Origin of the sequence: Longibacter salinarum, from assembly GCF_002554795.1 — a bacterium.
GTDB lineage: Bacteria > Bacteroidota > Rhodothermia > Rhodothermales > Salinibacteraceae > Longibacter > Longibacter salinarum.
On the sequence record NZ_PDEQ01000007.1, the window covers coordinates 115344 to 227630 of the forward strand.

Annotated in this window: 89 protein-coding genes and 1 pseudogene (1 of these 90 cut by a window edge); 36 read left to right on the forward strand and 54 right to left on the reverse strand. The window is 58.1% G+C overall.

Annotation, left to right across the window (positions count from 1 at the left end):
- Positions 1 to 2256: the 5' portion of a TonB-dependent receptor gene (locus CRI94_RS13865; protein ID WP_098076934.1), read on the reverse strand. Its footprint begins 87 nt before the window's first position; the window shows 2256 of its 2343 coding nt (coding positions 1-2256); its start codon is at positions 2254 to 2256; the stop codon falls past the left edge of the window.
- Positions 2257 to 3869: 1613 nt separating this feature from the next.
- On the opposite strand from CRI94_RS13865, the gene fabF reads away from it, so the two are divergent.
- The 5 genes from fabF (at position 3870) to CRI94_RS13890 (ending at position 9316) form a co-directional block, all read left to right on the forward strand.
- Entirely contained in the window at positions 3870 to 5144 is a 1275-nt protein-coding gene (gene fabF, locus CRI94_RS13870; protein WP_098076937.1) for a beta-ketoacyl-ACP synthase II, read from the forward strand.
- A gap of 140 nt (positions 5145 to 5284) precedes the next feature.
- Positions 5285 to 5662: a hotdog fold thioesterase gene (locus CRI94_RS13875; RefSeq protein WP_098077222.1), complete on the forward strand. Its 378-nt coding sequence runs from the start codon at positions 5285 to 5287 to the stop codon at positions 5660 to 5662.
- A gap of 458 nt (positions 5663 to 6120) precedes the next feature.
- Positions 6121 to 7095, forward strand: coding sequence for a ring-cleaving dioxygenase (locus CRI94_RS13880; RefSeq protein WP_098076940.1), 975 nt, complete (start codon positions 6121 to 6123; stop codon positions 7093 to 7095).
- Between the two features lie 52 nt (positions 7096 to 7147).
- Positions 7148 to 7804, forward strand: a complete 657-nt coding sequence (locus CRI94_RS13885; RefSeq protein ID WP_098077225.1) for an alpha/beta hydrolase — start codon at positions 7148 to 7150, stop codon at positions 7802 to 7804.
- Between the two features lie 60 nt (positions 7805 to 7864).
- Entirely contained in the window at positions 7865 to 9316 is a 1452-nt protein-coding gene (locus tag CRI94_RS13890; RefSeq protein WP_098076943.1) for a glycoside hydrolase family 13 protein, read from the forward strand.
- A gap of 186 nt (positions 9317 to 9502) precedes the next feature.
- Here CRI94_RS13890 and glgP read toward each other — a convergent pair whose 3' ends face one another.
- Complete coding sequence (gene glgP / locus CRI94_RS13895; RefSeq protein ID WP_098076946.1) at positions 9503 to 11575, reverse strand: alpha-glucan family phosphorylase; 2073 nt, start codon at positions 11573 to 11575, stop codon at positions 9503 to 9505.
- A 674-nt stretch (positions 11576 to 12249) separates the two neighbouring features.
- On the opposite strand from glgP, the gene CRI94_RS13905 reads away from it, so the two are divergent.
- The 5 genes from CRI94_RS13905 to CRI94_RS13930 all read left to right on the forward strand — a co-directional run bounded on the left by CRI94_RS13905 (position 12250) and on the right by CRI94_RS13930 (position 18914).
- Positions 12250 to 14217 carry a TonB-dependent receptor plug domain-containing protein gene (locus CRI94_RS13905; protein ID WP_098076952.1) on the forward strand — a complete coding sequence of 656 codons (1968 nt, stop codon included), beginning with the start codon at positions 12250 to 12252 and terminating at the stop codon, positions 14215 to 14217.
- Positions 14218 to 14858: 641 nt separating this feature from the next.
- Positions 14859 to 15329, forward strand: a complete 471-nt coding sequence (locus tag CRI94_RS13910) for a DUF4019 domain-containing protein (RefSeq protein WP_179862318.1) — start codon at positions 14859 to 14861, stop codon at positions 15327 to 15329.
- 411 nt (positions 15330 to 15740) lie between these two features.
- On the forward strand, positions 15741 to 16610 hold the full coding sequence (locus tag CRI94_RS13920) for an acetamidase/formamidase family protein (RefSeq protein ID WP_098076960.1): 870 nt from the start codon (positions 15741 to 15743) through the stop codon (positions 16608 to 16610).
- Positions 16611 to 17189: 579 nt separating this feature from the next.
- Complete coding sequence (locus tag CRI94_RS13925; protein WP_098076963.1) at positions 17190 to 17618, forward strand: PaaI family thioesterase; 429 nt, start codon at positions 17190 to 17192, stop codon at positions 17616 to 17618.
- 351 nt (positions 17619 to 17969) lie between these two features.
- On the forward strand, positions 17970 to 18914 hold the full coding sequence (locus tag CRI94_RS13930; protein WP_179862319.1) for a class I SAM-dependent methyltransferase: 945 nt from the start codon (positions 17970 to 17972) through the stop codon (positions 18912 to 18914).
- Positions 18915 to 18954: 40 nt separating this feature from the next.
- Here the strand turns inward: CRI94_RS13930 and CRI94_RS13935 are convergent, their stop codons facing one another.
- Positions 18955 to 20448 (reverse strand): HAD-IG family 5'-nucleotidase, encoded by a 1494-nt coding sequence (locus CRI94_RS13935; RefSeq protein ID WP_098076968.1) that lies wholly within the window; start codon positions 20446 to 20448, stop codon positions 18955 to 18957.
- Between the two features lie 692 nt (positions 20449 to 21140).
- Here CRI94_RS13935 and CRI94_RS13940 point away from each other — a divergent pair.
- Positions 21141 to 22862, forward strand: coding sequence for a capsule assembly Wzi family protein (locus CRI94_RS13940; RefSeq protein ID WP_143815412.1), 1722 nt, complete (start codon positions 21141 to 21143; stop codon positions 22860 to 22862).
- A gap of 22 nt (positions 22863 to 22884) precedes the next feature.
- Here CRI94_RS13940 and CRI94_RS13945 read toward each other — a convergent pair whose 3' ends face one another.
- The 4 genes from CRI94_RS13945 to CRI94_RS17525 all read right to left on the reverse strand — a co-directional run bounded on the left by CRI94_RS13945 (position 22885) and on the right by CRI94_RS17525 (position 28135).
- Positions 22885 to 24840, reverse strand: coding sequence for a hypothetical protein (locus tag CRI94_RS13945; protein ID WP_098076974.1), 1956 nt, complete (start codon positions 24838 to 24840; stop codon positions 22885 to 22887).
- A gap of 421 nt (positions 24841 to 25261) precedes the next feature.
- On the reverse strand, positions 25262 to 26500 hold the full coding sequence (locus CRI94_RS13950; RefSeq protein WP_098076977.1) for a glycosyltransferase family 4 protein: 1239 nt from the start codon (positions 26498 to 26500) through the stop codon (positions 25262 to 25264).
- A 253-nt stretch (positions 26501 to 26753) separates the two neighbouring features.
- Positions 26754 to 27374: a DapH/DapD/GlmU-related protein gene (locus tag CRI94_RS13955; RefSeq protein WP_098076980.1), complete on the reverse strand. Its 621-nt coding sequence runs from the start codon at positions 27372 to 27374 to the stop codon at positions 26754 to 26756.
- A gap of 2 nt (positions 27375 to 27376) precedes the next feature.
- Positions 27377 to 28135: a hypothetical protein gene (locus CRI94_RS17525; RefSeq protein ID WP_143815413.1), complete on the reverse strand. Its 759-nt coding sequence runs from the start codon at positions 28133 to 28135 to the stop codon at positions 27377 to 27379.
- Between the two features lie 168 nt (positions 28136 to 28303).
- On the opposite strand from CRI94_RS17525, the gene CRI94_RS18050 reads away from it, so the two are divergent.
- Positions 28304 to 29410: a glycosyltransferase family 4 protein gene (locus tag CRI94_RS18050; protein ID WP_098076986.1), complete on the forward strand. Its 1107-nt coding sequence runs from the start codon at positions 28304 to 28306 to the stop codon at positions 29408 to 29410.
- A gap of 35 nt (positions 29411 to 29445) precedes the next feature.
- Here the strand turns inward: CRI94_RS18050 and CRI94_RS13970 are convergent, their stop codons facing one another.
- From CRI94_RS13970 to CRI94_RS14075, 23 genes and pseudogenes are all read right to left on the reverse strand, one after another.
- Complete coding sequence (locus CRI94_RS13970; protein WP_098076989.1) at positions 29446 to 30576, reverse strand: glycosyltransferase; 1131 nt, start codon at positions 30574 to 30576, stop codon at positions 29446 to 29448.
- On the reverse strand, positions 30573 to 31778 hold the full coding sequence (locus CRI94_RS13975; protein WP_143815414.1) for a glycosyltransferase family 4 protein: 1206 nt from the start codon (positions 31776 to 31778) through the stop codon (positions 30573 to 30575). Before CRI94_RS13975 ends, CRI94_RS13970 begins: the two co-directional genes overlap by 4 nt.
- A 3-nt stretch (positions 31779 to 31781) precedes the next feature.
- Complete coding sequence (locus tag CRI94_RS13980) at positions 31782 to 33095, reverse strand: O-antigen ligase family protein (protein ID WP_143815415.1); 1314 nt, start codon at positions 33093 to 33095, stop codon at positions 31782 to 31784.
- 318 nt (positions 33096 to 33413) lie between these two features.
- Positions 33414 to 34409: a glycosyltransferase family 4 protein gene (locus CRI94_RS13985; protein WP_098076997.1), complete on the reverse strand. Its 996-nt coding sequence runs from the start codon at positions 34407 to 34409 to the stop codon at positions 33414 to 33416.
- 5 nt (positions 34410 to 34414) lie between these two features.
- Entirely contained in the window at positions 34415 to 35257 is an 843-nt protein-coding gene (locus tag CRI94_RS13990) for a sulfotransferase domain-containing protein (RefSeq protein WP_098077000.1), read from the reverse strand.
- Positions 35257 to 36360 carry a glycosyltransferase family protein gene (locus CRI94_RS17530; protein WP_143815416.1) on the reverse strand — a complete coding sequence of 368 codons (1104 nt, stop codon included), beginning with the start codon at positions 36358 to 36360 and terminating at the stop codon, positions 35257 to 35259. The genes CRI94_RS13990 and CRI94_RS17530 overlap by 1 nt, the downstream gene beginning before the upstream one ends.
- A complete protein-coding gene (locus tag CRI94_RS14000) occupies positions 36360 to 37430 on the reverse strand; it encodes a polysaccharide pyruvyl transferase family protein (protein ID WP_143815417.1) in 1071 nt (356 codons plus the stop codon). Before CRI94_RS14000 ends, CRI94_RS17530 begins: the two co-directional genes overlap by 1 nt.
- Positions 37427 to 38236 carry a glycosyltransferase family 4 protein gene (locus CRI94_RS14005; RefSeq protein WP_179862320.1) on the reverse strand — a complete coding sequence of 270 codons (810 nt, stop codon included), beginning with the start codon at positions 38234 to 38236 and terminating at the stop codon, positions 37427 to 37429. Before CRI94_RS14005 ends, CRI94_RS14000 begins: the two co-directional genes overlap by 4 nt.
- 425 nt (positions 38237 to 38661) lie before the next feature.
- Positions 38662 to 39237 (reverse strand): glycosyltransferase family 4 protein, encoded by a 576-nt coding sequence (locus CRI94_RS17940; protein WP_245846202.1) that lies wholly within the window; start codon positions 39235 to 39237, stop codon positions 38662 to 38664.
- Between the two features lie 6 nt (positions 39238 to 39243).
- Positions 39244 to 39813 (reverse strand): annotated as a pseudogene (locus tag CRI94_RS18170) (glycosyltransferase family 4 protein); the annotation flags it as partial.
- A gap of 17 nt (positions 39814 to 39830) precedes the next feature.
- Entirely contained in the window at positions 39831 to 40973 is a 1143-nt protein-coding gene (locus tag CRI94_RS14015) for a glycosyltransferase family 4 protein (protein ID WP_098077015.1), read from the reverse strand.
- A 36-nt stretch (positions 40974 to 41009) separates the two neighbouring features.
- Complete coding sequence (locus CRI94_RS14020) at positions 41010 to 42050, reverse strand: sulfotransferase domain-containing protein (protein ID WP_179862322.1); 1041 nt, start codon at positions 42048 to 42050, stop codon at positions 41010 to 41012.
- Positions 42051 to 42063: 13 nt separating this feature from the next.
- Positions 42064 to 43017: a sulfotransferase domain-containing protein gene (locus tag CRI94_RS14025; RefSeq protein WP_098077021.1), complete on the reverse strand. Its 954-nt coding sequence runs from the start codon at positions 43015 to 43017 to the stop codon at positions 42064 to 42066.
- The gene (locus CRI94_RS14030) at positions 43010 to 44071 is read right to left on the reverse strand and encodes a glycosyltransferase family 2 protein (protein ID WP_098077024.1); all 1062 of its coding nucleotides are present in this window, start codon (positions 44069 to 44071) and stop codon (positions 43010 to 43012) included. Before CRI94_RS14030 ends, CRI94_RS14025 begins: the two co-directional genes overlap by 8 nt.
- Before the next feature lie 17 nt (positions 44072 to 44088).
- A complete protein-coding gene (locus CRI94_RS14035) occupies positions 44089 to 45258 on the reverse strand; it encodes a DegT/DnrJ/EryC1/StrS family aminotransferase (protein WP_098077027.1) in 1170 nt (389 codons plus the stop codon).
- Positions 45255 to 45794, reverse strand: coding sequence for an acyltransferase (locus CRI94_RS14040; RefSeq protein WP_098077030.1), 540 nt, complete (start codon positions 45792 to 45794; stop codon positions 45255 to 45257). The genes CRI94_RS14035 and CRI94_RS14040 overlap by 4 nt, the downstream gene beginning before the upstream one ends.
- On the reverse strand, positions 45791 to 46222 hold the full coding sequence (locus CRI94_RS14045; protein WP_098077227.1) for a sugar 3,4-ketoisomerase: 432 nt from the start codon (positions 46220 to 46222) through the stop codon (positions 45791 to 45793). Before CRI94_RS14045 ends, CRI94_RS14040 begins: the two co-directional genes overlap by 4 nt.
- Positions 46223 to 46233: 11 nt before the next feature.
- On the reverse strand, positions 46234 to 47100 hold the full coding sequence (locus CRI94_RS18175; RefSeq protein ID WP_098077033.1) for a sulfotransferase domain-containing protein: 867 nt from the start codon (positions 47098 to 47100) through the stop codon (positions 46234 to 46236).
- Positions 47097 to 47495 carry a sugar 3,4-ketoisomerase gene (locus CRI94_RS14055; protein WP_098077036.1) on the reverse strand — a complete coding sequence of 133 codons (399 nt, stop codon included), beginning with the start codon at positions 47493 to 47495 and terminating at the stop codon, positions 47097 to 47099. The genes CRI94_RS18175 and CRI94_RS14055 overlap by 4 nt, the downstream gene beginning before the upstream one ends.
- A 56-nt stretch (positions 47496 to 47551) precedes the next feature.
- The gene (gene rfbA / locus CRI94_RS14060; protein ID WP_098077039.1) at positions 47552 to 48421 is read right to left on the reverse strand and encodes a glucose-1-phosphate thymidylyltransferase RfbA; all 870 of its coding nucleotides are present in this window, start codon (positions 48419 to 48421) and stop codon (positions 47552 to 47554) included.
- 60 nt (positions 48422 to 48481) lie between these two features.
- On the reverse strand, positions 48482 to 50284 hold the full coding sequence (locus CRI94_RS14065) for an ABC transporter ATP-binding protein (RefSeq protein WP_098077044.1): 1803 nt from the start codon (positions 50282 to 50284) through the stop codon (positions 48482 to 48484).
- A 131-nt stretch (positions 50285 to 50415) separates the two neighbouring features.
- Positions 50416 to 52827, reverse strand: a complete 2412-nt coding sequence (locus CRI94_RS14070) for a GumC family protein (protein ID WP_098077047.1) — start codon at positions 52825 to 52827, stop codon at positions 50416 to 50418.
- Between the two features lie 50 nt (positions 52828 to 52877).
- Complete coding sequence (locus CRI94_RS14075; RefSeq protein ID WP_098077051.1) at positions 52878 to 53459, reverse strand: polysaccharide biosynthesis/export family protein; 582 nt, start codon at positions 53457 to 53459, stop codon at positions 52878 to 52880.
- A 415-nt stretch (positions 53460 to 53874) separates the two neighbouring features.
- Between CRI94_RS14075 and xrtX the strand changes: the two genes are divergently transcribed.
- Both xrtX and CRI94_RS14085 read left to right on the forward strand, forming a co-directional pair.
- Complete coding sequence (xrtX, locus tag CRI94_RS14080; protein ID WP_098077230.1) at positions 53875 to 54414, forward strand: exosortase X; 540 nt, start codon at positions 53875 to 53877, stop codon at positions 54412 to 54414.
- A 74-nt stretch (positions 54415 to 54488) separates the two neighbouring features.
- The gene (locus tag CRI94_RS14085) at positions 54489 to 54929 is read left to right on the forward strand and encodes a hypothetical protein (protein ID WP_143815418.1); all 441 of its coding nucleotides are present in this window, start codon (positions 54489 to 54491) and stop codon (positions 54927 to 54929) included.
- A 521-nt stretch (positions 54930 to 55450) separates the two neighbouring features.
- Here CRI94_RS14085 and CRI94_RS17755 read toward each other — a convergent pair.
- Positions 55451 to 55906, reverse strand: a complete 456-nt coding sequence (locus CRI94_RS17755; protein WP_179862323.1) for a hypothetical protein — start codon at positions 55904 to 55906, stop codon at positions 55451 to 55453.
- 55 nt (positions 55907 to 55961) lie between these two features.
- On the opposite strand from CRI94_RS17755, the gene CRI94_RS14090 reads away from it, so the two are divergent.
- On the forward strand, positions 55962 to 58934 hold the full coding sequence (locus tag CRI94_RS14090; protein ID WP_179862324.1) for a T9SS type A sorting domain-containing protein: 2973 nt from the start codon (positions 55962 to 55964) through the stop codon (positions 58932 to 58934).
- Positions 58935 to 60629: 1695 nt separating this feature from the next.
- A complete protein-coding gene (locus CRI94_RS17760) occupies positions 60630 to 62165 on the forward strand; it encodes a T9SS type A sorting domain-containing protein (protein WP_179862325.1) in 1536 nt (511 codons plus the stop codon).
- Between the two features lie 540 nt (positions 62166 to 62705).
- On the opposite strand, the gene CRI94_RS14100 is transcribed toward CRI94_RS17760, so the two are convergent.
- Positions 62706 to 63044, reverse strand: coding sequence for a hypothetical protein (locus CRI94_RS14100; protein ID WP_098077064.1), 339 nt, complete (start codon positions 63042 to 63044; stop codon positions 62706 to 62708).
- A gap of 452 nt (positions 63045 to 63496) precedes the next feature.
- On the opposite strand from CRI94_RS14100, the gene CRI94_RS14105 reads away from it, so the two are divergent.
- Positions 63497 to 64051, forward strand: a complete 555-nt coding sequence (locus CRI94_RS14105) for a hypothetical protein (protein ID WP_098077067.1) — start codon at positions 63497 to 63499, stop codon at positions 64049 to 64051.
- Between the two features lie 1684 nt (positions 64052 to 65735).
- On the opposite strand, the gene CRI94_RS14110 is transcribed toward CRI94_RS14105, so the two are convergent.
- Positions 65736 to 66965 (reverse strand): MFS transporter, encoded by a 1230-nt coding sequence (locus CRI94_RS14110; protein WP_098077070.1) that lies wholly within the window; start codon positions 66963 to 66965, stop codon positions 65736 to 65738.
- A 217-nt stretch (positions 66966 to 67182) separates the two neighbouring features.
- On the opposite strand from CRI94_RS14110, the gene CRI94_RS14115 reads away from it, so the two are divergent.
- The 6 genes from CRI94_RS14115 (at position 67183) to CRI94_RS14140 (ending at position 73728) form a co-directional block, all read left to right on the forward strand.
- Positions 67183 to 67890: a DUF2461 domain-containing protein gene (locus CRI94_RS14115; protein WP_098077073.1), complete on the forward strand. Its 708-nt coding sequence runs from the start codon at positions 67183 to 67185 to the stop codon at positions 67888 to 67890.
- 136 nt (positions 67891 to 68026) lie between these two features.
- Positions 68027 to 68371: a thioredoxin family protein gene (locus tag CRI94_RS14120; protein WP_098077076.1), complete on the forward strand. Its 345-nt coding sequence runs from the start codon at positions 68027 to 68029 to the stop codon at positions 68369 to 68371.
- A 317-nt stretch (positions 68372 to 68688) separates the two neighbouring features.
- Positions 68689 to 70530: an SLC13 family permease gene (locus CRI94_RS14125; RefSeq protein ID WP_218919402.1), complete on the forward strand. Its 1842-nt coding sequence runs from the start codon at positions 68689 to 68691 to the stop codon at positions 70528 to 70530.
- Between the two features lie 104 nt (positions 70531 to 70634).
- Positions 70635 to 71633 (forward strand): aldo/keto reductase, encoded by a 999-nt coding sequence (locus CRI94_RS14130; RefSeq protein ID WP_098077079.1) that lies wholly within the window; start codon positions 70635 to 70637, stop codon positions 71631 to 71633.
- Positions 71634 to 72031: 398 nt separating this feature from the next.
- Positions 72032 to 72910 (forward strand): DivIVA domain-containing protein, encoded by an 879-nt coding sequence (locus CRI94_RS14135; protein WP_098077082.1) that lies wholly within the window; start codon positions 72032 to 72034, stop codon positions 72908 to 72910.
- Between the two features lie 194 nt (positions 72911 to 73104).
- Positions 73105 to 73728 carry a hypothetical protein gene (locus CRI94_RS14140; RefSeq protein ID WP_098077085.1) on the forward strand — a complete coding sequence of 208 codons (624 nt, stop codon included), beginning with the start codon at positions 73105 to 73107 and terminating at the stop codon, positions 73726 to 73728.
- 116 nt (positions 73729 to 73844) lie between these two features.
- Here the strand turns inward: CRI94_RS14140 and CRI94_RS14145 are convergent, their stop codons facing one another.
- The gene (locus CRI94_RS14145) at positions 73845 to 74285 is read right to left on the reverse strand and encodes a HEAT repeat domain-containing protein (protein ID WP_098077089.1); all 441 of its coding nucleotides are present in this window, start codon (positions 74283 to 74285) and stop codon (positions 73845 to 73847) included.
- Between the two features lie 276 nt (positions 74286 to 74561).
- On the opposite strand from CRI94_RS14145, the gene dinB reads away from it, so the two are divergent.
- The 6 genes from dinB to CRI94_RS14175 all read left to right on the forward strand — a co-directional run bounded on the left by dinB (position 74562) and on the right by CRI94_RS14175 (position 84186).
- Complete coding sequence (gene dinB / locus CRI94_RS14150; RefSeq protein ID WP_245846204.1) at positions 74562 to 75653, forward strand: DNA polymerase IV; 1092 nt, start codon at positions 74562 to 74564, stop codon at positions 75651 to 75653.
- 1136 nt (positions 75654 to 76789) lie between these two features.
- Positions 76790 to 77059: a hypothetical protein gene (locus CRI94_RS14155; protein ID WP_143815419.1), complete on the forward strand. Its 270-nt coding sequence runs from the start codon at positions 76790 to 76792 to the stop codon at positions 77057 to 77059.
- A 149-nt stretch (positions 77060 to 77208) separates the two neighbouring features.
- Positions 77209 to 78339 (forward strand): DNA polymerase Y family protein, encoded by a 1131-nt coding sequence (locus CRI94_RS14160; protein ID WP_179862326.1) that lies wholly within the window; start codon positions 77209 to 77211, stop codon positions 78337 to 78339.
- A gap of 54 nt (positions 78340 to 78393) precedes the next feature.
- The gene (locus CRI94_RS14165) at positions 78394 to 78633 is read left to right on the forward strand and encodes a hypothetical protein (protein ID WP_098077099.1); all 240 of its coding nucleotides are present in this window, start codon (positions 78394 to 78396) and stop codon (positions 78631 to 78633) included.
- Positions 78634 to 79117: 484 nt separating this feature from the next.
- Positions 79118 to 82405 carry a DNA polymerase III subunit alpha gene (locus CRI94_RS14170; RefSeq protein ID WP_098077102.1) on the forward strand — a complete coding sequence of 1096 codons (3288 nt, stop codon included), beginning with the start codon at positions 79118 to 79120 and terminating at the stop codon, positions 82403 to 82405.
- Positions 82406 to 83271: 866 nt separating this feature from the next.
- Positions 83272 to 84186: a Spy/CpxP family protein refolding chaperone gene (locus CRI94_RS14175; protein WP_179862327.1), complete on the forward strand. Its 915-nt coding sequence runs from the start codon at positions 83272 to 83274 to the stop codon at positions 84184 to 84186.
- 56 nt (positions 84187 to 84242) lie between these two features.
- Here CRI94_RS14175 and CRI94_RS14180 read toward each other — a convergent pair whose 3' ends face one another.
- From CRI94_RS14180 to CRI94_RS14205, 6 genes are all read right to left on the reverse strand, one after another.
- Positions 84243 to 84713: a response regulator gene (locus CRI94_RS14180; RefSeq protein WP_098077109.1), complete on the reverse strand. Its 471-nt coding sequence runs from the start codon at positions 84711 to 84713 to the stop codon at positions 84243 to 84245.
- Between the two features lie 203 nt (positions 84714 to 84916).
- Positions 84917 to 88786, reverse strand: a complete 3870-nt coding sequence (locus CRI94_RS14185; protein ID WP_179862328.1) for a PAS domain S-box protein — start codon at positions 88784 to 88786, stop codon at positions 84917 to 84919.
- A 717-nt stretch (positions 88787 to 89503) separates the two neighbouring features.
- Positions 89504 to 90169: a response regulator gene (locus tag CRI94_RS14190; protein WP_098077115.1), complete on the reverse strand. Its 666-nt coding sequence runs from the start codon at positions 90167 to 90169 to the stop codon at positions 89504 to 89506.
- A gap of 252 nt (positions 90170 to 90421) precedes the next feature.
- Positions 90422 to 91855, reverse strand: a complete 1434-nt coding sequence (locus CRI94_RS14195; protein ID WP_098077119.1) for a mercuric reductase — start codon at positions 91853 to 91855, stop codon at positions 90422 to 90424.
- Between the two features lie 72 nt (positions 91856 to 91927).
- A complete protein-coding gene (locus CRI94_RS14200; RefSeq protein WP_098077122.1) occupies positions 91928 to 92215 on the reverse strand; it encodes a hypothetical protein in 288 nt (95 codons plus the stop codon).
- 50 nt (positions 92216 to 92265) lie between these two features.
- A complete protein-coding gene (locus tag CRI94_RS14205) occupies positions 92266 to 92925 on the reverse strand; it encodes an RNA polymerase sigma factor (RefSeq protein WP_098077125.1) in 660 nt (219 codons plus the stop codon).
- 368 nt (positions 92926 to 93293) lie between these two features.
- Here CRI94_RS14205 and CRI94_RS14210 point away from each other — a divergent pair, with 368 nt between their 5' ends.
- From CRI94_RS14210 to CRI94_RS14225, 4 genes are all read left to right on the forward strand, one after another.
- Complete coding sequence (locus CRI94_RS14210; RefSeq protein WP_179862329.1) at positions 93294 to 94637, forward strand: sensor histidine kinase; 1344 nt, start codon at positions 93294 to 93296, stop codon at positions 94635 to 94637.
- A gap of 60 nt (positions 94638 to 94697) precedes the next feature.
- Positions 94698 to 95141, forward strand: coding sequence for a response regulator (locus CRI94_RS14215; RefSeq protein WP_098077130.1), 444 nt, complete (start codon positions 94698 to 94700; stop codon positions 95139 to 95141).
- 99 nt (positions 95142 to 95240) lie between these two features.
- Positions 95241 to 97235 (forward strand): sigma 54-interacting transcriptional regulator, encoded by a 1995-nt coding sequence (locus CRI94_RS14220; protein ID WP_098077133.1) that lies wholly within the window; start codon positions 95241 to 95243, stop codon positions 97233 to 97235.
- Positions 97236 to 97342: 107 nt separating this feature from the next.
- Positions 97343 to 97732, forward strand: coding sequence for a hypothetical protein (locus CRI94_RS14225; protein WP_098077136.1), 390 nt, complete (start codon positions 97343 to 97345; stop codon positions 97730 to 97732).
- 233 nt (positions 97733 to 97965) lie between these two features.
- Here the strand turns inward: CRI94_RS14225 and CRI94_RS14230 are convergent, their stop codons facing one another.
- From CRI94_RS14230 to CRI94_RS14295, 14 genes are all read right to left on the reverse strand, one after another.
- Entirely contained in the window at positions 97966 to 99306 is a 1341-nt protein-coding gene (locus CRI94_RS14230) for an acyl-CoA dehydrogenase family protein (protein ID WP_098077139.1), read from the reverse strand.
- A gap of 269 nt (positions 99307 to 99575) precedes the next feature.
- Positions 99576 to 100460 (reverse strand): TlpA family protein disulfide reductase, encoded by an 885-nt coding sequence (locus CRI94_RS14235; RefSeq protein ID WP_143815420.1) that lies wholly within the window; start codon positions 100458 to 100460, stop codon positions 99576 to 99578.
- Between the two features lie 192 nt (positions 100461 to 100652).
- The gene (locus CRI94_RS14240; protein WP_098077145.1) at positions 100653 to 101135 is read right to left on the reverse strand and encodes a nuclear transport factor 2 family protein; all 483 of its coding nucleotides are present in this window, start codon (positions 101133 to 101135) and stop codon (positions 100653 to 100655) included.
- Between the two features lie 105 nt (positions 101136 to 101240).
- A complete protein-coding gene (locus tag CRI94_RS14245) occupies positions 101241 to 101633 on the reverse strand; it encodes a VOC family protein (RefSeq protein WP_098077148.1) in 393 nt (130 codons plus the stop codon).
- A 90-nt stretch (positions 101634 to 101723) separates the two neighbouring features.
- A complete protein-coding gene (locus CRI94_RS18190) occupies positions 101724 to 102158 on the reverse strand; it encodes a RipA family octameric membrane protein (RefSeq protein WP_098077151.1) in 435 nt (144 codons plus the stop codon).
- A 213-nt stretch (positions 102159 to 102371) separates the two neighbouring features.
- Positions 102372 to 102923, reverse strand: coding sequence for a hypothetical protein (locus CRI94_RS14255; RefSeq protein WP_098077154.1), 552 nt, complete (start codon positions 102921 to 102923; stop codon positions 102372 to 102374).
- Positions 102924 to 103097: 174 nt separating this feature from the next.
- Positions 103098 to 104534, reverse strand: coding sequence for a hypothetical protein (locus tag CRI94_RS14260; RefSeq protein ID WP_098077157.1), 1437 nt, complete (start codon positions 104532 to 104534; stop codon positions 103098 to 103100).
- 49 nt (positions 104535 to 104583) lie between these two features.
- Complete coding sequence (locus CRI94_RS14265; protein WP_098077160.1) at positions 104584 to 105444, reverse strand: hypothetical protein; 861 nt, start codon at positions 105442 to 105444, stop codon at positions 104584 to 104586.
- 409 nt (positions 105445 to 105853) lie between these two features.
- Positions 105854 to 106840 (reverse strand): alpha/beta fold hydrolase, encoded by a 987-nt coding sequence (locus CRI94_RS14270; RefSeq protein ID WP_098077163.1) that lies wholly within the window; start codon positions 106838 to 106840, stop codon positions 105854 to 105856.
- Between the two features lie 46 nt (positions 106841 to 106886).
- A complete protein-coding gene (locus tag CRI94_RS14275) occupies positions 106887 to 108149 on the reverse strand; it encodes an amidohydrolase family protein (RefSeq protein ID WP_098077166.1) in 1263 nt (420 codons plus the stop codon).
- Positions 108150 to 108378: 229 nt separating this feature from the next.
- Positions 108379 to 108819 carry a hypothetical protein gene (locus tag CRI94_RS14280; RefSeq protein WP_098077169.1) on the reverse strand — a complete coding sequence of 147 codons (441 nt, stop codon included), beginning with the start codon at positions 108817 to 108819 and terminating at the stop codon, positions 108379 to 108381.
- Positions 108820 to 108891: 72 nt separating this feature from the next.
- Positions 108892 to 109260: a DUF5615 family PIN-like protein gene (locus tag CRI94_RS14285; RefSeq protein WP_098077172.1), complete on the reverse strand. Its 369-nt coding sequence runs from the start codon at positions 109258 to 109260 to the stop codon at positions 108892 to 108894.
- Positions 109260 to 109478 carry a DUF433 domain-containing protein gene (locus tag CRI94_RS14290; RefSeq protein ID WP_098077174.1) on the reverse strand — a complete coding sequence of 73 codons (219 nt, stop codon included), beginning with the start codon at positions 109476 to 109478 and terminating at the stop codon, positions 109260 to 109262. Before CRI94_RS14290 ends, CRI94_RS14285 begins: the two co-directional genes overlap by 1 nt.
- Positions 109479 to 109656: 178 nt before the next feature.
- On the reverse strand, positions 109657 to 110265 hold the full coding sequence (locus CRI94_RS14295; protein ID WP_143815421.1) for a hypothetical protein: 609 nt from the start codon (positions 110263 to 110265) through the stop codon (positions 109657 to 109659).
- Between the two features lie 390 nt (positions 110266 to 110655).
- Here CRI94_RS14295 and CRI94_RS14300 point away from each other — a divergent pair, with 390 nt between their 5' ends.
- Genes CRI94_RS14300 through CRI94_RS14310 form a run of 3 tightly spaced genes read left to right on the forward strand, consistent with a single transcriptional unit; the run spans position 110656 to position 112100 of the window.
- Positions 110656 to 111246, forward strand: a complete 591-nt coding sequence (locus tag CRI94_RS14300) for an RNA polymerase sigma factor (RefSeq protein WP_218919403.1) — start codon at positions 110656 to 110658, stop codon at positions 111244 to 111246.
- A complete protein-coding gene (locus CRI94_RS14305; protein ID WP_098077183.1) occupies positions 111243 to 111671 on the forward strand; it encodes an anti-sigma factor family protein in 429 nt (142 codons plus the stop codon). Before CRI94_RS14300 ends, CRI94_RS14305 begins: the two co-directional genes overlap by 4 nt.
- Positions 111672 to 111710: 39 nt before the next feature.
- Positions 111711 to 112100: a hypothetical protein gene (locus CRI94_RS14310; protein WP_098077186.1), complete on the forward strand. Its 390-nt coding sequence runs from the start codon at positions 111711 to 111713 to the stop codon at positions 112098 to 112100.
- Positions 112101 to 112287: the final 187 nt, after the last annotated feature.

A 112287-nucleotide genomic window follows, 5' to 3' on the forward strand; every position in this document is an offset into this window, starting at 1 on the left:
CGGGAAGTAGAAGGTGTCGAAGACGTTCTCGATCCCGATCCCGACCGTTCCCGGTCCGGCCTCAACGGAGGCAGAGAGGTCGAAGACCGTGTAGGCGTCGACATCGCCCTGGCCGAAGGCTGTCGCCGCCGATCCATCGAAGCGATCCCGCGATCCGGAGTGGAGAACCTGCGCGCGCACCTGCCACAAGTCGCTCGGCACGTACGCGACGTAGCCCGTTAGTTTCGCCGGAGGGATGCGGCTGCCCGGCAGGTAGGTCTCGTAGTCGCCGTCGTCATCCGTGTCCGTTTTGCCTTCGAGGAACGTCGCTGTCCCGCCGATGCGCATCGGGTTGAATCGGGCGTCCAGGGTGGCTTCGATTCCGTAAATCCGCTCCGGCGCGCGAACCAGCTGGAGCTCCGGGAAGTCGCTCAGCGTCGAGCCGAACTCGGACGTGTTCAGGAAGCCGGTGACGGAGGCGCTCACATTGTCCGTACCGCCACGGAGGCCGAGTTCGTAGCTGTTCACCTTCTGCGCTTCCGGACGCAGTGATTCGACGGTGAAAGCCGTCGTGTCCGGCGGCGAGCGGAGAACGCGGCCCACGTCGGCGACGGAGTACCCCTGCGAGAAGTTGCCGAACAGGTCAACCTGATCGAGGGAGGCAACGAAGCCGGCGTTGAAGACGAAGGCGTCGTAGTTCAGATTGCCTCCCTCGATGTCGCGGCCACCGAATAGCGTCGTGAAGTCATCGACGGAGAGCCAGAACGATTCGTAGCGTGCACCTCCGTGCAGTTCGAGGCCGTCTACGAGGGTCAGTTCGAGCTGGGCGAAGGGGGCGGCGCTCCACTGGTGAATCGGCGGAACGTAGGAGCGGCCGTCTTCGAGCGGCTGCTTGGTTCGGTCACTCAGAAGGTCGGCTCCCCAGGTGAGGTCGGCCCCGCTGAGGACATCAACCGGCGTTTCGACATCGGCGCGTGCACCGATCTTCGTCGACTCAAGCACGGATTGACCGCCGCCGTCCGGGTAGAAGGAGGCGAAGGTGAAGCGCGTCTCGTAGTCCTGCAGGAAGACCTGTGCGCCGACGCGGCTGTCGAAGAGGGCGTCGACTTCGTCATGCGAGTACTGCGCGTTTGCGACCAGGTTGAGCGTGCCGGGGTCCTTGCCGGGGATGTCGCCGGCCGCAGACGCGCGAGCCTTCGCCGAATCCGGCGTGCCGGGTACCGTCAGGTACTCCAGGTTTTGGTGCGCACTGTACAGGTTGGCGGACAGGTCCAGGCGCTGCTGCGACGTGAGATCGACGCCACCCCGTGCGAGAACGTTGAATACATCGCTCCCGGCGCGCCCGCCCTGACCCTGTGGGTCCTGCGGAATGCGATCGCCTTCTCCGTCGAAGGCATATCCGATCTGTTCGTAGGTTGCACTGATCAGACCGTCGTAGTCACCCTCTTTTACCTCGACCTGTCCGCGCAGGCGGCCGGAGGCGCTGCTTTCTACATTTGAAGGCTGTCCCTGCAGGCCGATTTCCGCCTCGCCGTGGACGCCAGGGTGGTCCGGGCGCTTCGTGATGAAGTTTACGAGCCCGCCGTTGCCGCCGTATCCGTACGTCGCGCTGGCGCCACGAACGACCTCGATGCGTTCCACGGCGCTGGGATCGATCGAGTGGAGGTCGCGGAGCACGTTACGGAGCGGAGCCGACTGCGGCACGCCATCCACAAGCACAAAGAGCGAGCGGCCGCGGAGGGTCTGGCCGTAGTTGCTGAGCGTGTGTGTGGCCGGTGCCATCCCGGGGACATTCTGCGAGAGCAGTTTGCCGACGTCCGTCGTGAGCTTCAACTGCGCGTCCATCGTCTCCGGACCGAGAACACTCATGGAGGTGGGTACCGAACGAAGTGCCTCCTCCCCGCGCGTAGCGCTGATAACGACCTCGTTCATCCCGTATCGCTGGGCTGCGAGAACGATGTCGACCGTATGAGTCTCGCCAGCTTGAAGCGTGAAGCGCTCTGTCACCGGAGTGTAGCCGACGAAGGACGCACGCAGCGTGTACGTGCCGGCGGGAAGGTCTTTGATGGAAAACGCGCCGTCGCTATCCGTCGTCGTTCCGCGCTGAAGTGCACGTTCCGTTGACTGGATCAGAACGTTCGCACCGGGGACCGGTGCCTCGGAGTCATCGACGACCGTGCCGACAACCGACGCATCCTGGGCGGTAACGGTGGCGAGTCCTGTCAGGGCAAGGCAACCGACAAGCAGTACGAAATGCCGAAGCGTGTGGGATAGCATGGATCGAAAAATAGAAAACCGATTTGGGGGACAGCCAGACCGGATCGGCCTGGTCTTTATTTAGACTCGTTCTACACAGTAGGATTAACGATAATAGGTTTGCCGTGTATTTTCAACGTGCTCTTGCAATGCCGGCGTGAAGAATGGAGAACGGCTCGGGTATGGAGGTTTGGAAGTGTCGAGGTGTCGAGGTGTCGAGGTGTCGATGTGTCAAGGTGTTGATGTGTCAAGGTGTTGATGTGTTGGGGTTGGGAAGTGGAAAGTGACGGTTGAAGTGAGCGCGGGGCCGGCTTCCTCTGGTGCCGCTGAAATGCTCTAAGGCTCGACCTCTCGGAGACGGCCCCGCCGAAAATGAATCGTATGGCTTCGAGGTCTTCGCAGGGGAGCATTTCCCTTCGATCGTTGTCGCCAGTCATCAACCCAACGAGTTATGGGACGCGGCGCCTCCGCTCCCGTCGATCCGGCGAACGTCTCCGAGGGCCGAAACGACGCAAGCACGATTGCTGAACCCGCCTTGTGGGCGAGTCCACTGGATGACTCTGCGGCCCCGTTGATTCGTTCTGCGACGCGAGCACGGTGAGCTAGTACCGGTTGGTGCGGCGAGGGCGCAGCGCTAGACGAAGCTCGGACAGGCGGGTCGCCGATCCGAGCAAAGTGAGATAGTGCCTGTGGCGATTTTTGCATCTCGTTTTTTGGCGACCAAAAAATGAGACAGTAAGAATAGAGAACGCCCCCTCATTCCTTGGTGCCGGTTTTTTGCTTGACCAAAAAACCGGCGAGAAAAAAGTCAAGGCCAGGGACACCTTCGCCTGACGTCCGCTCCGGTGCCGCTGAAATGCTCCAAGGCTTTGACCTCTCTGGAGGAGATCTGCAAGTAACCGAGGGTCTTGCTTCGAGGTCTTCGCTGGGGAGCATTTCCCTTCGATCGTTTTCGCCAGTCATCAACCCAACGAGCTATGGGACGCGGCGCCTCCGCTTCCGTCGATTCGGCGAACGTCTCCGAGGGCCAAGACAGCGTGCACGCATGGGGAGTAGATCCCGCGCCGTGCTTCCCTGGCCTTGCGCGGTTCGTTGTCTCGAGCGACATGAGCATCGCGAGTTAGTGCCCGTGGTGCGTGAAGCACGCGACGCGGAATAAACAAATCGTTGTCTGAGCGATCTATGATCGCGAGTCCACGGGATGACCCTTCGGGCCCTTTCGATTTGTTAAGCGTCGCAAGGCGTAACGCTAGACGAAGCGCGGACCGCCGGGCGACGTGAGCGAAGCGAACTAGTGCCAGTTGGTGCGATTTTTTTTGCGTCTCGTTTTTTGATCATTCAAAAAATGAGACAGAGAGAGGGTAGAGAGGCGACTCCAACGATCAAAGCCAAGAGATGGCTCAAGATCGAGCCGTCAAAAAAGGAAGACGGATAGGATCCACCATCCGCGTCCGGATTGAAATTTACGTCGAACAGAGAAGATTTGAGTCTAGCGAACGCTTGCCCCGAACGTCCCAGCACAATGCTCGTACCTTGATAGCAACCTCTCCGGTCGGTACACTTACGACGTTGATGATTGTACCGATGAGAAAGATCTCGTCCTCACCTTTTTCACGACTCAGGCTCTGTCGCACATGACCACCACCACACGTTCCATCACCATGCAACGGGTCGTTGTGACCGGTCTCGGAGCCGTCACGCCCATCGGTCTGACGACAGATGATTTCTGGAACGGACTCATTTCTGGCACGAGCGGCGCAGGCCCAATCACGAAGTTCGATACGGAGGAGCACAAGTCCAAAATCGCGTGCGAGCTGAAGGACTTCGATCCGGAGCCGTACATGGATCCGAAGCAGGCGCGTCGACAGGACCTGTTTAGCCAGTACGCGCTCGCCGCGACGGCCCAGGCGTTCGACGACGCGAAACTGGACACGTCGGAGCTAGAAGAGTCGCAGCGCGACCGCATCGGAGCGATCTTCGGGACGGGCGTGGGTGGGTCGAACCTGTTCATCGACCAGGTCCGCACGCTCGATGAGTACGGCCCGCGGCGGATTTCACCGTTTTTCGTGCCGATGATGATTACAAACATGGCGCCGGGCCTGATCGCGATGGAGCACGGCCTGCGCGGACCGAACCACGCAGTCGTGAGTGCATGTGCGACCGGGAATGACGCGATCAGCGACGCGCTGCTTCTTCTCCGGCAGGGTCACGCCGATGCCATGCTGGTCGGCGGCACGGAGGCGTCGATCAACGAGCTGTGCGTAGGCGGGTTCGCGTCCATGCGCGCACTATCGACCCGTAACGACGACCCGGAGTCGGCGTCCCGCCCGTTCGACGAGGACCGCGACGGCTTCGTCCCGGCCGAGGGAGCAGGGGCGCTCGTTCTCGAGACACTGGAGCACGCCTTGGAGCGTGGCGCGCCGATTTACGCGGAGATTGCCGGAGTCGGCAAGTCGAATGACGCCTACCACTACGCCGCCCCGGATCCCGAGGGCCGCGGTGCGGTGCTCGCGATGCGTGCGGCGCTGAACGATGCCGGCACGGAGCCCGAAGCGGTCGACCACGTCAACATGCACGCGACGTCCACCCCGATGGGCGACACCATCGAGTCGAACGCGATGAAGACGGTCTTTGGCGATCACGCATACAACCTCAGTCTGTCGGCCACGAAGAGCATGACCGGCCACCTCCTTGGCGCGGCTGGCGCGGTGGAGGCTATTGCCGCAGTCCTCGCGATCAAGCATGGAATCGTTCCGCCGACCATCAACACGGAGAACCTCGACGAGGGCTGCGACCTGGACTACACGCTCGGCGAGGCGAAGGAGCGACCGGTACGCATGGCGCTCAACAACGCGTTTGGCTTCGGCGGGCACAACACGACCCTCGCGTTTTCCGAATACACCGACTAACCGACTTTGCGAGCTGGCCCGTGCCATTTACCCACGCACCTGCTTTCGTATCCGACATGAATGACGCGAACGACGCCGCGCACTCTGCTGCTGAAGCCGCCGCTCAGGCTGATATTTCGGCGAAGCCGATCCCGGATAGCATGGGCGGAGCGGCGGAGCTCCTCGACATCGAGGTCGTCGAGATGTCTGAAGATCGCGTCGTGGCGACCATGCCCGTGACGCCCAAGCATCACCAACCGTTTGGGGTGCTGCATGGCGGCGTCAGCGTGGTGCTGGCGGAGAGTGTGGCCAGCATCGGGGCGTACCTCGCGGCGCCGGACGGCTACGTGGCCATGGGCATCGAGATCAACGCCAACCACATCCGCGCGGTACGCGATGGCACGGTGACTGCCGTGGCGACGCCGGTGCATCGCGGGCGGTCGACGCAGGTCTGGCAGGTGGAGATCAAAGGCGCGAACGACAAACTGGTCTGCGTCAGCCGGTGCACGCTCGCAATCGTGAAAAAGCAGAACGACTAGTTTAGAGTTCAAGGTTCAGGGTTCAAGGTTCAGAGCTAGCTACCGGAAAGTTTGGATTTCAAACCGGACTGTCTTCGTATGTCAACGAAAAACGGATCTCGTGCGTCTGATGCGTCCTGGAAACGAGACGTTATCGTCGAATATGACGCACTTACACACTCCCATACCCACATACTCCCATCCATCTCTGAGCAGCCGCGCCTAGGAATGCTGAAATGACACACGCTCCAATGAAAGTGTCTGATAGGTAGGGTTCAGAGTTCAATGGGTACGACCCGAGACATAAAAAAATATTAGCGTCGCACGGCCGTGCGACGCTTCGTCTCTTCGAAAATGGAAGTCGCGCCATTGGCAACGCAATAAGGTGGTGAAACATACCCTCGTTTCGGGATCGTAGAGCGTGTCTTGGGGGTGCGTGACGTGACCAAATTTGCTTCCACGAACCCTGCGATGTCGTCATGTCTGCGATCTCCGGCATTCACCATATCACCGCGATCTCGGGGCCGGCTCAGGAAACCGTCGACACGTACGCCGGCGTCCTTGGGCTTCGACTCGTGAAGACGACGGTCAACTTTGATGACCCGGGCACCTATCATCTCTATTTCGGCGATCGAACGGGGCGCCCGGGTACCATCCTCACCTTCTTTCCCTGGGCGAGCGCGGTCCCGGGCCGACAGGGCGCTAGCATGGTGAGCGCGACCTCATTCCTCGTCCCCCTCGGTTCGCTGGATGCCTGGCAGCGACGTCTCGAGACCGCCGGGCTTCACGTCACCGAGCGGACGCACCGATTCGATACGGAGGTGCTCACGGCAAAAGCTCCAGATGGCCTCCCGATCGAAATCGTCGCCACCGCGGAGGCACGGGCGGTGGACGCTGACGTATGGACGAGCGCCGGTGTACCGAGTGAACACGCGATTCGTGGTTTCTCTGGTGCGACCCTGCCAGCGATCGATGCGCCGGCCACCGAAAAACTGCTTACGGACGTTTTTGGCTGGGAGCGAGAGGCGACGTCCGATGAGCGCATTCGGCTGCGCGCCCCATCGCAGAATCAAGCGGTCCCGGGATCAGTCATCGACCTACAAATGAACCCGGCCAACGCGGCGGGGCGCCTGGGCCAGGGCACGGTTCACCACATCGCCCTCCGCGCACGCGACGACGAGGAGCAGGTCCACTGGCAGGAGCGCCTTCGCGACATGGACATCCGGGTTACGGAGGTGAAGGACCGACAGTACTTCCGATCGATTTACTTCCGCCACCGCCGGTGGACGTCCGGCGTGCTCTTCGAGATCGCAACGGACGCACCCGGTTTTTTGCACGACGAACCTGAGGCGTCGCTCGGTACGACGCTCAAGTTGCCGCCCTGGCTCGAGTCCCGTCGGGATGAGATCGAACATGCGCTTCCTGAGCTTCGGCGTCCGGCCGCTACGGCCTGACCGTTCCCGCACGCCCCAATTCGCCCGCCCGTTTTCAGTCGTTACCTCCATCATGCCCGATTCCCCCAACCCACATGCCGATCAGCCGGTCTACACGACCGGGACGGCCCTCGAAGACGCCTCCGCTGCCATGATTCTGATTCATGGACGCGGCGCCACGGCGCAGAGCATCCTCCGCCTCGCCGGGGACGTTGCTCCCGAGGGGGTCGCGTGCCTGGCCCCGCAGGCGTTTCATCGAACCTGGTACCCGCAGTCCTTTTTGGCTCCGATCGAGCAGAATGAGCCGTATCTCACGTCCGCGCTCAACGCGGTCGATTCGCTCGTGACGGCGATTGAGGATGGGGGCATTCCGCGCACACGGCTGGTTCTCCTCGGCTTTTCGCAGGGGGCGTGTCTGGCGTGCGAGTACGCGGCTCGGCATCCACAACGCTACGGTGGGGTCGTCGGGTTGTCGGGGGGCTTGATCGGGCCGGAAGATGAGCCGCTCTCGTACGAGGGCAACCTCGACCGCACGCCCGTTTTTCTCGGCTGCAGTGACCAGGACCCGCACATTCCGCTCGAACGCATGCAGGACACGGCCGAGGTGATGCGCGATATGGGCGCGAACGTGGACAAGCGGATCTATCCCGGCATGGGCCACACGACGAACGACGACGAGCTGCGGGCCGTCCGCGATCTGCTTGTCGGACTGGTTTCGGAGCCGGCCTAACGGTCGTTCGACGGGCCACGCCACCGTCAGACGATTCTTTACCTGAACCTTTCCCTCCCGATGATTCGCACGCCGGACTGGGTCAAGCATGCTGTCTTCTACCAGATCTTTCCGGATCGATTTGCACGAAGCGGTCGCGTTCCGGTGAAAGATGGGTTGTCGCTCAAGCCATGGGGCGCGCCCCCGCATGAGCAGGGCTTTCAGGGAGGCGATCTGTATGGCATTGTCGATCGTCTCGATTTTTTGGACGAGCTCGGTGTGACGGCGCTGTACCTCAACCCCATCTTTGCCTCGGCGGCGAATCACCGCTACCACACGTACGATTATGAGAACGTCGACCCGCTTCTCGGGGGAAATGAGGCGCTGCGCGAACTCCTGGATGAGGCGCACGATCGTGGCATTCGTGTCGTGCTCGACGGCGTGTTTAACCACGCAAGCCGCGGCTTCTGGCCCTTCCATCACGTCCTGGAGAACGGCGGGAATTCCCCGTACATCGATTGGTTCAACATCCACGACTGGCCGCTGAATCCATACGCGCCCGACGCCGACACGCCGCACAACTACGACGCATGGGCGGACCTTCCGGCGCTTCCGGAGCTAAATACCGACAACGACGAGGTGCGCGCCTACATCATGCGCATCGCTCGGAAATGGATCGAGTTTGGCGTTGACGGTTGGCGCCTTGACGTGCCCTATGAAATTGAGGACTCGGACTTCTGGCGCGAATTCCGGAAGGTGGTGAAGGAGGCCAACCCGGAAGCCTACATCGTCGGGGAGATCTGGCACGAGGCAGAGGAATGGCTGCAAGGAGACCAGTTTGATGCCGTCATGAACTACCCGTTCCTGTGGCCCACCCTCAGCTTTTTTGGGTCGGAAACCCTCCGCGACTACAAGAAAACGCACCTCACCTTCGAGCCGCTCGACGCTCCAGACTTTGCAGACGCGATCACGGACGTGTTCGAGATGTACGACTGGGAAATCACGCAGGCGCAGCTCAACCTGCTGGACAGTCACGACATGGGGCGGGCCCTGTGGATCATGGGCGAGGATACAGATGCCCTTCGGCTGTCGGTCCTGTTCCAGATGACCGTTCCGGGCGCTCCATGCATTTACTACGGCGACGAAATCGGCATGTCCGCCGGCGACGATCCGCACTGCCGCGAGGCGTTTCCGTGGGATGAGCACGACACGTGGGATGAGGACCTGCTGGAGCATTACCGGAACGCCGTCGCCCTCCGGCACGACCACGAGGTTCTGCGGACGGGGAGCATCGACATCTTTTACGCAGAAGAGAGCGTCATCGGCTTTCGGCGAGAACTGGATGATACCGTGGCGATCTGCCTATTTAACGCGGGACCGTCATCGGCCGTCATCGACCTCGATGCAGAGGATGTCGGGGTGCCGCTCCGTCGCTACGAATCCGCCTGGCCAGAAGGCGATGCGCCGCTGGATCTAGACGATGGATTGGTGACCACGACGCTGCCGGCGCAATCCGCGCGGATCTGGACTTGAATATAGTTCAGAGTTCAGGGTTCAGAGTTCAACGTGTTAACGCATCAACGCCCCAACGTTCTAACGCTCCAACGCGTCAACGCCCACCGCATTTCGCATTTCAAATTCCGCATTTCGCACTAAAAAGCGCCGCCTCCCCGGTCGGGAAAGGCGGCGCGAATGCTCAACCGGGTATGGTAGAGGCGATTAGCTCTCGACCGGCTCCGGGAGGTACATTCTGTTGACGTAGTCGATCACCATGCGCTTGGCCGAGAACGGAGCGGGGAGGCCGGTCATGACCTCGCGCATCATGTTCACCCATTCTGTCGGGACGCCGTAGGCGTCGCGATCGTAGAACGTCGGGATGACGCTGTTCTCCAGCTGTTCGTAGAGCGATGCGGCATCCTCGCGATCCTGCACGGCAGGGTCTTCGGTGCCGTAGTCGCCCGAGGGCTGCGGGCCGATCGCCCAACCGTTCTTGCCTTTGCCGGTGTCGCCGTCGAACCCTTCCGGCCACCAGCCGTCGAGGACCGACAGGTTGAGTCCGCCGTGGGCCGCGATCTTCTGGCCCGACGTTCCGGATGCTTCGAGCGGGCGACGCGGGTTGTTCAGCCACACATCGGAGCCGGAGACGAGCATCCGGCCGATCTCCATGTCGTAGTTCTCCAGGAAGATGACGTTGCCTTCGAAGCCGTCCTGCTTGCTGATCTCGAAGATGCGCTGGATGAAGCGCTTGCCGCCGTCATCGGCCGGGTGGGCCTTGCCGGCGTAAATGAGATGTACCGGACGGTCGGCTTGCGAGAAGAGGGCGCGGGCGCGTTCGAGATCGCTGAAGATCAGCGGGGCGCGCTTGTACGTGGCGAAGCGGCGCGCGAAGCCGATCGTGAGAGCATCCGGATCGAGTTCCGGCGTCATCGGGAGGCTCTGCGTGCGCACCTTCGTATTGATGTAGTCGTGCAGGCGCGTGCGGAGCATCGTGCGGTACTGCCACAGAACCTCGTCGTCGAGGTCCGCCAGGGCGTGCCAGGCGTCTTCCTCGTGGCGCTTATCGAGCCAGTCGCCGCCCAGGTGATCCGCGAGAAAGTCGCGGGCGGGCTGACACGTCCAGGTCGGCAGGTGGACACCGTTTGTGATGGAGCCGATCGGTACATCATCGAGCTCGCGGTCCGGGTACATGCCTTCCCACTGCTGGCGTGCGACGTGACCGTTCAGCTTCGATACGCCGTTGGAGGCGCGGGCCATCTTCAGGCCGAGAACCGTCATGGTGAACGGCTCCGAGTGGTCGCCCGGGTGGACGCGGCCATACTTCATCAGTTCGTCGACGGACAGGCCGAGCGACTCGCGGAAGGTGTTCATTTCCTTCGCGAAGAGGTCCGGGCTGAAGCGGTCGTGTCCGGCCGGAACCGGCGTATGCGTCGTGAAGACGCAGTGGTCGCGGACCCACTGTTCAGCTTCGACGCGAAGCTCGCCCTGCTCCAGGCGTTCGCGCAGGAGCTCGAGCATGAGGAACGCGCAGTGGCCTTCGTTGGCGTGGTAGACATCCGACTCGATGCCCAGCTCGCGGAGGAGACGCAGGCCGGCGATGCCGAGCACGACCTCCTGGCGAATGCGCTGCTGGTTGCCACCCTGGTAGAGGCGACGGGTCAGCTTGCGGAGCTCCGTCGGGTTGGCGTCGAAGTCCGTGTCGAGCAGGTAGAGGTCCGTGCGACCGAGGTTGAGCTTCCAGGCGCGGACGTGAATCGGCTGCTCTCCCGCATGCACATCGATGATCAGGCGGTCGCCGTTCTCGTCCGTGACGGGCGTCACCGGATGATGGTCCGGGTTGAGCGGCTTGTACGTGGCCTGCTGCCATCCGTCCGCATCGAACGACTGGTGGAAGTAGCCTTCGCGCAAGAACATACCGACCGCCGTGAAGGGAAGGCCGAGGTCCGAGGCTGCCTTCGTGTGGTCACCGGCGAGCACGCCGAGTCCACCGGAGTAGAGCTGCATGCTTTCGTGCAGGCCGTACTCCATGCAGAAGTAGGCCGTGCGCGGGGCATCATCGAAATGCGGCTCCTGGTCCATGTACGTCTGGAACTCATCGTACACGGAATCGACATCCGACTGAAACTCCGCGTCATCCAGAACATCCTCGTCGGCTGCGGCAAGCGCTGCCTTTGGATTGTTGTCGGTCTGCGCGTAGATCAGCGGATTGAGCTGTTCGAACAGCGTCCGGGCTTTCGGACTCCAGCTCCACCACATGTTGCCGGATAGAGCGTCGAGCTTTTCGCGGGTCGTCATTCGATCTGAAAGATTATTTGGGCTAAACGATGTACGGCGCATGGCGATAAGGTCGCCGTTCAGCCGCACGAAGACATGCGTGCCGGGCCCCGCCCGTGTCAGCACGGGTGCCAAAGCGACGTACAGAATTCGGGCGCGCGTCTATCCGCGACCCGAGATAGCGTGTGTAGGCTGCAAGCACAAGGGAAAGAGCAGACGGTGATGTCAAACCTCCGTCGAGCCAAACCCGCTTGCAGCAGAGTGGGTGTGCGTGGATGGGCGATACAGGTGGACTCGGAGGACGCCGCATGTAACTACATTGCGCACGCCCGGGTCGTGTGCTAGTGAACCACACCGAACCGGCGATCCCTGGTTTCGCGCACACCTTCACGTTCTATCAACAGGTAATCATGATTCGGCTTCAATCGATGGAATTCAAGCAGTCTGGAAGAAGAATCGACGGGTTTCCAGTGCAGTACTGGATCGAAAGCGCTTCCACGGTTATAATTCTTCGATTGTGAATAAGTCCACGTTCAATTTACATCCGCAGGAAGCGTCAAAAGGTGTCGTCATTGCTGCTTCGGTTTTGGAAGAGAGATCGTAGACGGACGATCGCTTCCCTTGAACCTCAGTCGACTGCTCGCGTAGCCCTGTGCGGCGAAAATCTCGTGGTTGTCTGAGAAACCGTTCTTCCGATGTATCACCTTCTCCCTTCTCTTCGGGTCGCCGTCCTTGCGGCGAGCCTGCTCGTGTTTGTCTCTAGCCGGTCTGTCGCAGCTCAGTCCGACGACACGGCCGAACGCGACACCTCCGAGGTCGCGATGTACGTTCAGATGCCGGATTCGGTCGTCGTGACCGCCTCCCGCTATGCCGAGCCCAGCCAGACCACCGGCCGCCGCGTGCAGGTGTGGACCCGTCGTGATATTGCGGAAATGCCGATCACGACGGTCGATCAGCTGCTGGAGGTGACGGCGGGACTGGACGTGCGCTCTCGCGGTGCCTTCGGCGTGCAAAGCGACCTGTCGCTTCGCGGCTCCACGTTCAACGGTGTACTCCTGTTGGTCGACGGTGCGCGCGTCAACGATCCGATGACGGGGCACTTCCTGATGGACATCCCGATTCCGCTGCCGGAGATCGAGCGGATCGAGGTTCTCCGCGGCCCGGCGACGGCCCTCTACGGCCCGGATGCGCTCGGTGGCGTCGTGCAGATCTTTACGCGAGCGGCGATGGCCCCCGTTCAGAATACAGAGAACGGCGTGGGCGGTGATGTCATCGGTCAGTACGGCGACTACAGCCTGTATGGCACCGAAGGACAGCTTCGCGTGGCCAGGGAGCACTGGCGCATCAGCGTCGCAGGGACCGCGCAGGGATCGAACGGCCAGCCGATTACGAACGACCAGGGCGACGTCATCGAAAGCTCGCGCGGCGAGGAACGAACGGATTTTGAGCGCTACGCCGGGACAGCCGCCGCCAAGACCAAGCTGGGCGACGGGTCGATCTATGCTCGCATCGGCATCGACGATAGAGATTTTAGCGCCTATCACTACTACGCTGTAGCGGGCGACACCGCGCGCGAATCCACGCAGACGCTGTGGGCACAGATCCGTGCGCAGGGCGATCCGCGAGCCGACACGCGGTGGACGGCGCAGGTGGCGAGTAAGCTGCACGACGATAATTACCGGTACAACCCGCAGGCGTCTCCCAGCATCCACACCAGCCGTCTGACGACCGTGCAGGCAGAGGTCTCACGCACCCTTTCTCCAGAGTGGACCGTCAACGGCGGGGTGTCCGGACAGGTCCGCGGCATCGACTCGAATACGCTCGGCGACCGCGCGGACGTGGCGGGCGGGGTCTTCGCCAGCGCACGGTATCGTCCGACGAAGCCATTCGTTTTGAACGGAAGCCTGCGACTCGACGGCGACCCGCTCTATGGCCTGGAGCCGACGCCCCAGCTCTTCGCATCGTACTCGCTAAGTACCGTGACGCTGCGCGCCGGCGTCGGGCGGGCCGTTCGCGCACCGAACTACGTCGAGCGCTACATCGACCTCCCGACGACGAAGGGCAGCCCCGACCTGAACGCCGAGCGAAGCTGGTCGGCCGAGGCGGGGACCGATATCTACGTGACGCCGGAACTGACGCTTCGCCTGACGGGCTTCGGGCGCCGCACGACCGGACTTATCGACTATGCGAAAGTTGACGAAAACGACGCGGCCTACGTCGCTCGTAACCTGAATGAGGTGGAAACCCTCGGCCTCGAAACCGAGGCATCGTTTCGTCAGACGATCCAGGGCGTCCGCGTGCTGCTCGATGGGAGCTACACGCTCATGGATCAGACTCTGACCTCGCAGCGGCCGGTTGCTGATGCAAGGTACGCCCTCTCCAGCCCGCGACACATGCTTCAGGGCCGGGCGGCGATTTCGTACGGCCAGATCACCGGCAGCGTCAACGCGTCGTATCTCGACCGGACGGGCAACCGCGAGATCCCGACCGACCACTACGGATTGATCCACGTCCGTCTCGCCTACGGATGGCAGATGACCGAAGGCAAGCACGTCGCCGTGTCCGCCGAGGTCCGCAACCTGCGCGACCGCGAGTACTCCGATGTCCTCGACGCGCCGATGCCGGGCCGGACGTTTCTCGTTAGCCTCCGTTTCTGGCTGTAAACGGCTAGTTCAGAGTTCAACGTTCAGGGTTCAGCGAACAGTTCAAAGTTCAGGGTTCAAGGTTCAGGGCTAGGTACCGGACAGTTTGATTCCACCACGGAATGGTTCCGTGCGACTTCGAGAAACGGACCGCGTCAGCCTCACACGTCTCGGAAACGAGGCGTCATCGTCGAGAAATGACGCACTCTCACACTCCCATACCCACATACTCCCGTCCATGTCGGAGCAGCCGCGCCGGGGAATGTCGAAGTGACGCAAGTACCAGCGAAAGTGTCCGGTAGCTAGGGTTCAGGGTTCAAGGTTCAGGGTTCTCTTGCTATCCGGTCGTTCCGCATGTGTCGAAGGGGTGAGCGTGTTCTGTGGGCGATCTCATGATAGAACGTGAGATTGTTGCATCTCCTCGCTCGATGTACGCCGACACGTTCATCGTTTGCTGCGTTGCTCGACCTCAGCAGCAATAAACGTTGAACTCTGAACTCTGAACTTTGAACAGCGTGGTCCCCGGTCGGTATGTTCGACTGTATGTGGCGCCAGACCGCTGCCGTAATCGGTCGTTTCTGGTCGGCGCTCGCTTCATTTTCTCCCTTTATAGTTGCTCAATGCATATGAAACGCATCGTGCGCAGTACGTTTGCTTTCGCAATGAGTCTTCTTCTTTTCGTCGGAGCGCCGGTTATGGCCCAGGATTCTGGGGCGGCGACCGACACGGCAGCGGCCAAGGAGTCGGCCCGCGCAGTCGCGCAGGAATGGCTGAAAACCAACGACGAGGGTCAATTCGATGCCAGCTATCAGGCTGCGGCGTCGATGATGCAGGACCAGGTCGAACAGAAGGTCTGGGCGCAGAAGAACAAGCAGAAGCAGAGCCAACTCGGCGACGTGAAGTCTCGCGAGTTCGCCGAAGCTCAGTATCGTGAGTCCCTACCGCAGGTGGAGGGCGGTCCGTTCGTCGTGATTCGCTACGAGGCCGAGTACAACCCCGCCACGTTCAACGAGGTCGTTCTGACGACTCAGGAGGACGGCGAGTGGAAGGTAGCTAGCTATGCTGTGCAACCCATGCGTCCGGCCGCTCCGCCGCAGGGCGGTAACGGTGGACCGGGAGGAGGCGGCAAGTAACGCCACCCTTGTTCCCGACAACCGGTTGCGACGAGCAGCCGGCCGAACGGTTTACGACCCTCGTCTTCCTAACCGAAGGCGAGGGTCGTTTTCATTCATCGAGCCGTTGTGATACTGAACCCAAATGATCGTGCCCGGATGCCGTGCATCGGATATGGGGTCGATTCGATCGAAAAAAGTAAGAGACGCAGGAATCAACGTTTTCTGGCACCTTCAAGCCTGCGAAACGCGTCCACAGACGATCGTGACCCCGACATTGTCATTTGGATTTGGTATGAGGTGGGAAAAGGTCGATTTTCCTGGCGATTCTGAGGATTCGCCTTGCGAACGTGAGGAGACGCTGGTTTCTTGGCATGAAGATGATGTGATCGTCAGGTCCGCCGGATTGTCTCACTTAGTCGCCCGAGAGAAATGAAGGAGCACGTCATTACCACAGAGCATCGCACGGCCACCTTCAATCGAGAACACGAACCGGCGATGCAGATCGAGCCGGGAGATGTCGTGACGTTCGAGACCGGGGACGTCGCCTACGAGCGGCTTCATAGCGGCGAGTCGGTCGAAGACATCGGCCTGGAAACGTTCAACTTGGTGACGGGGCCGGTGGCTGTGAACGGAGCCGAGCCCGGCGACGCGCTCGTTATTGACGTTCTGGATGTCGAAATCCGGCGCGCGTGGTCGGTGTGGATGCCGGAGTTCGGCGGACTCGGCAAGCGGACCGGCGAGACGAGGACGCGGCAGATCAACATCGAGGGCGATGAGCTTCGAATCAGCGACGAGCTGACCGTGCCGCTCGAGCCGATGATCGGATGCATCGGCGTGGCGCCCGCGGAGGGAGAGGGATCGACCTTTCAGCCGGCCTACCGCTTCGGCGGCAACATGGACCTGCGCGAGCTTTCCCCCGGTGCGACGATCCGGCTTCCCGTCGAGGTCGATGGGGGACGCCTGTCGGTAGGCGACCTGCACGCAGCGATGGGGCGAGGCGAGCCGACGTGGGTCGCTATTGAAGCGGCGGGGCGGGCGCGCCTTCGCGTGGGACTGGAGAAGGACGCCGCACCCCCGACGCCGCGCGTTCGCATCGGCACCACGACACTCTGTATGGGCATCGCCGACACGCTCGAGGAAGCCCACCAGTCGGCCCTCGACCAGGCGTTTGACCTGCTGATCACGCAGCACGGACTCGACCCGTTCGACGCGAACGCCTACGCCAGCGCCCGGGTCGGCATGCGCCTCGGCGGACCCTGCTGCCCGATCGTCATGGCCGAAGTCCCGGATCCTGTTTAAGTTCAGAGTTCAGGGTTCAACGTTCAGGGTTCATCGTTCAACGGGCTGCCGAATAACCTGAAGGGAATGCCACTGAGATCGTAAAAAAAAACCGTCGCACGGCCGTGCGACGGTTGGTGCCTTCGAAAACAACGAGGGCCGAGCACCGAACCGGAAAAGACGAGTCAGAACGGTCCTGAGGTGTTACCCGTGTTGCCGAGGCAGAGTGTTGCCGATGTTGCCGGGGCCACAGGGTTCAAAACCTGTTTGGCGGACAGCCTTCGGCACCCCAACGGTACGGACCTCCCGTTGGGCGGTCCTTGGGACGCTCTCAGCACAAGGCTTGGTTGATCCCGCGCATCGTGTCAACTGCGTCCGTGCACTAAGATGACCAGCAGGCACATGACCAGGCATGAACGGCTGCATGTACTTTATCACGCTTCATCCGCCAAACAGGTTGTCAGTGTTCAGAGAAGGAGCACCGGTCTTCCCGTGAGAGGTTCGCAATTCGAAATCCGCCCTTCGAATTTCCTCTCACACCCCCATACATTCTGTCCCCCCACTCACCCTTTCCCCCTTTCCCTTTCCCAAACGTCGCCTATGCCGAACATACTCGAGCGTCTCCGTGAGCGCGTGCCTGCAGATGCCGACCTTCAGCTTCCGCCACCGTGCTACGAAGAGATGGAAGCCGAGGCGGTCTCGTTCGACGCGGGCGCTGAGGTTCTGGTCGTGCGGCTACCCGTCCAGCAGCGGTACCAAAATCCGCTCGGGCTGATGCAGGGAGGCTTCATCGCAGCCGCGATCGACAACACGCTGGGTCCGCTCAGTTTCCTCGTCGCCCCGCCGAGTGTCACGACGCAGATGTCGACGCAGTACCTCCGCCCCGTTCCCCCGTCGGTCGACTACATTGAGGTCGAGGGCCGCGTCGCCGAGCGCGCAGGACGGCAACTCTTCCTCGAGGCCACCGTCCGCCTTCCCAACGGCAAAACCGCCGCCCGCGCCCAGGCGACGTGTCAGATACGGCGATGAGTTCAGGGTTCAGAACCTGTTTGGCGGACAGCCTCCGGCCATCCAGCGGTACGGACCTCCCGGCGGTCGGTCCTCGCGAATCTCGCCAAACTGAGATGTCGTGGAGCTCGGGCACCGTGTCTACTGCGTCCGCATTAACAGCTGCCATTTGATCTTACCGGAGACCAGACCTCCTGCTCGTGCTTTTTCGCTCGATCCGCCAAACAGGTTATCATACCTTCATACTCCTCTCCCTTATGCTTTCACCCTCTCAAACGTCCACACTTCCAAACATTTACGCCCGCTCGACGGCATATTTTTAACTTTTCGCAACAGGTTGCCTAAATGAATAGTATCGACTCCCAGACAACGTTGCCCGACACGAATTCGCTCGATGACGTTCTTCCGTTATGCCGGTCGCCGCGAACCGGTGCCCAATTGCAGCGCGAAGGAGGGCATCTCGTATCGATTGCCGATTCCGAAGATCGATACCCGGTTGTTGAAGGTATCCCGGTGCTAATCAATGAAGACGAAAGTCTTTTTTCCGTTGATCAGTTCGAGCAGAAAACCGAAACCACCGTTCCGGAAACATCGCGACTAGTGCAGCGGGTAGCCCGGCTTCTGCCCTCGCTCAACTTAAATGTGCGGGCTGAGGACAATTTTCAGCGGTTCGTTGACGAATTGCCTTCCCCTGCTCGCGTGCTCGTTGTCGGGGGGCGCACCCGAGGGGAGGGCTCCGACGTTCTGTATGAAAGTCCCTCCATCAAAATTTTCTCTACGGACGTAGCGTTTGGGCCCGAAACTGATTTGATCTGCGATGCACACGACCTGCCGTTTCAAGATGGAGCCTTCGACGGGGTCGTTGCACAGGCGGTTTTGGAACACGTGGCGGATCCGCAACGATGCGTGGGAGAAATGCACCGTGTTCTCGCCCCGAACGGCATTGTTCATGCGGAAACGCCGTTCCTTCAGGCGATGCATATGAAGCCGTACGACTTCACCCGGTTTACGATGGTCGGCTACCGGAGACTCTTCTCAAGTTTTGACGTGGTCGGCATCGGTCCGACCTGCGGGCCCGGGATGGCGCTGGCGTGGGCATATCGGGGCTTCTTGAGGAGCTTCGGCCGATCAGCTGCTACACAAAGAGCCCTGGCTGCCATCGCGCACCTAACGGCATTTCCCCTGAAGTACCTTGACCACTGGCTGATTGATCGTCCCGGCGCCCGGGACGCCGCGTCAGGATACTATTTTACCGGAAGAAAGCGGCAAACGCCTCTCTCCGATGAGGACGTCATCTCCTGGTTCCATTCCTTGTAGACGGCGATTTACACCTCCCCACTTCCATACTTTCACACATTCAGCCTCTTTCCTTCGCCGTCGTCTCGTCCCACTCGTAGCCGGACGTGCTGATCGTGTAGGCGCCATCCTCGCTGGCGGCATCGTCGTGCGGGAGGCTGCCGCGGTGGGAGCGGAGGTAGATGAACGGCGTGTGGTGCAGGAAATTGCTGACGCGGCCGGTGTAGACGTCGGCGTAGCGCTCGACCTGGCGCGCGAACATGCTTTTGTCTTTGCCGGTGCGGAGGAGCGGTCCCCAGTTTTCATTCACGAGACGACTCGATTCCTTTGCTAGAGGAGCAATGCGTTCGTCCAGAGCGACCAGATCATCGCGCAGGCCACTCATCTCGTTCTCGATGACCTCCGGCGGGCGCTGCGAGTTTGGTCCATAGCCGTCGCGTGCCCGCTGAAGTTGCAGGCGGAGGGCGGAGTAGTCTGCCTCCATGCTCTCCTTCTGTCGCATGAGGTCCGTGAGTTCATCCTGCTTATCAGAGAACTCCCGAAACGCCTCGATTTCCCCCTCTAGCTCGCGGACGACGAGCGCCGTGCGCCAGCGAAGGACTTTCTTCGAAATGTTGACGTCGACGAACAGGTGGTCGCCGATGTACAGAATCTCCTCTCCGCGCAGCCCCAGCGTTTCTTCTACGAGCGACGCGTTCCCGCCGACGTAGACGCAGTCCTCCTTCAGCGGCCCCGACTTGTGCTCCCGTAGCAACCCGTCGTCGTTGACGACGCGAAACGCCGGCATGCGGACCGAGAAAAAGTCCGGTTTTCGCGCCCCGACAATCGACAGGTCGAACAGGTCTCGCCACGTCATGCCGTCGGGCAGAAACTCGTTGAATGCGTACTCCAGCATCGGCTGCGCGTAGTCCCACTCGGAGTTCGTGATCAGCAGGAGCTTCTTCCCCGCCCGCTTCTGATCGAGCAGCGCCAGCGGCATCTCCGGATCCAGGTTGACAAAGCGGGATGGCTCGTTGATGATCTCCTGCTTGAGGCGCCCCTCCATATGGGCCTCGTCGAGCGTATGCTGGACCTCCTCGTAAAGGTCGTGATAGCCCATCGAGCCCTCCAGTTCGTCTGCATCCAGCAAGTCGACGAGCTGCATGTACATGCATGCCGACGAGATGCCGAAGAGCGTGTTGATGAAGTGCCAGCGAGCCTCGGACAGGTCGACGAGTGTGCGCTGGTAGAACTCCTTCTGCTGACGATACCCGAGCGGCTCCGTGCCGTGGAAGGTGCGCTTGACATAGCCGAAGCGGTTCGCCTTCACAACATTGCCGTACTCAGTGTCGATCACCAGACCGCGAATGACGAGGTCCGGCTCAAACGTGAGGTGATCGATCGGCCATCCCTTCGCAAGCAGCCCCTCCTTGATAAAGGTGTAGGCCCGCTGCTCCCACTCCCGCATGTGGTAGTGAACGAGCGTATAATCCATGTCATAGCCAATCGCCTGAATCCCTCGGAGGTTGAGGGTCCGGTTGCAAAACAGGCCACGAACGTCGTCAGAAGCGTCCATACAAACAAATTCGATCTAGAAAAAACGATCCCACTCTTTCAGCAGGACCACTGTGTACGACCGCAACGCCGAATGCTTCCCGGTCCGGTTTATTGATTGGATTACGGATTGACAATTACGGATTTAGGATGACCGATTGGGGATTGCTGCGTTGAAACGTTACTGCGTTGGATTTTGAAACGTTGGAACGTTGCACGTTAATACGTTGACACGTTTTACGTTTAGTCGTTGTGCGTTTGGGCGTAGAACGTTGGCACGTCTTACGTCCTCCGGGTGGCGCAGTTGTTTTGACTTGTGGACTATGGCATGTATCCGGTGATCGGAGATCACACCCACGACAGCTTCCGGCGCCAGATCCCCGTCCTTTAGAAGTTCGGCGTCCCGGAAGGCGAAGAGAGCGAGTGCCCGAACGAATCGCTGTCTGAGCGAAGCGAGTTTCGATTCGTTCAGCGAGCAGAACGTAGCCTCCAGCCGAAGTTCTAACCGACGGGCGACTTTTTCCGTCCTGTTTTTGGTCGTTCAAAAACAGGACAAAGAGTGATGGTCGAAGCACCACCCTATGGAAAGAAGAGCCCGATCAAAATCCGAGGAGCTTGACCTTCACCCTCCACCACGCCCAACTTGGACCGTCGATTGCTCCAGATCTGATCGACCTCCCGCCGACTCGCCCGCCCTCCGACCTCCCCGTCCGCATGCACACACCTCTACGGTTCCTGTCCGTCGTCTTTCTTCTGGCCCTCGCGCTGGTGTCAATCATGACACAGCCCGTCAGCGCCCAGACCGACGGCGTGCTGTTCATCGACGGACCGGCACAGCGCTTCCTGGAGCGCCAGAAGACCCTCGGCCGTCTGCCGAACACGTTTGTGTCAAACCGTCCGCTCTCGGCGTACGAGATGCAGGCAGCGCTGGACAGCCTGACGGCAAACTACGGAGACGAGCTATCCGCCGAGGAGGAGCGCTGGGTCGCCCGGCTCCGCAACGAGGAGCCACAGCCGGGAGCCGGCCTCGCGCAGTCGATCTGGGGACGCCTCTACCCAAACGGGCGTGACATGGCAGCCGTGACGGGCGACGGATATGCCCTGCAGGTCAACCCGCTACTCTACGCGAGTGTCGGGCAGGCCCGCTTCTCCGACTCGACGAATGTAACCACCTGGCGCAACACGCGGGGCGTCCGCGCCTCCGGCCACATCGGCCCGATCTTCTTCGAAAGCCGCCTGACTGAGAACCAGGAGCGCCCGTCCCAGGTGCAGTTTGTATCGCAGGGGGACGGACGGATTTTAGACGAGGCAGCGCAGGGTACAGCGCCTGGGCTTGGAAATGTACTGCTGCAGGATCAAGAAGTGTACGATTATTTTACGGCGACTGGAGTCGTAGGCTTCCGCTCCCGGTTTTTTGAAGTGCGGTTCGGTAGAGACCAAAATAGCTGGGGCTTCGGTCGAGAGAGCCTGAATGTCTCTGATGCCGCGTCTGCTTACGATCAGTTGCAGATCCGGACGAATGTCTGGCGTCTGGAATACACGAATCTCTTCGCGCGATACACGGAGCTAAACCGCATACGTACCCCGCAGCGGGGCGGCAATACAGCGTATCCGAGCCGATATGGTGCGCATCACCGACTGGCCATGCACGTCACCGATCGGTTTCAACTCGAGGTGTTCGAGTCGATCCGGTTCGCTCCGCAGACCGATTCGATCGTCAATCGCTCCAACTTTGAGCTCGGCTATTTAAACCCGGTTATCTTCTATCGTGCCGTGGAACGCGACATCGGAAGCCCGGACAATGCGATGCTCGGTATTGGCGGATCGTGGATAGCTATCGACGGCGCTCGCTTCTACGGTCAGTTTCTGCTGGATGAGCTCCGCGTGAGCGAGATCGGCAGCGGCTGGTGGGGTAACAAGTGGGGATGGATCCTCGGCGCAGACATAGCTGGCGTCGGCTCCGATCACCTGTCGCTACAGGCAGAGGTCGCTCGGCTCCGACCGTTTCTCTACAACCACTTCTACACGCCGAACGCCTACGTCCACTACCGCGACCCGCTCGGCCACCCTGCCGGGCCGAATGCGTACGACGTGACGCTGTCCGCCCAGTTCGACCCGCCGAGCCGCTGGCAGGCCGGGCTGACAACGCGGTGGACGCAACGCGGTCGCAACCCTGCGGGTGAGAACATCGGAGCCGATCCAACATTGTCGAGCCGAACCCGGAGTCGAGGGTATGTTGACATGCTCTCCGGCGTGCTAGAGACACAGTGGACGGTGGATGCACATGCCGGAGCGGAGATTCTACCGCAGCTGTTTGTGGAAGCGGCTCTTCGGGTGGAGTCGACGGATGACGAGGTGCTCGGGACGACGCGTATTGTTCAGCCCTACGTGCTCCTTCGATGGGGACTGCCGTTCGATGCTCCGGGTCTTCGATAGACGGTAAAGACCACCGGGCTACTTATGAGGAGCGCGACGACATGTGGGGCAGATCCGTACGGGAGGCTCCGTCGCCCGATGACAGTGAGGCATTGCCGCTTTCGGGATGCGGGTCAAGCGAGACCGAGAAATAGCGGCACGTCACCCCATGTGCGATGCATTCACGCTGGATGATCTCTTTCTCCTCAGATGAGAGGTTGGGGGCCGTGACGATCACCTCGTCAATGTCGTACTGAGTGCAGGTCTCCGGCAGGTGATCGAGCGTGCCGAGGATGCTGAGTCCCTGCGTGTGTAGGCCCTGCTGGTCGGGTTCATCCGAGAGGAAACCGACGATTGTGCGATCGATCTCGGTGTCCGGCTGGCGGAAATACCGCACGGCAAGAAGGGCTGTTGGATCATTACCGTAGATGACCGCGCGCGGGCCTTCTGTCCGATGCGACGCGAAGTACTGCCGTAGACCACGGAAGCCAAACCGGAGGAGTCCGATGGCACCGGTTGTAAGCATCCAGTCGATTACGACCACAGCGGGGGCAATCGTATTAGCACCAAAAGCGATGATCAGGCCAAGATACGTGATCAGCGATGCCAGTGTTGAAGCGCCCACGAGTCGCACCAACTCCGGGGTGCCTGCATGCCGCCAGATGCCATGGTAGAGATTTGCGATGTAGAAAATGGCGATTTTGAGACCGATCACCGCCGGCAGGGCGGTAAGCATTACTTCATAGACGTCTCCGGGTGGGGTTGCGCCGAAGCGAAGGTGATGCGCCGCGATAAACGTGGCAGCTACCAGAAGTAAATCAGCAACGGTGCCGACGAAAGATTTCCAACCGGCTCCACCGAACATGGCGCGCATAACCGCACCGAACCGCTGAGTAAAGACAGGTTCGGGTTGTCCGGTCGTCTTTGGGTGGGCGGACCAGAGATACATACCGAACCCAACGAGCCCCACGATAGCCAGGAGCGCAAGGGCGTAAAACAGAGAAGCCGTAGATTGATAGACCGCGAGTGTCGAGAGGCCGAAGATGGCGCTCACGGTATACAACAGCAGGACCGTTCGCCGCTCCGAGAGACCAAGCGTGACCAGGCGATGCATCGTATGGTCTGTCCCGCCCTGCGTGACCGGCACGCCATTTAAGATACGTGTGATCGTCACGAACGTCGTGTCGAAGATCGGAACGGCGAGCACGACAATCGGGACGAGCGTTGCCGCAAACGGTCCGCCTTTTCCTTGAACTGTCAGCGCGAGCGTCGCGAGCGTGAAACCCAAAAACATGCTCCCGCAATCGCCCATGAAGATGCGGGCCGGCTGGAAGTTGAAGATCAGGAATCCGGCAGCGGCTCCAGCAACTGCTCCAGCAACGACAGCGACCTGTGTGATGCCGATCATCCACGCGACGAGCCCGATAATGGACGCCGCGATCGCGGCGAGACCGGCTGCAAGACCATCCATCCCGTCGATCAGGTTAACCGCATTCGTGACGCCAATCACCCAGAGAAACGTGAGAGGTACCGACAGCCAGAACGGGCCGCCGCGCCAGAATGCGAACCCTGCATAGAGTAGAAGGACCGTCGCCAGAATCTGGACGACGAGTTTGGCTTCCGGACGAATGTCATACAGGTCATCCGCCAGCCCGGCAAAAAACACGAGTCCACCGGCTAGCCAGACAGGCCACGAATAAAACTCGTACGCTCCGGAGAGGGTAACGGCAACAACGCTGGATCCGAAGATGGCGATGCCGCCCATGAGAGCGACCGGACGGTCGTGCCAGCGGTCCTCCTGAGGAAACGCGACCCAGCCCAACTGCTTCGCGAGGCGAATGACGAGCGGCGTCAGAAGCATCATGCACAAAATACCAATGCCTACCGTGACGGCAATCATCCAGCTTTCGGGCGTCGAGTCCAAAGCTGGAAGGAAGGCAAAGAGACTACCCGTCACGTCGTATCCCATCGATGTAAGTGACGCCGAAGCGCGTTCCATGTACAGTACTGCTCGCAACGGAGCGGGAAGGATGAACAGACCAGATCAACACCGGCCCGCAAGTGCTCATCGAGATGTTTAACTTCTCTTGTAGCCCATAAACCTATTGGGCGCGACGGTCAAAAAAATGATGCTGATGTAAAGACTGTTTACCGAAATCGCTTCCAGGGCGCTGATGCCCCCATATTGCTACGAAAGACATAGGCCGACGGGCACAGGATGACCCGTAGTGCACCGAAAATGATGCACTGTAATGTCAGAAACGACCGAGGTCGTTCACCAAAAGCGGGAGCAGGGGACGATTCCGTTCGACGTCTCGTTACAAAATGTCTGCGTCAAAAATAATGCCGCCGCGGAATAGATAGGTTGGCCTGGACCGACGATTGTTCTCCAATGGCAGAAGAAGACCGGACTCTATGGTTTACGGCTCGATCGACGCCGGGAGTGCGCGAATAGACGGGACGCGTTCGCGACTCGCAACGGATCGGAGAATCCGGTCGAACGCATCGACGGCGCGATCGAATCCATCCTCGACGGCCGAACGAGCACGACGGCCCGCTGACTCGATATCGGGACGGCCGTACCATGAGCGGATCGCATTGGCCAGCCGTGTGCCGGTGGGGTGGGCAAGGGCGGTCCCGCAGTCATGCTCCTCGACGAGGCGTGCCGCTTCACTGCCCGTGGGACCAAGAAACAGCGCCGGACGCCCAGCGGAGAGCGCGCCGTACATCTTGCTCGGCACGACCAGTCCTTCTGCCTCTTCTTCCATCGTCACGAGGTGCAGGTCGGCGGCACTCAAGCTCTGGTCCAGTTCCTCGTACGGCTGGAACGGGAGAAAAGTGACGTTACCGAGTCCGCGCCGCTCCGTTTGCTGCTGGAGGTCGGATTTCCGCGGCCCTTCTCCCACGAATACGAACTGGATGTCATCGTGAGTCGCAAGAAGCTCGTCGGCCGCATCGAGGACCGCGTCGAACGGATGCGCGAGACCCATATTACCCGAGTACATCACCACGAACTTGCCCTGCAGGTCATGCTGCCCGCGGAACGGGTTGTCCTCATGCGGCACCGGATGGACGGACGACGGTGGCCAGTTGGGCACGATCGAAATATCGTTTGCGGCGAGTCCACGTGCCACGATTCGCTCCTTCATGCACCGTCCGACGGCCACGACGTGATCGTGAGTCTCGAGCGAGGAGGTCGAGACGCGGCGCAGGAGGCGGGCCAGTGAGCCGTTTTCCGGAATGACACCGAGCGCCTCCGCGATCTCCGGATATAGATCCTGTGCCCAGTGCACGGCCGGCACGCCCGTGATCTTGTGAACGAGCGCGCCGAGAACGAGCTGGAGCGGCGGATCCGTCTTCGTCACGAGAACGTCCGGGCGCGGAAGGCGAAGCACCCGCGTGAGCATCGCCGGATAGTGCGACAGGTACGCCAACGCCCGCTTCCACGTGCTGGCCCTCGTAAACCGCAGCGCCCCTACCCGCTCGACGCGAACGCCGGCCTCCGTGACCTCCGACTCCGGCGCCCCGTCTGCCGGGCCCGTCACGACCGTAACGTCCCACCCGCGATCAACCAGAGCCACGGCCATTTCCGCCAGCACCGCACCCGTGGCGCCGGGGGCTGGAGGATAGACGCGATTCGTGAAGAGAACAGACGGCATTTGTGGGGTTTGAGGTTTGGGGTGTGAGGGAAGGGGTAAGCGCGAACGGGAGAGAGGGCGCGGGCGATAGGGGAATGGGGGATTTGTGGGAGCCGTATATCCCGGAGGATTAGAGGTCGAGAGTTCGCTCGCAGGAATATGAGATCAGTAATGCGTTATCTCAATCCTCCGTACGTTTCGCAATTCGCACTGCCTTGTCCAATCCACAATCCACGATTGACAATCAACGACCCGCTATTAACATATCCGAACCCTACAGGGACCGTACGACCCGTGCGGGGTTACCGGCTACGATGGTTCGGGGAGGCACGTCTTGAGAGACAACGCTACCGGCACCGACGACGCTGCCGTCTCCGATCGTGACGCCCTTCAGGATGATGCTGTTCATTCCAATGAAAACATCGTCCCCGATAGAGATCGGGCGAGATGCCCCTGCGTTGATATTTCTCCGGCGTTCGTCGGGGTCGAGTGGGTGGAAGTCGGTATCAACGATTTGAGCGTTTCCTCCAGCAAGTACGCGGTCACCGATGGTAACTTTTGTTTCGGCGACCACGACGGCCCCGGTAAACCCGCACTCATCGCCAATAGTGATCTCTGCGGACGCACTCCGTGTGGATAGCACGACGGGATGCGTCGGGGCCAACGGGTTTGAGTCTGTCCATGAGCGAAGGACCAGATCTCTCCCCGCCTTTAATGTGCTTCCGCGATGGCGCTGAATAATCGGACGACCAAAGATGCGCCAGTTCGAGCCCCACTCGATCCCGTGCCAGGCGAATTGCATACGGATGACGGGCCATGCGAGGCGACGACGTAGCTCGAGACGGGCAAGCCATGGCATGTCGCGAGCTTTCTGCACTGCCGACGGTCTACTCATGGTTATGAATTCGCGTGTAGAGAAGACATGCTGATCCAGCGCTCGTAGAGACGTGTTGCATCTGACAAACGTGCTTTAACGGTCGGGTTTGAATCAGCCTGACGTTCAAAAGCGGATCGAACGCCCTCTTTGATCGCAGATCTTTGCTTACTGGGACCAGCATGATATCCACGCTCCTGATGAAGCGCCGCCACGTTCTCTGAGGTGTGCTCGAACAAATCGAAGTCTGTTCCGAATTCTTTGTTCAGTGCTGCGGTTACAACACCGATGTCTCCAATCACCGTCTCAAACGGTGCAATAACATATCGATCGCGATGACGAAGAAGCGAATCGTAAAATGCAATCCAGGCATTTATCTGAAGAGCAAAAGAGATCGCTGGAGATTCCGCGGCCTGACTGGGTGAAACGTTGCGGGTTTGATGCCTCAATGCCGTTAGTGATGTAATTGCATCGAAAGGGTCTCTGATTAGAATAAGCGTTGGTACACCCAGCTGGCAGGCTCGAATCGCATTCGCGGGGACGTGCGTGTGATGTGCTATTCGAATATTCCCAGTCTGTGCTGCTGAGATTGCGCTTACCGTAAAGCTATTCGCCGATCGAGGAAATCCCTCAACACAGAGATCGGTGTCTTTGTTGACGAGTAGGTCAGAGTGCCTATTCTTGAAGCGATAAATCGGAAAGTACAAACTGGGTCGGGTTCCGAGAAATGTCTTAACACGAAACCGCAATTCTTTTACTCGTCGAGCCAGTATTCGAGACATAGGTTATGCAGAAGAGTCCAAAATAATGGTTCCGGCAGAACGTCGCGAGAATCGTACAGATTCCTCCGCGCTGAATAAAGTTCGATTTGTAGCCTCGGATGCAGCCGAACACGGTTTGCATCTATATCGTAGCACGGACTCGAATATTCCCGTCCACATACAATATATATGCGGATTCTCGCGCTTTACACCGACGCATTCGGAGGGTACGGGGGCATTGCAGCAGCCAATCGTCACTTTCTTCGTGGGCTTTGCGCTTATCCGGGCGTCGAAGAACTCGTCGCTTTGCCGCTGCTTCAACCCGAGCCTATCACTTCGTCGTTACCTGGCTGCCTTGACCATCGGACAGAGGGGATTGGAGGCAAAAGCACATATCTTCGTGCGCTCACGAAGGTTCTTCTGAAAGATCGAGATTTCGATTTGGTCTGGTGCGGACACATTCACCTCACACCGATTGCTCTGGTAGCTAAAGCCCTACTTGGTGCTCCGCTCCTCCTTAATATCCATGGTGTGGACGCCTGGACGCCTACCCATCGTCGCCTTGTAAACTGGAGCGTGCCGCATATAGATCATGTTATCAGTGTTGCCGATGTAACGAAACGGCGGTTTATCAGGTGGAGCGGCGTTTCGCCACAAAATGTGGACGTTCTGCCAAACACAATTGACTTCTCCGGTCTAACTCCGGGACCGAAAAGTGACGAGTTAATCGACCGGTACAATTTGGGCGACGGCCCCGTGTTGATGACGATGGGTCGTTTGGTCGGGCGGGATCGTCGAAAAGGCTTTGATCGGGTACTCGAGGTAATGCCCGAATTGCTGAATGAATATCCCGGCCTGACGTACTTAATCGCAGGCAAAGGCCCGGACCGAGAGCGGCTGGAACAGAAAGCGACCGATCTTGGCGTTCGCGATCGTGTTGTTTTTGCCGGATACGTACCAGAATCGGAGAAGGCAGAGCACTTTCGACTGGCGGATGCATACGTGATGCCAAGCGAAGGCGAAGGATTCGGTCTGGTTATACTCGAAGCTCTCGCCTGTGGCGTCCCGGCAATCGGTAGCACGTCCGATGGGACGTCCGAGGCACTGCAGCATGGACGGTTCGGTTCGGTTGTCGATCCGGCCGATCAGGATGCATTGATGTCGGCAATTCGCTCCACTCTCGATGCAAATACATCGGTTGAGTCGGCCGCTGTTCGTTCTTATTACGGTAAAGAGGCTTACCGAGAGCGACAGCACGCGCTTCTGGACAAAATCCTAGAACCAGACTCGACATGAGAGTGGCTAATGACGACTGCGTACGGGTTGATCTCCTACGAAATCGCTTCGTACATCGCTTTTAACTGTTTGCCAATTTGCTCAAGTGAAAATTGGTCTGCCACGATGGTTGGTGCTCGTTTAGCACGATCTGAAAGCCACTTAGGATCGTCAAGCGCGGTAGTCAGGGCGGAGCTAATCGCGGGTGTCTCGCGAGGCACGACCTTGCCGAGGTCGTTTGCAGTTACGAAGGCATCTAGCTGGACCGCGTCTGATATGACCACGGGCAGACCGGCAGCCAGCGCTTCCAGGACAGCTACCCCAAAGTTTTCCTGGTGAGAGGGCAGGACGAAGAGCCAACTCGTTTTGAGAAGGCGAGCCTTGTCCTCTCCGGTCACGAACCCCGGGAACGATACGCTGTGCTCAATTCCGAGGTCTCTGACCCTGGCATGTAGCATGTCGACGTATTCGTCCTCTCCGGATCCCGCGATAATCAATTCTGCTCGTGGGTGCTCTTGCGAAACGTTTTGCCACGCTTCGAGCAGGCCCAGGACGTTTTTCTTCGGGTGGAGACGTGACATGAACAGCACTGTCGGGTGCTTGGTCTTGTCATCTTGATCTATTTCTTCGATGTCCCCACGCCAAGGAGGTGGAATGACGTGAGATCGCCCAGTCATAGAAAGATTATGTCGCTTTGCCTCTTCCCGCTCGGCTTCGGTTGTGAAATGAATGGTGTTGGCCTGCAGGAGGGCGGGACGATCCAGTAGACGGAAGTATAGATTCTTGAGTTTCGAACGCCTTGAGAACGTGTATTTGGATAAGGTTCCAAACGGCCGCATGACGAGCGGCATGTCACGTGCAGCTGCGATTCGCGCCGATATGCTACTGATCGGGTTGAATAACCCGTGCACATGCACGGCATCGAAGCGGTGGCCATTTATGACAAGCCACGTCCATAGTCCTGGTGCGACCACCCATGCGTGGCGCCCCAGCGAAGTGAATTCGTGTAGGGTGGCGGATGGAGGGAGAGCATTGACAAGCCACTCGCGATCTTCGTTGCCCACACCGGGCGCAGCGATGTGGGCCGTGATTCCCTGCGTCGACGCGGCCGAGACATAGCCGATCAGAGATTCGGTGGGTCCGCCAAATGCCCGCGAGACATTGGGCATCACGTGGAGAACAGTCATGAGGGGACGTGCGAATCCATAAGCAGGTCAGTGAGGTGGGCGGTCACGCGCTGCCGGTATCGTTCCCAGGAGTAGGGTTGTGCATCCCGTCGGGCCTTCGGGGCCATGGAGGCGACATCGTCGCGATGATGAATGCACCAGGTCATTCGGTCAACCCAGGCGTCTGTGTCTTCGGCCGGAAGGATCCATCCGGACTCGTTCTCCGATATTGCCTGTTTTGCTCCTGTCTGCTCACTCACCATGGCCGGACAACCCGTGGCGAGGGCCTCGACGACGACCATCCCGAAGGAGTCGTGCCGGGAAGGCAGGACGAGAGCATCTGCCCGTTGAAATCTTTGGGCCAGTTCCTCATGCGTCAGGCGCCCTAATCGTTCGAGAGATGGGGCCTGATTCCACGGGATGTTCGGGTCTTCGCCTCCAGCAACCCATATCTGGTGGTTAATTCCCTGCTGGTCGAGCCGCCGGGAGGCTTCGATCAACGTATCGATCCCTTTGCGGAGCCCGGCATGCCCTGCAAAGATGAACGTGAAGGGATCATGGGAATGCTTTTCTTGGGCTCCCTCCGTGGAGTGTGAGAATCGCTCAAGATCGCAGCCTACAGGGATGGCGGCGACCCGGACTGGATCAAAGCCGGCGTCGATATAACTTTGTCGGGCAAGCTCGGATACGGTGAGGACGTAATCAGCCTGCTCGATTTCGGCGTCCTTGTGCTCGGTGATGCGCCTGTGTACCGCATCCGACTCCGGATAGTCGTAGTGGCGGTCCTGCCACGCATGGTGAAAGCTGGCCGCGTCCAGAATGGTCGCCATATCTTGACGGTGAGCTGCCCGAAACGTATGCAGGGCAGCATTCTCATAGCATATAACGGCACCAACGTCGTTCAGGCTGCTCACGCGGTTAGCACACCACCGGTCGAACCAACGCATGCTGCGGTGCATCCAGTCGACGGTGTGTGCGTGCGGAAGAAGCTTTGCAACTCGCCGAACGACGGGGGCGACGACGTTGTGTCGAACGGCTTCATCCGGTAGCGGAAGCAGAGAATGCTTCTCCAGAAGGCGGCTCAACGGTTGCAGCCAGGACCGGGGTGTGAGCGGACGTGCCGGTACACCGGTCCAGTACCCGGCCAGTTGATTCTCGTTGTGCAACGCGAGAGCCAACTGGTGCGAATGCTGACGGTTTGGGTGTGTGACGAGGAAAGGCACCTACTATCTAGCCGGTTTTTGAGGACGGTGATGCCGGAGGTAGACTTCTTGTTTGCTCCAGAGCCATACCGCAATCCCAGCGCAAAGCCAGTAAATGGCTCCATTTATATGGTTGAAGACAATCATTCCGGATACGACGGGTAGAAGGACGACGCTGAATGTCAACACCGCCAGTAACGTATGCCAGGCATTGTTCGCACGCTTGAGGGCCTGCCATGCAAGCCAGGCGAGGATCACTTTCAGAAACAGGTAAAGGAGTCCGCCCACAATGCCTAATTCGACAATCACGCGGCCAAATTCTCCTTCATAGTATACACCCGGAATATCGATGCGTCCGCCCGGGGCCAGCGCTCCGGCTCCTTGATGGGTCGCCCCCGTTCCGTAGCCGAAGAGCCCGCCTACGGACAATTTTTTAGCCGGGTCGGTCAGCATCGACGTAATGCGCGTATCACGGTCGCTGGCTGTTGTTGCTCGCTCCTCCAGATTGATCCATCCCTCGGATGCCCATGTACTCTGCCCAATTGCGTAGCCTGCAAGGAGGACTAAAATGCTCAAGCCCACCACGGCTGCCCTTCCCCGCCGATCTTTGAATAGAGCGTACAGGACAAAAGGGAGAGGAACGAGCGCGCCGAGGACCACACTTCTTGAGCCATTCATCGGAGCCACAACAATAGCAAGTCCGAGTACAGCCACTCCAACCCATTTATACCAGCGATGCTTGTGGAGAAGTCCTGCCAGCGTGGTAGCAAGACCGAAAAACAGGCTGAAGGTAAGAAAAGCCCCCATCCCTCCTACGTAGCTGAAGGTTCCGGTGATGCGGGGACGGCCAGCTACAGCGGCGAGTTCTTGGTCGTCCCGTACATACTGATTGATCCAGGCGTCGAGGGGCTGATTGTACTGGTACATCCCGAGTAGCAGTACGGGGACGATGATGCACAATGCAATTGCGATGATCCACCGCTCGGGTCGTCGAACATGCTCCATGGCTACGGGCATGAGCACGAGAAGCAATGAGTACAGCAGGTAACTGCGAACGCCTACCGCACTCCCGATGACGGTCGGAAAGTTGAAGTTGAACGCCTGTGCAATCACGACAATAGCGAAGAGCCCCCAGACGGAGGGAAGAACCGTACGCTTGATCGGAGTCGGCAGTCGAAAGTCGCTCCACGTCCCGAATAACACAACGGCTCCAATCAGTGCTACATCTTTAGCTACATATAGAGGCGTCGAGAGTCCGGGTAGCCACCATTTGCGGAGCGCACCCTGGAGAATGATTAAGACGGAAAACAGCCCAAGCATCCACATCCATCCCGGCACGGATCGGAATCCCGTACGTGTATACGATCGATGTTGCCTCGATCGATTATATGTAGCGCGGGACTCCGGCATCCTGATGGGTTATCGTCGGATGGCATTCATGCCACGGGCAAAGAAGAGGTGACGAATGTATGCCCGGCGGGAGGGGTTGATCCTCCTACCAAAGGCGTACGCACCGCAAGCGATACGCCAGGTGCACGAAGGCACCAGGATTTGCGGATAACTACATTTTTCTACGGAAGGGGCAGCTTCTACTCCCTGTCTAGTCCGGGGCGAACGTAGCAGAAAGTACAGAGAGGCGTCTGCACGGTTTTATCTCTACCCGCATACAGCTTGCGAAAACACATCTAGATATTGATCGGCAATCGTGTCGATATGAAAGTGCCGGAGGTGTTCCTGGCGATGCGAAAGAAGCTGACTTCGATTCGCCGCGGCGTGGTGAATGGCTTCCGCGAATGTGCCCGAATCATTCGGAGAAACCAGAACGCCGCAGGGGCCGACAGCTTCCGGAAGACCACCAGTATCTGCGGCGACAATAGCACACCCTGCTGCGATGCCTTCGAGTGCAACAATACCGAATGGCTCGTATCGGGATGGGATGAGTTGAATCGCTGCGGCCTGAGCGAGAGGTGCGAGATCTTGATGATCAACCCAGCCGTGGAAGGTTACGCGATCTGCGATTTTCAGCCGGTGAGCGAGTTCCTCCAGAGCATCGCGCTCCGGACCTTCGCCACATATGTCGAGAATGTACCGCTCGTCGAGTTCGGCTATAGCACGCAAAGCGATATCAGCCCCTTTTACGGACACCAGCCGTCCAACAAATAATAGGCGATGGGATTCGACATCCTGACCCGAGTCTGAGAAGCTGGGTTCGAATGGGTTGTGAATGACGCTGGTTTGGTCGCGGGGGAGGTCGTTAGCTACTGCTTCGCTGACCGCGATATTCTCGGAAAATCGTGAAGCAACTCGCTTCATTCCGTTTCGAACACCAATCGTCGAACCCTTCAGTGGAAGCATATTATGGTGAATGACCACCATAGGGGTTTGTGTTATCCATCCGAGCGGTAGGGTTTTCAGGGAGATGCCACTCTGAACGTATACGTCAGCATTGGATAGCAGGCGCAACCGCGTTGACAAAGAGGGAAGACGATACACCTCGCACGCTCTCACCTCCTCGGCGGAACCGATCGGGGTTTGCGTCGCAATCTGCACATCGTGTCCACGGCGCACCCAGGCTTCGGCAAGCTGACGAGCAACGGTTTCCATGCCGCCAACGGAGGGGTGGAAGACACGGCTTTCCAGCAGTATGTTCACATCATCTAAGTCCAGTGAGAGAAATCGAGGTCTGTTATCTTTTCAAGACGCTTAATATGAGGGGTGTACACCTCGCTGAGGTGCGATTGAACAGAATCCGAGATGGTGGGGCGCTCCTGGGTAGAGGTGAGGGCGCGTACGCGCGACCGCAATGTATCAGTAAAGACAGGAAATCTGGATTCTACCTTGTCCTTAACAGGGCGCCAGAGAGCGCGTGCAACCCTGTACAGTCCTCGCTTCTCGATGTAGCGAGTTTGGTTGTATTGCGGATACTCATCAACCGTCTTATCGGGATCAACACGAATAAAGCGTGCCACGTCTTTTAAGACGGACTGAGTAGATTTCCGTAGATCTCGACTGAGCAAAATGAGAATCTGCTCTCGATCGAACCGCTCCGTGAATCGTTTGAGCTGCTCATCATAGAAGCCCATTTCAATAATGTCACGCTCGGCCGTCGTTTGAGGTTCGTGCACTACCTCTTCAAAGGTGCGGTGGGGTTCTATGAGTCCGCAGCGGAGGTCATAGTAATACTGGGAAAACGCCCTTGAAACGGGATCTCGAAGAACGAAGATGAGCCGGGCATTTGGCAGTGTATCGTGAATACGTCGTGCTGCACGTGGGGCATACATATTCCAGACGGATGCCTCGCCCACAGCTGTCTCTCCATCATAGTGCTCGTAATGAGCAGAAAGCCACTCAATCCCTTTCTCGTAGTGGTCACGAAAATAGTTCGTTTCCTTCGGGTGGCTGATAATTACGTCCGGGTGCTCGCGAAGATAATTCGCTAAGGCCGTCGTTCCCGCTTTCTTGGCACCGCAGATGAGAAATGTCGGACGTATGGTCTTCATCAGCGTGCAACGGATTGAATGATTTGAAGGAACGTACGGGCAGCGACCTGCGAAGAGGCCTGTTCTTCATACCAGAATCGAGCGTTATTCGCTACTCGTGCCGCTTCATTCCGTGGAATACGTTTTCTGTTTTCTTTCAGCCGGATGAAGTGCTCATCTTCTTGTATCACGGCCGTTGGCTTTGCTTCCGACAGCACCAGAGGCAGAACGCCATGAGCGATGTAGCTGCTCCAGATGCCCGACTTGGTGAGATAATCCGCGGGATACGAGAGAAGTCCGGCGCGTGCCTGTTTGAACAGAGATCCGATTTCGTCTACGGTAGCAATGCCACGTTCCTGAACTGCGATATCTCCTATTTGGTCAGGGGCTGCACCGGGCGGACCGATATCAATGACGAGCTTCACCCCCAGGGACTGTAACTGCAGGACGCGAGCTTTGTCGAGGTGTTTGTAGAGCCTCTCTTTCTTGTTTCGTCCACCGAACACGACTGCATACGAACTCCGCGCTCCCCAATCTGGTACGGAGTCCGGTTCACCCACGTTGGAAAATACGGGTTGAACGTGTACAGGTATTTCAGACCGGGTGTGTCGGCGAAGCCAGGTTGCAGAGCCGAACCGGTTCGTGATGACAGCTTGACTGACTTGGGCCAAACGGGCGGCGATGTATCGTTGGATAGGGGAAAGCCAAAAGGCGCTCGTCCAGGGCGGTCCCGAAGCGTACAACTCATGAAACATCGTAACGATAGGAATCCCTGTCTGAGAGGCAGCACTCAACCCTTTCAATAGCCAGTACGGGGCGCCGCGTTTTGCATATCCATACCCAGAGTACTCGAGCAAGAGCAGATTAGGCCCCGCTGTGGTTTGCGAACTCTTCCATATACTTTTCTCCAGCTGTGAAGAGCTCTTACATCCAGCAATGTCGATTACATGAAACTCTGTTTCCGGCGCTGATTCGTTATACGTTCCGGCTCGGATGAGCACGGGAACGACAACGCCACGCGATTTTGCTACCAGCCGTTTTGAAAGAAGAGTTGTATAGTCTGCAATTCCGCCTACGGTCGGGGGTAATTCGGGCGCGATATGGATTAGCCGCAAGGATGTCATCAGTTACTTGGCAGCAAGTCTATCGCATTTGATATGTTTGAACGAACATCTTTTTGAATACGACTGTTTTTGTCTCTTGATACGGTAAAGCCCTCCTTGTTTATGTTGACGTGGCTTCCGCTCGAGATCTGCTGGTACGTTGCACACACATCCTCGGGGATGTCGAGATCTTGTTGGAGGTAATCGCACTTCGGAGCGTAGCTGATCGATATTAATGGAGTTCGAGTTCGTAAGGCAAAGACATGCGCATGATAACGGGAGGCAATGAAGCGCTTGGTCTTCGCAACCGCCCCGAGTACTTTGCTCACTCGATACTGATACGGAAGCATCTGTACCGGAAGGCCTTCGAAAACAAAATTAGCATACTGACTATCCGAATGCGTAAAGGGAATATGCTGAACCTCCCACCCCTTGCGAATGTGAGACTCCACGAGGTCGCGAACTATATTTATGTACGTAGGGCCAAAATTCGAGTCCTCGGAAGGGACAAAATAGGAATCATCTATGCGTTTCATGTTACGGCTAACCACGTTGACGCCGAGCACTGGAGTAGGTCGAGTTGGTTTTTCTTGAGCAGGATTCGTCGGGAGCGCAAAAGCATTGTCAAACGCGAAATGAACATTTTGGAAACCGGCGTTCTTCAGGTACTTCATGTCCTTCCTGTTTCGGCATGAGATGTATTTGCACGCACGCAGGAAGTCCATGCTTTCGGTAGACAGGTCGTCCGAAGACCAAAATGACATACCGAGAAGAGCCACGCGCTCAGGGTAATCCCCAAATTTTTCAGCGAGCAGTTGGATTCTTTTCTCTCGCCCGAGTGCTCCACCCGCTACGATCGTTCCCGTCTTGCCAAAGGGCCATCTTCTTAAACCAAGAGCCCCCTCGCCAAGCAGTTGAAGTCCGGGCCGAAAACCCATCTCGCGGGCGACTCCCGCTATGGAGCGACTTAAAGCCATATCCCCGACATTCTCGCGGTGTACGGAGCCTACAACTGCGATATCAGGAGGGCGAACATGCTGGGACAAAAGGTCTCTAAGAACCGGAAATTTCCGAATGTAGTAGGAGATCACGCGGATTCCAATTTAGTAGTATATGCCGCTAATGTCTCTTCTGCAATTTGGTCCCATTTGAACCTCTGTGCTCGACTTAGAGCTTCTTGTTTGAGACGGGATAGAGTCTGCCGGTCATGCAGCAAGCGTGTTGCAGAATCAGCTAGCCCCTTCCAGTCGCCGCGCTCGCTGAGCCATTCACCCGGTAGCATTTCGGGAGGGCCGGGGCTGTGATAGGCAAACACCGGAAGCCCTGCGGCCAACATTTCGAGGACACCAAAAGGGAAACCCTCATACCGTGAAGGGAAGATACCAAGGGTACTACCCAAAAGCAGCTCCGGAAGGGTATCTGGGTCGTATCTGGGAACCACTTCGACGCGACTCTGGACTCGTGGGGCAAAGTGAGATAGCACCTCGCGCTCGCTTACAAACAGTCCTCGGGTTCCGAGCAAGCGCATCTTCACTTCAGGATGTTCGGATAATACTTGATCGACGATTCGAGGGATATCAGTCGCGCCACCTTTCCGAAAATCAAATGTACCCACGAAGGTGATAGTGGGGGTGCCTGTCGAATTGCCAGCCACTCTAACTAGTTGGTTCCGTCGTTCATCTGTTAAGCCGAAGGGAAGTTTAGTAATGTTGGACTTAGAGATCCCCTCTCGCACAAGCGCGTCAACATCGTGCTGATTGCTGACAATGATAAGGTCAGCGGCACGTAATTCTATATTTACACGTCTTACTCGATCTTGTCGAGCCTTTTGACTGAGTTCGTAGCGTACGGCGGTCCCGACATGCTTTTTCAGAACGGAAATATAGTCTTTTAACACGAGTCGGGAGTCGTCGAAGTCCCCTGCAATATGTCGCATGACGTTACGAAAGATGTTCGTAAGTCCTCTCCATACTGGCCATCTGATGTCTCGGGCATGGTGGGCTAGTAGTACCGATCGACTCACTAATATGACGTCAGAAGCGAAATCAGAACGCGGGTACGGCAAATGCGAATGCTCGTACTCAATCACGTCGAACTCATGTGCATGAGCGTTGATGTAGTCTTTTAGACACTTCTGGTAGTAGGGCGCTTGCTGCTTTTTGGGTATTCTACCGATATCTGGGGCGACATCGTCTTTGCCGACCACGGTACACTGACAACCAGCTTTTTCCAGCGCTCCTGAAAGCTCTACATAAACCTTTGGCTTCCCAAGTTCGGACGTAATCGATTCGGGGACACAAAATAAAACGCGCAAAACAGTATTCAGTCCAGTATAGAGTAGTATATATCTTCGACCCGGTCAATCACGCGGTCCCAATCATAGACTTCCTCCGCAATTTTCCGGTTGTAGGCCCCCATTCTCTCTCGTTTCTCTTCCGACCCGAGGAGGTCAAGTAGAGCCTCGGAGAGGGCCTCGGTGTTCCTGGGTGGAACTTGATGTCCGCCCTCGTCGGGGACGAGATGTTGCAGGCCCCCGGCTTTGGTCGCTACGACCGGCTTGCCCGTTGCCATGGCTTCCAGTGCACTAAGCCCGAACGGCTCTCCGTGGGACGGCATACAGAAGATGTCACATTCGCGGATTCTGTCCGGGACATCGTCGCGTTCAATGTGTCCGAGAAGCTTGATTCTGTCGGAATAAGGCATTGAAGCGACTTTCTTCTTCACCTCCCTTTCGGCCGGCCCGCTACCGGCGATGTGTATCACGGAGGACGGTTCTTGCCTCAATACTTCAGGAAGGGCATCAAGCAACGTGAAAATTCCTTTCTCTTCGTGCAGTCGTGCCAGGAATAAAATGACCTCTCCGGTTTGGCTTTTGCTGTCTTCCGTAAATCGGCCCACATCAATGCCGTAAGGGATGATCTTTGTTCGAGCCCGGAAAGACCGTGGACTGTGCAGGCGGCTGCGTGCCGCCTCCGTGGATAATAACAGGGCATCCGCCCGCCGTTGTTGGATACGGTCTGCCGCTTTCATTATTGCGCCGGCTCCACGTTCGAGGAGTGAAGACGGTTGTTTTGTCGGTTGAGAGGGCCAGCTGGGTACGTAAAGCCCGAGTACCAGAGGTACGTCATCGCGCGACAGCAGTGCACTCAGGCCCGGTCGAACCGGATTGAGCTGGTGGATAACGTCTACCTTGGAATCACGGGCGACGCGTCGGTATACGTTACGAACGCGGAGTGCATATTCCACGTGCCGGAGACTATCTGCGGGCGTTTGTTTCTTGATGTCGTGGAAGGTCACCGACGGAGGTAGAGGGCCCCGAATGTTGGTCCCTTGTACGCATACGTGCAGACGATGACCACGATGAGCCAGCCGGGTAATGAATTCGAATGCTGCTAATCCATCCCCGTGAGGGTCGCAGTCCGTGAGATGGTACGACGGATGCGAAACGAAAATTGAAAGTGATCCTCTAGTCACTCGACTGCTGTCTAAGCTCAAATCTTATTCTCTTGAATACTGCGGTACATCGACATATAATCCTCTTTGAGAACTTGCCAGTCGAACATCTGCCTCGCTCTCTGCTGATTGACCTGTGAGGTGTCTCGCTGTAAAGATGGGTCGTTCGCAAACACTTTGATTCTGTCGGCGAGGGCAGATGGCTGGTCCATCTCTACGAGTCCAGGGTTGTCCTCGCCGAGAATCCAATTTGTATTTCCGGTGGGATGAGCAAGAACGGGACGTTGTGATGCCATTGCCTCAATGTATACGCGGCCAAATCCTTCATGAAGACTGGAGAGCACGAAGAGATCAGCTGCACGATAGACGGCGGGCATCCGGTCATAGCTGAACGTGTCAAAGCGAAAGCCATCTGCACATAATTTCTCTTCGGCGAGTTGCTCGACGACTCGGGTCTCAGGCCCCTCTTTCTGTCCTACCATCCACAAAAAGTACTCCGATTCATCCAGGCGGGCAACCTCTTCCACCAACCAGTCCATTCGTTTGTGGTGGGTGTTGATAGCGCCTACTGATAGAAGAATCGTTCGGTCCTTCGGAAGATCGAATTGCTCTCGCAACTCTGGGGAAGGTGCAACGCGCTCAGCATCGAAGATGGATGTATCTAGGCCATAGGGGACCAAAAATAATCGCTCCTTCGGGTATCCTGCTTCAAGCGCCTGCCGCCGTTGCATTGGGGTAAGCACCTGAACGTAGTCGAATCGCATGTAATGCTCGGGTGCAACCGGTCCCCCATTCGAAAACAGAAGGGTGAAGTCGCCGCCGAACTGCTGTCGCAGTTTGTATAGTAAACGAGCAGGGACACTCTCACTGAAGTGAATAATCGGCCTTTCTTGCTGATAGGCGGCCTTGATAAGTGGGAGGCTGAAGGCCAGGTTCTCGATTAGATATCGGCGCCCGAGCGGTACCTCATACGGCAGTAGATTATACACCGATGCATTTCGGCGCGGTGCCCGCACGACTCGACTTCCGTCTACAATGTCATCGCCCTGCCCCTGAAAGAGCGTAACAGCAAGCTCAGGCGCTTCATGGACGGCCTCGTACAACTCGCGCGTGAAGGTTTCCAGTCCCCGGTTGATGTATCCGAGACCGGGGGAGTAGAGGATGAGATCCACTGTTTTCATTTATATACACCAGACTTAAAATTCATGAGACCAGACTTAAGACCTGTCGATTAAGCTATCACTCATTCCAACCATACCTACAGCGGCCTCCACATTCCTGATCTCGGTTGGACTCATCTCGCTTTTCCAGCCCCAGATTCTATCTTTGGCTTTTTCGTTCGAAGACCGATTTGACGTATGGCTCTCTCGACTGAGGGTCCCTGACTCAATCTGCACCCCGGTATTCATGTGTGAGAACACATCATTCAAATAATCGGCACCTTCCAGGCATAGGCGTTCATAGCTTACAAGCGCTATGTCACTTTCTTCTTTGTGTTGATCGACGTACCACTCTGTAAGCGCCCAGTATCCAGCAACACGAGCCGCATACCCCATTTCGTCAATCTTGTTTATTTCGTCTCCCCACCTCTGAAAAATGTCTCGTCGCCCATCATTTGGACTCAGAAGAAGGTCATGCAATGCAGAGTCTTCCATCCAGTCCGTCCATGCTTGCCGTTTGTAGCTTGCGACAACGGCTCTTGGATCACGACGAACATGCAAGATCGAAGGGTTGAACTCATCAACGATGAGAGGTAAAATCAGCGCTCCCCTAACTAATTTTACTACCACCTGCCGACATAGCGCCTCTTGAATCCGATAATTGAGGCGAGCCATCCGGCTGTCTGTTTCTTCACCTCTCTTTTTGCTTTCACGCACCATTCGGACAAAGTGACTGGGAAGCGCACCAACCAGCATATTCTCGAGGTGGAGGCGCAAACCGGGAAACTCGTCCAGAATGTTAGCACAATACGGCATTACGCCGTCTGGTTTCACCCTTTTGCTGAATGTCGATGCCGGATAACGCTTCTGAAATGCTTGCTCATAGGATCCGATGTGAGGAAGAAGCGGCTCGAAGAGTGATTTCGCACCCAAAGAGTTAGCAACAGACTGCAACAACCATGTCGTTCCACTCCGCCAAAACCCGCTGATTACAATCGCATCATTAGGGTTGAGGGTTGCCCCGATGGCTGCATCAACAAGCCATTCGGGATATCGAAGCAACGCTGCTAACGGTTCTTCTCTTAGTATGTAGTTCACACTTCGAATCAACTTACTCATCAATCACATACCCGTACTCTTTTACATGTATTTTTGAGTCTAAGCATTGATTTGAGGATTTGTACTTGCTGAGTATTTTCCTTGATAAGGCAGGAGTCATCTCGATCTTTTTGCTTCTGAAGGGGTCCGGAATATTAATTTTTGGGTCAATACCCAACTTATAGAAAAGTCTTCCTGGCCGTAGCCACAATGACCTTTCCTTGTAAGGAGCAATTTTCCATTCTGAGTTTGAGAGCGACTTCCTGTTATGTGTCTTACTTTGCCAGTTTATCGTATCCACCTCAATGAACTTTGCTACTTCGCCTATAAAACTCCCTGGATCTGATTTTAGAAGCTCATATGGAATCATTTTAACGTTGTGAGCTGGGATGAACCTTGTGACTTCAGCGAGTAGACTACTATAATCGAGTCGTATTCCTCGTCCCCAGAAGTACTTTTTATTATAGCTTATTTGTTCTTTGATCCATCTCTCAAAGTGGCCTTGGGACGCTTGTTTAAATTTTGAACATATCTCTGCATATGCTGAAGCAAGCCACGTATCTTGGCGCCGGATTACGATCAGGACTTTGAGTTCGTCGAATTGCTCTCGCATGACAGACTGGATTTTTTTCAGGTGTACCGCCATCCTCTGAGGATCGTTGCGATGCCACCCGAATGGCCCCTGTTCATCGGAGATAAGCAAATCTCCGCCTTCGCTTGAACTTCGTCCAGCCTCCTTGTTTGCCCGGTTAAAGAATACGTCACCCATCTCGTCCCAGACACCTGTGTTGCTCGCCATGAAACGAGCCAGAGAAGTTGGATCAGTATAGTCTGAGATCAGGCTCCAGTCAGGCTTATTTAGGAAGTAGAGACCCTTCGCATTTGGGAAAACTTCTTTTTGGAGAAAGTTTGATCCAGTCTTATGGAGACCGAGGTGAAGGTAAAGTGTTGATTTTTCGCTACTCATTTTTACTCAGTCTTAGTGATCCAAGAAACATAGTCATCGAGTGCTTTAGGAAAAGAAGTAGTTTACCAAACTCGCCTTCTTTCACCATTAGGCTAATTGACTTAAACCAATAAGAAGAGGCATTTTTATATTCTTTTTTTCTTAAACTATATGAGTACATCCCTGTGAGTAGCATTTTTTTGTGGTGATTATAAATTTCGTGCTTTTTTATTTTTCGAAAATATTTTTTTAATTCTTTTGTCGTTACAAGAAGTCTTTTTTTCATTTGTATCCATGGGAGAGAATTCCAAGACGCCTCTCGATGTTCTCTATATGCTGAAACTTCGACTTCCTGTTGAAATTTCCCCCTTCCGAACTGCCCAATGAACCCAACTAAAAATATATCTTCATTCACACATTTTACTATTGAATCAGGCATCTTTTTAACGATATTTCTAAATAGTAGAGACGCCGTTATTAAAAAAGGGGCCTTCATCAATTCCATTGATGACTGGTCGTGCTTTCTTTTATTCGGGAGTTGGGATTTATTTTTCACTTTCCCACTAGCATCGACCACACAGCCATCATGGTACGATAAAACATAGTCTTTATTTTCTTCAAGTAGGCTGACTTGCTTATGCAGCTTCAACGGATCCGTCCAGTAATCATCCCCCGATAGAATGGCAATGTACTCACCCCGCGCACTGAACGTGTTATACCAGTACTGGAAGAGGTGTGTGGGTCCACCGTGTAAGTGAATGTTGTTCTCCCGGTGATGCAACTGCAACCGGATCAGATCCGGGTATTGCTTGGCGTATTCAATGCAGATCTCTCGCGTGCCGTCTGAGGAGTCATCATCTCCCAATACGATCTCCATTGGAAAGTCGACCTCCTGCATGAGGACACTCTCGATGGCTTCCTCGACATATTCCGCGTGGTTATACGTCAGAAGGTGAACAGATACCACGGGTTCAGGTACGGCCTCCCGTACCCGGTTCGGATACTCTTCGACAGGGACTTTCTCGTAGCGCTCCTTGAATGCTCCAAAATCCAGCATTTCTACTTCTTCAGGCATACGTACAACTGGAATTGCTAGGGAGTTGGATAATTGTTGACAGCATCGATCACTTTCCCTGCTTCACCATCCGTAAGGTGCGGTCCCATCGGCAAGCTTAGCACCTCCGCATGAATTTGCTCGGTCAGAGGAAGGTTCTTCTCACCCCAGTTTTGGTATGCTTCCTGGTGGTGCGGCGGGATCGGGTAGTGAATCAGCGTTTGTACTCCATGGGCATCCAGGTGGTCACGGAGTGCGTCGCGGTTGGCGTGTTGCACGACGAACAGATGCCACACGTGCGAATCGACCTCCGTCGCCGGAGTGTGCGATGGGTCGATGGGGATGAGGTTATCGCCGGTAGACGCGTTGAAGTCGTAAAGCGTAGGGAGCGTTATCGCCGGGTGGTCGATACCTTCAAGGTATGCTTGTGCAATCTGGCGTCGCCGCTGATTCTGTGCGTCGAGGTGGCGAAGACGAACGCGTAGCATAGCCGCCTGCAGTTCGTCCAGACGTGTGTTATAACCCTGATAGCGGTTGTGGTATTTTTTCTGCGACCCGTAGTTGGCAAGGGTTCGACACGTCTCGGCCAGGTGGGCGTTATCGGTCGTGATGGCACCTGCGTCACCCAGGGCGCCGAGGTTCTTTCCGGGGTAGAAGCTAAAACCTGCGGCATCACCTATGCTTCCGGCCCGCTCATCGCGAAAATACGCACCGTGAGACTGTGCCACGTCTTCAATTAGTTTGAGGTCGTAGGTCTCACAAAGTTCGCCAATCTGATCGGCGTAGGCGTTCTGGCCGTACAGGTGAACAAGCATGACCGCCCGTGTCCGGTCGGTGATCTTCGCTTCTACGCGCTTTGGGTCGAGATTGTACGATAGCGGGTCCGGCTCAACGAGCACCGGTGTCAAGTCATTGTCTGTGATGCTGAGGATCGATGCGATGTACGTGTTCGCTGGCACGATCACCTCGTCGCCGTTCTCTATCACGCCCAACTCTTTGTACGCTCGCAGAATGACACGAAGTGCATCCAGCCCATTGCCTACGCCAATCGTGTGCCTGACACCAATATAGTTCGAATACTCCTTCTCGAAAGCGTCCACTTCTTCGCCAAGAAGATACCAACCCGAGTCAATGACCCGCTGCGACGCTTCATGTAGCTCCTCAGCGTAGGATTCGTTGATGGCTTGCAGGTCCAAAAACTTGATCATTGGCGGACGGGGATGTCCTGTTCGAGCATATACGAGTTTCCGTCCTCGTCGGTAAGGTCGAGGCCGAGCAGAATGCTGTCTTCCGTGACATAGCCACGGTGCTGGGCTGGGTTGCCAAACCAAACGGTGTGTGGCGGGGCGTTTTTCGTGAGCACCGACCCTGCGCCGATCATGGCGTGATGTCCAATCTCCAGCCCCGGCAAGAGCGTTGCATTTGCCCCGATGGAGGCCCCCTCCCGTACAACCGTTCGAGAAAACGAATCCGGGTGTTGCTTCGAGCGAGGAGAGGGGTCGTTCGTAAACGTGGCATTCGGGCCGACAAACACATCGTCTTCGAGTGTGATGCCGTCCCACACCTGCACGCCGCTCTTAACCGTCACATTATCGCCGATCACGACATCGTTCTCGATGAAGACGTGACAGTTAATATTGCAATTCGCCCCAATCTGTGCACCCGGCAACACGACACAAAACTGCCAGATCACCGTGTTTTCTCCGATGGCTTTGCTCTGGACGTCCGCCGTTTCATGAATCATACCGAGTCCTCAAACGAGTCTACATACGCCCGAAATTTGTCGTAGTCGCGAATATAATCGTCTTCGTCGAATGGGTGTGAGGCCAATACAAGGCAGACCGACCCGGCAGAAAAATCCCGCTCGCCGGCCCATATGCCAGGAGGAATGTGCAGTCCGTAGTCGGGGCGTCGGAGTTCCACGGTTCTGGTATTGTACCCGTCGTCAAGCGAAACTCGAAAGCTGCCACTAATAGCAACGAGAAACTGATGGCAGAGTCGGTGAGCGTGCTTACCACGGCTACGGCCACTGGGAATGTCGTAAATGTAGAAGACCCGCTTTACGTCAAACGGCAGCACAGATTGGTTTTCCACAAAGCTTAGGTTACCGCGACGGTCCTCCACTCGAGGCATGTGCAAAACTCTGCACTGATTGAGATGACCTGGACTCATAGATCTTTTGCTCACAGATATTTCCGCGTTGTCGTCCATCTGTCGGATAAGATTCCCAGATTGTTCTGGAGACGGAGATCAGGCTCCAGAAGTTGAAAAACTAGACGCTCTTCTTCAGGGCCAAACGTTTGCGGTTCGTACGTCTCCGTAAACCACGAACGCACGCGGTTCCGTGGAAAGATGTTTACCAGTGCATCCGGTAGGAATGTGCGAAGCCGCATCATGAATCCTGGGTATCGTGTCACATCATTCGTCTTGGTAACATTTCGACGACCCTTGTCCACATTCCCGAGTTGAGGCAGCTCCAGAAAGTTGAAGCAGCGGTCCAGAACGCGATCTGCGTTCTCCTTTAGCTCTTCCGTGGTAAGATAGAGTATACGGTCACGAGAGAATGTGTCTACATATCGCTGAAACTGTCTTCCGTAGCGAGAAAACTCAACATAGTACTTGTAATTCCCTCTATCGTGGCAACTCGGGTCGAAGGCGCGGTCGTCCCAATAGCGAATCTCCTTTTCAAAGCTATTTTCGATTCTTCCCAAACACCATAGCCAGTTATAGTGTGAGAAGACTCGCTCAATCGGGTCACGGGCCAGTATGATGATCTTACACTGTGGGGCCGTCTCAGCAATTCGAGAAGGAGCCTCCCGGGAAATCATATAAGTCGTGCTTGCATCAAGCCGATACTGATAAGAATCCTCCAGGTCAAACCCTTTCTGACAAACCTCTTGCCACCGAGAGTATCTTTCCGGCTTTGAGAAAATGTGGGGTTCTTTCCCGTAGATACCGTTAATGTCAGGATGCTGATCGAGATAATAATAAAGGCTGCTGGTCCCGCTCTTGGGAAAACCAGGGACGATAAGGTTGGGATAAACCTTCATTGAGCAATGGATTTGAAGCTTTCGAAATCGCGGATATAGTCGCCTGAGTCGTAGTGTGTAGAGGCAATTACGAGAGCAACGGCATTTGTGCTGAAGTTCTCCATGTGTCGCCACAGCAAGTTCGGAACGTGCAATGCCCGGTAGGACCGGTTGAGATGGTACCTGTGTTTATCCACCCCGTCGTGCACGACCACGTCGAAGCTTCCGGAGAGAGCGATGATGACTTCTTTTTGTTGATGAAATGCATGTCCGCCACGCTTCTGCCCACCCGGAACGTCATAAATCCAGTACAGACGCTTGATCTCAAACGGGAGGTGTCCGTTTTCCACGAACGTCAGGTTTCCACGCTGGTCCTCAATCTTAGGAAGGTCGAGAAGAGCAGGAACGTTTGACATGGCAAAAGAAGGTGGACGTGAGTGAATCGGCCGAGACATATTCTGTGCCCGCTCACCTACGCATCGTTCAATAGTTGATAGAGGTATTGTCCGTAGCTGCTCTTGTGGAGCGCTGCTGCGCGCTCTTCTAGATCGGAGTCGTATATCCAGCCTTGGCGCCAGGCAATTTCCTCTAGGCACGCAACTTTGAGTCCCTGACGTTTCTCGATGATCTCGACGAAGCGCGACGCTTGCCCCATCGCAGAATGCGTGCCTGTGTCGAGCCACGCATATCCTCGCCCCAGGGTCTGAACATTGAGTGCTCCTGCATCGAGATATCGACGATTTACCGACGTGATCTCCAGTTCGCCCCGATCCGATGGTGTGATCGTCTTGGCGATGTCGATAACGCGATTATCGTAGAAGTAGAGGCCGGTGACAGCAACGTCGCTCTTCGGCTGCTCGGGTTTCTCTTCGATGGAGAGTGCCCGCCCGTTATCATCCACCTCCACCACGCCGAACCGCTTCGGATCATTCACGCGGTACCCAAACACCGTTGCACCTGAAAGCGAAGAGACCGTGTCCCTGAGAATGGAGCGGAAGCCTGTTCCGTAAAAGATATTATCGCCAAGGATCAGGCATACGTCGTCTTCTCCGATAAAATCTTCCCCAATCAGGAACGCCTGCGCTAAACCTTCGGGACGAGGCTGCACCGCATATTCGAGGTTGATGCCGAATTTTGTCCCATCCGCTAACAATCGCTGGAAGGCCGCCTGGTCGTGTGGAGTCGTTATAACCAGGATATCCCGGATACCCGCCAGCATAAGAACCGACAGCGGGTAGTAGATCATCGGCTTGTCGTGAACCGGGAGCAACTGTTTGGAAACAGCCTGGGTCACGGGATAAAGCCTCGTTCCACTACCGCCGGCGAGAACAATCCCTTTCACGTAAGATCTAGATCTTTTGTCTATATGGACGAATAGGCAATCGGAGAATACAGTCGTCTGCTACAGACTCTGCATCTCAACCATGGATCGGAACCGAGACTCATCCCGGTAGCGGAGATCTTCATAGCTACCTGCCTCCACGACCTGCCCCTCCTCCATGACGTAGACCCGATCTACGTTTTTGATCGTCGACAGGCGGTGGGCGATGATCAGGACGGTCATCTCGCCCTTCAGGGCGTCGATGCTGTCCTGGATGTAGCGCTCGGACTCGGTGTCGAGTGCACTCGTCGCCTCATCAAGGATGAGCAGATTCGGTTGCTTGAACAGCTCTCGGGCGATGAAGAGCCGCTGACGCTGCCCCCCCGAAAGGCGGACGCCACGATCACCGACGGTCGTCTGGTATCCATCGGGTAAGTCCTGGATGAAGTGATCTGCATGAGCTCTGCGCGCGGCATCTTGTACCCGTTCGCGGAGCGCCTCATCTTCCTCAATATCGCCCGCCCAAAGGCAAATGTTATTCGCGATCGTATCGTCGAACACAACCGTTTCCTGGGATACGTAGCCGATTTGTGATCGCCACGACGCGAGGTCAATTTCGTTCGACGGCGTACCGTCAATGAGCAGTTTGCCTTCCTGGGGCTTGAGCATACATGTAACGAGATCGACCAGCGTCGACTTCCCCGCTCCGGATTCGCCAACGAACGCTACTGTCGTATTGGCCGGAATTGTCAGATTAATATCCCGAAGCACCGGCCCTTCGGATTCGTCGTACGAAAAGGTTGCGTTCTCGAAGGATATAGACGACTCGAGAGGAGCTAAGCGATGTTCTCCCTGTGGCTCTTGATGGTGTTGTACCTCCTTAAACTCATCATCGACCATCTCAACCGCTCCCGCCCGGTCCATCATCGCCTGGAATCCGGACTGCATGCTGATCAACGCCTGCATACCCCGGTGGAAGAGAAGCAACGCAACAAAGATCGGAGCCACCGGAGCCTCGAAGACGGTCACTTGAATAGCGATGAGGCCAACAATGAGGAGAACCGAAAACGGCTCTTTAAGAGCACTCGTAAATGCGCCGGCGATTCGCTGGCGGAAGATGTAATGCGTAAGCCGCCGGATGCTCTCCGTCACGCCAGAGCGAAGATGCCCCCCCTGATTTGTAGAAGCAATGTACTTGAAGGACTGCAGTCCCTGAACAAGCAATTTGTTCAGCTGGCTCATTTCGCTCGACCGCTTCCTCGACAGCTCGCGGACGTACACATTCAGGCGACGAAACAGTCCAAACAGAATGAGACCGACACCAATCGCCATCAGCGAAAACTTCCAGGTGATCGCAAAGGCAAAGGCAAAGTAACTGATCGTCGTGACGACCTGCGTAAGAAAACTCGCGAAACTGCTGAACGAGCTAAAGAACAGATTGACCTGTTGATTGATGACATTGATGAAGTGTCCGGTATTCCGCTCAATGTAATACCGGTAATCCATCCGCTGGTAGGCATCGAAGAGTTTCCGCTTCAGTTCGCGGAGAAGCCGCGACTGCAGGTAGCCCTGATAGCCGCCATTTGCGAACTGGAGCAAGCCCTTCCCGATAAAGACCACGGCGATAAACCCGAGGATGCCCGTCATCGAGTCGGCGATTCCCATCCACTGCAGCAGGTCCTGCAGAAGGCGCTCCGCCGTGCTCATGTTCTCTGGCGAACCGCTGGTCGTCTGGGATGCCTGGAGAAGCGGGAGAAGCAGCGTAATGCCGAACCCCTGTGCCAGCGCCGTCGCCACTGTGAGAACAAAAACCAGGTACATCCGCCGCCCGATATAGCGACGGTAGATCCTCAGGTACCGGACAATGTCTTGGATGGTGCGCACGGGCTATGCTGTGATGCAAATTGGAGTGAGCAAGAGCGCAGGACGATCGCGAGAAGGCCGTTGTTCAGCGGTCGTCGTCCGGCTCAGCGACTATTGCAGGATTGTCTCCTGCAGGTTGGGGAAGTGGGGATTTAGAGCTTGTGGAGCCAGGAGAATCGTCCGCCGGTGTTCGGGTCTTCCGCGTAGTGTTCTTCCAGACGCTTGTAGCTGTGGGCGTATCCGTAATTATAGCCGTATCCCTGCAAGAAGGAGGAGGCGTCGTAACGGTTAAGTACGCAGCCGATGGTGTCGGCTTCCACATCGTGAAGGAGGTCAACCGCATGATCGAACGCTCTACCATCCGTCCGGTTGGCAGATGCTACGAGAATCGTGCCGTCGCAGTGCGAGGCAAGAGCGAGGGCATCGCTGAAGAGCAAAACGGGTGGCGTGTCGAACAGGATGTAGTCAAACCGCTCGCGCAGGTTCTCGATCACGTCCTGCATCCGTTCCGAGCCGAGCAGCTCGGCGGGGTTGGGGACGGATTCCCCGGCCGGAAGCACCCAGAGCCGGTCGATTTCCGTTTCGAAGTCATCAACCTCCACTTCGTCATCGTAAAGAAGATGTGAGAGCCCGGGTGAGCGCGACAGTCCCATTAGTTCATGGGCGCGCGGGCGACGAAGATCGGCATCGACCAGCAGCGTATCTTTTCCGGCGCTGGCCAGCGCAAGGGCGAGATTCGATGAGGTCGTGGATTTTCCCTCCCCTTTCTCCGCGCTGCTGATCGCCAGCGTGCGCAGCTCTTTGTCTGGCCGGGAAAACTGGAGGTTTGTACGAATCCGCCGGTATGACTCCGCGACGGCCGACATTGGGCTCACGAGCATGGCGAGAGACGTTTGAATCTCTTGCCCGTCAATCAATATCGTGCTCTGGCCCTCGAACTCTCCCTCGATCAGTTGATCCATCGATGGAACCACGCCGACGATCTGATGCCCGTGGCGGCGCAGGTCATCCGGTTGCTGGATTCGTGTGTCGAGCTGCTCGCGGACTAATACGATGCCGCCACCGAGGACGAGACCGATCATGAAGGAGTACAGCAGGTTCGTGCGCGTACTCGGTGAAACGGGGGTACCATAACCGGCGGGACGGATCACTTCGGCATACCCCATTTCCGACTCTTCCGCTAGGCGGGTTTCCTGAAGTTTTTCCTGAACCATCCCGTAGATGCGCTCCGTCGATCGGCGTTCTCGCTGAAGTTGGGCGAGCACCATCGACTGCTCGGGAATATTTTTGAGTGCCGCGCGACGCTGTTCGAGTTGGTTCTGGATCGCGTCGAGGCGGGCCTCCAGTCCGCTTACCTCGATTCGGTGTTGCGCAATCGCACGACGTTGTTCGACAACATAGGTCAGACTGCGACTGTTCTCACCAGACTGAGAACCCACGCCGCCTGCAGCGAGACTCTCGTTCACGTATTTGCTGGCGAGCGAGTCCGCACGCTCTTGCAGGCGGCTGACCCTCTCTTTCATGCGTCGGAGGTCACGCTGTAGGGTCCCCCCCGCACCGAGGTTCGGGTTCTCACGCTCAATTTGATCGATTCGGGCCTGAAGGCGGGCCTTCTCTTCCTGGACCGACTCTAGTACGTCTCCGGTCGTAGACGAAAGGCGGTCGGAGATTTGAGGTTCGATTTTCTCAAGTTCACTCCGCTTTTCATCGAGCGATGTTCGCGCGAGTTGCAATTCGATCTGTAGCTGACGCTGTTCTGCCTCCATCTGGGCAATGTCACTGACGATGCGCCCGGACTCCTGGTCTAATGCAATGGCGCCTTCACGCTGCATGTAGTTCTCGATTTCACCTTCGGCCGCCTGGACCTCTGCCTTCAGTTTTTCCGCCTGGCGTTCGAGGAAGTCACGCGAGGCCTGCAGGCTTTCACGTGCTTTCTCCTTTGTCCGCCGGATGTATTCGTCGGCGTAAATGTTGGCTACGAGGGCGACATCGGCCGCGTCGCGCCCCGTTGCGACGATACGGATGGCATCGAACTGCTCCCCGTAGGTGCCGGCACGGATCGAGCCGCGAACCCTGTGTGCAATTTGATTTTGACTCAGGCGATTTCCCTCTACGTCCGAAAGCATCTGAATGGGGCGCCCCGTTTCGGGGTGCCTTCCAAGGGCCAGCAAGCTGTCCGCAACACGATTGGGAATTGTCATGGACTGCTGTAGCACGAACAGCTCGTTCTGTAGTGTTCGGCTCTCGGCCGAGTAGGGGGAAAGGCCACGGCTGCTGAGTTGAGCGACGACGCCTCCACTCTGGCTTTGCTTATCGACGAGCAAGAGGCTCGACGTCCGGTAGGTTGTCGGAATGCTTAGTGTGTAAGCAGTCCCTGCGGCAAGAACAACGATAAGTACGCCGAGGATTATCCACTTGCCACGCCAGAGCGTGCCGAGCAGTTCGTGGAGTTGCGATCCGCGCTGCGGATTGTCGTCGTAGAAGAGGGACGCCCCGGCGATACCATTCACGGGCCCACCGGCGGGACGGTGTCCATTTGATGACATGTTCGACGAGGGCGACATGAAGAGACAATCCAAACAGGTAGGAAGTGGAAGACCTGTCGGTCACTATGTTAACGGCGACCGAAGATGCGGAGGGCGAGTAACGTAAGCGTACCGGCACTCGACAAGACAGAAATTGCATCTCGCCACGTAAAGCGTTGGCGGGGGAGAATGGTTTCCACGACGATGATATCGTCATCCCGAAGCGTCGGGTAGACTACGCTCCCATTTAGCATCTCGTCAAGCTTCGCCTCGAACTGAAGGGTCCTGTCACTTTCAGGCGACGTACCCGTCGTGCTATTCGGTCGGTATACTCGCACCGTGATCGTGGCCGGGTCTCGTTTCGCCTGCCGCGGTTCGACCGGAGCTCCGCCGGCCATTGTCAGCAACTTGTCGAGGTCCGTGCTGTCGGAGACCTCGTAAATACCCGGGCGAGGAATCGTGCCCCAGACGGAAACCTGAACGGTCGCTTCTCCCGGCTGAGCGTGATAAAAGTATGCCACGTTGGACTGCGTATCCTCGATTCGGCCGAACCGTTGAGCAGATGCGTCGGCGGTCGAGAGAAGGCACGCAAAAAGAAGAACCCAGGCCCAGAATTCGCACGAGCGCGTCGCGGTCATTCCGGAAACAGCGGTGGGTCGGAGAACGGACATATCGTGGTGAGGAAATGGAAGGGCTCCGTCTGATTCGAGCCGTGTCGTCTCGCCAGCAGACATGACTTGTCTAGACTACTCTGCTGAAGACATACAGCGTCATCTCATTGTAGAAAAAAGATGCCAGAGTGCCCGAAAATCTACGCCGTGGGACGAAGCATTGAGGAAGATGGGGGGCCGAGGAAGATGGGAACCCTGGTCTCGGGGTGCACGGGTGTGTCCCGGTGTATCAGCTGGGCCTTTGGTGTGTCTTTCGTGATACACTGAAGGCGTCGGGCGCTACGGCGTACATTTTGACGGGTATAGGGTGCTGGTGTGCTGAAATGAGTGACCGATGTTGGGATCACCGGTACCCAACGGTCGTATCGCGACGACCCGTGTGACCAGCATGTGTTCACCCACAAGAGCAATTCTAATGTCTTCCTCATCCTCCCGCCAGATTTGGACATTTGTAGGCAAGGCCCTCGCCATCTACGGAATGTGGTATGTCGCGTATGACCTGTGGCTGCTACCGGACGGCCGTCTCGATGCCTGGTTGTCGAAAAATGTCGCTTGGATGACGGACATGGTAATGACGGCTTTCGGCTTTGATGTCTTTAGTTCGGGTAGGTATGTAGTCCCTGCGGGAGCCGGTGGGGTTGAAATTGCAAACGGATGCAACGGACTAACGACAGTCGGCCTCTTTATCGGGTTCGTTGTGGCTTATCCGGGACGATGGTGGCGTCGAATGATTTTTATCCCACTCGGTATATTGGCAATTTATGCTACCAACGTGTTTCGAATTGTAATCATGCTACTGGCTCAGTTGTACTGGCCTGCTGCATTCGACCCACTTCACGGTTTCGGGCTGACGACCATTTTCTATGTTGCAGTATTCGGACTCTGGGTTGTCTGGGTGAATTATGGAGGAGCCACGAAATCCCTCTCTTCTCAGCTTGAATCTGCTCCGGCGTGATACATACATCCCAACCGTACACGTACGGACCGCAGCCCTCGGCGATGGCGAAATGGACATTACGGCTCACTGTGATGTCTTTGATTGTCGTTTCGTATTTTGCGTTATGGCAGCCAGTGCGTAACGGTTGGGGGAATAGAGTCGTCTACCCAGTGCTTTCGGAAATTGCGGAGGCGTATCCCGGTGCAACGGTGAAAACCAGTGGTCGGGGCGTACGGGTGACCCGAAAAAGCGTCGAAGGCCCTCTTAACTCCATTGTAACGCGCCCGCCCGCCGGCGTCAAATTCTTGCTGCCGGCGCTCTTTGTCGTCGGAATTGCACCAGATCGGCCTTGGTGGTTGGGCTTCTTTGCTGGACATATTCTGCTGGCGGTTCTCGTCGCTCTCTCCTTGGCTGGGTTCATTGTAGGGTTAACCTTCTTCGGCTACTTCGGACACGGAGTCCAGTTGTATGCTCTGGATGCATACAGTCTCGGTTTTCCGATCTTTGCATATGTAAAGCGTATTGGTTTGTGAGTGTGCTAGCCCGGCTTGATCTCACTGTCCAAGGACGTTATGTTGCGGACTGAATTGCTATTTTGCCAACGCAACTCCGCGGTGCTCCGACTCCCACAAACTCGATAGAGCACGCAGGACGATCCAGTCATCGGTTCGATGGTCTATTTCTTGCGTAGATAGTTATTGGTTTGTAGGCCGACTAGCTTTCAACGCGATCGCGCCGTTCATCAGTCAAGATTCCCGCAGACTCAAATGAGACAATCAGCTACAAATATACCAATCAAGGTCCGGAGCTCTGTCTTCGGAGGCGTTCCATCCATGGGGCCCCTCGCACTGGTCGTACTTCTCGGTGTCCTGTTTGCGCTTGGTGGCCAGACCACCCAGGCACAGGCGACATTTGAAAGCGATGCCCAGGCATCCTCATGTGATGGGACATGGACGGATGTTCAGTGTTGGGATGTGACATCCGGCTCTGATAATGGAGATGGGTATCCGAGCGCTGCAAATGAGGATGTCACCATTTTAGAGGGGGATGTGATTCAGGTTACAACTTCGGGCCTGGATGTCGGTGCCATAACGATCAACAATACCGACGGTGATGCCACCAACGATGGAATTGTTTTTATAAATGGAGGGTCAGGTTCAAGCTTTACGGTTAATGGATCTGTATCAAATAGCGGTAGCTTCACACTTGATCTCTCACCTGTTGGGTCTGGTAATGTTACGATAACCGGTGGGTTAACAAACTCGGCTGGTGCAGAAACTACAGTGGGACGTCGCACACTCAGTGTGGGTTTTAGTCTGACAAATTCCGGAACGGTAACGATTGGTGAAAATGGCGTATTAGAGGTTGGCGGTAATTTCTCCAATACCGGAACTTTCACCGCCACTAATTCCGGGAACGGTTCAACCGTTACTTTCAATGGCGATTCTGATTTGATCACGCAGTCGTTAAGCGGGTCCTTCTCTGGGGGTAATAGTTTTTCAAATCTCACAGTGGCAGGGAGTGCTGCTGTAAACCCAGATGGAGCCCTTTCTGGATCGACTCCAGTGGAGGTACAGGGAGACCTGACGGTTGAGTCTGGTGGCCAATACGGAACGCCTGGTGGAGAAGACTCAGAGATGAAGTACGGGGGGTTTGACTTTTCAATTATTGGTACGGCGGGCTTTGACACGAACAAGCTAACCTTCAATAACGGGGGGTCTACGTCATCCAAACCTTTACTGGCCAGTGGAGAGGTGTTCAGTGAGGTTCAGATTACTGGTAACACCTACGTTCGCATTAGTACTCTTTTCGAGGTGAATGGCTTCCTTTCGATCGAAAGCGAAGAACTGAATGTGCAGTCTGGGGGATCGCTGATCATCAACGATGACTTTAGTGTTGGTGTTAGTGCTACGTATTCGCCGTCTACATCAAGTTCAACAATATTCACGGGACAGACAAATACTGGGAGTGGAGGAACGTACGATCCGTCTGAGTCAACATGCACGTCAAATGGCGGCGAGTCGACTTCAGACGGTGACTGCGAGCAAGATGTCCGTGCGCTCGGTGCCTTAGATTTGGGTCCTGTAGAAGTTGATGATCAGGACACACGCGTCGTCATCGCAACCGACGAAGGAAACACCAATATACCCAACGTGACAAGCCTGGATATTGACCCAGGCAGTGATGATAGTAATGTCCAGTTCGTCCTGAACAACACCGACATTATTATTACGGGGGATGTGGTGAATAACGGCATTTTTCTCCCCGGTGGGAAACGCGTCTTCTTTAAGGGCACCTCCCAGTCGATCACCTCGACGGAGCCACTCGAATTCTTTGATGTGACGGTTGAGAGTACGGGATCATCAGATATTGATGTCTCAATTAATCCGGGTGCGGACATTACCGTCGAAAACCAGCTAGATATCGTTCAAGGTGGTCTAGGGTTCGCTGGTACAGTAAGCGATGACGCTTCCGTGACGCTCCTGAATCAGCTCAAAATGTCTGGTGGAATCCTAGATACCGAGCGTGGATCAGTGACGCTTGTGTCGAAGGGTGCCGAGACAGGCGTTGATGATGCTGAAGCATTCGTGACGTATATAGATGACGACTTGAGCGGAGCAGGTGATGGGAATCTGGATGGTGAAATTCGAGGTGACATTGTCAAGCAGCGTGAACTGACGGGTCCTTCCAGCTGGTATTTTATCGGAAGTCCAGCTAGTACGGGCACAAACGACACGTTCGAAGCATTTTTGGAGCTCGGTACCGGTACGAATGACCTCTGGACTCAGGGTTTTGTCGGCTCCGATGGTGAAAATGCTCCCGCTTCTGCGTCGAATGTTCGCATCATGGACGAGTCGCAGCCAGGCATTGATGATAACGGTTACGTTTCTATCGGTGCAATTTCGGATGCGACCGTCTCCGGACGCGGATACCTTGTGTACGTATACGGCGATGACAATTTTGACGGCTCCGTAACGGCCGGGGAGACGTTCCCGAAGCTCTTAGACTCTGACCTTGAGCCATACAACGGCAAATCATTTGATTACACCGCTGATGGCCCGGGGATTTCCGTTACGGACAATGGCGATGGAGCTCAAGCTGGAAACGATCAGGTGGATATCGATGAGGGATGGAATCTTCTCAGCAATCCATATCTCGCGACGATATCCTGGGATGCACTGACGAAAACCAACCTTGACGATGCAGTCTATGTTTGGGATCCAATTAACCGGCAATTCCTTACGTACTCGGGAGGGTCGGGGGATCTTACAAACGGTTACATCGCGCCTCAGCAGTCTTTTTTGGTGAAGGCAACGGATAATACGAGTCTTCCAGCGACGTTCAATCTTGCGATCGACGATATCACGACGGCTCAAGCAAATACATCCGACTTCTTTCAAAAGTCTGAAACCTTCGAGCCACCGGTGATCAAAATTGCAGGAGAGATGGCAGGCCAAGAACGATCAGCCTATCTCACCCTCCTTGACGGAGGAACGATCCAAAAAGACCGGTATGACGCGTATGAACTAGGCGCTCCGGTTAGCGGATCGCGCGGAGCATTCTCTATCTTTACGACGCTGGATAATGGTACAGGACTGAGTATCAACGCCTTGCCGTCCGAGATCACGAAAGAGACTTCAATTCCACTTGAGACCGTTGCACGCGGATGTGTGGGAGGACTTCCTTTCAGCGGCACCGTTACCCTCACGTGGCCAGAGATTAAAAACCTTCCGGACAAGGTTGGTCTCACGCTTCGCGATACCGAGACGGGTGATGTGATTGATCTACGGTCTCAAAATGATTACCAGTTCCAGCTTACGGCTAACACGACGTGCTCGAATGCTGTTGCTAAGTCATCTTCGGATCTTCAGGCTGCTCCAACGCCTCAGATCATGACGGCCTCGGCCTCTAAGTCTACTCCCGGGACTCGGTTCGAGTTGGTGATCTCGCCCAACGGAGTGCTACCTGTTGAGATCGGCTCCTTCACGGGCTCGCTCGATGGTGAATCTGCTGCTATTATGGAGTGGACGACGCTGAGCGAGACGAGCAACAGCGGGTTCTACGTCGAGCAGAAGGTCGACGGCAGCTACCAGACGGTCTCCTCGCTGATTGAAGGCGCGGGCACCACGACGGAGCAGCAGTCCTACCGCTTCCGCGTGGAGGACCTCGAGGAAGGCACGACGCACACGTTCCGCCTCCGCCAGGTGGATGTGGACGGCGCGACGTCCTACTCGGAGACAGTCGACGTGAAGGTCGGCATCCAGGATGCGTACAAGCTAGAAGCTTACCCGAATCCGGTCGCCAACGGTCAGCAGCCGACGGTGCGCTTCGCAGTCGATAAGAGCCAGCCCGTTACGATCGAGCTGTACAACACGCTCGGTCAGCGCGTGCGGACGCTCTACAACGACACGCCGCGGGTCACGGGCGAATTCCAGAAGGTGCAGGTGGACGTGAACAGCCTCGCAAGTGGCGTCTACTTCATCCGGATGCGCGGCGAAAGCTTCGCGACGACGAAGAAGCTAGTCGTGGTTCGCTAAACATCAAGTATAGTCTCAATTCATAACAAAGGGGTCGCTTCCTTCGGGGGAGCGACCCTTTTATGCTGCGTGACGGTCTGTTGTAGTCTCATACATTTATAGTGTCGAGATGAACTGAAACTTTGTTTTTTCTGTTGAGGATAGTAAATTCTTGTTGTGTTCAGGAGTCGGATTGTGTAAATGAAACCGCGATATGATGAACGGATGCTGTATAGTGTCCGCCTCCGTGATGAAAAAGGTGGATCTGGGAGGTTGATGATGTTGGTTTAAAGAAATGTTATTTACGTGGTCCATTGCATAATGTACTCCGACCTCGGCGCACCAAATCCTCGAATTGCGTACCGCTAACAACGCAAAGATGATATGAGCTCGATTGTGACGACTGTATTTTCGCGCACCTTATCAGTTTTTTTTGTTGTCCTTTTATCTGTTTTTGGGATGGGGGGAGGACTGCTGTTTGCTCAGTCTACGTATAACGTCGATTCTAGTGGAGATGAGGCAGATGCTTCCGTAGGGGATGGCGTATGTGCTAGTACGTTAGGCACCTGTACTTTCAGGGCGGCACTTCAAGAGGCGAACAGTGACCCCGTTCAAGATATTATAGATTTCTCATCGATTCCTACAGGTGCCGGTGGGGTGGCAAGAATTAATGTCTCAACGGAGTTGGACATAAATAATCCGGTCCAAATTTTGGGGCGTTCCGCCCCGGGATACGCGACGAATCAGCAACCCGTCATTGTCTTGGACGGGGGAGGCACGCCATCGGGGACAGACGGATTAGAGATAGGCTCAGATGATGTTGTGATAGAAGCGCTATCTCTCGTTGATTTTGCAGATGATGGTATCGACGTTCGAGCCGGAACCAACGTGCGCATATCATACAGTCATATTGGACTTGAGCCAGATGGGGTCACTGTCTCAGGGAATGCGAATAATGGTATCGAGGTTCAGGGCAACGGCGTCGTAATTGGAGCGACTGATGCTCACCCAAATGGAGGAAACGTCATTTCAGGGAATAGCGGTAACGGGGTATTTCTCAATGGACCTGACCCACGCGTTCGCCTTGGTGGCAATATCATCGGGTTGGATGCATCTGCCTCCCAAGACCGTGGTAACTCTGCTTTTGGGATTTTGATACCGTCTGGTACTGGTTCTGAGATTGGGTATACTAGCAGCAGTGGGGTTACGTACGGCAACGTTATAAGTGGAAACGGAACAACGGGAATCGCTCTTGAGAGCACCGGTCACATGGTGGTTGGCAACGTGATCGGCCTGGATGGTTCTGAGTCGGTGGCAATCCCCAATCGAATAGGTGTATTTTTAGAGGTCGGGTCCAATGTTGTGGGGGGCGCTAGCCGAGGTGAAAAGAGCAATATCATTGCAGGAAACGACGAAGAAGGTATACGTATAGGACGCGCGAACCAATCCACTTCTAACGGGAACCATGTTCGCAATAACTATATCGGCGTCTCTTCTACGTCTGTCTCTTTCCCAAACTCGACTGGGATCCAAGTTGAGTTCGGATCTGATAATGTGATTGACAGTAATGTAATCGGCGGAAATAGTATTGGGGTGACGATCGATAATGACAGTGCAAGAAATCAAGTTTTCCGTAACTTGATTGGGGCTTCGGCTTCAGGCAACAACATTGGTAATTCTTCCGGTGGTATCCGGGTAGCTTCGTCGCCTGCGGATTTGGCCGATGCAAACCGAGTCGGTGGCTCTCTCCTAGCCGACGCCAACATTATTGGCTTCAACAGCAGTTACGGCATTGCTATCGAAGGTGAGCGTAACGTCATTGCGGCGAACTATGTGGGGACGGACGATGCCGCTAATGACCTGTCAAACGACGGCCCCGGTATTCGAATTACCGCCTCGAACGTCATCGTTGGTGAGGCAGCCGGCGGGGGGAGCGTCGTCGGTTTCAACGCTGGTGATGGCATTCTTGTCCAGAATGCGAGTAGCGTGAGCGTGGCAGCGAATTACGTCGGACAGACGCTCGCCGGCGATAACGTCGGAAATGGAGGCAACGGCGTAGGCATTGTTGCAACGAGTGGGAATACGGCGTCCGGTAACACCGTCGGTTATGCCTATGGAGGCACGGTTCCGGGAGACCCGTCGCCCTCCAGCGGGGCCGGGAATGTGGTAGCGAATAACAATGGTGCCGGTGTCGCCGTGCGAGGCGCAGGTACCGTGGAGGGAAATGCGATGCGAGGCAATAGCATCTTCGCGAACGCTGCCGTTGGTATCGACCTCGGTAATGATGGGCAGACCGCCAACGACGCTCAGGATAGCGACACCGGGCCGAACCAGCTTCAGAACTTTCCGGAGCTGAGCGCTGCTGAGACGGAGCTCACGCAATCCGGGGATATTCAGGTTCGGTATCAGGTCGACTGCGATCCAGCGAATTGCGACTTCGGTACGAATGGTCTGGCGATCGACCTGTATCGAACGTCCGGCGGCGGCGCGACGCAGGGACGTACGTTCCTCGGGTCGACGTTCTATGCCGAGGCAGATGCCGGCACGTTCGTAACGGCGACGATTACCCCGCCAAGTTCGGTGACGGTCGAAGAAACGGACGAGGTCGTTGCTCTCGCCACGGACGCTTCCGGTAACACGAGTGAGTTCACATCGACGCCAGACGTTCTTCCGGTCGAACTGGCCTTTTTCAACGGTACCCGGGAAGGTGTAGACACCGTCCTCCTCGAATGGACGACGCTGAGCGAAAGCAACAACAGCGGGTTCTACGTCGAGCAGAAGGTCGACGGCAGCTACCAGACGGTCTCCTCGCTCGTCGCATCGCAGGCGCCAAACGGCACCACGACGGAGCAGCAGTCCTACCGCTTCCGCGTGGAGGACCTCGAGGAAGGCACGACGCACACGTTCCGCCTCCGCCAGGTGGATGTGGACGGGAAGACATCCTACTCGGAGACGGTCGATGTGAAGGTCGGCATCCAGGATGCGTACAAGCTGGAAGCCTACCCGAACCCGGTCGCCAATGGTCAGCAGCCGACGGTGCGCTTCGCGGTTGATAAGAGCCAGCCCGTTACGATCGAGCTGTACAACACGCTCGGTCAGCGCGTACGGACGCTCTACAACGACACGCCGCGGGTCACGGGCGAATTCCAGAAGGTGCAGGTGGACGTGAACAGCCTCGCAAGCGGCGTCTACTTCATCCGGATGCGCGGCGAAAGCTTCGCGACGACGAAGAAGCTAGTCGTGGTTCGCTAACCGCTGCTCCTCAGACCCTGTCCTGGCGCCGCCTCGTGCGGTGCCTTTGGGCAGTCACATAGCCAAGCGGCCGATCCCCTCACGGAGATCGGCCGCTTTTTTATTTGCCAGCTCGCATGTAGAAGGATTCCAGACTGCACCCACAGACTGCGTGGCCGTCGGGTCGTTTCACATACGGGTGTAGGATGACCCCATTATGAACGAACGTAGCGGACGGCCTTGTCTTTTGCTGGCATGGGGCTCACGGGGTGTTCTTCTCACCCAAGCATCCCCGATTCGATAGCTGCTCGGAAGGTTGGGGTGGGCATGCGCAGCGTTGGAGACGCAGAGCGTGCGCTGGATTCATGTGGCCCATGCGTGTCTTCCGCCAGGCGGCTGGAGACGTGGCCCGCTTCCGGCGCAACGCTACGGATGTACGAGGTCATTTAGCGCCTATACGCATCTGGATCGATGGCGTGGTGGTTTCGGGCAGCAGGGTGGGTCGAAGAGAGGGAGGACAGAGAGGCGGGGGTAAGCGTCGCGAAATGGGCTCTCATCGGTCTAGGACGGCGATGGGGGCTGGCGGATCTCCTTGATGGCCGTCATGAAGTCCTCCTGTGATATCGTCTGGCGGCGTACGACAAAGGATTCCTCATCCTCGACGCGGAATTGCCCGCTGAAGACAAAGTTGTCGTCATCGTGCGGGGCCGTCAGTCGGCATTTAGGGGACCCGTCGTTGTAGAGGCCCCACACGTTGTAGACCATTCCTTCGAGCGGTGTGTCGGATTCCTGGCTCTCTTCGATGATCGACAGGGCGATCCCCTTGGCCGCCACCTCCGCCTCGTCCACGCTGACGTTGAGGGAGCGTAACGCGGCTTTGACATCTTCGCTGATGGTCATGGCACTCGATGGCAGACAGTGGAATGAAGTTTGGAAATAGATAACACGTGCCTGCATCGGCCCGTTCGGTTGCCACGACATGATCAACAGTATCGTTATACCGTTCTGGAAGACGTTTCGTCGTGGAGACAATCTGAACGGACGTCACCTGCACATTGGCTCTGCGCGAAGATGCGCTCTCTTTATATTGGATTATGTGGTGCGTCTCTTTTGGCGCATTAACAGAGAGATGACGAGGTATTTGGGATCATCTACGCGTCACAGGCTTAATCCATAACGCACGCAAACCCTTAATCCACATACTCACCAAGGTGTAAGTCGCTGGTGAGCCGACAGTTACAGTCCGCTCGCATTCCAGTCAGTGACGACCGCAGTCTTGCTCTCGGTGATACGTGGCCCCGATATCGGTCTGCGTTGCTCCGGTCGTTTTTCGCCTCAACCCCCTTTGATTCATGCGACGATTCTTACAACATACTCTCTCCTTTGCCTTACTCACGCTGCTGATTGCCGGCCCGGCTGTAGCGCAGGTCACCGATGAGGTCAGCAGCTACACGAAGGTTCGTCGGGTAAAAAGTGCCGAACTGAAGGATATTGACATTAAGAAGTATCCGGGCAACGACGCCGCGCTGATGGCGGAGTTCGAGTCGGACCCGGAGTCGAGTGAGAGCACATGGGCGCTTTCCTTTTACGGGTTTACCGCTGAGCCGACGTCGATGAGTTCCGCGCAGGAAATCATCATTGTCGTTGACGGAAGCCCGGTGCAACCGCTTCGAATCGAGAGCAAATCTCGCTCGATCGACGGCGATATTATTGAAATCAAGAAGGCGTTCTTCTCGCGCCCAATCTTCCAGCGCCTCGCGTCGGCAGAAGCGATGAAGGTCACGATCGGCGCCGCGGTTTTTGAGGTGCCCAAGCGGGCCCGCGAAGACATGCAGACGATCCTGGACAAGATTCCGGCGAAGGACGGTCGCCGCACTGCGAGCACCGACGGCAGCAACCGCCGTTAGCGCCGGATACCTGCTTTACTGCAGCTCGCCAGGCAGATGAGGCGTTGCCGGCGACGCATTTGCACGCGTCGCACGACTCTCAGAATCGCTCCAGCAACGGAGTACGATTCGGGAGACGTGCGGCGCGTTCTCTATTTGTATCAATATCGGCTATCCATTTCGAGGCGTCTGGCCCAACGCCCCACAGCGCCGCTCAGAAGTTATCCACATCGGGTAGACCGCCCTTTACGGAAAAGAGTAATAACGGAAATAGCCTGTTGCGACCCTTTTCGTCATCACGGTACAGAATCCCATGCCTTATATCTGTTATTGGCCCTGTTTGTGGGTGGTGATCGCTCGTCGGAAAAGTTATCCACACTCCGTGAACAGTGAGGGATGGGGTTTGGAGTGCGGGGGATGTGGGAAAGGGGGAGTGGGAGAATGGGGGCTCCATTTTTCGAACTTAGCGCCTTGGGCCGATCGTTCTGCTCCTGGTGTCTCATTTTTTGGATCGCCAAAAAACGAGACGCAAAAATCGCCACAGGCACTACCTCGCTTCGCTCGGGGCGGCTCCCCGGCGGTCCGCGCTTCTTCTAGCGCTACGCCGTCGCCACTGAACGAACCCAAACTCGCGAGACCAGCTCGCTCAGACAGGGGTTCGTTCTTGTCGTGGCTCCGCCTTCGCGCTCAAGACGACGAACCGCGCAAGGCCGGGAGACAGAACTCTCGCTTCAGCAATCTTGTTTGCGTCGTTTCGGCCCTTGCGAAGATCGGCGCCCGGAGGGACCGGGAAGCGGAGCGACCCATTAGCTGGATCAGTCGTAGGGTAGCGAAATCGGTTGGCGGGGAAATTCTTCTTGTTTGAGCCCCTGAAGCGCTGAGGTCTATAATTAGTGAACTGCTTTTAGAAGGGGCGAGTTTGAAGAATTTCAGCGAAGCGGAGCGGGCACTCACCCGATCTTCGGACAGGCCTTGACTTTTTTCTCGCCGGTTTTTTGGTCAAGCAAAAAACCGGCACCACCGGATCGGAGAAGGATTCCACTCTTGATTGTCTCATTTTTTGGATCGCCAAAAAACGAGACACAAAAATCACCACAGGCACTACCTCGCTTCTCTCGGGTCGGCGACCCGTCTGTCTGCGCTTCGTCTAGCGCTCCCTCTCCGCCACTCAACGAATCTAAAGGGCCCGTAGGGTCATCCTGTGGACTCGCCCGCACGGCGGGCTCAGACAGAGATTCGTTCGGGTCGTGGCTTCGTCTCCGCGCACCACGGGCACTAACTCGCGATGCTCATGTCGCTCGAGACGACGAACCGCGCAAGGCCGGGAGCACAGCGACCTTCGTCTGGGCTCTGGATGCTACGAGCGCAGGGCGTTTCGGCCCTTGCGAAGATCGGCGCTCGGAGGATTTAGAAAGCGGAGCGTCCCATCATTTCCATCGATTGCAGATCAGCACGTCGCTTCGGCGGGGAAATTCTCTTTGTTTGAGGCCTCGTAGCACTTCATCATGCGTCTAGCAGAATATTAGTAGAGAGGCCGAGTTCAGAGAATTTCAGCGGAGTGATCCGGATCCTCAGCCGATCTTCGGACAGGCCTTGACTTTTTTCCACCGGTTTTTTGGTCAAGCAAAAAACCGGTATCACCGGCGGGGGACGGATGCCGGTCCTCTGCCCCACTTCAAGGGCTGAACACAGAGCGACACCAGCATCACGGAGAAGCCGCCACGTCGGCCCGCCGCGAGCGGAGGAGCAACCACCCGCTGATAGAGGCCGCTGCGAGCGCGACGCCCGAGAGCACGACAAACAGGGTCATCGCACTCGACACATCCAGGAGCCAGCCGGCGAGCGGTGCGCCGATCGCCCCAATTCCAAAGACACCGAGGTAGGTGAAGCCGTACGACAGGCCGCGAGCCCGCGCCGGCGTGTACTCGGCGACGGTTGCCTGGTAGAGGGGCTGGACGAGAAAGAGGAAGAAGCCGAGCACGGCGCTCCCCGCGAGGACGGCGACGGTGCCGAGCTGGACGACGGGCAGGAAGGCGAGAGCAATGAGAGACAGGGTCGTCAGGGCGGCGAGCATGCTGATCTCCGTCGGGTAGCGATCCGTCAGTTTGCCACCGACGAACTGCCCCAGCATCCCGATCATCAAGATGCCGGCGTAGACGTAGTGCTCGGACTCAAGGCCGAGCGGAAGCTGGAAGGTGATGACCTCGCCAAGCATGTCGGGCAGAAAGGTGAGCACGCCGCGGTAGTAGAGGCCCGACAGCATGACGATGGCGAACACGCCGGCGAAGGCCGTGGCGAAGAGCTGGCGGGACGTTTTCCCAAGCCGCTTGACGACATGCTCCGAAGAGTCCTCGGCGGTTTCCTCGGGCGTCTCGGCAGCGTGCTCATCGAACGAGGAGGTGAGCGCGTACGCTGTGGCGAGGGCTGCCGGAACAGCCAGGATAAATGCGACCCACTGCCAGTCGCCGATCCAGGCGAGCAGGAGGGCGGTGGCGAGCGGGCCGAAGGCAATCCCTGCGTTGCCGGCCATGCCGTGGAGCGCGAGCGCCCGGCCCCGCTGCGTCACGCCCTTGCTGATGAGGGAAAGTCCGGCCGGGTGATATACGCTCGCGGCGATGCCCCACGCCGCCATCGAGGCCGTTAGCGCCCACGGACTGGACGAGATGCTGAGCAGCGCAAACGAGCCGCCCATGCCGGCAAGACACACGGCGATGAGGCCGCGCGATCCGATCCGGTCGGACAGGATCCCACCCGGGATCGCCCCTAGCCCGAACAGCGCGTACCCGACGCCCACCATCAGCCCCAGCTCTTTCGTCGGGATCGACAGCGCATCGGTCCACACCGTGACGAATATCGGGATCGATAGCTCGTACGTGTGGACCATGGCGTGAGCGATCGCGACGAGCCCAACGATGGATCGGTCGTTCGAGGTCATGACGTGCGGTAGTGTGCGAGAGACCGTGGAGGAAGGCGTACGAGGACCGGAGTTGCCAGATCCTCAGGAGGCAGCGTTAGGTTTTGGAGAGCGGTAAGGGCGCATTGCAATGCGCCCTTACCGCAACGATGCTGACGCGCCCTTACGGTTTTGGGCGTAGTCGCCTTAGGTTTACGTAGACACATGTACGTTCTGCCTGACTCAATCTGCCCACCGCATGACCGACCTGATGGCGTATCCGCCCTTCCCGGGCTTTCGGGACGAGGCATTCGACTTTCTCCGAAAGCTTGAGGACAACAACGACCGGGACTGGTTCAAGCCGCGGAAGGAGACGTACGTAGACGAGCTGCGCGGGCCGCTGGAATGCCTCATCGCTGATGTGGCACGTCGACTGCACGATGCGGGTCTGCCCCTCACGGGCGATCCGAAGAAGTCGCGTTTCCGAATCTATCGCGACACCCGGTTTTCGGAGGACAAACGGCCGTACAAGACGAACGTCGGCTGCGTCTTCGACCGGAGCGGAAGCAAGGACAAGAACGGTGTCATTTACGTTCACGTGGAGCCCGGTGCGTCCTTCATGGCGGGTGGCTTTTACCGCCCGGAGGTAAAATACTTGCGTCCCGTTCGGGAGCGCATCGCGAGCTCGCCAGCGGTCTTTTTCGAATTGCTGGCGCGGATGGAGGAATGTGGGCTTCCCGTGCATAGCCGGGACGATACGCTGACGGGCATGCCGCGAGGCTTTTCGCAATACAAGGACGACGAGGAGGTGGCCAACGTGCTCCGGTGGAAGCACTACCTCGTGACCCGCGATGTCAGCGACGACGACCTGCAGACGCCTGCGTTTGCAGAGCAGGTTGTGGCGATGGCTGAAGATGCGCGTCCGCTCCTGGAGTTCGTGTGGGATGCGGCAGAAGGCGGGGCGTAAGGCGATGAGGTTACAATGAGACGTGCCCGGGCGTGTATCGACCGGACCGGTTTTTGCCCTGGAAATCCATATCTCCCGCGGCTAAACAGGTTGTTTTTTTGGGACCGGAATCGCGAGTCAGATTCGCCAGAGCGTCATGTCACAATCACTTCACCCGCTGATCGACACGTTTTTCGAGGCCAACGTCTTGAAGGCCGATGGACCGGTGTTCGTTGACTTCTGGGAGCCGCGATGTCGGGCCTGTCAGGCCACGCGCTCCGATCTCGATCGTCTGGAACGCGAACTCGGTGAGAAAGCGAGGGTCATTTCTCTAAACGTCAACAGCTACCCCGACCTCGCCCACACGTTCGGCGTGTCGGCCGTCCCGACGCTGCTCGTCTTTCGCGAGGGCAGCGTCACGGCCCGACTGCAGGGCGCCCGAAAGGTTGCTGCTCTCGTCGACCGCGTTACCGAAGCCGTTTCCCGCAAGCAGGCGGCGTAAGTCGACGTTCGCGAGATGCGACGGCGGTAATCGCACGTTGGGTTGAAAACCGAATGACGGGGTCATAACCTGTTTGGCAGACAGCCTTCACCGATCCGGCGGCATGGAGCTCTCGACGATCGGTCCTCGCTGTGCTCACGACACAAGGCGTGGTTGATCTCGCGCACCGGATCCACTACGTCCTTACGAAAGGATCACCTTCAGGCGTGCGAATAGACATGAACGACCGCGCTTACGTTTTTGCGTTCCATCCGCCCCAGAGGTTGTAAGCGTATCTGGCGTTTTCCATTTCCCGCGGGTTCTTGCGCAGCGGATCCATGGCCCTTCTCTATTCGCTACTCTTGCTCGGACAATCGGGGCCGGCTCTGACCACCGACATGCTCGTCGTGCTCGGCGTCATCGCGGTCGCATTGGTGTTCTTCGTCACGGAAGTCGTTCCGATTGACGTCACCGCGATCGGCATCATGGTGGCCATGATTGTGCTGGAGCCCTGGACGCAGATCAGTCCGGCTGATGGCCTCGCTGGATTCTCTAGTCCGGCCACGATCACCGTGCTCGCCATGTTCATCATGAGCGAAGGCGTTCGCCGAACAGGGTTGCTGCGGATCCTCGGCGATCGCATCGTAGAATGGGGCCGCGGGAGCTTTTTTCGCCAGTACGCGACCGTGATGGGGCTGGCGGGTGGCAGCGCGGGCGTCATCAACAACACCCCGGTGGTGGCGATGATGATTCCGATGGTGATGAACATCGCCCAGCGAACGCGCACCTCGCCGTCGAAGCTGTTGATGCCCCTGTCCTTCATGGCGATGATGGGGGGAATGCTAACGCTCATCGGGACCTCAACGAGCATCCTCGCGAGCGACGTGTCAGCGCGCCTCATCGGGCAGCCGTTTTCGATGTTCGAGTTTACACACCTGGGAGCGCTTGTCACCGCGGCGGGGGGAGCGTACTTGCTGTTCGTCGGGTACCGCCTGATTCCCGAGCGCGTGAAGCCGACGGACGACCTCACCGATGATTTCCAGATGGGTGAGTTCCTCAGCGAGGTCGTGGTGCGAGAAGATTCGCCTCTCGTCGGGCAGACCGTCGGGCGCGTGTTCGAGAAGCTTCATCTGGATGTCGACATCGTCCAGATTATCCGTGATAGACAGCCGTTTCCGGCTCCCGTCATCAACAAAGAGTTTCGAGCGGGAGACGTGCTCATGCTGCGCACGAATCGTCCGACCCTTGTTGACCTGATGGCGTCGCAGAAACTTGACTCGCTCGCCCAGGTGAAGATCACCGACGAAGATTTTGGCGCGGGGGAGAGCAGTGAGGTACTGGTGGAGCTGGTGCTTCTCTCGGATAACCCGCTCGTCGGGGAAACGCTGCGCTCGGTTCGCTTCGCCCAGCGATACGACGCGTTGGTTCTGGCGATCCGGCGGAGCGGGGCCACCATCCAGGAGCGAATCGACGAGATGGTGCTGGAAGGCGGCGACACCCTTCTCGTACAGGCGTCTCCATCGGCGATGGCGCGGTTTACGCAGAACCGAACCTTCATCGTCGTGCAGGACCGTGCGCCGGATGTGCGTCGGGAGAAGATCGGCATCGCTCTGGCCGTATTCGCTGGCGTGATCGTCGTTGCGGCGCTGGACCTTCTACCGATCGTCGTTGCGGCGCTCGTAGGCGTTCCCGCGATGCTGGCGACGGGGTGCATTCGGCCGACCGAGCTCTACGGCGCGGTGGATTGGAGCGTGATTTTTCTTCTAGCCGGCGTCATTCCTCTCGGTATGGCATTGGAGCGAACAGGGGGAGCGGCGTACCTGGCCCATCTTTTCGCGGGACTGGGAGAGAACTGGCCGCCCTTCCTTCTGCTGCTCCTGTTTTACCTTTTCACTGCGCTCATCACGGAGGTCATTTCCAATAATGCGAGTGTGGTGCTGATGATACCGGTCGCTGTGGACGCGGCGGTGCTGACGGGAGCCAATCCATTCGCATTCGTGATGGCGGTCACGTTTGCCGCGTCAACGGCCATGCTCACGCCGGTCGGGTATCAGACCAACCTGATGGTGTACGGCCCGGGCGGCTACCACTTTACTGACTTCTTCCGGGTTGGCGGGCCGCTGCAGGTGTTGCTGGCGATCGTAACGTGTGGTGGGATTTACATGATCTGGGGACTGTAACCCGGCGAGCGGCCGGCACACGGTCTCGCCCATTGAGACGAAGGTCGTTGCGCCGTATACTTTCGAACGGATCGTTCTTCCCCTGACTTCCTCCCGGTTCTCTTATGCAAACCCGATCGTTCGGCTCAACCGGCCTCACCGTCACCTCGATTGGCCTGGGCCTTGCCGCGCTGGGACGACCTGGCTACATCAACCTCGGTCATGGCGATGACCTTGAGGGGCGCCGCGAGGTCGAGGCGCTCGAGCAGCACACGCACGATATGCTCGATGCGGCGTGGGATCTTGGGATTCGCTACTTCGACGCGGCTCGCTCCTACGGAAAAGCGGAATCGTTCCTCGGGTCCTGGTTGCGGTTGCGAGGACGTGCCGGGGAGGACGCTACCGTGGGGTCGAAATGGGGCTACACGTACACGGCCGACTGGCAGGTCGATGCCGACGTGCATGAGGTGAAGGATCACTCGCTAAGCGTGCTACAGCGCCAGTGGCCCGAGAGTCGGGAACGGCTGGGCGAACACCTCGATCTCTACCAGATTCACTCGGCAACGCTCTCGACCGGCGTGCTCGAGGACGACCAAGTGATGGGAGAACTCGCCCGCCTGAAGCACAACGAGGGCATTGCGATCGGGTTATCGCTCAGTGGCCCGAACCAGGCCGACACGCTCGAGCGGGCGCTGGAGGTGAAGGTCGACGGGGAGCAACTGTTCGATGCAGTGCAGGCGACCTGGAATCTGCTGGAGCCGTCGGCCGAAACGATGCTCCAGGCCGCGAGCGATGCTGGCCTCGGCGTCATCGTCAAAGAAGTGCTTGCAAACGGTCGATTGACACCACGAAACGATCGGGAAATATTTTCGGATCGATTTTCGCTGTTAAAGAGAGAAGCCAGCCGCCTGGATACGACGGTCGATGCACTGGCTATGGCCGCTGTTATCGCGCAGCCGTGGGTCGACGTCGCCCTGAGCGGAGCCGCGACGACCTCCCAACTTCGCTCGAATGTGGCGGCGCTGGACGTGCATTGGGATGACACGGCTTCAAACGCTCTGGCTGTTCTCGCTGAGGAGCCGTCCCAGTACTGGGACACACGCGGAAATCTACCCTGGAATTGAGGGCGATAGATTTGCGGCTCGCGGCCGAGATCCCGGCTTTATCTTAGAATTTCCTTTCTTCACCCAACATGCATGATGATGTTGGATATGTGACGGAAGTCAAGGGAACGTCGTACCGTAATAGGGCTTACGATTTCTCCATGAGCGAGAAGATCACACAAGCTTGATCCAACAGCGCATAGAAGCCGACCCTCGGGCTCTCGTCTTCCGCTCGACGCACCGTCCCCGGCTCCATCATCCTGGTATGAGAGGAGGTGAGTCGAAGCGTCGAGTGCTCAATTGTACGCCTCGTGGAGCGTGCTCAAAACGAGCCTCCCTGCTGCTCGACGGTTCCCGCGACGTTCCCTGAAACGCGCTCTCTCTAGTTCCCCCCTCTCCACCATTTCGCTCCCGGCCCCATGGACCTGACCCCATCTGACGTACGAAATCATTCGTTCTCCCGAGCCCTTCGGGGATTTGATGCTGAGGAGGTCAAATCGTATCTCCAGACCGTCGCCGACGAACTCGACACGCTGTCCGGTGAACGGAACGAGATGAAGTCTCGAATCGAGAAGCTCGAGAGCAAGGTCGAGCGGTATGGAGCCGTGGCTCGCGTGCTGGACGAAACGATTGACGACACGAACCGCTCGACGGAGGAACTCGTCCGCGATGTGAAGGCGAAGCTGGATGCGGCGAAGGAGGACGCAGAGGAGGTGGCGCGGAATGCGGAGGAGCAGGCGCGCGCGATCCGTCGCAAGACGGCGCAGCTCCACGAACGGATTCGGCAGGAGGCCGACGAGGTCACCGAGCAGCGCCGCGACCTGGCCCGCCGACAGCAGAAGCTGATGCAGATTACGGCCCAGCTCACAGAGCTGGCTGGTGGGCAGATCGACGCGGAGGCATCCTCTAGCGACGGGGCGGCGAACACCTCCACGACGCCGCCGACGCTCTACTCGGGTGGCCGCCCGCAGGAGGAGGCGGGGCAGAAGGAGAAGAAAGAGAAGACGAAGCAGGAGTGGATCGACTCGCTCTTCCCGAACCGCCTCGGTGCGGGGGACGCACCACAGCCAGAGCGGGAGCCGGCACAATCCACGTCAGAACCCACGTCACAGGAATCGGAGGAGCCGGCAGAGGGGCAGAAATCATCGGGCTCGTCTCACTTCGAGGCAATCAAGCAGGATGTGAAAAGCCAGGGGGGACAGAAGCAGGCGCGCCCGTCAGCCTCGGACGATGATGAGGATGGGCCGTCGACGAATGAACTGGAGCGCATCTGGGATATTTTTGACCAGACGCAATAGTAGGTCTGAAGTTGGAGGCATTCCGCGCCTCTGAAAATCATACAAGACGTTGTGCGGCCGATCTCTCAACTGGGAGATCGGTCGCTTTTTGTTTGGGGATGCTACCGCCGCAACAATTCCGTGAACGGGTCCCCCGCACGTACAACTTCGATATTCGTTCGTGTGTACGTATCACGTTCATTCACACTTGATACATGAAAGAAGCGTCTCAATCTCGAGACCGCGTCACGTCCATTTTCTTCGGTGGAGCGCGTCTCCACGGTGCGGCGTCGGTCTCGTGCTTTGCCGATACACCTGGAGATGACGGATCGATGGCTATGGACTATGTACCGCAACGGATCGCATCGACGCGTTCTTGGATGACTGCACGTCTCCTTCTCGCGGCGACCGCTTTCACCATCGTTGCCTCGTTTGGGAGCGCGGAGTCGACGTATGCTCAGCGCATCGTCGAGGTAGATGGGCCGGGCGATGGAGAAACCACGTACATGATGCAGTCGCCTCGGCCACTCGGGGACAACGTGATGGTGCGCGCGCTGGGCGTGCGGGGTCGCGACGGACAGGTTCGCTATGCGCTCATGGTGCGCAACGTGACAGAAGGAGCGGCCGTGACCCTCATGGCGAACAGCGAGCCCGTCGAGGTTCTACGCACGGACGTGACGACGCGCACTCCTCGCACGCTTTCTGTATACATCTCGCCATCCGGGCTACTGACCCTAGCTCATGCTGCCTCCGCAACCATCTCGATTGGTGGAAACCAGTACCCTTTTCCCGGCGAGGTAAAGGCATCGCTGACGACGATCCACGAGAAGACCCACTAGCGGAAAGGGACACCGTTAGCAACGAAGCAAACGGAAACGCCCCCGAACCGGCGCAGGAGCCGGCGGGGGCGTTCTTGCTATAAACCGAGGAATCTCAGGAGTGAGATGGGCACTGATTAGCCCTTCGTCGGCGAGTTGTACTGTGAGAGCACTCGAAGCGTGTGGGTCCGTACGGTCGTCGAGGGATCCGACTGGAGATGCCGCACGATCGCACTCACCTGGGATTCTAGCTTATCCATTGCGTGAAGGGCATCAAGGGCGCCCATTCGCACATCGTCATTCTGGTCCTCATCGAAATACATTCTGGAGAGGCGATCGGCGAAGTACGTCGGGTCGATTTTCGAATTCTCGCGATCGGCGAACTGTTGAATCAGGGAGATTCCCTGTTTTTGTGTTTTCGGGTCATCGGAGTTGAGCATCTCTACGATTTGAGCCTGGACCCGTTGTGTGTACACGGCGTCCGGGGAAGCCGAGCTCTGCGCAAACGCGGAGGGAGCGGCGAGAAGCAAGAGCGCGAGGAATGCGGCGGCGGAGCGGAAAAAGAGATGTCGATACATGGCGAAGATAGTGTTTGCTGATGCGAGCACGAGAAGGTGACGCTGAAAACATGGACGCAGTCCGCGGTGCTGCGTCGCCAACGCCACTTTTAAAGCGTATTGGAAAGGAAAAAGGTTACAGCGCTCTGGCAAAATGTGCCTCGTGATGTCCCGGTCTTGAGCGGGCTCGATGGATCAAGCTGAACCGAAGGGTGGGTGCACAGGTAGAAATTTTCCATGTGATGCCGGTCCTGCGACGACCGCTCTGCGTCTCCTCTTTTTCCGTCAGATCGCTCCGTGAGCACCGACGTCCCGTCTCGCAAAATTATCCACGTCGACATGGACGCGTTCTATGCGTCGGTGGAGCAGCGGGACTTTCCGGACCAGTATGCAGGGAAGCCGATTGCCGTAGGCGGTCGGCCGCCGCGAGGGGTTGTGATGACAGCGAGTTACGAGGCGCGTCCGTACGGCGTCCACTCAGCGCAGCCATCGGCCGAAGCAAAGCGCCTGTGTCCGGATCTCATCTTCGTCAAGGCGCGGATGGACGTGTATCGGGAGGTGTCGCGGGACATCCGTGCGATTTTTGAGCGCTACACCGACCTCATCGAGCCGCTGTCGCTCGACGAAGCCTACCTGGATGTGACCGAGCCGAAGCAGGGGCCGCCGTCCGGTACACTGATCGCCCGCCAGATTCGGGAGGCGATTGCAGAGGAAACCGGGCTCACCGCGTCGGCTGGCGTGGCCCCGAGCAAGTTTCTGGCAAAAGTTGCGTCGGACCGAAATAAGCCAGATGGGCTGACGGTCGTGACGCCGGACGACGTGATGAGCTTCATCGCCGCCCTGGAGATCCAGACCTTTCACGGCGTGGGGCCGGTCACGGCACAGCGGATGCGGAATCTCGGCATCCATACCGGAGCCGATCTGCAGGCGGTCGACGAGTCCGACCTGGTGAAGCACTTCGGCCGTCGAGGGCATTTCTTCTACCGGATCGCTCACGGACGAGATACGCGGCCGGTGCGCCCGAATCGAACCCGGAAGTCGGTCGGTGCCGAGCGCACGTTTCGTGACGACATCGCGGAGCCGGAGGTCATGATGGAGCGTCTGGAGCCGCTGGCCGAGCGGGTGATGCGGCGCATCGAACGAGCGGAGCGCCGGGGGCGCACAGTGACGCTCAAGATGAAAAGCTTCCGCCACGAGGTGTCGACCCGGCAGGTCACGCTCGACCGGTTCGTCCGCTCGCAGTCCGACCTGCTTGCCATTGCCCGGCGCCTGCTTCACGACCCGCACCCACCCGAGGAGCCTGTGCGGCTGCTGGGGCTGTCGGTCTCGAATTTGACGGATCCGGAAGCGGAAGTCTTTGCCGTTCAGATGGAGTTGCCGTTTCCTTGACGGTTTTCGCTCTGTTGATGTCTCATTTTTTTGGACGACCAAAAAAACGAGACGCAAAAAAAGTCGCACCAACTGGCACTAGATCGCTTCGCTCACGTCGCCGGCGGTCCGCGCTTCGTCTAGCGCTACGACTCCGCCGCAGAACGAATCAAACTCGCCCGCACGGCGGGCTCAGACACGGATTCGTTCTGGTTTGCGGCTTCGTCTCCGCGCTCAAGACGACGAACCGCGCAAGGCCGGGGGGACCGCTCTTTCGTTCGAGCCTGGTGTCCGTGCCGCTCGTTCGATTTGCTCACATCGCCGAGAGGCGGCTTCTGGTTCAGGGACCACGACCTCAGGAGCCGGCCATCGTTTCGGCCCTCGCGAAGATCGGCGGCTTGGAGGGATCGGGAAGCGGAGCGTCCCTACATCTCCACGTTTCGAAGATTAGCAGATCGGTAAGAAGGGGAAATTCTCCTTGTTTGAGCCCTTGAAGCAATGCGGTCCATCATTGTTGGACTGCTTCTAAAAGGGGCGAGTTTGGAGAATTTCAGCGGAGCGAACCGGGCCCTCAGCCGATCTTCGGCAGGCCTTGACCTTTTTTATTGCATGAGTCGCTTCGCTCGTCTCTGCTGGTTTTTTGGTCAAGCAAAAAACCGGCACTGAGGAATGGGACAGCGTTCTCGATCCTTGGTGTCTCATTTTTTGGATCGTCAAAAAACGAGACGCAAAAAAAAACGACCCGGCGGTCCGCGCTTCGTCTAGCGCTGCGCCTTCGCCACGGAACGAATCCAAAGGGCCCGAAGGGTCATCCCGGCGACTCGCGAGACAAGCTCGCTCAAACAAGGATTCGTTCTGGTCGTGGCTTCGTCTCCGCGCTCAAGACGACGAACCGCGCAAGGCCGGGGGTACAGCTCTTTTGTTCGGGCCCTGGCACCTTTGTCGCTCGTTCGCTTCGCGCACATCGCCGGGAGGTTGCCTCTGGTTCAGTGACCGCGACCTCAGGAGCTAGTCGTCGTTTCGGCCCTTGGAGACGTTCGCCGCGAGGACGGGAGCGGAGGCGCCGCGTCCAATCGCTGGTTGGTCTGCCGGTTAGCGAAAACGTTTGGTGGGAAATGCTCCCTGTCCGCAGACCTCGAAGCAGCACTGTCAATGACTTGCAGATCTCCCTCAGAGAGGTCAAGTTTGGAGCATTTCAGCGGTGCCAGAGCGGACGTCAGGCGAAGGTCTCCCCGGCCTTGACCTTTTTTGCCGGTTTTTGGGTCAAGCCAAAAATCGGCACCAGGGAGTGGGAGAGCGTACTCGACCTGCAGTGGCTGAATTTCCTGACGACCAAGAAAGCGAAACGCCAAGTCAAAAACGGTCGAGGCGATTGGGGGCGGCTTCACGGCTGTGATGTCCAGGTCAGCCATCTTGAAGAACTGTAACGATCGGCATGTCACATACCGAGCCCAATTGACTCTATCATCAGTCACTCATATTGTACACATGCATGTGTAAAAGATGAGGGGCGCTTGGTGTCGGGACTGAGCGCTCTTCTTCATTCGGTTGGAAGGGATCAAGACGGTGGATGGGTATGGACGTCGGATGTGTGCACATTCCCCATGTCGGAGCGTGGGCGATTCGAGAGTGCGAGGGGCAAGACGATCTGGGGGAACTGGTTGTTGTCGAGTCGGGGCGTGTGGCGTCGGCGTCGGTTGCGGCGCAGTCGGCCGGAGTGGAGCGCGGCATGACGACGGCCCGCGTGCGAACGCTCTGTCCGGACGTCACCGTGCGGCCGCGCGACCCCGCGCTGGAGGCGGCGGCGTGGCAGCGCGTAGAGGCCCGGCTGAATGAAGTAACTCCGTACGTGGAGACGGAGTCGCCGGGTCGTGCCTTCGTGCGCCCGCATCGGCGTGCACGCCTGGCTGAGGTGATCGATGACTTGGGCGCGCGGGCGGCCCTGGCGCCGTCGCGGTCGGTCGCTCAGCTGGCAGCGGGGAAGGCGATTCGCGGCGAACTGCTGAAGATTGACGCGGAGCACGTGACGAGCTTTCTGCGCCGCCTGCCGGTCGGTGCGCTGGCGGAGGCCGTCGTGCCGGCGGACGTGGCGGAGCAACTGGCTCTGTTCGGGTACGGGACGGTCCACGCGGTGCGTGCGCTGTCGAAGCGCCACCTCACCGCCCAGTTCGGGGATGACGGCGCTTGCCTCCATGCGTTTCTGCATGATGACGATCCGCCGATATCGGCGTACGTGCCGCCGCCCTCGATTTGTGAGTCGTACACGTTCGAGCACACGCACGACGAGCCGGGACGCATCGAGACGATCCTGGTCGAGCTCGTCCAGGATGCCGTCAAGCGGCTGGAGCGGCGGACGACGCAACGGCTGACGGTGCGGCTGGAGGAGCGAAATCGGCAGACGCAGACCGCCGCGCGCACGCTGCGCGAACCCAAGGAAGATGCCGGGGATCTCGCCGGGCTGGCGTCTACGCTGCTCCACACGCTCGTGCACGACGGCATGCGGGTATCTGCGGTGTCGGTCGAGCTGGGGGCGCTGGCGACGCCGGCCGGTCGGCAGGGGCGCCTTTTCAACGAGCGGCCCGGCGTGCGGAAGGTGATCGAGGCCGTCGAGCAGCGCTATCCTGGCGCCGTCCAGCGGGTCGTGACCGAGGCGGCCGCCATTTTCGACGAAGACCGATATGACTTCGTGCCCGTCCGAACGGCCTGATCTCTACCTCACCCGCTCGTTTCTCCACATGGTTGCTACCGCCGAGTTTGACAAATGCGACGCGTCTTTTCATCCATCGAGGTCGAGTGCCGGAATGACGTGCCCGCACGGGTGCACTGGAACGACACCAGCTATCGCGTGGAGTCGCTGGTCGAGTGCTGGGTGGTGGAGACGCGCTGGTGGGCCGACGCCGACTTCAGCCGCCGCGTGTACTACCGCCTCTACACCGACCGCGGCGTGCTAGAAGTCTTTCGCAGCGGCGAGCGGTGGATTCTCGCCCGGGTCTCTGACTGAAAGACAAGGCTAAATTTCGAGTGCGAAAGGCGAAATGGCTGGAAGCGTGAAGGTGGGGAGGTACGGAAGTGTGGAAGTATGAAAGTGTGAAGGTGGGGAAGTATGAGGGTGTGAGAGTTCTCAGCATCGAGCGGTATCGTCAAGCCCGGTACTCTCGATTGGGTCTGTTGTCTATGCCCTTCAGCATCCCGAACTCTGAACTCTGGCTACCGGGCAGTTTGATTGCACTACGGAATGTCTCCGTCCGACATCGAGAAACCGGCCTCGTCGGTCTCATGCGTCTCGGAAATGAAGCATTATCGTCGAGAAATAACGCACTCTCACACTCCCATACCCACATACTCCCACTCGTTTCGGAGCAGCTGCGCCGGGGAATGTTGACGGGACACAGGCCCGAGTGAAAGTGTCCGGCAGCCAGCCCTGAACGCTGAACCTTGAACTCTGAACTTTGAACGCTGAACCCTAAACTTTAAGCCTTTTCCCTATCGTTCACCTTCACACCCGAAGCTGGTTTTCTTTTCAGGACGGCGGGTCGTCGCCGGAGGATCTGGCGCGGCGGGCGGCGGAACTGGGCATTCCCTCCGTGGCGCTGACGGATCGGCACGGCGTGTACGGTGCCGTGCGTTTTCAGAAGGCGTGTCGGGAGCACGGCGTCCACCCGGTGATCGGGGCGGAGGTGGACGTCGCACCGGTCTGGGACGAGGAGGACGCCGGGGCCAACGCAGCACCACTCGTGCTGCTGGCCGCCTCGCGGGATGGGTATCAGCACCTCTGTCGCATTCTCACGGCGGCGCACCTGCGGGACCGGGAGGCTCCCTTTGCCACACTGAGCGATCTGTCCACGCATGCCGGCGAACTATTCTGCCTGACCGGCACCTACCACAGCCGATGTTGGTCGCTGGTGGATGCACGGCGACACGATGGTGCCGTGCGGTGGATCCGGACGCTGGAGCGCATTTTTGGCGATCACCTCTCGATCGAAATCAGCAACCACCTGCGGCCTGGCGACAAGAAGCGGATGCAGCGCCTTGACCGTCTGGCCGAAGCGACCGGCGTCCCGCTGGCGGCCACGGGAGACGTGCGCTACGCCATCCGCGAGCATTACCAGCGGTATGATCTTCTGACCTGCATCCGGGAAGGCGTGACGGTGTTCGATGCGCATCCCGCCCGGCCCCGCAACGCAGAGGCGCTGCTTCGCGGGGAAGCCGCGTCTCGTCGCCTCATCCCGTATCCCGGTGCCTGGGATCGGGCCACCGAGATCGCCCGCGCCTGCCGTGTCGACCTGATCCCGGACGCGCTGACGACGCCCGCCGCACGCTACGATGCTGACCTTCCACCGGAAGCGTACCTGCGGCGCCTCTGTCGCACGGCTCTGCGTGATCGCTACGCGCCGGGCAACCGTGCCGAGGCGCGAAGGCGGCTGAACGATGAGCTTCAGACGATCCGCGACCTCGGGTTGGACGAGTTCTTCCTGGTCGTCCGTGAGATCGTAGAAGAGGCACGCAATCGAGGCATTCGGTGCAAGGGGCGGGGCTCGGCGGCGAACTCGATCGTCGCCTATCTCCTCGGCATCACCGGCGTCGACCCGATCGCCCACAACCTGCTGTTCGAGCGCTTCCTACATCGCGGCCGGAAGGGGACGCCGGACATTGACGTCGACTTTGACTCCGACCGCCGCGATGAGGTGATCCGGTGGATGGAGGAGCGGTTTGGGATCGAGCAGACGGCGATGACAGCGACGCTTGTCACGTACCGCCTCCGGTCGGCGCTCCGCGAAACCGCCAAAGCCCTCGGCTGGCCGCTCGACCTCATCAGCGACCTCACGGCGCAAGTGCCAGGGCGCGGCGCGGCCTACGTGTCGGACTTCAGCGAACGCATCCGGCGCACCCTCGGCGACACGCCGCTCGTGGACACGCTACTCAAGATGACGGCCGCCCTCGATGGTTGTCCTCGTCACCTCGGGCTCCACAGCGGCGGGATGGTGCTCTCGCGAACGCCGCTCGCGCACTACACGCCGGTGCAGCAGTCCGCCAACGGGGTCCGGGTCGTGCAATTCGACAAGCACGATGTCGAAGCTCTCGGGCTCGTCAAGTTCGACGTGCTCGGGCTGCGCATGCTGGCGACGCTCAGTGAGGCAACCGACCTCATGCGGCGGCACCAGACCGATGCGGCACAGGACGCACTGCCGCTCGACGATCTGCCGCTTGACGATGTGCAGACCTTCAATCTGATTCGCACGGGCAAAACCGTCGGTCTTTTCCAGATCGAGTCGCAGGGGCAGATGCACCTGCTTGCCAAGCACCAGCCGGAATCGTTCGGTGACCTGATTACCGAAATCGCGCTATTCCGACCGGGGCCGCTGCAGGGCAACATGGTGGATCCATTCGTGCGTCGCCGCCGGGGGCAGGCGAAGGTCACGTACGACCATCCGTCGCTCCGGCCGATTCTCCATGACACATACGGCATTATTCTTTTTCAGGAGCAGGTGCTGGAGGTTGCGCATCAGTTCGCGAACATGCCGCTGGAGGATGCCGACAAGTTTCGGCGGCTGATGTCGTCGTTCCGCGATCCCGGCGAGATGGAGGACATGCGGCAGCGGTTTGTCGACGGAGCAGTCGAGAACGGTGCGACCGAGGAGACCGCGCATAGCGTGTTCGACAAGGTGGCGGGCTTCGTCGGGTACGGGTTCTGCCGCAGTCATGCCGCCGCGTTCGCGCAGACGGTCTACCAGTCGGCCTACCTGAAGGCGCACCATCCGGCGCCGTTCTTTGCCGCAGTGATGCAGCACCGGCCCGGCATGTACAGTCAGATGACGCTCGAAGAAGAGGCGCGGCGGTTCGGAGTCGTGATTCGTGGGCCCGACATCCACCGGTCCGGGGTGCGCTTCGATCTGGAGCCATGTGCGGATGCCGGTACCGGGTGGGCGATTCGCAAGCCTCTCGCCAGCGTGAAGCACGTGTCGCCGGAGGACGCACAGGAGATCGTGTGGGCGCGCCTCGACGGGCCGTTCGAATCGGTCGAAGATCTGTACACGCGGGTGGCCATGGACGTGGATGCGTTTCGCAGTCTTGCGCGGGCCGGGGCACTCGACTCAATTTCCGGCTCCAGTCGTGGAGCACTCTGGGAGGTAGGCGTACTGCACCAGCGCCTCGGTGAGCCCGGACGGCAGCTGGATCGAACCCTGTTCGACCAGCCGGTTGTGGTGGAGGCTGATGTGCCAGACCTCCCCGAACTCGATGAGTCCGAGCGTCTGAGCTGGGACCTGCAGACCCACGCCGCTGCACGCCGTCACCCGATGACCCTCGCCCGGCGGACGCTGCAGGACCTGGAGATCCGGACGGTCGACACCTGCTTCCGCTTCGGGCGCTACGTCCCGCTCAACCCGACGGGGCCTCCGCCACGGCTGACGGTGGCCGGCCTCGCGATCCTTCGCCAGAGACCCTCATCGGCGTCTGGTGTCACGTTTCTCACGGTCGAGGACGAAACGGGATTTATCCAGTGCATTGTATACCCGAAAGTCTGGGCCGCCTACGAGCACGTCCTCACTGCCGGGCATGTCATCGTCCGCGGCCCGCTTCAGGTGGATGGAAACTGGCGCGGCCTCGTCGTCGAAGAGGCGTGGCGTCTCGACGGCATCTTCGGCGGATACGAAGGCCATCCGAGTGCTTCGGGCGGACGCGATCGCTGGATCCGTGGGCTGAGCTCGGAGCAGGAGGACACGACTCCGACTCTGTTGCCGGATTCATCATCGGAGGGCTCTTCCGTTGACTAATGCTGATCGCGGGAATCCACGAGACTCGCGTTTGAGGTGAGCACGTCGGTCATGCGCCTGACAGCTCCACTGGCTCGGTGCGTCGCCTCATTCTGCAGGACAAAAACGCCTGTTTGCGCAATGGTCGCGCATAAAGAATCAGCGGCTCGGTTCCGTAGAGGCGGGTATATCGGGACTTCGACGGGAAAACAGAGATGCGCTATGACCTCTCGGAGCATCAGGGGCAGGCGCTTCCTTGGGCCAGGAAGGCACCGGAGTCACCGACGTGTTGCGAGCAGAGGAAGAAGTTCGGTCGTTCCCGCCCAGCCAGGATGGAAGCAAGTGCCTGATCGAAAAGGGCGACGGATCCGTCCTCCGAGTAGCATCCGGCGAACGGTCGTCATCCGTGCAGCGGGACAAGACGAGCTGAAGTGGGGAAGACGAATCCATATCGGGGCAGAAAAGAAGGGGGCGCAGCCGATAAGAAACAAACGGATTGGCGAACACCAAAGCAATGATGCCTGTCACCAGCAGAGCACAGACAGGGGGCGTTCGGATGGTCCATGCGTGGAGTTCACTAGGAAGACGACGAGAATGATGCCACGTTGCAGCAGGTGTCGATGAGAGCGTATCGATGAAGAACGGGTACTTGCAGGCGTCGCCCGGTACAGGCAAACAGAGAAGTATCCTAGACCCCGCCGGTCGCAGGGTGAAAACGAAAGCGCCTCGTCGCATCCTTGTTACAGTCTGGCCGGAATGAGATAGCGACTGCATCGATCCAACCTGCGAATTCGATGCGAGCGACCGACCTGGTTGCATCGCGGATCCATCCAATCGAGGTTGTAATCATGACACGTCATTCAAGGATTTCCATCTGCAGTCGCTCGATGCCCCGGCGATCCCTCGTCCTTCCGGCTCTGATCGCCGTCGTGTTTTTCATTACGAAAGCCGCTCTGCCCGCTCACGCACAGGTATCGGGTTCGCCGGATGCTGCGCTTGAGTCGGCCGTGAGTGCCGTCACCGAGGCCGGATTGTCGGTTGAACAGGGGGATGCGGTTCGCTCCATTCTTGAAGAAGCAGAGCGAGAGCCCGGCGCGCTGTGGACGGCAGCCGGGGCGATTCATGCAGAGCTCGGAACGACCGGCACGCTCGCCTACGCTCAGGCATTGCAGGCAAACCGTATCGAGCGACGCGCTGATCGTCGGTCGGGTCGAGGCATGAGGGGACAGCGGCATAGCCCGAGAGGACCAGGCAGGGATGCCGATTTCGTCGGTCCGGGATTGAGTGACCTGGATCTTACGGACGAGCAGCAGTCGCAGATTGCTGAGATTCGGTCGACGTACCGTCAAGAGATGCGTGCACTCCGAGATGATGCCGGGCGCCCCTCCGCAGAAACACGGGAGGCGATGCGCTCACTCCGAACGGAGATGCGATCGGAAATCCGAGCTGTTCTCACGGACGAGCAGGTACAGCAGATCGAAGAACGCCGGTCGGAGCGGCGAGGCCAGCGCGAGGTGCGTCGGGCGGAGAGTCTGGAGGCGCGTAACGAGGTGCTGAAGCTGAACGAAGAGCAAAAGCAAAAACTCGACTCGCTCAGATCCGCACATCAACAGGCACGAGCGGAGATGCGTGGACAAAGATCGAGCGTCGATCGCCGTGCCCATCGTACAGCGGGCCGGGCAGCCATCGCCGAAATTTTGGACGACGATCAGGAGGCGATCGTGACGCTGCACCGTGCACTTCGTGGCGTGATGCTGGGTGGGGACGGGCGCCCACGTGGACCTCGAGGGGGCGGGCGATAGATCAGGGCGTGTTACCAGAGCCCGTGTGTTTTAACAGCTCCGGTCGTGCCCGCCTATCATTGTGCGCGGTTGCGCCGGGGCTGTTTTTCATCGGTCGACCGCGCCGTTGATGTTGTGGGAGTCGATTGCATAGCCTCCTGAACGCTCGCACTGAGGAAGCGCTCTCCATTTTCGACCTTCTCGATCGCCGCCGATAGGTCTCGCACGTGGCTTCCCTTTATCACATAGGCGTCTGCGCCTCGGGTGAAAGCCACCTTGACGTATGCAGGTTCGCTGTGTGTCGTGAGTACGATGATGCGCGTCTGGTACTCGCGGGAGGACAGATCCTTCAAAACCTCGAGTCCGTTGCGGCCGGGCATCGTCAGGTCGAGGATGAGCAGATCGGGCTCGTGCTGTTCGAGCAGCGAGACGACATTAGATCCGTGGTTGGTGGACGCGACGACGGTATACCCCTTCTTCTGGAGAAAAGACTCCAGAATGTCCCGCATCACATCATGATCGTCGGCGAGAAGGACCGTTCCCGGCATGAGGGCACGCAAGGATGTGTATACAAGTGCTCATGAAAAGCCAGATGCACGGACCATCACAACATGGGCATCGACTTAAGAAGGCGCAGTAGAGTAGCGTGCGCCGCGAAGGCCTGCTAATTTTAGCACGCATTCAAGGATTTAAATGTAAGGGGGCCTGCATAAACAGGCAATCCATATGTGTTGCGTTCGCGAGATATTGGCTATTTTGCATCGGCTGGAAGGGTCGCGCTGATCCGCGTTCCTTCTCCGGGTTCAGATGAAATGTCGAGTTTGCCACCGAGGCGTTCTGCCCGCTCCGTCATTCCGAGCAGGCCCAGGGTTGGCGTTTCGCTCCGTTGCCATTCGGCGAGGTTGAAGCCTTTTCCATGATCGATCACATGGATGCGGAGAAAGCGGTCGTCGTGATCAACAATCACCTGTGCCGTCTGGGTATCAGCGTACCGGGCGACGTTGGTCAACGCTTCTTGCGTAATGCGGAAAGCCGCGGTTTCAAGAAGAGAGTCGAAGCGCGACTCGGGGTCGATTTCGCTCGAAAAGTCCACTTCGATGCCGGTGCGTTCGGTGAATTCATCAACCAGCCAGGGAAGGGCGGCCGACAGACCGATATCATCCAGGATTTTAGGACGAAGACTTCGGGAGACCTGGCGGAGCACCTCAGAGAGTGTTTCCGTCAGATCGTTGACATCAGCGAGCAGGTCGACCGCCTCGTGAAGATGATCTGGGTCATCTTCTGAATTGGCATCGAGGACCATCTCTACCTCCTGCAGCTTGAATTGCAAGGCAGTCACGAGGCCGCCCGTTTCATCGTGCAGTTCCTGGGCGACTCGCCGTCGCTCATCTTCCTGGGCTTGAAGGAGCTGCTGGGACATCGCGCGCAGTTCCTCGACCGCCTGCGCATTGTTGAGAGACACCGCTGCCTGCGCGCCGATTGACTGTAGCAGGGCGTGATGTCGATTCTGAAACGCCGAGGTGACAACATCGCTAGTGGCGATCAAAACCCCCATGACCTTGTCGGCCGTCGTGATAGGGGCCGCGATGAGTGATTTCGCGCCGTCAAAGAACGGGTGTTCGAGCTCTGGATGACGATGCCGCGTCATCGGAAGGTGCGTGATGCGTGGGGCTTCGAGGTTGTTATAGATCTCCGAGAATGGACCGTGCGTAAGCTGAATTTCGACATGCCCGTCCGGCTCGACCGAGATTGAGTTTTCTCCTTCGTCCACGTCGTTGGTGTGAAGGCGGCAACCGGCCGCTCGGTCATCGCTGGCAATGAGTCTCGCTGTGTCGCCATCGATCGTCCAGAGAGACGCTTTTGTGGCGGCCGGGAGCGTGTCTCGTGTCCCGGTTACGACGCGCCCGGCCACGACGTCGCTGTTGAGGTGGGTTTCGAGTCCGCGGCTGACACGGATGAGCGTCTGAAGTTCGCTGTTGAAGGCTTCGTTTCGGGAAACGGCGTGGAGTAGCGCATCTTCCGCCTCCTTTCGCTTCGTGACGTCACGGAAGACCGCGAGCACGCTCGGCTGGGTGCCGATGTCCACGTGCCGAGCCGAGATGTCGACGAGCACGGGAGAGTTCTCGTCGTCCGATGTCTGAAGAGGAACGTGGTAGCCCCGCCATTCTCCGCTTTCAACGACATGTTGCAGCCAATCGACCCAGTTCGTGGCATCCACGTCGCCTTGTGCGATGGAGTTGGCCTGCAGCGTACGGTAGTGGTGGCCGATGATCCGGTCGCGTGGACGGCCAAGTAGGTCTTCCATCGCCGTATTGCAATCCGTCACGCGGCCCGTTTCCGGGTGCAGAACCGCGTAGGCATCAGGGGCTGCGGAAAACAGGTCGCGAAACCGTCGCTCATTTTGCTTCACCGCCTCCTGAGCGCGCTCACGTGCCATCCGCGACTCGATCCACTGGCCGAGTAGTTTCATGTACTCGTTGGCCTGATGCGACTTTCTTCGGAAGGCATCAGACTGGCCGGCGAAACTGAGTATGCCCCATCGCTCGCCATCGAGGCGCAACGGAATGCCCGCCGTATGGAGTGTGCCTTGCAGAGATTGAGGTCCGTCGAATGGGAAGTCGAGAGGACCGTCAAAGGATTCGTATAAAGGCCATTCGTACGGAGGGCTGTCAAATACGCGAGAGCAAAACCCGGACAATTCGATTGTGGTGCCTTCTGCAGGGGCAATACTTCCGGCACTCTGATCGATACGCATTTGGTCGTCCTGGACGGTGGCCAGGATGCTCATATCGGCATTCAGGTACTCGCGTCCGCTCTGGAGAAGATGCTGAACCTTTCGTCCCGTGGGCATATCGTCCTCCACGCTGATCGAGTGGATCTGCCGGAGGGCTTCGAAGTTTTCCGAGAGCCGCTGTTGGGTGTCGTGTAATTCGGAAATATCGATTCCGATGCAAACGACCGAGCGGTCGCCTTCGATCTCAACCGGAGTAGCCGTAAACATGTACGGAATTTCTTCTTCATCCGTCTGGACGTGCCCTTTGAAGCGGATGGTTTCCCCCAGAAAGGCATTTCGGATGTGGTCGTTGATTTCCGGGCGCGACTGGAAATCAAAGATCTCCGTGAAGCGGCAGGCGGACACCTGAGAGGCGTCCACGCCGAGAGCCTGGCGAAGTTGTTCGTTCCAGCGCGAGATTCGCAGGTTGTGATTGAGAAGGCAGAATAGCCCGGGGAGATGATTGATCGCGTGGTCTACGAACGCGCGTTCTCCCTCCAGCGCAATCTCTGCCGTCCGTTGGCGTGTGACATCCGTCGCCGATCCAGAGATCACACACGTTCCGTCGGGGAGAGCTTCCACCCGAAGCGACACGCGAAGGTGGCGGATGTCTCCGTTTGCATCTAGGACGCGGACGTCGTGGCGGGTGTCGCCGTTTTCTTGCCAGAATCGCGGGACCTCGTCCAGGTCTTCGGGGACGAGGAAGGATTTGACGTGTTGTCCCATGACCTCGGCTGGATAGTACCCGGTCGCATGAGCAACTGCCGGGCTGACGTACCGGATGATTCCATCCTCGTCCAGCTCGAACACGATATCGTTTCCGTCTTCGAACAGTCGTTTGTGGCGCGCCGTCAGGGCCCCGATCTCCTGGATCTGCGATTGAAACGCCTGGTGAAGCGAGAGCAAGGACCCGACCGCAAGCAATAGATGCGCTGTGAGTCCGCGCAGGGACGCCGGATTCGGGTGGTCGATGAGGAGCACGCCGGTGGGACCCTCTGGAGTTGGCAGCGGGGCCGCAACCAGCAGGCATGGATCCAGGTCAGGCCGCTCAATGATCACCTCGACATTCGGTGCAGGACTCGGTATCTCCTGGACCATGGCGACGGTCTGTTCATCCATGATCGCCGATAGACAGGCGGTGCTTGCATCTTCCGGGAGCGTGTCCCAGATGTCGGATCGGGCATCCGTTACGTACCGAAACTCGGAATCCGGCTCGTCCTCCGTATCGCCCAACGTAAGAATCGAGCACGATTCGGCGTCGAGATGTTCGCGCAGTCGCTCCAGCAGATTGTCAAAGATGTGCTCCCGATGGTAGCCATGCGCCAAATCCTGAGTTAGCGACGACGTAAGTTCAAGTAGGTCGGCCGTATGCGTCGCGCGGCTTTCGCGCTTCGAGACAGGGACTGACGATACATCTGCATCGACCGGGTGTGTACCGTTCGTTGCGGCACCATTGATCGACGGCGCCGAGCGGGGCTCCAGAGTGACGACGTAGCCGACACACTGCTGGTTGGCGTGTTGTTCTGTGACCCTGAGAGCGAGGATGTCGTCCGTGTTGCACAGGCGAACGTAGAGCGGCTCGCCGGTGTGAGCGTGCGTCTCCAGAGCGTCTGTCACCGAGGAAATAGCTGCGTGGGCTTCCGGTGGTTCTGCCACGGAGTCTGGTCCGTGCTCTACGGCCGCCAGGTTGGGAAGAAGGCCGTCCGATGGAAGAGCGAGCATCTCTGTAAAAGAGCGCCCCATCAGGTCGGACGGTTCCACGTTCATAACCGACGGGGTGGCCGGGCAATGGCCGGTAATTGCACCGTTCGGTTTAACGAAAAGTGTTATTGTGGAAGGAGACGGCATATGCGTATGGGACCTCGACATGGAGGGACGTGCCGAAGCATAAACAATCGAAACAGAAGGATGAGCGGGAAGACCAGTACAGCGTTCGTAGTAAAGTCTTAGTCTGCTGAGCAAGGATGTGCTTCCGCACCACTACGGAGTCGGCGTTTCGTTCAACCGTCCGTAGATGCTGTGCATGGTATCTGTGTGCATGCCGGGAGACGCATGAATAGGCTCAGTTGTGCGATCTTACGAAGCGATTAGCGATTGCTTCGTATTCATTGAGCCGAATACTCGGGTATCCTCGCCCAGAACTTGCAATAAGCGTTCCCCGACGATTTTGCGTCGTTTCTGCAGGTGCCCGATCGACGTTTGGTTGATCCGCCGGGTGAGGATTGCGCTCTCGGTGATCAGGAGAGTCCGCGTTTGCGTTGAGGCCTGCGTTACAGGTGAACCGGTTTGAAGTCGGCTGCAGCGGCATTCCAGAAGTAGACTACGGGCAAGGAAACAATGATCGGCCGCCTGCCTGGGCTAAAATATGGTTTGAAAAGACAGCGCCACATCTGCCCGTGTTTTGAGAAATGTACTTTTTAAATATGTAAAGTTAATAAATTTGAATGAGGATGGATAAAGGATTTCGCCGGATCAGCGCGTGTACGTACAGGTTTTCATACTGGAAATACGTAGAAGTGCGTACGGCGTCCGTAGGAAAAACAGAGCCAATAAAACGGTTAGATTTTACGCCTCTCCGGGTAGATCTGACGGCTGTACGGTTCGCTGATTGACGAGATGGATCAGGTCTGCGGTTCGCGAGACATCAAGTTTTGCCATCAGGTTTTGCCGGTGTTTGTCAACCGTGCGTTTGCTGATGAAAAGCTCGTCCCCGATTTCGGCACTGGTCAATCCTTCCACCACGAGATTCATGACCTCGATTTCTCGCTTGGTCAAGAGGTCGAACCGATCCGTGGTTGCACTTTCTTCCTCCTCATCCGCCATCTCAAGCAGTCGTTCCGGGAGAGACGGGCTAAGGTAGCGTTCGCCATGGATCGCCGCCTTGACTGCGGCAATGAGTTCGGACGGGGCGTCTCCCTTCAGGACGTACCCACGTGCGCCAAGATGAAAGGCACGGACGACGTAGGCATCTTCTTCGTGTCCTGAGTACACGATGGTTCGCGTATTGGGGGAGACAGACTGAATCTGCGTGAGCAAGTCCAGACCACTGATGCCGGGAAGATTCAGGTCGAGCGTCAGTATGTCGGGGGTGTGCTCGCGAAGGGATGGGATCACTTCGCCTCCGCGAGTACATCTTGCTGCGACTCGTGCACCTAATTCACGGTCGAGCATGCCCTGGATTCCGTCGGCGGTTAATTGATGATCCTCAGCAATGACAATGGACGTGAGCATGGAGAGCGAGGATAAAAAAAGAGGACATCTTACCTGCAGTTAAGATTCGTGGTCAAAGAGGATGCCAGCAGCGAAATTATCAAGGTGAATTATTTTGGCGCTCCTCCTGGGGCGGATTTGTATCGTTCATTCGACTCTTTCGCAAACACTTCAGTGTTGTTCAAGTCGTATTTTCGAGTTTGTAAACACATGGAGAAAATGCATTCATCCAGGTGTAAGGATTCTGGCCTGCTAGATGAGGTCAAAGGAAGATTATGCCGGTGCGGATACGGCCTCGTCGTCAATTTGGGCAAACAGGTTGTTGAGTGACTCAATGTACGTCGGATGGCTGAAGATGCCATCACGAAGCTGGTCATAGCGTAGTTCGCCCATCATCGCGATTTGCAGTGCTGAAGCGATTTCTCCACCCTGGGCGCCCAGCACCGTCGCTCCGAGGATGTGTCCGGTCTTGTTGTCGACGACGGCCTCCATGAATCCGCGGGTTTCGTCGGTTTCAAGTGCTCGCGCGACCTGCGACATCGGCAGGTGGGCGACCTGGATGTCGTCGTTCTGCTTGTTTGCTTGCCCGGCAGATAGACCGATGCGCCCGAGTTGTGGGTCGGTGAACACGGTGTATGGCACGAGCCGATTTGTCGTGGTTCGGTCGCCGTCGTGCAGCCAGCGGTCGCGCAGGATTCTATAGTCATCGTAGGAGATGTGCGTAAACGCTGCTCCGCCCGTGACGTCGCCGATAGCATAGATCCCGTCGGTCGATGTTTGCAGCCGCTCGTTTACGGCGATGTGGCCTCGGTCGTCCGTCTCGACGTTAGCTGCATCCAGTCCGAGGTCGTCCGTGTTGGGCTGTCGTCCCGCTGCGATCAGGACGTGCGTTCCGGCCAGGTCTTCGCTCCCCTCCGGCCCGTCCACCGTGACCTGTAGGGAGTCGTCGACTCGCGCGATGGCGGTGATCTCGCTGTGGACGCGAACGTCGACGCCATCATTCTCCAGTACCTCCCACAACGCCTTCGCCGTATCGCGATCCTCTCGGGCCAGCACCTGATCCCCTCGCTCGATGATTGTCACCTCGGCGCCGAACCGGCGAAACATCTGACCGAACTCCAGCCCGATGTACCCACCACCGAGGACGATGAGATGGTCGGGCACCTCGTCGAGCTCCATGATCGTCGTGGAGGTCAACACGCCGTCCAACTCGATGCCCTTGATCGGAGGCATGAACGGGCGGGCGCCCGTGTTGATGACGATGCGATCGGCCGTCACGGTTCGCGTTGACCCGTCGTGCAGGGTTACCTCGACTGTCCGTTCCCCCGTGAACTCGGCATGGCCCTCGATGAGATCTAGCGTCTTGTGGTCGACGAGGGACGAACGGCTGCCGTCCCTGAACATGTCGACGACCTCCTGCTTTCGTTCGCGAATGACGCTCTGGTCTACGGAGACCTCACCCGTCGCAACGCCGAAGTCACTCGCTCGCCGGGCCAGGTGGGCGACGCGAGCGCTTGCCACCATCGTCTTCGTCGGCGTGCAGCCCTCGTTGACGCACGTCCCTCCGACGTGCTTCCGTTCTATGATCGCGACAGAGTGACCCGCCTCGGCCATCGTCCCGGCGAGCGGGCCGCCCCCCTGTCCGGCACCGATGACGAGCAGGTCGTACGATTGGGGGGGCGAGGCGTCGTTGGTAGAAGCAGTCATAAGCTCGAAAAGAAAGAGGCTGAAAGCAGGAGGAGTGGTCGTGTGCGGGCGCGGAAGTGGGATCCGGCTTGGTTACTCGGTCGTGGCGGCGTCGAGGGCAGAGGTACAGGCCGAGAGGCTGCCGAGGCCATCAGGCAGGATGATCACGGGGTCGGCACCCTCGGATCGAGGCAGGACAATCGCCGACCGGCTCCGGGTGGCGCACTGCTCGATCGCGGTGCGGGTCACGTTCAGGTACCGGGCGAGAGATTGGATCGTGCCGAGGGTTTCTCCATCTTCGGCGATACGAAGAGACGACCTCTCAGGGCTGGGAGAGTGGTGTGATTCGTCGGGTCGGAAACGAGGCTGCGTGTCGATCATGGCGAGTGGGCGTCTCGAGTGCAACGGCTATAGGTTGATGCGGGGACAGATCAGGCAGCAGCGGGAAGGTCGTCGAGCTTTGAGCGCAGAAGTTCTTCCATGCGCTGCCGAGCACGGTGCAGGCGAACGCGGACATTGACGCGAGTGAGGCCAAGAGCATCTGCAACTTCGCGCGTCGATCTCTCCTCCAGGTCCCGGATCTGGATGATCTCTCGGTACGACTCCGGAAGTTTTCGGAGCGCCGCGTGAACGATGTCGTAGCGTTCGGATCGTTCGGCTCGCACTCGGGGCGTTTCGTCATATTTCGAGTAGCCATTCGAGCGGAAGTCCCGGGAGCCGATCCACTCCAGGGTCTCGTCTTCCGCGGTGGTGTACCGCTCTTGATCGCGGAAGTGACGGAGCGCGAGGTTCCGCGCAATCCCGCAGAGCCAGGTCGATACCTTGGCGTCGCCGCGGAAGCGGTGCACGGACCGCAGCGCCTGGTAAAGCGTTTCCTGCAGTAGCTCCTCGGCCACATTCCGGTCTTTCACCATCTTCAACAGCAGCCGGTAGACGATATCGCGGTTGCCGTATATCCACCGCTCGACAGCCTCATTCTCCCGAGACCGCAGAGCGTCGAGCGCATCGGAGGTGGGACGACCGGAGACATCGACGCTCGGAGGAGTGGAGGATTCAGCGGACGATCGAGACGACGAAACGAGTCTCAGCATGGGATCAGGACGGTCGAGTTGAGGGAAAAGTGAGCACGTTGCCGGCAACCGATGTGCCTGCACACTCCTTGTAAATGATAGAAGCGTGCCATCCCGATCAGGCGCGAAATATTTTTAGTCCAAGTGTCTATTTATACTGTCTTTGATCAAAAGAAGTTGGCGTGAAGCTGGGTCGGTAGTTCGAGCGTAGTCGTCGGTATGTCGTCGGCGTGACGATATGTCGACGTCAAAATTTTTCGTCCGAGCGAAGGAGCGAGTGGAGCGCGGCTCATGAATCGCCTGCCGACATCGACCCCTCATTGCGTGTCCCGGCGGCAGGCGGTATTCTGTGATTACAACGCTTCCTTTTGATTAGACGACAGATGGGTATGTCCCGGCCCCCCGATTCGGAAGCAAATCCTGTCCTGGATGATCGTGTAGAGGAGCGGACGCGTCGGCTTCGAACCTATGCGCGTCGCCTCGAACTGCTGCGGGAGGTGGATCACGCCATTCTTCGCGCGGAGTCGCCAACGGACATTGCCACGGCCGCCCTGCGCGGACTTCATGGGTTCCTGCCCGCCATCCGGTCGAGCGTCACGATGTTTTGCTTCGATACCAACGAGGCGGAAATTCTGGCGATGTACCGCTCAGGGGAGACCGAGCTGAAACCCGGGATGCGCATTCCCATGGACCACATGCCAACGCCGAAGCCGTTGTACGAAGGCAATCCCGTCTTCGTCGACGACCTGAGTGTGTCGGCTGATACCGTCATCCAGCGGCGGTTGCATGAGGAAGAGGGCGTTCGCTCGTACATGTGCCTCCCGATGCGCGTGGACGGCGAATTGATCGGTATAATGAACGTCGGGGCAAGCGAGCCGAGTGCGTACGGCGTGCACGAGCAGCAGATGGCGCAGGAGGTGGCGAATCCGCTCGCGATCGCGATTCGCCAGGCGCGGCTGACAGAACAGGTTCGTCGTCACTCGGATCGGCTGGAGCAACGCGTCGCCGAACGTACGGAGGAGCTGGAATCATTCACGTACTCGGTGTCCCACGACCTGCGCACGCCGCTCCGGGCGATCGACGGGTATGCGCGGTTGCTGATGGAGCGCAGTTCCGATCAACTCGACGAGGAAGGGGAGCGACTCCTTGGCGTGATTTACGAGAACACGCAGAAGATGGGGCGACTCATCGACGACTTGTTGAGCCTGTCGCGTCTCGGTCGGCAGGAACTGCGACGGCGCGAGATCGACATGCGCGGACTGGTCGAGGAGGCGATGGGAGAAGCGGTGTCCGATGGAGAAGAGGAGCGCGTGACCGTGCAGGTGAGTGATCTTCCTTCGGCCTCGGCCGATCGCGCCATGCTCCGACGCGTCTGGGTGAATCTGCTCTCGAATGCAATCAAGTTTACGCGCGATACGGAAGCTCCTCGCATTAACGTGTATGCGGTCGCTGCCTCCGATTGTGCCGTTCCCGTGGAAGAAGAGGTCGCACCCGGTCAGGTCGTCTACGTCATCGAGGACAATGGCGCCGGGTTCGACGATCGTTATATCGACAAGCTGTTCGGGGTATTTCAGCGGCTGCACGACGACACCGACTTTCAAGGGACCGGTGTCGGTCTCGCCATCGTGGACCGCGTCATCCGCCGGCACGGCGGGTGCGTATGGGCGGAGAGCAAAGCCGGAGAGGGAGCAACGTTTTACTTTACTCTGGGAGCGGATGGAGCGTCGGTGTAACGGGACACGGGAAGAGATGACATAGGACTACGTCGGAATTTTCGCCCTTCGTGCACGTGTATGTGTGACGGCCCTGTCGACATTCTTCTGGTAGACGATCAGGCATCAGACGCCGAACTGGCGCTCCATGCGCTCCGTGGGTTGGAGTCGGTGCGGCGCGTCCATGTCGTGCGAAATGGTGCGGATGCGCTCGACTTCCTGTTCGCTCGCGGCGTGTTTGCGAATCGAAAGGACGAGCCTGCTCCCCGACTGATTCTGCTGGACCTAAAGTTGCCTCGCGTCAGCGGAATCGAGGTTCTGGATGTTCTTAAGTCCGATCCCCAAACGCGCAACATTCCCGTCATCGCCCTGACATCCTCCTGCGAAGCCTGCGATGTGGAGCGGTGCTACGACCTCGGCGTTAACAGCTACGTCGTGAAGCCGGTGGACTTTTCCGCATTTACCGAGACGGTGCAGCGGATCGCGCAGTACTGGCTGACGACGAATGAAGCGCCTGTATGTTAGCACGTCGCCAAGCATAATCCATTTCCCTTGGAACCGCCCGATAGATGGTGCTACATTGTGGTGCACCACCGGTCGTTTTCGTCTTTTTCCGCATCCGCTATGTCTGACGCTCCTTCCCCTCCACGACCGCCTACGACCCATCCGGGAGGCCAGGTGTCTATGGTCGAGACGGACGAGCCCCTTCGGATTGTGTTGCTCGAGGACGTGGCGACCGACGCTGAGTTGATTCAGGCGGAGCTTGCGCGAGAAGGATTTGATTTCAAGGTTCGGCAGGTGACGTCGCGGGATGGGTTCGAGTTGGCACTTCAGGCGGAAACACCCGACCTGATCCTGACCGACTACAACCTTCCTGCCTTCGACGGCCCGGAGGCGCTTGAGATGGCGCTTGAGATGCACCCGGATGTCCCGGTCGTGTTCGTGTCCGGGGCCATCGGTGAAGAGCGCGCCATCGAGACGCTGAAGCAGGGGGCGACCGACTACGTGCTGAAGGATCGTCTGTCGCGTCTCGGTCCGGCCGTGCGGCGGGCGCTGCGGGAAGCGGCCGAGCGAAACGCAAGGAAGCGGGCCGAGGAAGCGTTGCGAGATGCCAAAGATGCGCTTGAGCAGAAGGTTGAGGCACGAACGGCGGACCTGAGCGAGGCAAACGAACGGCTCAAGGCGGAGGTGGAGGAACGCAAGCGGGCTGAGCAGGCCCTTCGCGCTCGCGAGACGGAGCTTTCCGGTATCATCAACTCGGCCATCGATGCCATCATCAGCATCGACGAGCGGCTGACGGTGCACCGATGGAATCCGGCGGCAGAGCGTGCGTTTGGCGTGCCGGCAACAGAAGCTCACGACACGGATATCACGCCTCTTTTGAGCCCCGCCCTCGAAGCCATCGTGCGGTCGTACATCGACGAGAACCCGCCCGGGACGGACACGCGGGACGAAGGTCGGTACGTGAGCGCATCGGACGAAGTCCACGGCATCCGGCGCGACGGCTCCGCCTTCTGCGTCGAGGCCACGCTGTCTCAGATCCATGCACCAGAGTCGTCATCTGAGGGGCGGTATCTGCTCATCCTGCGTGACGTTCACGAGGTCAAGCAGGCGGAGGACCGGCTTCAGCAGCTTCAATCCGAGCGGGTCTACCTTCGCGAAGAAATCGAGAGTGAGTACAATTTCAAAGAGATCGTCGGCGCGTCGCCTCCCATTCAGTCGATTTTTGACGCGATCGATCAGGTGGCAGATACGGAGACGACGGTGCTGGTATGCGGCGAGACGGGGACGGGAAAGGAGCTGGTCGCCCGCGCCCTACACGACCGGAGTCGGCGGTCGGAGGAAACGCTGGTCAAGGTCAACTGCGCGGCGCTTCCCGCGCACCTGATCGAGAGCGAACTGTTCGGGCACGAAAAGGGCGCGTTCACTGGCGCGACGAAGCAGCGGATCGGTCGCTTCGAGCTGGCGGATGGCGGCACGCTCTTTTTGGACGAGATCGGCGAGTTGCCAATGGAGACGCAGTCGAAGCTCCTGCGGGCGTTGCAGGAGCAGGAGTTCGAGCGGGTCGGCGGAGAGGAGACGGTCCACGTCGATACACGCATTATTGCCGCTACGAACCGCGAGTTGGAGGAAGAGGTGGAGAGAGGGTCGTTTCGCCAGGATCTCTACTACCGCCTCAACATTTTTCCGATTTGCCTGCCTCCGCTACGGGATCGGGGCGACGACGTACAGCTTCTCGCAGATCACTTCGTCGAGACCTTCTCTGGTCGTACCGGCACGGAGATCACGGGTATCGATCCCGGCGCACGCGCCATGTTGCAGCGATACGACTGGCCCGGTAATGTTCGCGAGCTGGCAAATATTATCGAGCGCGCGGTCATTCTGGCGCGTGGCGAGACGATCCGTGCCGAGCATCTGTCAATCCAGGCGCGCACGAGCGGTACGTCGCGGTTTCCGACGATGGAAGAGGCACAGTGTCGCCATATCATCGACGCGCTGGAGCGAACCGGCGGCGTCGTGGGCGGCGCCCAGGGGGCGGCTGCAATGCTGGACCTGCCGCGGACGACGCTGCTATCCCAGATGGACCGCCTTGGCATCGACCCGTCCGACTACCGGTAGACGAAACCGCATCGGGTCGGCGGTTGATTGAGGCATCTGCAGGAACGCGTGCGACTCATATTCGTGGATCCAACGGTCCATTTTTCTTCTGTCAGCCCACCTTCCGCATGCTTTCCGACGAATCCCTTCAGGAACTCGAGCGCCACGTCAACGCCTGCGACGAGGCTCGCGAAAAGCTCCAGTCTGCCCTCGACGACGCCGAGTCGGTCGGCACGGATGCCCCCGCGGATAAAAAGGCTGCTGCGCTTGAGCCCGTCGCGGACGCCATCAAGCAATGGCGCGACCATCAAAAGGCCTTCATGGACGCGGTCGAAGAGTCCGAGGCCCCGGACGTCCCCATGGCGGCGCTTTTCCTGAAGAACAAAGCCGACGTGGATGCCACAAACGCCCGCCGCGGTCTGCCCGGCGCGCACGTTGAAGGTACCGACCAGCCGTTCGACCTCGACCTGACCGGTACGCGCGGCACGATCCTCACAAACGCGATTATGGAGTTGTGAGGTGTGAGGTGTGAGGGATGGGGGATGAGGGGAATTGGAGAGAGGGAGAGTGGGAGAAAGGGTGGAGTTGCCCCGGTCCGGTAGATGTAGCTTCTCCAGACCGGTAAATGCCCGCTCCACCGCGGAGGGCACAGCGCAGAGCGCTAGGATCCCCACGTGTGTCGGATGCCGATCCCGTTCGCTTTCAATCCCACAAACAACCGACGATCAACCACCCACAACCAGCGCAGCCGTTACACAAAAGCGCTCTGTCCCGTAATCCCGCGGCCGACGATTAACGCGTTCATCTCGCGGGAGCCCTCGTAGGCGTAGACGGCTTCTGCGTCGGCGAAGAGGCGGGCGACATCGTGTTCGAGGAGAATGCCGTTGCCGCCCATCAGTCCGCGGGCGATGGAAACGACTTCGCGCATCGTGTCGCAGCACCAGACCTTCGCCAGGCTCGCGCGCTCCGGTGTGATGTAGCCGTCCCGGGCTTCTGCGCGGCCGAGCTGCATCACGAACGTCTGCAGGGCCGTCACCTTGCCGAGCATGCGGACGAGCTGATCCTGCACCATCTGGAAGGAGGTGATCCGCTTGCCGAACTGGATGCGCTCGTTGCAGTATTCCAGCGCCTTCTCGTACGCTCCGGCGGCGAGACCGGCGGCTTCCCACGCTACGCCCGCACGGCAGGAGGCCAGCTGCAGGCCGACGTCAGCGAACTTCTCCACGCCGGGCAGCCGGTTCGACTCCGGCACCTCCACGTCGTTGATCTCGATCAAGACGTTCTCGACGGCCCGCTTCGAGATTTTACCCGGCAGCTTCTCCACCTCGTAGCCCTCCGTGCCGAGTTCGACGAGGAAGCCCTTTACGTTTCCGTCCCGCGTGTCACGCGCCCAGATGATGTTGACGTCGGCGAACGTCGCGTTGCCCGACCATTTCTTCGCGCCGTTCAGCACCCAGGTGTCGCCCCGTTTCACCGCTGTCGTCTCAAGTCCGCGCGAGGCATCAGACCCATGCTTCGGCTCCGTCAGCGCCCAGGAGCCGATCATCTCGAAGTCCTCCATCGGGCGCAGGTATTTCTCCTTCTGCTCCTCCGACCCGAACATTGCCAGCGAGCCCATCGACAACCCGGTGTGCACGCCCCAGAAGGTGCAGAACGACGGGTCGACACGCGACATCTCGTAGCTGATGAGGCCGACGGCGATCGGGTCGTCCGGCGGAAAGCTGTACCCGTCGCTCATGACGTCGGCGAAGAGGTCGCCGGCCGCGGGAATGAGGTCGCGGGGAAAGACGCCTTCTTCCCACGCCTCGTTGGCCTGCGGCGCGACCGTCTCTTCCATGAACGACCGGACACGCTGCTTGACGCGCTTCTGCTCGTCCGTCAGGTCGGCGAACACGTCGTAGAAGTCGCCGTCAATGGGCGGTGGTTCCGGGGAGCGTTGAGGCCGAGCGGGGCGCGCGCCATCGGCAAGGCGCTCGAGGTCGCGAGCGTCGAGATCATCGAGCCGGTCGAGTAGGGCCGAGACGTCCGTTTTGTCGGAGAGTCGAGAGAGCGTCTCGGGGTCAATGCCGAGGCGGTCGGGCGTGGCTTCCATAACAAGACAGTTGGTCAACAGGGGGAGACGGATGGGTGTGTATCGTCTTCACCCGTCCTTCGTCCCGTGAGCCCGGCAAAGGTTGCCCGTTCGTTACGGGGAGTCGTTGATGCGTTTGTGCGTTGAAACGTTAGGGCGTTGTACGTTGGGGCGATCGTCGATACGGATAGAGAGGTTGGGATTGCAGATTTAGGATTCAGAATCGGAAAAAGCACCCCCAGGCACTGCTGCTGGATCCGAATGGAGCGAATCCAATCCACAATCCACAACTAACCATCAACATCACGCAGCGCCGTTTCCGCCTGTTTGAGCGAACTGAAGGTCCGGTACTGCCCATCCGGATCCACGATGAAGTGTAGCGGCAACGCGCCGATGTTGAGGGCGCGGCGGGTTTCGTCGGGCGAGCGAGCGATGACCTGCGGGCCTTTTGGGTCGTTCTCGTCCAGGTACGTCTTCCAGGCCGATTTGTCCTCATCGATGGAAAGGTCGAGAAAGCCCACCGATTCCTCGTCGGCCATCTCTGCTTTCAGTCGCTCCAGGTCCGGCTTCTCCGCGAGGCACGGCCCGCACCACGTCGCCCAGATGGTCACGAGGTGCGTTTTACCACGGAGGTTCTTCAGGTGAAAGTCGTCTCCGTTCGGGGTTGCGAGTACGTGTTCTGGGAGGGCACGGCGCTCCTGCTCGGTGAAGTCCCAGATCGTGTTTACCACCGACAGATCGCCCTCGGCCGCCGGGTTCGCTGTGGTCGTTTCGATGCGCAGCGGCTGGGAGAAGAGAAAAACGGCGAAGATGGTCGCTACCGACGTCGTGGCGAGGATTTTCGTGGAGCGCGACAGCTCCGGGCGAGTGACGGCCAGCGTGAGGATGCCGACCGCGAAGAGCACCAGCACGAACGGCAGGTAGAAGAATTTGAAGAGGTCGAAGACGGCGAACGGGAGGAAGAGGACGGGCAGCAGGAGCAGCGGCGTCTCCCGGTTGATGTATCCCGCCGCGCCGAGGCTCAGCGCGCAGATCAGGATGGGAATCCACTTCAGGAGGTTCACATTGTAGATCTGATACGGATTCCAGAACATGAAGACGTAGAACAGCGCCGCCATCACAGCCACCGTCGAGACAAGACCGGCGAGAATGCGAAGGAGATCAGTCTTCTTCATAATGGAGAGAAGGGAAAGGAGAGATCGCTGACGGGTCTGCCGGAGCACGAGGTCGCCCGTCTACGGTTCAGCCCGGACGACACGCTCGGTCATTTATAGACAAAAAGAGATGCCGTCCTAACATCGGGGCGTCGAATGGATGATGCAAGTTTCCCTTCGTTCCTGCTCTCATGCGGCGCGCTGATTCAGTCGCTAGTGACCGTAGCTGATCACGCGCGACACCTTCCACGTGTCGCCAACCTTCCGCCAGACCTGTACGAACGGAAAGGTGCCGCAGTCCTCCCCTTTCGCGGTGTCGTGGCAGAACGTATGTTTGCCGACCTCGATTGCGCCGTATCCTGGAATCGGGTAGACTTCCAGGCTGCCCGGGACGAGTTCACGCGTCAGCCCATTTCCCCGGCTGAAGAGCTCTTCGAAGGCTGCCATATTTTCGTCGTAGGAGGTGAGTCCGGACTTGTCGTGATAGAACTCCAGGTCTCGGGTAAACAGCGTCTTGAGCTGATTGAGATCTCCGCGATTGAACGTGCTGAACATGACGCTGTCCATCGCAGCAATCTCCCGGTGCAACTCATCCGACGGCGGTAGAGGCGGACCGGATTGGCCAAAGGCATGTCCGGTCGAGGTGAACGCCGAGACGGCGAACATCAGGAGAAGCAACAGGTGACGATGCGACATCAGCGGGTGGGCCTGTGTGGACGAAAAGCGATGCGTACGCCCGACCCACGGTGCAACCGGTTCGAGAGTTACAGAAGGAGCACCGCTCCAGAAACGGCAAGACACTCAGCGTACGTCGCCCGGCCCCGCGGCCATCTGTTTTTCGAAGGTCTCATCGTCCTTGAACGCGCAGAGGTTGCCGGCCGGATCGGTAAACTTGGCCACGGTGCCCCAGTCGTGCTCCTGGTAATCGACGCCGATGCCCTGCCGGGCGAGAGCATCGGCGCGGGCCCGCACGTCCGGGACGTTTATGCGGAGGCACATGGAGTGGCGGGTGTCTGGCGTCGAGCCGTGGTCGTCGTCACCGCGCTCGACCATGAGGTAGCTGGCGCCGAACTCGAAGCAGGTCAGGTCCGGCGTATCGAAGGCGACGGGCAGGCCGATCACGTCACGGTAGAAATCGACGCATTCGACGTATTCATCGACGTACAGAATGACGCCGGTGCGAGTGAAGGACATGGTCGGGGCTGTTGGGAAAGGGCCGGAAAGCAGATAGGCTCGAAGATCGCCGTCTCCGAATCACGAGTGCAATTCATGGCCTTCATTCTACTATCGTGTAAGTATCTCGACGATCAAGATTATCCACGCTATTCCGACCACTGAGGGCACCCAGCGACCCAAAATCGTCATCCCTTTCGCTCGCAGCCAGCCGTCTCGTTGGTCAGAGTAATCTGGGTACTCTTCTGCGAATAGTTCGAGTCTCTCAACAGCAAGGTCGAAGTCACCTTCCTGGCGCATTGCTATGAGAACCCACATTAGAGTTAAGAGGATGCCTAAAGCACATATTGAAACCAGCGCCCAAATCTGTGTGCTGGCATCTAGAGTGGCGTAAAATACAAAAAGCATCGCTTCAGCAACGAGGAAAAAGTTGCTCCGATCGCTATGCATTTTCTCCTCGTGGAGTGCGTGCTCCCAAACTCGTTGAATGGTGGCTTGAGTAGGAGCATTATGAGGCGTGGGGCGGTTCGTCGGTTCGCTAAACATTTCTACAGGAGGAAGTGGCGAATACCTGCGGGAGCAATAAGTAATAACCGACGCATTATTACGGTGCTAAATCGTCTCGGGTGAAATGCATATTCGCCTTATCCACTGATAGCTTATCGTTTTAGAATTTTCGTTCTGTAGGGGGCAAGGAACATTCAGCACCTACCGTTGGGACACACGTTGTTAGCCGCTTCGGTCTCCAGGCACTTGCTGTTACAGCTGGGGAGCGCGTCCCTTCAACCAGATCCGAATCGAAAAGAGCTTCTCATCCCGAATCTCCAGCGAGATTTGGTGGGGCAGATACGACCACAGCTTCACACCATCCATGTCCTCCACGTCTTTCGTCTGTCGCAGCGGCCCGAATACGGCGGTGATCGAATCCTCGGGGACGCCCAACTCGACCGACGAAAAGTCCCAGTCGTACAGCGGATCGATCTTCGATCCGGTGAGCTGAATGAGCGTCAACGTATCGCCTACGCCGCCGAGGAGTAAGTAGGGCGGCGGCTTATCCGAAGCGGGCTTCAGTCTGTACAGGTAGAGCCTCTGCGAGTCGGTGTCCACAACGCGGCGCGCCGGCGTGCCGAGCGGCTCGGTTTGCTCACCGAATGGAAGCCCAAGTTGGAACGGTCCGATGTGTTGGCACATCGCCTCTTCGGGAATGCGATCTTGAAGGGCCTGAGTCGCCGGGGCTTCTGCATCGAGCTGGCATGAGATCGTGCTGCCACCAAACTGGTACTCTCGGTCCGGTAGCGTGTCCGCGATCATCTGCTGATGGTGCGTGCCGTCAAGAATTGAAACCGGGTGAGAGGGGCGCGCTGCTCCGAGAAGGACGAAGCAGGTGACGAGGGCGAGTGCGAGAGTGAAGGGTCACTTCCGCACGGGGATAAAGTTGAGGATGGGGGCCTCGATCACGGTCAATGCGTACGCCGCGGCTTGATGTCAGCAGGTCAGCGAGTATGTGGCCCGCAGCGTGCCGTCTTTCTGCCACCGGATCCACGCCGGGTCGCCTTGCGCCTTCCCCCATTCGCTTCCGCAAACCCGTTGCTTCTGCACGCGAAGCCATTCTCCTTGCGCTTCCAATGCCACAAGGCAGGTCGAGTCCGACAGCTTGTATGGCTGCACCGATGCGTCCGGTGACGGCTCCTCGCGCAGTTGTCTACCGGAATGAGGTGATACGCACAGCGTTTTGTCAGTTAAAAACTCAGGCCACGGCGTAAACTCCAGCGGTGCGCGATGGCGAAGCCAGTAGGCTTTTCTCGTTGCGTTGTTGACAATCACCTTGGACCACGTTTGTGTCCGATCAACAACGCGTAAGTAGAATTTCTCGTAGGTGAATGCGTCCACCTCGGGTACGAGCCACGCACTTTTTAGATCGCGAATGTACGGTGCGGTGATCTTTTCCTCCCAGTAGACGGTCAGCAAGCGATCGGGAGTCGCATCGGCCGTATCGGCATGCAGGCCAAACGACAGGGAGTCTCCTCGCTCAAAATCAAGAATGAATCCCTCCTCGAATCCAAGAACGCCCCGTCCGACGGGTAGCTCGTCGGACGCTGGCTTCGATGCTTTCTCTCTGTGTTGGCGGTAGAGACTAGAGGCGCGGGTGTGGATTTCGCCGAGATATCCGTAAAATGGTGCTGACTCTCGGTACTCGAGAAACGTCTGCTCGGCCTTGCCCGGGTGACTGATCGCGGCGGCCATGAGGATGTAGATCATGTCTTCTGCCTGGCCCACCTCGTCCGTGTCAATTCCCCCGTCGGATAATTCGCGAGCGCGCTGAAGAATGGAATCAACCTCCGCTGCCGTCAGACTCGGCGGGTCGAATACCCACCGCTTTGTCATGTGCACCTTCTCCTCTTGAGCCCGGAGCACATTCGCTTCGATATCGACGCGCCGCTCTTCCCAGTTTGGTCCGTACGGAAGATTTCGGTAGCGAGTCACGCGTACACTGTCCGAATACCGATCGAGTCGGGCACGGGTCAGCGCACCGTATTCGATGAATGTCGTATCGCGCCGACAGGCCAGGGCACCGAACTCACCGGCGTACATGACCCGGGGCGACTTCACCTCCTCGACATACCCGCAGAACATGACGGGGTCTACATCTTCGAACGAAACCATGAACGGATCGGCCCCCTTGTACCGGTCTCGGCATTCGCAGCTGGATGGTCGAGATAGCGTATCGGCAATCGTTTGTGCGAGACTTGCCGGTCTGCCGGAACCGCTGTCCGTGCCCGTGCTGGAAACCGCAGGGTCAGATGGAGGTGCAGATCCATCATTCTCCTGCGCTCGGCCCGACGATTGATTGCTGTACGCAAGAATGACTGCGCCGAGTATGACGGCAACAATGGCCCCTGCGGTAATTTGCTGTGACGACATCCGTTGTTTTCGTGGCGTTAGTCAACTGCAAGTAGGACAATAATCGCCTTTATGCAGGCGAGGCGGAAAAGTCAGATTCACGATACGTAATCTCTGACCGGTTCCCCTCTGGGTCGATACTGACCGTGGATACCTGAACAGGAGCATCGAGCCAGCGACTCAGATCGACGATAATGGACTCGACGATGCCAAGAAATGGTTTTGTGCCTCGGGCGGTAGACGAAACGGGCAGAAGAAGCCGAAAGCCCTCAGCGTCAGTCTCCAGCTTTACAGCGGGGATGGAACCCGGTCCATTCGAAAAGACGCCAATCGCTTCCAGGTACATTCCTGTGGTCGACGCGTGCTCCTCGGTCACGGGCGGCTCAAAATAGACGCTGCGCGCGGTATCTTCTGTGCGTATAGTCGAACCTGACAGGGAGCCTGCAATTTGCTCAATTCGGTTAGCTTCGTGCTCCACCAGGGAAGCTTCAGCGCCTGAGTTGGATCCAGGTAGACTCAGCGAGGAAAGCATGGTTGGTACCGAGAAGACACCTATCATGCATATATACACGAACATTCCTGCGAGCGTGATGCCGGCGACCCTCCAGGCAGAAGCTGGTCTCAGGTTGTCACGGGCATCAGTATCTAACTCGTCCTTCTGAAATTGAAGGTAGACGGTCATCGATAGTCCCGCCCAAAAGCCTGCGATGGCAACGGTGAGCGTTGTTGTCACCCACTCATCCGGTAGGAGAAGGAAGAGAATCATCCCAAACAATGCCAACATGACGCCTCCCCAGAGAGCGGACGAGCTACGCGACTCATTTCCGAGTACTTTGAAATTCCTCGATAGCAAGTATCCGCCTACAATCGGTCCACCAAAGAACGCGCCGTGGAAGATGGACCATTTGGTGTAATAGCGGTTCAAATCCATGAAACGGGAGGTGCCAATAAGACGGTCGTAAATCTACATCACAGTCAAACTCGCTGACAGCGGTGGTGTGAGCGCTGTGCCTAAAAGTTGGCAATATCTAAGAACAAATGCTGACTCCTTTCCATGATGACCAGGCACCGGGTTCAGTGCAGAGTTCTGTCCATGCGGAGCCATAGTTTCAGTGATAGTACACCATTGCCATCTGCGTGGCGATATTTGCCAGTGTCATATCCCGGCGTGAGGCACTCGGAACGTGTATATAGCACGGCACCGAATTGTGCGTTTTAGGGTGCGAGTAAACATACCATTGTCCTGATCCTGATTTTTGCGTCTCTATGTATTCCGCCGGTATGCCCCGCAGCACCGTTTCGCAGATGTGCAGAATAAACGAATGCCTCTGGTGCTCGATCTATTCGTTGGGTGAGCGCAGCGCACGCCGGAGGGCATCGCGAAACGCGTCTGGACGGTCAATCCATGCGTTGTGTCCAGCATTCTCAAGAGTCGTTATTTCTACACGTTCGAGTGTGTCGGCAACGCTGGGCCACCCGACCAGTCCGAAGTCGACCAGATCGTGGTCCCCGATAATCACCCACACCGGGATGTCCGACGTTTTCAGCGTCTCAAACTGATTTGCTCGTAGACGATCGGGTGTGTTTTGATTTATGAGTCTGGCAATGTTTCCGTTATAAAAGGCGCGGCCTCCCTGCAATTGCCGCCACCGCTCGATGTGATAGATGTTGCCCGACGCGAAGCCAATGCGCCATCGGGCCGTCTTTTCTCGATCCGATAAAGAATCTCGGTCCAGCCCCTCGTCGGCGATCTCCGCTTCTTCTCTTTCCTTGGCCCATCGGACAAATTGCTCGCGCGCTTGCCTCATCTTCTCTGGATTGGCAGCGCGAAACCCGGTCGGCACCACCGGGCCGGCGAGCACCAGTCGACGCAGGTGTTCGGGGTGCTGGTTGAGGTAGGCGTAGGCGAGACGTGAGCCCATCGAGTGAGCAAAAATGGTAAGCTGCTCCTGGCCGAGTTCGTGACGGAGAGCCTCAAGGTCCGCAACGAATCGCTGGAGAGAGATGGTGCTGTCGGGAGCGGGCGATCGCAACGATCCCCGTTGATCGTAGAACACGACATGGTACTGGTCTGCGAGCGGCTCGATAGCGGGCCACAGATAGCTATGCTCTGCGCCCCACCCGCCGTGGAGCACGACGACCGTATCGCCGGGAGCCGCTGCCGTCCCACATTCTACGACGTAGAGATCCGTCTCGTCACTCGTCTCGAGATACCAGTCGTCAGCCCCATCCGGGAGATGCTGTCCAATGGCAGGGTGAACGCATCCCGCGAGGAGAAGCACGATGCATAACGCGAAGGCGAATTGTGACCGAGATCGAGGTCTCATGAGCGGCTGAGCGTGCTAACGAGTGCAAGGTTGCGAGATGTGAAGATCAGCGGCTTCCTTCTCCCGTGATGATGTGTCCCTGTTTGACTCCAAGTCGAATCTGGGTGACCGCGTTAAAGTCGTCGACGGGGTTCTCGTTTAATACGAGGAAGCTCGCTTCGTAACCCTTGGCGAGGTGCCCGATCTTGCGGTTTGGGAAAATGGCGCGCGGCGTCGCCTCTGCCCAGATCTTAAGCAGCGTCCGGTTGTCGAAAACATCGTGATCGTGTAGGTACATCGCCTCGTAGAGAGCCGTCTTTTTCCACTCATCGGCCCCAAGTGCGATGCGTACGCCGGCCTCGTGGAGTTGGCGCAGCTGCTTGCGTTGACGGGCAATCTCGGCCTGAAGCGTATCCGGGTCGGCGCCCTCGACAAGCAGTGAAGCCGTCGGTGTGAGAACGACGCTGTCTTGTCCCGCTTTCCGAATCGTCGTGCGGCTAAGCCAGAATTCCTCCTCCCCGGTCCGAACGCCATCGTTACCGCTCGGAAGGTGGGCAATTGCATCGACCCCTGCGTCAAGCGCAATTTGAACGTCCTTCTCTGTGTTTACGTGGGCGAAAACCCGCTTGTCTACGTCGTGCGCACGGTCTACGACGGCTTCCAAGACCTCGGGGCAGAGTCCCCAGCACTCGTCGCGCTCGAGCCCTCGGGTCGTGTAGGTTAGGTAGACTTTGACGACATCGGGCTGCTGGGCCAGATAGTCCGACCACGTCTCGTCGACATGTTCGATCGTATCCATGAACCAGTAGGCGTCGTTCTGAAGCTGCAGGTTCTCCAGCGTCACCTCCTCGGTATCGGTGAAGATGCGCTCCATGGCCGCCGTCGGATGGCTCCCGGTCGAGGTGATACCGCCATTCGCGTAGGCCACATCGATGGTACTCGGCCCCTCAAACTGACTCTGAACGTTCTGAATCTCGGAGTACGGATTGGTCAGGTCGAGGGCATAAAAAAGGCCATTCGAGACGAAGAGGCTGTCCGCGAGGGGAATGGCGATTCCTCCTGCCCCGAGCATGTGGGTATGCGCGTCGCCGAACGGCGGGATGACGTAGCCTCCGTCGAGCTGGACCGTGGTATCGACCCGGGCCGACTCTTTGATGAAACGACCATCCTGAACGAAGAGCGTCCGCTCGTCAAACTCCGATCCGTCCCAGACGTGACCGCCGGTATACGCAACGATCTGTGTCGAGTCGGCGGCGGACTGGGCCTCTGCTATCCCGCCCGAGGTCCATAGAAGACAGCCAGCGAGGAGAATTGATAGGACGGGTCTCATGGCTTGAGAGCTGTCACGTAGTAGAAGAGATTGAGCGTAGTTGATCAGGGCTGCAGGCGATCAGCGATGGCACACCCGGTCACGGCCAACGAGCCGTGGGCTCCAAGCAGCCCTGGTTTCGCTTGAAGCTCTGCTGCGAAAAGGCGAAGCGGCTCAGACGGGTCGAAGTCGTAGCACGTCCGTGAGCAACGGGCCACCGAGCGTGTCTTTCGTCAGCACCTGAGCTGTATCATCGCTCTTTGGGCTCGTTGTCATCGAGCAGTTTCTCAGCACGAATTACGTCTGCACCGAAGACGAACAGTCGGTGCCGTGGATCATTCGGACCGCCGTATGGAATCGAGTCGCGCTTGTAGTCAATTGCGTGGTCCTCGAGTAGCGTCGCGGCCGTGTCAGCGCGAGTCACGTCCTCAAAGAAGCCGACCATGTGGGCCTTTGCATGGTCTACCTTGCGAAGCAGGTCATAGAATGCATCACAGGCGTCCGACTCGTCTTCGTATGCGCCCAAAAGCTGCTCTTTCTTCCCGCGCTCCACATAGAAGATTTTGAACACACCTCCGTCTTCTTCGAGGTGGAATCGGTCGTCGGATAAGGAGGGTGCACCGTCCAGACTGTATGCATTCGGGTTGAAGTGCTCTTTCGCCAACCGGCGCTTGAGTTCCGAGATGCGCATAAGCAGACAGTTGGTGAAGCGCTATTACGATTGAACTCTGCCGCGTGCAAAGGGCGTCGGCAGCAGTGGGGGCTATGTGGTGCCTCTGACTCGGATGCGATGCGCCTCAACCAGTAGCAGCTTCCCACGATAGTGTTCTCGGTCGGACTGGTCTCTCCGGTATCGTGTCAACCGCCCCGTAATCTGAGCGAGCACCTCGGGTCGATTTCTCACTTGCATGGATATGATGCCTCCGTACTTTGAAGGCGGATACCGCACGATGTCGGAAAAGTCGCCGTTCAATGAGAGCAGCACGGCACCAAGCATTTGCGCTTTTTCGATCACGTCCGGATCTGGAGCATCGGTGACCATCTGGTTGCGCAGTCGAAGCATCTCGTGACCTTTGGATTCGAGCGCTTCGGCGAGGGACTCCGGCACGCAGTGGTCGGCGAAGAAGCGCATTACACCGTCACCTCAAACTCTGAAAGATCTCGCGCATAGCTCAGGCACGCCGCTACGTCTTCCTGTTTTAAATCGGGAAACTCTCGCCGGAGGTCTTCCGTCGTGGCGCCGTTGGCGAGGTAGCCCAGGATGAGGCTTACGGGAATGCGTGTGCCTTTTAGGCGCGGCTTTCCCTTTAATACGTCAGGCGTGCTGACGATGTGTTCTTGCCAGTTCATGGTCGTGCTCTGCGATATGAGGAGACACAATCCAAATCAGCAAACCTTCGAGCAAGCGGAATGCTCCGACGACTCTGATGGCGACACATAGCGGATAGCGCTCCCCGGCGGTGATGAGGCGACGCCCCGCGGTGAGACACCGACACCGTCCGGTGCATCGAGTGGTTATACCGCTTGTTCAGACACTCTGATCAAGCAGAAACTTCGTCAGCATAAGTTCGCCCTTTGACCAAGCCTCTTCCCACTGTGCTTCTGGGCTTTCGAACGAGATGAGATAACATGTGCCCGTCTCCGTATTCCCAAAAGCAATGCGATGGGTTATGACCGGCGAGCCTGCATCGTTCGTGCTGCGCGTCCGCACACCGAACCCAGGCATAGTTTCTTCGCCAAGACGAGCTCGCTCTAATACTTCCTCATTGGTCTCGGGACCCGCGACTGAGATAAATGCCTTGGCATACGCAGCAGCTGGATATCCAGTCTTCTCTTCAACCTTCGGTATCACATTGATCGAGAGTCCGGTAGAAAAGCGCCCGTTTTTGGCAATGTCCTCTCGCGTGAGAAAATATGCTTGCGTCTCTCCTTGTTTCTGCTTGAGGAAGTGCCAGTTGTCGGGAAGTAGGAACGCGCCTTTAATTTCTGGAAGGTGCTGCCACTCGAAGTTGGCAGGAGAATCGGGAAGCTGCGTCTCTACCGGCGAAGACTTTTCTTCCACATCTTGCGCCATGAGAGGAGGCGCAAAAAGAAGAAGACAAAGAATCAATACGAGACGTGAAGTCGAAGGGATCATCCAGTACAGCGCTGTTGAAGAAAGAAAATCGGGGCAATGCGAAAAGCGGTATAACCTGTGTGTATGTCAACCGGTTTGACATATTACCCATTGACAGGGTGATATAATATATTAATTGTATACAGCAATGTCTAGGATGAGTCCGTGTATTCATGTGTGGTGGCGTCTGATGAATTTCTATCACCGTGCGCTCCGTCCTGGCCAGCGCCCCGCCTCCGTGTCGACTGCATCAAGGACAGGAAGCGGATTGAGTGCTTTATTGTTGAGATGACATGAAAGAGGCAATTTCCTGATCGTCGGATGGAATGAACCTCACCTCCGCCCGATCTAAACACTGAACGCCCGTCTCTCCGCCCTCGGCCGACTTTCCTTCGCCTCCACTTGTCGCCTGTGCCTGCTTCCGCTCCGACCGATGCCGAATTGCTTGCCCGTGCGCGGGACGGGCAGTCCAGGGCGTTTCGGCGGCTGGTGGAGCGGTACGAGGATCGGGTGGCGGCGACGGTGATCGGGATGCTGGGGCCGGGAGCGGAGGCCGACGACGTGGGACAGGAGACGTTCATCCGGTTCTATGAGGCGCTGGATCAGTACCGCGGCGACGCAGAGCTCGGCACGTACCTGACGCGCATCGCGATCAATCAGTCACTGAAGGCGCTGGACAAACGGAAGCGGTGGTACGATCGCTTCTGGAGTCGTGATGAGAACCCGGATGCGGCGCTCACCCGCGAACCACCGGTGGATGGTGACGAGGAAATCGATGAACGGGACCGTACGGAGCTCGTGCACCGGGCGCTCGACCACCTGTCGGACGACCACCGCGCCGTCGTCGTGCTCCGACTGCTCGACGGCTACTCGACGCGCGAGACGGCGGAGATCCTCGACGTTCCGGAGGGAACGGTGATGTCGCGTCTGTACCGGGCCACGTCCGCCCTCGAAACCCTGCTGAGCCCCTACCTTTCCGCTGACGACCTGCCCTCCCGATGAACGCTTCCGACCCGAACATGGACACCCGCCTCCTCTGCTACCTGACGGGCGACCTTTCCGCCGAAGAGACAGACCGCCTGGAGACCCGCCTCGCCAACGACCCGGAACTGCGCGCTCGGCTCGACCGACTCCGCGCGCTGAAGCACACGATGCAGTCGCCCCAGCGCCGTTTTGACAGCGGGTTCGCCGGTCGCGTCATGGATCGCCTGCGAGAGGCCGACCCTGTCCCCGCATTCGACCGCGCGCTGCAGACGATTTTCCTCCGCCTTGCCGTCGTGGTCCTGCTGATGATTGGCGGGATCGGGAGCTACAATGTGGCGACAAACGACGACGCGTCGGCCTCGGCGGTGGAGGCGGCCCTCGGGTTGCCGGATGTGACGCTCACCGCCGCGGCGCACGACACGCTCGTGCCGGCCGACGAGTAACCGCTCGCTCTGGACTTCTCCCTCTTGCCCTTTTTTGCTATGTCCTGGATGTCTTTTTCGCCGCGAACGAAGTCGGTGTTGCTGCTGGTCGTGACGCTCCTCCTCGGGGTCGTCCTGGGCAGCGTGCTGACGGGCTGGTGGGTGCAAAATCGGGCCGATCGGGTGCGCGCTCTCCGCACGCCCGGCGGCTTCGTGGAGCGGGTGATCCGACAGGTGGAGCCGATGTCACCGGCGCAGCGCGATAGCGTGGAAGTGATTGCCCGGCGCACGGCGCGCCAACTTGATCAATTGCGCCGTACCCACCGGCGGCAGACGATGACGGTCCTAGACTCGATGCGAACGGAGCTCCGGACGGTGTTGTCGGAAGAGCAGATCAACGCGCTGGATCGACGCTTCCAGCACCGTCGGCACCGGCGCGGACGCTTCTAGGTGGGAAGTCCGGCCGTGTGGACGTGTCGACGTTTGGACGTTTGGACGTGTTAAAGTATGAGAAGCTGTTTGGCGGATCGATTCGAACCGGGCCATTCAACAGAAAAGCGCCGGTCCTCGTCTTATGAGTGAAGCAGACTCGCTCACAAGACCGACTCAGAGCGATGGACCGAACCTATCCCTCTGA

Coding starts and splice junctions, on each gene's coding strand:
- fabF (WP_098076937.1), top strand. CDS start 3,870: ATGACCACCACCACACGTTCCATCACCATGCAACGGGTCGTTGTGACC.
- CRI94_RS13875 (WP_098077222.1), top strand. CDS start 5,285: ATGGGCGGAGCGGCGGAGCTCCTCGACATCGAGGTCGTCGAGATGTCT.
- CRI94_RS13880 (WP_098076940.1), top strand. CDS start 6,121: ATGTCTGCGATCTCCGGCATTCACCATATCACCGCGATCTCGGGGCCG.
- CRI94_RS13885 (WP_098077225.1), top strand. CDS start 7,148: ATGCCCGATTCCCCCAACCCACATGCCGATCAGCCGGTCTACACGACC.
- CRI94_RS13890 (WP_098076943.1), top strand. CDS start 7,865: ATGATTCGCACGCCGGACTGGGTCAAGCATGCTGTCTTCTACCAGATC.
- glgP (WP_098076946.1), bottom strand. CDS start 11,575: ATGACGACCCGCGAAAAGCTCGACGCTCTATCCGGCAACATGTGGTGG.
- CRI94_RS13905 (WP_098076952.1), top strand. CDS start 12,250: ATGTATCACCTTCTCCCTTCTCTTCGGGTCGCCGTCCTTGCGGCGAGC.
- CRI94_RS13910 (WP_179862318.1), top strand. CDS start 14,859: ATGAGTCTTCTTCTTTTCGTCGGAGCGCCGGTTATGGCCCAGGATTCT.
- CRI94_RS13920 (WP_098076960.1), top strand. CDS start 15,741: ATGAAGGAGCACGTCATTACCACAGAGCATCGCACGGCCACCTTCAAT.
- CRI94_RS13925 (WP_098076963.1), top strand. CDS start 17,190: ATGCCGAACATACTCGAGCGTCTCCGTGAGCGCGTGCCTGCAGATGCC.
- CRI94_RS13935 (WP_098076968.1), bottom strand. CDS start 20,448: ATGGACGCTTCTGACGACGTTCGTGGCCTGTTTTGCAACCGGACCCTC.
- CRI94_RS13940 (WP_143815412.1), top strand. CDS start 21,141: ATGCACACACCTCTACGGTTCCTGTCCGTCGTCTTTCTTCTGGCCCTC.
- CRI94_RS13945 (WP_098076974.1), bottom strand. CDS start 24,840: ATGGAACGCGCTTCGGCGTCACTTACATCGATGGGATACGACGTGACG.
- CRI94_RS13950 (WP_098076977.1), bottom strand. CDS start 26,500: ATGCCGTCTGTTCTCTTCACGAATCGCGTCTATCCTCCAGCCCCCGGC.
- CRI94_RS13955 (WP_098076980.1), bottom strand. CDS start 27,374: ATGAGTAGACCGTCGGCAGTGCAGAAAGCTCGCGACATGCCATGGCTT.
- CRI94_RS17525 (WP_143815413.1), bottom strand. CDS start 28,135: ATGTCTCGAATACTGGCTCGACGAGTAAAAGAATTGCGGTTTCGTGTT.
- CRI94_RS18050 (WP_098076986.1), top strand. CDS start 28,304: ATGCGGATTCTCGCGCTTTACACCGACGCATTCGGAGGGTACGGGGGC.
- CRI94_RS13970 (WP_098076989.1), bottom strand. CDS start 30,576: ATGACTGTTCTCCACGTGATGCCCAATGTCTCGCGGGCATTTGGCGGA.
- CRI94_RS13990 (WP_098077000.1), bottom strand. CDS start 35,257: ATGAAGACCATACGTCCGACATTTCTCATCTGCGGTGCCAAGAAAGCG.
- CRI94_RS17530 (WP_143815416.1), bottom strand. CDS start 36,360: ATGACATCCTTGCGGCTAATCCATATCGCGCCCGAATTACCCCCGACC.
- CRI94_RS14015 (WP_098077015.1), bottom strand. CDS start 40,973: ATGAAAACAGTGGATCTCATCCTCTACTCCCCCGGTCTCGGATACATC.
- CRI94_RS14025 (WP_098077021.1), bottom strand. CDS start 43,017: ATGAGTAGCGAAAAATCAACACTTTACCTTCACCTCGGTCTCCATAAG.
- CRI94_RS14030 (WP_098077024.1), bottom strand. CDS start 44,071: ATGCCTGAAGAAGTAGAAATGCTGGATTTTGGAGCATTCAAGGAGCGC.
- CRI94_RS14035 (WP_098077027.1), bottom strand. CDS start 45,258: ATGATCAAGTTTTTGGACCTGCAAGCCATCAACGAATCCTACGCTGAG.
- CRI94_RS14040 (WP_098077030.1), bottom strand. CDS start 45,794: ATGATTCATGAAACGGCGGACGTCCAGAGCAAAGCCATCGGAGAAAAC.
- CRI94_RS14045 (WP_098077227.1), bottom strand. CDS start 46,222: ATGAGTCCAGGTCATCTCAATCAGTGCAGAGTTTTGCACATGCCTCGA.
- CRI94_RS18175 (WP_098077033.1), bottom strand. CDS start 47,100: ATGAAGGTTTATCCCAACCTTATCGTCCCTGGTTTTCCCAAGAGCGGG.
- CRI94_RS14055 (WP_098077036.1), bottom strand. CDS start 47,495: ATGTCAAACGTTCCTGCTCTTCTCGACCTTCCTAAGATTGAGGACCAG.
- CRI94_RS14070 (WP_098077047.1), bottom strand. CDS start 52,827: ATGTCGCCCTCGTCGAACATGTCATCAAATGGACACCGTCCCGCCGGT.
- CRI94_RS14075 (WP_098077051.1), bottom strand. CDS start 53,459: ATGTCCGTTCTCCGACCCACCGCTGTTTCCGGAATGACCGCGACGCGC.
- xrtX (WP_098077230.1), top strand. CDS start 53,875: ATGTCTTCCTCATCCTCCCGCCAGATTTGGACATTTGTAGGCAAGGCC.
- CRI94_RS14085 (WP_143815418.1), top strand. CDS start 54,489: ATGTCTTTGATTGTCGTTTCGTATTTTGCGTTATGGCAGCCAGTGCGT.
- CRI94_RS14100 (WP_098077064.1), bottom strand. CDS start 63,044: ATGACCATCAGCGAAGATGTCAAAGCCGCGTTACGCTCCCTCAACGTC.
- CRI94_RS14105 (WP_098077067.1), top strand. CDS start 63,497: ATGCGACGATTCTTACAACATACTCTCTCCTTTGCCTTACTCACGCTG.
- CRI94_RS14110 (WP_098077070.1), bottom strand. CDS start 66,965: ATGACCTCGAACGACCGATCCATCGTTGGGCTCGTCGCGATCGCTCAC.
- CRI94_RS14115 (WP_098077073.1), top strand. CDS start 67,183: ATGACCGACCTGATGGCGTATCCGCCCTTCCCGGGCTTTCGGGACGAG.
- CRI94_RS14120 (WP_098077076.1), top strand. CDS start 68,027: ATGTCACAATCACTTCACCCGCTGATCGACACGTTTTTCGAGGCCAAC.
- CRI94_RS14125 (WP_218919402.1), top strand. CDS start 68,689: ATGGCCCTTCTCTATTCGCTACTCTTGCTCGGACAATCGGGGCCGGCT.
- CRI94_RS14130 (WP_098077079.1), top strand. CDS start 70,635: ATGCAAACCCGATCGTTCGGCTCAACCGGCCTCACCGTCACCTCGATT.
- CRI94_RS14135 (WP_098077082.1), top strand. CDS start 72,032: ATGGACCTGACCCCATCTGACGTACGAAATCATTCGTTCTCCCGAGCC.
- CRI94_RS14140 (WP_098077085.1), top strand. CDS start 73,105: ATGAAAGAAGCGTCTCAATCTCGAGACCGCGTCACGTCCATTTTCTTC.
- CRI94_RS14145 (WP_098077089.1), bottom strand. CDS start 74,285: ATGTATCGACATCTCTTTTTCCGCTCCGCCGCCGCATTCCTCGCGCTC.
- CRI94_RS14160 (WP_179862326.1), top strand. CDS start 77,209: ATGGACGTCGGATGTGTGCACATTCCCCATGTCGGAGCGTGGGCGATT.
- CRI94_RS14165 (WP_098077099.1), top strand. CDS start 78,394: ATGCGACGCGTCTTTTCATCCATCGAGGTCGAGTGCCGGAATGACGTG.
- CRI94_RS14175 (WP_179862327.1), top strand. CDS start 83,272: ATGCCCCGGCGATCCCTCGTCCTTCCGGCTCTGATCGCCGTCGTGTTT.
- CRI94_RS14180 (WP_098077109.1), bottom strand. CDS start 84,713: ATGCCGGGAACGGTCCTTCTCGCCGACGATCATGATGTGATGCGGGAC.
- CRI94_RS14185 (WP_179862328.1), bottom strand. CDS start 88,786: ATGCCGTCTCCTTCCACAATAACACTTTTCGTTAAACCGAACGGTGCA.
- CRI94_RS14190 (WP_098077115.1), bottom strand. CDS start 90,169: ATGCTCACGTCCATTGTCATTGCTGAGGATCATCAATTAACCGCCGAC.
- CRI94_RS14195 (WP_098077119.1), bottom strand. CDS start 91,855: ATGACTGCTTCTACCAACGACGCCTCGCCCCCCCAATCGTACGACCTG.
- CRI94_RS14200 (WP_098077122.1), bottom strand. CDS start 92,215: ATGATCGACACGCAGCCTCGTTTCCGACCCGACGAATCACACCACTCT.
- CRI94_RS14205 (WP_098077125.1), bottom strand. CDS start 92,925: ATGCTGAGACTCGTTTCGTCGTCTCGATCGTCCGCTGAATCCTCCACT.
- CRI94_RS14210 (WP_179862329.1), top strand. CDS start 93,294: ATGTCCCGGCCCCCCGATTCGGAAGCAAATCCTGTCCTGGATGATCGT.
- CRI94_RS14215 (WP_098077130.1), top strand. CDS start 94,698: ATGTGTGACGGCCCTGTCGACATTCTTCTGGTAGACGATCAGGCATCA.
- CRI94_RS14220 (WP_098077133.1), top strand. CDS start 95,241: ATGTCTGACGCTCCTTCCCCTCCACGACCGCCTACGACCCATCCGGGA.
- CRI94_RS14225 (WP_098077136.1), top strand. CDS start 97,343: ATGCTTTCCGACGAATCCCTTCAGGAACTCGAGCGCCACGTCAACGCC.
- CRI94_RS14230 (WP_098077139.1), bottom strand. CDS start 99,306: ATGGAAGCCACGCCCGACCGCCTCGGCATTGACCCCGAGACGCTCTCT.
- CRI94_RS14235 (WP_143815420.1), bottom strand. CDS start 100,460: ATGAAGAAGACTGATCTCCTTCGCATTCTCGCCGGTCTTGTCTCGACG.
- CRI94_RS14240 (WP_098077145.1), bottom strand. CDS start 101,135: ATGTCGCATCGTCACCTGTTGCTTCTCCTGATGTTCGCCGTCTCGGCG.
- CRI94_RS14245 (WP_098077148.1), bottom strand. CDS start 101,633: ATGTCCTTCACTCGCACCGGCGTCATTCTGTACGTCGATGAATACGTC.
- CRI94_RS18190 (WP_098077151.1), bottom strand. CDS start 102,158: ATGTTTAGCGAACCGACGAACCGCCCCACGCCTCATAATGCTCCTACT.
- CRI94_RS14255 (WP_098077154.1), bottom strand. CDS start 102,923: ATGATCGCGGACACGCTACCGGACCGAGAGTACCAGTTTGGTGGCAGC.
- CRI94_RS14260 (WP_098077157.1), bottom strand. CDS start 104,534: ATGTCGTCACAGCAAATTACCGCAGGGGCCATTGTTGCCGTCATACTC.
- CRI94_RS14265 (WP_098077160.1), bottom strand. CDS start 105,444: ATGGATTTGAACCGCTATTACACCAAATGGTCCATCTTCCACGGCGCG.
- CRI94_RS14270 (WP_098077163.1), bottom strand. CDS start 106,840: ATGAGACCTCGATCTCGGTCACAATTCGCCTTCGCGTTATGCATCGTG.
- CRI94_RS14275 (WP_098077166.1), bottom strand. CDS start 108,149: ATGAGACCCGTCCTATCAATTCTCCTCGCTGGCTGTCTTCTATGGACC.
- CRI94_RS14280 (WP_098077169.1), bottom strand. CDS start 108,819: ATGCGCATCTCGGAACTCAAGCGCCGGTTGGCGAAAGAGCACTTCAAC.
- CRI94_RS14285 (WP_098077172.1), bottom strand. CDS start 109,260: ATGCGCTTCTTCGCCGACCACTGCGTGCCGGAGTCCCTCGCCGAAGCG.
- CRI94_RS14290 (WP_098077174.1), bottom strand. CDS start 109,478: ATGAACTGGCAAGAACACATCGTCAGCACGCCTGACGTATTAAAGGGA.
- CRI94_RS14295 (WP_143815421.1), bottom strand. CDS start 110,265: ATGATCCCTTCGACTTCACGTCTCGTATTGATTCTTTGTCTTCTTCTT.
- CRI94_RS14305 (WP_098077183.1), top strand. CDS start 111,243: ATGAACGCTTCCGACCCGAACATGGACACCCGCCTCCTCTGCTACCTG.
- CRI94_RS14310 (WP_098077186.1), top strand. CDS start 111,711: ATGTCCTGGATGTCTTTTTCGCCGCGAACGAAGTCGGTGTTGCTGCTG.